At 27.0% G+C, this 115,343-nt stretch carries 96 protein-coding genes and 1 other annotated feature (1 of these 97 running past the window's edge); of the genes, 88 read left to right on the top strand and 8 right to left on the bottom strand.

Features of this window, described 5'->3' with window-relative positions:
• The 18 genes from OM90_RS04375 to OM90_RS04300 all read left to right on the top strand — a co-directional run.
• Positions 1-1,308 carry the 3' portion of an Hsp70 family protein gene (locus OM90_RS04375; RefSeq protein WP_058485683.1) on the top strand. Its footprint begins 372 nt before the window's first position, so the window shows 1,308 of its 1,680 coding nt (coding positions 373-1,680); its start codon lies beyond the left edge, outside the window; it ends in the stop codon at positions 1,306-1,308.
• A 17-nt stretch (positions 1,309-1,325) separates the two neighbouring features.
• On the top strand, positions 1,326-3,218 hold the full coding sequence (grpE, locus tag OM90_RS04370; RefSeq protein WP_058485682.1) for a nucleotide exchange factor GrpE: 1,893 nt from the start codon (positions 1,326-1,328) through the stop codon (positions 3,216-3,218).
• A 16-nt stretch (positions 3,219-3,234) separates the two neighbouring features.
• Positions 3,235-4,806, top strand: a complete 1,572-nt coding sequence (locus OM90_RS04365; RefSeq protein WP_058485681.1) for a DUF5716 family protein — start codon at positions 3,235-3,237, stop codon at positions 4,804-4,806.
• 39 nt (positions 4,807-4,845) lie between these two features.
• Positions 4,846-6,486, top strand: a complete 1,641-nt coding sequence (locus tag OM90_RS04360) for a DUF5716 family protein (protein WP_058485680.1) — start codon at positions 4,846-4,848, stop codon at positions 6,484-6,486.
• Positions 6,483-8,558: an Hsp70 family protein gene (locus OM90_RS04355; RefSeq protein ID WP_058485679.1), complete on the top strand. Its 2,076-nt coding sequence runs from the start codon at positions 6,483-6,485 to the stop codon at positions 8,556-8,558. Before OM90_RS04360 ends, OM90_RS04355 begins: the two co-directional genes overlap by 4 nt.
• Before the next feature lie 11 nt (positions 8,559-8,569).
• Positions 8,570-9,733 (top strand): tetratricopeptide repeat protein, encoded by a 1,164-nt coding sequence (locus OM90_RS04350; RefSeq protein WP_058485678.1) that lies wholly within the window; start codon positions 8,570-8,572, stop codon positions 9,731-9,733.
• A gap of 47 nt (positions 9,734-9,780) precedes the next feature.
• Positions 9,781-10,968, top strand: a complete 1,188-nt coding sequence (locus tag OM90_RS04345) for a CAP-associated domain-containing protein (RefSeq protein ID WP_058485677.1) — start codon at positions 9,781-9,783, stop codon at positions 10,966-10,968.
• 101 nt (positions 10,969-11,069) lie between these two features.
• The gene (gene tagD, locus OM90_RS04340; protein ID WP_058485676.1) at positions 11,070-11,471 is read left to right on the top strand and encodes a glycerol-3-phosphate cytidylyltransferase; all 402 of its coding nucleotides are present in this window, start codon (positions 11,070-11,072) and stop codon (positions 11,469-11,471) included.
• A gap of 265 nt (positions 11,472-11,736) precedes the next feature.
• Positions 11,737-12,474 (top strand): ABC transporter ATP-binding protein, encoded by a 738-nt coding sequence (locus OM90_RS04335; RefSeq protein WP_058485675.1) that lies wholly within the window; start codon positions 11,737-11,739, stop codon positions 12,472-12,474.
• A gap of 266 nt (positions 12,475-12,740) precedes the next feature.
• Positions 12,741-13,679: a hypothetical protein gene (locus tag OM90_RS04330; RefSeq protein ID WP_160323637.1), complete on the top strand. Its 939-nt coding sequence runs from the start codon at positions 12,741-12,743 to the stop codon at positions 13,677-13,679.
• Positions 13,652-13,960, top strand: a complete 309-nt coding sequence (locus OM90_RS04325; protein WP_278335776.1) for an HI0074 family nucleotidyltransferase substrate-binding subunit — start codon at positions 13,652-13,654, stop codon at positions 13,958-13,960. The genes OM90_RS04330 and OM90_RS04325 overlap by 28 nt, the downstream gene beginning before the upstream one ends.
• 2 nt (positions 13,961-13,962) lie before the next feature.
• The gene (locus tag OM90_RS04320) at positions 13,963-14,283 is read left to right on the top strand and encodes a nucleotidyltransferase domain-containing protein (RefSeq protein WP_058485673.1); all 321 of its coding nucleotides are present in this window, start codon (positions 13,963-13,965) and stop codon (positions 14,281-14,283) included.
• A 328-nt stretch (positions 14,284-14,611) separates the two neighbouring features.
• Entirely contained in the window at positions 14,612-15,226 is a 615-nt protein-coding gene (locus OM90_RS04315; protein WP_084757961.1) for an Rpn family recombination-promoting nuclease/putative transposase, read from the top strand.
• 847 nt (positions 15,227-16,073) lie between these two features.
• Positions 16,074-16,247, top strand: coding sequence for an adenylyltransferase/cytidyltransferase family protein (locus OM90_RS13360; protein WP_330381829.1), 174 nt, complete (start codon positions 16,074-16,076; stop codon positions 16,245-16,247).
• Positions 16,248-16,277: 30 nt separating this feature from the next.
• The gene (locus OM90_RS13355) at positions 16,278-16,808 is read left to right on the top strand and encodes a Gfo/Idh/MocA family oxidoreductase (protein WP_330381836.1); all 531 of its coding nucleotides are present in this window, start codon (positions 16,278-16,280) and stop codon (positions 16,806-16,808) included.
• Positions 16,809-16,936: 128 nt separating this feature from the next.
• Positions 16,937-17,143: a hypothetical protein gene (locus OM90_RS13350; protein ID WP_330381828.1), complete on the top strand. Its 207-nt coding sequence runs from the start codon at positions 16,937-16,939 to the stop codon at positions 17,141-17,143.
• Positions 17,144-17,624: 481 nt separating this feature from the next.
• The gene (locus OM90_RS04305) at positions 17,625-18,854 is read left to right on the top strand and encodes a CDP-glycerol glycerophosphotransferase family protein (RefSeq protein WP_058485671.1); all 1,230 of its coding nucleotides are present in this window, start codon (positions 17,625-17,627) and stop codon (positions 18,852-18,854) included.
• 65 nt (positions 18,855-18,919) lie between these two features.
• Entirely contained in the window at positions 18,920-20,335 is a 1,416-nt protein-coding gene (locus OM90_RS04300) for an oligosaccharide flippase family protein (RefSeq protein ID WP_058485670.1), read from the top strand.
• A 120-nt stretch (positions 20,336-20,455) separates the two neighbouring features.
• On the opposite strand, the gene OM90_RS12575 is transcribed toward OM90_RS04300, so the two are convergent.
• Positions 20,456-20,650 (bottom strand): transposase, encoded by a 195-nt coding sequence (locus OM90_RS12575; protein WP_144428544.1) that lies wholly within the window; start codon positions 20,648-20,650, stop codon positions 20,456-20,458.
• A gap of 851 nt (positions 20,651-21,501) precedes the next feature.
• On the opposite strand from OM90_RS12575, the gene OM90_RS04295 reads away from it, so the two are divergent.
• The 3 genes from OM90_RS04295 (at position 21,502) to OM90_RS04285 (ending at position 24,636) form a co-directional block, all read left to right on the top strand.
• The gene (locus tag OM90_RS04295; RefSeq protein WP_058485669.1) at positions 21,502-22,260 is read left to right on the top strand and encodes a glycosyltransferase family 2 protein; all 759 of its coding nucleotides are present in this window, start codon (positions 21,502-21,504) and stop codon (positions 22,258-22,260) included.
• Positions 22,261-22,371: 111 nt separating this feature from the next.
• Positions 22,372-23,547 (top strand): glycosyltransferase family protein, encoded by a 1,176-nt coding sequence (locus tag OM90_RS04290; protein ID WP_058485668.1) that lies wholly within the window; start codon positions 22,372-22,374, stop codon positions 23,545-23,547.
• Positions 23,548-24,636: an EpsG family protein gene (locus tag OM90_RS04285; protein ID WP_058485667.1), complete on the top strand. Its 1,089-nt coding sequence runs from the start codon at positions 23,548-23,550 to the stop codon at positions 24,634-24,636.
• 136 nt (positions 24,637-24,772) lie between these two features.
• On the opposite strand, the gene OM90_RS04280 is transcribed toward OM90_RS04285, so the two are convergent.
• On the bottom strand, positions 24,773-24,994 hold the full coding sequence (locus OM90_RS04280; RefSeq protein WP_058485666.1) for a transposase: 222 nt from the start codon (positions 24,992-24,994) through the stop codon (positions 24,773-24,775).
• 815 nt (positions 24,995-25,809) lie between these two features.
• Between OM90_RS04280 and OM90_RS04275 the strand changes: the two genes are divergently transcribed.
• The 8 genes from OM90_RS04275 to OM90_RS04240 all read left to right on the top strand — a co-directional run bounded on the left by OM90_RS04275 (position 25,810) and on the right by OM90_RS04240 (position 35,745).
• Positions 25,810-28,419, top strand: a complete 2,610-nt coding sequence (locus OM90_RS04275) for an O-antigen ligase family protein (RefSeq protein ID WP_058485665.1) — start codon at positions 25,810-25,812, stop codon at positions 28,417-28,419.
• 141 nt (positions 28,420-28,560) lie between these two features.
• Entirely contained in the window at positions 28,561-29,991 is a 1,431-nt protein-coding gene (locus tag OM90_RS04270) for a sugar transferase (RefSeq protein ID WP_058485664.1), read from the top strand.
• Between the two features lie 121 nt (positions 29,992-30,112).
• The gene (locus OM90_RS04265; RefSeq protein WP_058485663.1) at positions 30,113-31,957 is read left to right on the top strand and encodes a nucleoside-diphosphate sugar epimerase/dehydratase; all 1,845 of its coding nucleotides are present in this window, start codon (positions 30,113-30,115) and stop codon (positions 31,955-31,957) included.
• 226 nt (positions 31,958-32,183) lie between these two features.
• Positions 32,184-33,251, top strand: coding sequence for a mannose-1-phosphate guanylyltransferase (locus tag OM90_RS04260; RefSeq protein WP_058485662.1), 1,068 nt, complete (start codon positions 32,184-32,186; stop codon positions 33,249-33,251).
• A gap of 129 nt (positions 33,252-33,380) precedes the next feature.
• Positions 33,381-33,782 (top strand): nucleotidyltransferase substrate binding protein, encoded by a 402-nt coding sequence (locus tag OM90_RS04255; protein WP_058485661.1) that lies wholly within the window; start codon positions 33,381-33,383, stop codon positions 33,780-33,782.
• Positions 33,779-34,096, top strand: coding sequence for a nucleotidyltransferase domain-containing protein (locus tag OM90_RS04250; RefSeq protein ID WP_058485660.1), 318 nt, complete (start codon positions 33,779-33,781; stop codon positions 34,094-34,096). Before OM90_RS04255 ends, OM90_RS04250 begins: the two co-directional genes overlap by 4 nt.
• Positions 34,097-34,139: 43 nt before the next feature.
• Positions 34,140-35,216, top strand: coding sequence for a DUF2157 domain-containing protein (locus OM90_RS04245; RefSeq protein WP_058485659.1), 1,077 nt, complete (start codon positions 34,140-34,142; stop codon positions 35,214-35,216).
• Positions 35,203-35,745, top strand: a complete 543-nt coding sequence (locus OM90_RS04240; protein WP_144428538.1) for a GDYXXLXY domain-containing protein — start codon at positions 35,203-35,205, stop codon at positions 35,743-35,745. Before OM90_RS04245 ends, OM90_RS04240 begins: the two co-directional genes overlap by 14 nt.
• A 25-nt stretch (positions 35,746-35,770) precedes the next feature.
• Here OM90_RS04240 and gloA read toward each other — a convergent pair whose 3' ends face one another.
• Positions 35,771-36,151, bottom strand: coding sequence for a lactoylglutathione lyase (gene gloA, locus OM90_RS04235; RefSeq protein WP_058485657.1), 381 nt, complete (start codon positions 36,149-36,151; stop codon positions 35,771-35,773).
• A 394-nt stretch (positions 36,152-36,545) separates the two neighbouring features.
• Here gloA and hepT point away from each other — a divergent pair, with 394 nt between their 5' ends.
• From hepT to OM90_RS04220, 3 genes are all read left to right on the top strand, one after another.
• Entirely contained in the window at positions 36,546-36,953 is a 408-nt protein-coding gene (gene hepT / locus OM90_RS04230) for a type VII toxin-antitoxin system HepT family RNase toxin (protein WP_058485656.1), read from the top strand.
• A gap of 26 nt (positions 36,954-36,979) precedes the next feature.
• Complete coding sequence (locus OM90_RS04225) at positions 36,980-38,095, top strand: glycosyltransferase family 4 protein (protein WP_058485655.1); 1,116 nt, start codon at positions 36,980-36,982, stop codon at positions 38,093-38,095.
• Between the two features lie 79 nt (positions 38,096-38,174).
• On the top strand, positions 38,175-39,491 hold the full coding sequence (locus OM90_RS04220; protein ID WP_058485654.1) for a GumC family protein: 1,317 nt from the start codon (positions 38,175-38,177) through the stop codon (positions 39,489-39,491).
• A gap of 73 nt (positions 39,492-39,564) precedes the next feature.
• Here OM90_RS04220 and OM90_RS04215 read toward each other — a convergent pair whose 3' ends face one another.
• Positions 39,565-43,869, bottom strand: a complete 4,305-nt coding sequence (locus tag OM90_RS04215) for a 2-hydroxyacyl-CoA dehydratase (protein WP_058485653.1) — start codon at positions 43,867-43,869, stop codon at positions 39,565-39,567.
• A 214-nt stretch (positions 43,870-44,083) separates the two neighbouring features.
• Here OM90_RS04215 and OM90_RS04210 point away from each other — a divergent pair, with 214 nt between their 5' ends.
• From OM90_RS04210 to OM90_RS04145, 15 genes are all read left to right on the top strand, one after another.
• Entirely contained in the window at positions 44,084-46,012 is a 1,929-nt protein-coding gene (locus tag OM90_RS04210) for a PrkA family serine protein kinase (protein ID WP_058485652.1), read from the top strand.
• Positions 46,013-46,020: 8 nt separating this feature from the next.
• On the top strand, positions 46,021-47,190 hold the full coding sequence (gene yhbH, locus OM90_RS04205; RefSeq protein WP_058485651.1) for a sporulation protein YhbH: 1,170 nt from the start codon (positions 46,021-46,023) through the stop codon (positions 47,188-47,190).
• Positions 47,190-48,467, top strand: coding sequence for a SpoVR family protein (locus OM90_RS04200; RefSeq protein ID WP_330381827.1), 1,278 nt, complete (start codon positions 47,190-47,192; stop codon positions 48,465-48,467). Before yhbH ends, OM90_RS04200 begins: the two co-directional genes overlap by 1 nt.
• A 186-nt stretch (positions 48,468-48,653) precedes the next feature.
• Entirely contained in the window at positions 48,654-49,580 is a 927-nt protein-coding gene (gene nadA / locus OM90_RS04195; RefSeq protein ID WP_058485649.1) for a quinolinate synthase NadA, read from the top strand.
• The gene (locus OM90_RS04190) at positions 49,573-51,090 is read left to right on the top strand and encodes an L-aspartate oxidase (RefSeq protein ID WP_058485648.1); all 1,518 of its coding nucleotides are present in this window, start codon (positions 49,573-49,575) and stop codon (positions 51,088-51,090) included. Before nadA ends, OM90_RS04190 begins: the two co-directional genes overlap by 8 nt.
• Positions 51,083-51,916, top strand: coding sequence for a carboxylating nicotinate-nucleotide diphosphorylase (gene nadC, locus OM90_RS04185; RefSeq protein WP_058485647.1), 834 nt, complete (start codon positions 51,083-51,085; stop codon positions 51,914-51,916). Before OM90_RS04190 ends, nadC begins: the two co-directional genes overlap by 8 nt.
• A 126-nt stretch (positions 51,917-52,042) precedes the next feature.
• Positions 52,043-52,846, top strand: a complete 804-nt coding sequence (locus tag OM90_RS04180; RefSeq protein WP_058485646.1) for an MBL fold metallo-hydrolase — start codon at positions 52,043-52,045, stop codon at positions 52,844-52,846.
• Between the two features lie 79 nt (positions 52,847-52,925).
• Positions 52,926-53,069 carry a hypothetical protein gene (locus tag OM90_RS12740; RefSeq protein WP_160323635.1) on the top strand — a complete coding sequence of 48 codons (144 nt, stop codon included), beginning with the start codon at positions 52,926-52,928 and terminating at the stop codon, positions 53,067-53,069.
• 874 nt (positions 53,070-53,943) lie between these two features.
• A complete protein-coding gene (locus tag OM90_RS13075) occupies positions 53,944-54,939 on the top strand; it encodes an ABC-2 transporter permease (protein ID WP_207643861.1) in 996 nt (331 codons plus the stop codon).
• Complete coding sequence (locus OM90_RS04170) at positions 54,912-55,631, top strand: ABC transporter ATP-binding protein (protein ID WP_058485644.1); 720 nt, start codon at positions 54,912-54,914, stop codon at positions 55,629-55,631. The genes OM90_RS13075 and OM90_RS04170 overlap by 28 nt, the downstream gene beginning before the upstream one ends.
• Before the next feature lie 543 nt (positions 55,632-56,174).
• On the top strand, positions 56,175-56,747 hold the full coding sequence (locus OM90_RS04165) for a zinc dependent phospholipase C family protein (RefSeq protein ID WP_207643860.1): 573 nt from the start codon (positions 56,175-56,177) through the stop codon (positions 56,745-56,747).
• A 202-nt stretch (positions 56,748-56,949) separates the two neighbouring features.
• On the top strand, positions 56,950-57,120 hold the full coding sequence (locus OM90_RS13025; RefSeq protein ID WP_162838869.1) for a hypothetical protein: 171 nt from the start codon (positions 56,950-56,952) through the stop codon (positions 57,118-57,120).
• Between the two features lie 98 nt (positions 57,121-57,218).
• Positions 57,219-57,530 (top strand): hypothetical protein, encoded by a 312-nt coding sequence (locus OM90_RS04155; RefSeq protein WP_058485641.1) that lies wholly within the window; start codon positions 57,219-57,221, stop codon positions 57,528-57,530.
• 6 nt (positions 57,531-57,536) lie between these two features.
• Complete coding sequence (locus tag OM90_RS04150; RefSeq protein WP_058485640.1) at positions 57,537-58,481, top strand: DUF2953 domain-containing protein; 945 nt, start codon at positions 57,537-57,539, stop codon at positions 58,479-58,481.
• Complete coding sequence (locus tag OM90_RS04145) at positions 58,459-58,851, top strand: GerW family sporulation protein (RefSeq protein WP_330381826.1); 393 nt, start codon at positions 58,459-58,461, stop codon at positions 58,849-58,851. The genes OM90_RS04150 and OM90_RS04145 overlap by 23 nt, the downstream gene beginning before the upstream one ends.
• 25 nt (positions 58,852-58,876) lie before the next feature.
• Here the strand turns inward: OM90_RS04145 and ychF are convergent, their stop codons facing one another.
• Both ychF and OM90_RS04135 read right to left on the bottom strand, forming a co-directional pair.
• Complete coding sequence (ychF, locus tag OM90_RS04140; RefSeq protein WP_058485638.1) at positions 58,877-59,971, bottom strand: redox-regulated ATPase YchF; 1,095 nt, start codon at positions 59,969-59,971, stop codon at positions 58,877-58,879.
• A gap of 242 nt (positions 59,972-60,213) precedes the next feature.
• Positions 60,214-60,393, bottom strand: a complete 180-nt coding sequence (locus tag OM90_RS04135; RefSeq protein WP_058485637.1) for a hypothetical protein — start codon at positions 60,391-60,393, stop codon at positions 60,214-60,216.
• Between the two features lie 212 nt (positions 60,394-60,605).
• Here OM90_RS04135 and OM90_RS04130 point away from each other — a divergent pair, with 212 nt between their 5' ends.
• From OM90_RS04130 to OM90_RS04025, 24 genes are all read left to right on the top strand, one after another.
• Positions 60,606-61,133 (top strand): YhcN/YlaJ family sporulation lipoprotein, encoded by a 528-nt coding sequence (locus OM90_RS04130; RefSeq protein ID WP_058485636.1) that lies wholly within the window; start codon positions 60,606-60,608, stop codon positions 61,131-61,133.
• Positions 61,134-61,214: 81 nt separating this feature from the next.
• Positions 61,215-62,081 (top strand): prolipoprotein diacylglyceryl transferase, encoded by an 867-nt coding sequence (gene lgt, locus OM90_RS04125; RefSeq protein WP_058485635.1) that lies wholly within the window; start codon positions 61,215-61,217, stop codon positions 62,079-62,081.
• A 102-nt stretch (positions 62,082-62,183) separates the two neighbouring features.
• Positions 62,184-62,351, top strand: coding sequence for a Spo0E family sporulation regulatory protein-aspartic acid phosphatase (locus OM90_RS12345; protein ID WP_084757959.1), 168 nt, complete (start codon positions 62,184-62,186; stop codon positions 62,349-62,351).
• 160 nt (positions 62,352-62,511) lie between these two features.
• Entirely contained in the window at positions 62,512-62,943 is a 432-nt protein-coding gene (gene mraZ, locus OM90_RS04120) for a division/cell wall cluster transcriptional repressor MraZ (protein ID WP_058485634.1), read from the top strand.
• Between the two features lie 10 nt (positions 62,944-62,953).
• Positions 62,954-63,886, top strand: coding sequence for a 16S rRNA (cytosine(1402)-N(4))-methyltransferase RsmH (gene rsmH / locus OM90_RS04115; protein WP_058485633.1), 933 nt, complete (start codon positions 62,954-62,956; stop codon positions 63,884-63,886).
• A gap of 14 nt (positions 63,887-63,900) precedes the next feature.
• Positions 63,901-64,416 (top strand): FtsB family cell division protein, encoded by a 516-nt coding sequence (locus tag OM90_RS04110; RefSeq protein WP_058485632.1) that lies wholly within the window; start codon positions 63,901-63,903, stop codon positions 64,414-64,416.
• A gap of 4 nt (positions 64,417-64,420) precedes the next feature.
• The gene (locus tag OM90_RS04105; RefSeq protein WP_058485631.1) at positions 64,421-66,376 is read left to right on the top strand and encodes a penicillin-binding transpeptidase domain-containing protein; all 1,956 of its coding nucleotides are present in this window, start codon (positions 64,421-64,423) and stop codon (positions 66,374-66,376) included.
• 58 nt (positions 66,377-66,434) lie between these two features.
• The gene (locus OM90_RS04100; RefSeq protein WP_058485630.1) at positions 66,435-68,399 is read left to right on the top strand and encodes a penicillin-binding transpeptidase domain-containing protein; all 1,965 of its coding nucleotides are present in this window, start codon (positions 66,435-66,437) and stop codon (positions 68,397-68,399) included.
• 55 nt (positions 68,400-68,454) lie between these two features.
• A complete protein-coding gene (locus OM90_RS04095; RefSeq protein WP_058485629.1) occupies positions 68,455-69,930 on the top strand; it encodes a UDP-N-acetylmuramoyl-L-alanyl-D-glutamate--2,6-diaminopimelate ligase in 1,476 nt (491 codons plus the stop codon).
• On the top strand, positions 69,908-71,305 hold the full coding sequence (locus OM90_RS04090; protein ID WP_058485628.1) for a UDP-N-acetylmuramoyl-tripeptide--D-alanyl-D-alanine ligase: 1,398 nt from the start codon (positions 69,908-69,910) through the stop codon (positions 71,303-71,305). Before OM90_RS04095 ends, OM90_RS04090 begins: the two co-directional genes overlap by 23 nt.
• Positions 71,306-71,309: 4 nt before the next feature.
• Positions 71,310-72,275: a phospho-N-acetylmuramoyl-pentapeptide-transferase gene (gene mraY, locus OM90_RS04085; RefSeq protein WP_058485627.1), complete on the top strand. Its 966-nt coding sequence runs from the start codon at positions 71,310-71,312 to the stop codon at positions 72,273-72,275.
• Positions 72,276-72,307: 32 nt separating this feature from the next.
• A complete protein-coding gene (gene murD / locus OM90_RS04080) occupies positions 72,308-73,678 on the top strand; it encodes a UDP-N-acetylmuramoyl-L-alanine--D-glutamate ligase (RefSeq protein ID WP_058485626.1) in 1,371 nt (456 codons plus the stop codon).
• Positions 73,679-73,683: 5 nt separating this feature from the next.
• Positions 73,684-74,835 carry a putative lipid II flippase FtsW gene (gene ftsW / locus OM90_RS04075; RefSeq protein ID WP_084757958.1) on the top strand — a complete coding sequence of 384 codons (1,152 nt, stop codon included), beginning with the start codon at positions 73,684-73,686 and terminating at the stop codon, positions 74,833-74,835.
• A 110-nt stretch (positions 74,836-74,945) separates the two neighbouring features.
• A complete protein-coding gene (murA, locus tag OM90_RS04070; RefSeq protein WP_058485625.1) occupies positions 74,946-76,199 on the top strand; it encodes a UDP-N-acetylglucosamine 1-carboxyvinyltransferase in 1,254 nt (417 codons plus the stop codon).
• A gap of 30 nt (positions 76,200-76,229) precedes the next feature.
• Positions 76,230-76,964, top strand: a complete 735-nt coding sequence (locus tag OM90_RS04065) for a cell division protein FtsQ/DivIB (RefSeq protein WP_058485624.1) — start codon at positions 76,230-76,232, stop codon at positions 76,962-76,964.
• A 186-nt stretch (positions 76,965-77,150) separates the two neighbouring features.
• A complete protein-coding gene (gene ftsZ / locus OM90_RS04060; protein WP_058485623.1) occupies positions 77,151-78,263 on the top strand; it encodes a cell division protein FtsZ in 1,113 nt (370 codons plus the stop codon).
• A 122-nt stretch (positions 78,264-78,385) separates the two neighbouring features.
• Positions 78,386-78,547 carry a hypothetical protein gene (locus OM90_RS12735; protein WP_160323634.1) on the top strand — a complete coding sequence of 54 codons (162 nt, stop codon included), beginning with the start codon at positions 78,386-78,388 and terminating at the stop codon, positions 78,545-78,547.
• Positions 78,548-78,836: 289 nt separating this feature from the next.
• On the top strand, positions 78,837-79,838 hold the full coding sequence (locus tag OM90_RS04055; RefSeq protein ID WP_058485622.1) for a M15 family metallopeptidase: 1,002 nt from the start codon (positions 78,837-78,839) through the stop codon (positions 79,836-79,838).
• Between the two features lie 30 nt (positions 79,839-79,868).
• Positions 79,869-82,511 carry an alanine--tRNA ligase gene (alaS, locus tag OM90_RS04050; RefSeq protein ID WP_058485621.1) on the top strand — a complete coding sequence of 881 codons (2,643 nt, stop codon included), beginning with the start codon at positions 79,869-79,871 and terminating at the stop codon, positions 82,509-82,511.
• 86 nt (positions 82,512-82,597) lie between these two features.
• Positions 82,598-82,819 (top strand) — a binding site (T-box leader).
• A gap of 134 nt (positions 82,820-82,953) precedes the next feature.
• A complete protein-coding gene (gene aspS / locus OM90_RS04045) occupies positions 82,954-84,285 on the top strand; it encodes an aspartate--tRNA(Asn) ligase (protein WP_058485620.1) in 1,332 nt (443 codons plus the stop codon).
• Positions 84,286-84,304: 19 nt separating this feature from the next.
• The gene (gene gatC / locus OM90_RS04040) at positions 84,305-84,598 is read left to right on the top strand and encodes an Asp-tRNA(Asn)/Glu-tRNA(Gln) amidotransferase subunit GatC (protein ID WP_058485619.1); all 294 of its coding nucleotides are present in this window, start codon (positions 84,305-84,307) and stop codon (positions 84,596-84,598) included.
• Between the two features lie 14 nt (positions 84,599-84,612).
• Positions 84,613-86,073: an Asp-tRNA(Asn)/Glu-tRNA(Gln) amidotransferase subunit GatA gene (gene gatA, locus OM90_RS04035; protein WP_058485618.1), complete on the top strand. Its 1,461-nt coding sequence runs from the start codon at positions 84,613-84,615 to the stop codon at positions 86,071-86,073.
• Positions 86,074-86,087: 14 nt separating this feature from the next.
• The gene (gene gatB, locus OM90_RS04030) at positions 86,088-87,518 is read left to right on the top strand and encodes an Asp-tRNA(Asn)/Glu-tRNA(Gln) amidotransferase subunit GatB (protein WP_058485617.1); all 1,431 of its coding nucleotides are present in this window, start codon (positions 86,088-86,090) and stop codon (positions 87,516-87,518) included.
• A gap of 84 nt (positions 87,519-87,602) precedes the next feature.
• Positions 87,603-88,829, top strand: coding sequence for a CapA family protein (locus tag OM90_RS04025; protein WP_058485616.1), 1,227 nt, complete (start codon positions 87,603-87,605; stop codon positions 88,827-88,829).
• A 108-nt stretch (positions 88,830-88,937) separates the two neighbouring features.
• Here the strand turns inward: OM90_RS04025 and OM90_RS04020 are convergent, their stop codons facing one another.
• Entirely contained in the window at positions 88,938-90,620 is a 1,683-nt protein-coding gene (locus tag OM90_RS04020) for an ammonium transporter (protein WP_058485615.1), read from the bottom strand.
• Between the two features lie 140 nt (positions 90,621-90,760).
• Positions 90,761-92,854 carry a glutamine synthetase III family protein gene (locus tag OM90_RS04015; protein WP_058485614.1) on the bottom strand — a complete coding sequence of 698 codons (2,094 nt, stop codon included), beginning with the start codon at positions 92,852-92,854 and terminating at the stop codon, positions 90,761-90,763.
• A gap of 425 nt (positions 92,855-93,279) precedes the next feature.
• Here OM90_RS04015 and OM90_RS04010 point away from each other — a divergent pair, with 425 nt between their 5' ends.
• The 17 genes from OM90_RS04010 to OM90_RS03930 form a co-directional block, all read left to right on the top strand.
• Positions 93,280-94,380, top strand: coding sequence for a class II glutamine amidotransferase (locus OM90_RS04010; protein ID WP_058485613.1), 1,101 nt, complete (start codon positions 93,280-93,282; stop codon positions 94,378-94,380).
• Complete coding sequence (locus OM90_RS04005) at positions 94,370-95,875, top strand: glutamate synthase-related protein (protein ID WP_058485612.1); 1,506 nt, start codon at positions 94,370-94,372, stop codon at positions 95,873-95,875. The genes OM90_RS04010 and OM90_RS04005 overlap by 11 nt, the downstream gene beginning before the upstream one ends.
• Before the next feature lie 12 nt (positions 95,876-95,887).
• The gene (locus OM90_RS04000; RefSeq protein WP_058485611.1) at positions 95,888-96,316 is read left to right on the top strand and encodes a 4Fe-4S dicluster domain-containing protein; all 429 of its coding nucleotides are present in this window, start codon (positions 95,888-95,890) and stop codon (positions 96,314-96,316) included.
• A 4-nt stretch (positions 96,317-96,320) separates the two neighbouring features.
• A complete protein-coding gene (locus OM90_RS03995) occupies positions 96,321-97,550 on the top strand; it encodes an NAD(P)/FAD-dependent oxidoreductase (RefSeq protein WP_058485610.1) in 1,230 nt (409 codons plus the stop codon).
• Positions 97,547-98,269, top strand: coding sequence for a GltB/FmdC/FwdC-like GXGXG domain-containing protein (locus OM90_RS03990; RefSeq protein WP_058485609.1), 723 nt, complete (start codon positions 97,547-97,549; stop codon positions 98,267-98,269). The genes OM90_RS03995 and OM90_RS03990 overlap by 4 nt, the downstream gene beginning before the upstream one ends.
• A gap of 14 nt (positions 98,270-98,283) precedes the next feature.
• Positions 98,284-99,594, top strand: coding sequence for a type I glutamate--ammonia ligase (gene glnA, locus OM90_RS03985; RefSeq protein ID WP_058485608.1), 1,311 nt, complete (start codon positions 98,284-98,286; stop codon positions 99,592-99,594).
• Positions 99,595-99,618: 24 nt separating this feature from the next.
• The gene (locus tag OM90_RS03980) at positions 99,619-100,188 is read left to right on the top strand and encodes an ANTAR domain-containing response regulator (RefSeq protein WP_058485607.1); all 570 of its coding nucleotides are present in this window, start codon (positions 99,619-99,621) and stop codon (positions 100,186-100,188) included.
• A gap of 21 nt (positions 100,189-100,209) precedes the next feature.
• On the top strand, positions 100,210-101,055 hold the full coding sequence (gene dapF / locus OM90_RS03975) for a diaminopimelate epimerase (protein WP_058485606.1): 846 nt from the start codon (positions 100,210-100,212) through the stop codon (positions 101,053-101,055).
• A 26-nt stretch (positions 101,056-101,081) separates the two neighbouring features.
• On the top strand, positions 101,082-102,275 hold the full coding sequence (locus OM90_RS03970) for an LL-diaminopimelate aminotransferase (RefSeq protein WP_058485605.1): 1,194 nt from the start codon (positions 101,082-101,084) through the stop codon (positions 102,273-102,275).
• Between the two features lie 110 nt (positions 102,276-102,385).
• The gene (gene asnB, locus OM90_RS03965) at positions 102,386-104,227 is read left to right on the top strand and encodes an asparagine synthase (glutamine-hydrolyzing) (RefSeq protein ID WP_058485604.1); all 1,842 of its coding nucleotides are present in this window, start codon (positions 102,386-102,388) and stop codon (positions 104,225-104,227) included.
• Between the two features lie 245 nt (positions 104,228-104,472).
• Positions 104,473-105,114: a hypothetical protein gene (locus tag OM90_RS03960; protein ID WP_058485603.1), complete on the top strand. Its 642-nt coding sequence runs from the start codon at positions 104,473-104,475 to the stop codon at positions 105,112-105,114.
• A gap of 37 nt (positions 105,115-105,151) precedes the next feature.
• The gene (locus OM90_RS03955; protein ID WP_058485602.1) at positions 105,152-106,603 is read left to right on the top strand and encodes a contractile injection system protein, VgrG/Pvc8 family; all 1,452 of its coding nucleotides are present in this window, start codon (positions 105,152-105,154) and stop codon (positions 106,601-106,603) included.
• 20 nt (positions 106,604-106,623) lie between these two features.
• Complete coding sequence (locus OM90_RS03950; protein ID WP_058485601.1) at positions 106,624-107,754, top strand: pentapeptide repeat-containing protein; 1,131 nt, start codon at positions 106,624-106,626, stop codon at positions 107,752-107,754.
• A gap of 11 nt (positions 107,755-107,765) precedes the next feature.
• Positions 107,766-108,293, top strand: a complete 528-nt coding sequence (locus tag OM90_RS03945) for an imm11 family protein (RefSeq protein WP_058485600.1) — start codon at positions 107,766-107,768, stop codon at positions 108,291-108,293.
• Between the two features lie 77 nt (positions 108,294-108,370).
• A complete protein-coding gene (locus OM90_RS03940) occupies positions 108,371-109,771 on the top strand; it encodes a DUF4280 domain-containing protein (RefSeq protein ID WP_058485599.1) in 1,401 nt (466 codons plus the stop codon).
• 20 nt (positions 109,772-109,791) lie between these two features.
• Entirely contained in the window at positions 109,792-110,427 is a 636-nt protein-coding gene (locus tag OM90_RS03935) for a hypothetical protein (protein ID WP_058485598.1), read from the top strand.
• Positions 110,428-110,752: 325 nt separating this feature from the next.
• A partial coding sequence (locus OM90_RS03930; protein ID WP_242860860.1) for a DUF6531 domain-containing protein occupies positions 110,753-115,343 on the top strand: 4,591 nt, incomplete at its 3' end.

Genomic DNA, 115,343 nt, shown 5'->3' with positions numbered 1-115,343 from the left:
GAATATGTTCAAGAAGAATTAAATATAGCTGGGGAATTTTCAGGATGTGTAATAACAGTACCAGCTAATTCTACAGATAAACAAAAGAAAATGACAAAAGAAGCTGCAAAACTAGCAGGATTTGATGAAGATAATATATATCTTAGATTAGAGCCAGCTGCAGCAGCTATTTCCTATGCAGTAAATGAAAGAAAAAATAAAAAAGTATTAGTTTATGATTTTGGTGGAGGAACTTTTGATGCTTGTATATTAGATATAAAACTTACAGAAGATGATGAACCTAAGATTTCTATTTTAAGTACTTATGGGGATAACTATTTAGGTGGAAACGATATAGATAAAATTATTATGGATATGATTTATGAAGAATTTAAAAAAATGACCAATGAAGAAATTGATTTATTTGATTTTAATGTGGATGATGGAGTTTCAAAAAGACAGAAAAAAACAGCTTTAGTAAGATTAGCACAGGTAGCTAATCAAGCAAAGGAAAGACTTTCCTCAGCTAAATCGACAAAGGTTGTCTTAGCTCCATTTATACAAGAACCTAAAATTATAAATATTAATATGGAAATCACAAGAGAAGCATTTTTAAACCACAAAAGAGTTAATCCTTTAGGAGATTCAGATGAAGTATTTAAAAAAATGGAAGGAAAATCCGTAGAAGATTTAATTGAAAGAACTATGGAGTGTATAGATGAATGCTTAAAAGCAGCTTCTTTAAAAGCAGAAGAAATAGATGAAATATTTTTAGTTGGAGGTTCATCTTCTATTCCGAGAATTAGAGAAAAAATAACAGAAAAATTTAATAAAGAACCTTTTAAATCCAAGATAAGCCCTGCATTAAGCATTTCAAGAGGAGCAGCTTATTATTGTAATATGATTATGATGCCCACTGTAAAAGGACCAGTAGTTCAAGAAAAAACAATTCATCCTTTAGGACTTGAGATATCAGGAAGAAGATTTATGGAAATCGTAAAGAGTGGTATGGATATTCCAAAGGAAGGATTAGTAGTAGAAGCAGAAGAATTACTTATGACAAATTTTGACAATGTAACTAGTATGGCAATAGTTGTATATGAAAATACAAAACCTTCAAAAGAAAAAGGAAAAGTTCAATATGTAACAGAAGAGGGAATGAAAAGACTAGCAGGAACAAGCTTAAGAGGAATTCCTCCTAAAGCAAAAGGAGAAGAAAAAGTAAAAGTAATTTTTAATATAAGTCAAGATAATATGCTTAAAGTAACAGCTAAAAGTATGAGTACAGATGGAGTAGAGACGGAATTATCTGTGGATGATTTATATTAGGCAAAAGGAGGATTTATATGTTAAAAGATTACCCCCCTCTTTTGATAAAATCTAATGAACTGATTAAAGCCTGGAGAAACGTCCTTCAGGCTTTTGACAAATTTAGTAGAGAAACTATAAAAAATTGTTTTTTTCATTTAAAGATGAAAGTAATGCTTAAAATTCTTCATCATCTTAGTGAAGAAAATAAGCTTTCTATATATGATGAAAAGATATTTGAGTATTTTGACGAATTAACAAAATATTATCAGATAACAATAGATTTATTTAATAAAAACAAGAAAAATATCAAAACGGGGAAAGCAAAAGAAATATTAGATGGGATATGTATTGTATTAGCAGCTCAATTAAAACAATTTAGAGAAAATCAAAGATTAAATGAAGGAATAAGTGAAGGCAAATCTGTTGAAAATCCTATAAAAATAGAAAAAGATAAATTTATAACAGAACAAAAAATAAGTATATTAGATGAATTAGATAATATTGAAAGCAGATGGGAAAAGAAAAAAATTAATAAAATTATTATAGAAAATAGAAAAAATATAACAGAAATATCAAAAAATAAAGATGATTATTATAAATTTATAAAATACATATATACTTTATTAATTGAAGATGTAAAAGAAGAATTATATAAATGTTATATAGATAAGTCTAAAAAAGGAATAGAAAAGTTAAATGATTTTCATTTAAGGAAAGCTGCAAATTTTTATTATGAATCTATAAAGCAAGAAAAAGAAAATATAGAAGCTATTATTAAAATTCAGGTTAATGCTTTAGAAGAGGAAATCAAAGAAGAAGCTTATAAACGTGCAGAAGAAGAGATTATACAAAAAATACTTCATACAATAAGAGAAGCTTATCAGCATTTAGGAAAAGAAATAGAAGAGTTAGAAAGTTTCTTTAAAGAAGCAGAAAATCAATCTAGTAAAATAAAATTATATAATTATGAAGAGTTTCAACAATATATTAATAAAAATGGGATGGAAGCCTATATTAATGATGTTAAAGTAAGAAAAAAAATAGGCTTAAATGATGAAAAATTATTAAATTTTTATGAATTATATGAAGAATTTAATGATAAATGGGAAGTTTTTAAAAAAGAAGGAATAAAATACTGGGATAAAATTAATAAAGAATTTATAGAAAATAACGTGACTAAACAGATAAAAAATAATATAGAGATGTCTGAAAAAATATTAAATTTATTTTTAGATTTTGATAAAAAGTATAATAATAAAGAAAAATTACAGTTAAACACTAATTATAGTCCTATAATTGAAGGGATTTCTCAAACAATAAATATAAAAATTGAAAGTCTTAAAGAAAGCATAGAGTTATTTAAGGAACATATAGAGGGATTTTTAAATAACATTAAAAAAGATCTGAAAACTTTTGTAAAAAAATCATATTTAATAGAAGAATCTCATGGGAATTTTATAAATAAAGGATTATCAGAAACTGAAACAAATTATTTAAATGAATTATTAGAACAAGAGATTAAAGATTTTAATGAAAAGTTAATTAAACAACATGAAAAAATAAAGCAAGAAGTAGATAAAAATATTATTAAATTTTTAAAAGAACATTTATTGTTTGAGATAAGCACTTATGAAGAAATACTTCATTATTCTGTTTCTAAACTAAGAGAAGAAAAGGAAGAGATTGTATTAGAATATGTAAAAGATATAGACAATTTAACAGAATCTATAGAAGAAGTGCTTAAGTTTTATAAAATAGAGTTTATTAATCCAACTCCCCATGAAAAATTTAATGGGAAAGAACATGAAGTATTAATGGCAGAAATTAGAGAAGGATTTAAAAAAGGCGAAATTATAAAAACAATGAATAGAGGATATTTATACAATAAACAAATAGTGCTAAAAGCTAATGTTATAGCAGGGAAATAGTGAGGATGAAATATAAATGAGTTGGAAAATTTTCAAAAAAGAAATATCTTCTTTAGATTTTAATGATGAAACAAAATTTATATTAGGAATAGATATGGGGACAAAATCAACTAAAATAGCTTTTTGGAATGTTAATAGAAAACTCCCTGAATTAATTGATATGAGTGGTGGATATGGTAGCCCTTCTATTCCAACAGTTATACAATATATACCAGAGAATAAAGAATGGGTTTATGGAGAATATGCTTTTTTTAATAAGGGATATTTTAATGATATTACTATTTATAATATATTATCAAAATTAGGAACAAAAGAACTTATTGATATTAATGGAAAACCTATTAATATTCCTAGTATTTTAAGTAGATATATTAAAGAAATAATAGAAATGTGTAAAAATATAAATCCAAATGGAGAAGTAGTTGGAATTGTAGTTGCTATACCAGACTATTTTTCTGACGCTGCAAAGGAAGAATTAAAAAGAGCATTTTTTATGGCAGGATTAGATAAAGCATTAATTACTTTTATGAGTTATAGAGAATGTATATTAAGATATTTATATTTTGAAAAAAATTTAATAGAAGAAGAAAAGGTCTTATATGTTGATTATGGTGGAGAGGAAATAAGAGGAGGATTAATTAAGATAAAACCTCAAAATGAATCAAATTTTAAAGGGGAAAATTTATCTTTTTTATTTAATAAAACTTTAGGATTAAATAATATAGATAAACTACTAAAAGAGTTATTTATTAATTTTTATTGTGAAGAAACTAAAATTCTTAAGGATAATATTACAGAGGATATATTAAATCAGATAGAAACCTTTGTTTATCAAAATAAAAATTTATTATTTCAAAATTATTATAAAAAAAATCCTACAAAATTATATTTTAATTTTGCTTATCCTGCTTTCCAGAAAATTATATCTATAGAAGATATGAATAAGTTAATATCTCCTTTTAAAAAAGAGATAAAAAAATTTATTAACAATCTTTTAGATAAAACTATTTATGGTCCTATATCAAAAAAAGAAGTTAATAAAGTCATAGTTGCTGGTGGCGGATTTGAAATGAATTGGGTAAAAGAATTATTTGAAAAAGAGTTTGAGGGAATAGAAGTTATTTATCCTAAACAAACAGAGGGAATTATATCTTTAGGAGCTTGTATAGGGGCCGCTTCTTATTTAGGAATTATAAAAGAAAAAGAAATACATCTAATAGATAAACAAAAGTTAAATATAGATATAGGGATTAAAGCAATTTTTAAAAAAGAAAATAGTTTTATACCTTTGATTGAAAAAAATACATTTTGGTGGGAGATTCCAAAACCTAAAATATTTATTTTAAATTTAAAAGAAAATAATATATTAGAAATACCCCTTTATAAAAGAAATGATAAAGGAGATTTAAAGGAAATTCATACAATAACTTTAAAAAACTTACCCCATAGACCTTCTAGGACAATACGTCTTAAATTTTTAATAAACTTTAAGAATTATAATACTATAGAAGCTACTATAAGCGATTGTGGTTTTGGAGAAATTTTTCCTTCTTCAGGATTTTCAGAAAAATTTGTTATTCCAGTATAAAAATATTTTAAGTGTTTTTTACATATAAGGAGTGATTCAATGAACTGGGAAGAATATAAAAAAGAAATAGAAGAAACAAAAAAAGTTCCAGAAGAATGGTATATATTAGGTATAGATTTAGGAACTACTAATTCTGTTATAAGTTATTGGGATAATAATAATAAAAAGCCAGAAGCAATAGATATAAGCAATGGATTTGGTAAAATTCCACTTCCTTCCGTAGTTCAATATAGAAAAGAAGAAGAGGGAGAAGGAGAATGGGTTATAGGAGAAGAAGCCTATAGATCCATGAAAATATATCCAGATACCACTATTCGTTCAATTAAAAGAAAAATGGGAACTAATGAAAAAATAAAAATTGCAGATAAAGAATATTTACCAGAAGAGATATCAGCTATGATATTAAAAGAATTAGTAAAGCATTGTGAAAATATGAATCCAAATGCAGAAATAGCTGGATGTGTTGTATCGGTTCCATATGATTTTGATGATGCTGCCAAAAAAGCTACTATGAAAGCTTGTGAATTAGCAGGATTAAAAGATAAATTAATTTGTTTAATAGAAGAGCCTAAAGCAGCAGCTCTAGCATATAACTTTAGACATCAATTATCTGAAGATGAAAAAATTATGGTATTTGATTTTGGTGGAGGAACTTTAGATATTACTTTATTCCATGTAGTTGAAAAAGATGATTATCATATAAAACTTCAAGTAATTAGTGAAGGTGGAGAAGCTTATCATGGTGGAGACAATGTTGATGAAGTAATATTAGAACAATGTTATAAATTTATTGAAAATAAAATAAATCAAAAAAAGGAAGATATGACTTTAGAAAATCAAGCAGAACTTGCTATAAGGGCTAGGGAAACAAAAGAAAGATTATCAGGGGTAAAAAGTTTTAGAATACCTTTTACTTTTTGCATTCCTCCATTTGTAGAGCAGATAAATAGAGATCAATTTGAAGATTTAATCCATGATTTTATAGAAAAAACTAGAAAACTAGTATTAAAGTCTTTAAGAGAAGCTTATATAGGTGCTCTACTTCCGGATGATATAGATAGAGTCCTTCTAGAAGGAGGCTCTTCTCAAATGCCTTGGGTTAAAGATATGTTAATAGGAATTTTTAATGATGAAAATAAAATATATGTATCAGAAAGGCCAGCTTTAGACATTTCCTTAGGAGCTACTTATTATGCTGCTATGAAAATGGGGCTTTTAACTCATCCTGATTTACAATCAGAAAAAATGGAAGTAGAATTTGAAGTAACAGTCCCTCACGATATAGGATTAGAAGTAAATCATGGAAATAGAAAATCCTTTTTTACAATGATTAGAAGAGGAACACCTTATTCCTTAGCTAAAAAAAGTCATATTTTTATCTTAAGTGGCAAGAATCCAGAAGATATGACAACTTTAGAATTAAAAATATTAGAACGAATTGATAAAGAAGATACCATAGAAAATTGTAAGTTAATAGGAGAAGTTAAAATACAGGGTTTACCTAAAAGACCTTCAGGGAAAACTAAGTTAAAAGTAACCCTTGGAGTAGAAGAAGAAGGAGGATTGGTAAAAGGAATGGTAGAAGATTTAGGATTTGGAGATATGTATCCTCCTAGTGGTTTTAAAGCAAGTTTTGATCCAAGTAGATTTGATAAAACAGTATTGGAGGGAGAAAAATGAGTTATCTAGGGATAGACTTAGGAACTACTAATTCAGTAGGGATTATATATGATGATAAAACAGATACTACTCAAGTAGTAAAAATAGATGGAGTAGATGAAGTACTTCCTTCTGTTGTAAATTATGGAGAAGAAGGAGTAATAGTAGGAAGTGAAGCTAAAGCAGGAGCTATTATATATCCTGAAACAACAATAATTTCAGTTAAAAGACTTATGGGAAAAACTGAAAAAATAAAAATAGGGAATATGGAAAAGACACCAGAGGAAATAAGCTCAGAAATTCTAAAAAAAATAAAAAAATCTGCAGAAAATCAAGCAGGAGAAATTTTTGATGAAGTAGTAATAACCCATCCAGCTTATTTTAATGATAGACAAATATTCGCAACTAAAAAAGCAGGAGAATTAGCAGGATTTAAAAATGTTCATCTTTTATCAGAACCTTTAGCAGCTGCTATAGAGTATGGATATCGTCAAGGATATGCTCAAACCCTGTTAGTATATGACTTGGGTGGTGGAACCTTTGACGCTTGTGTGCTAAAAGTATCCCAAGATGAAAATGGACAAGAAATATTCCAAGAACTATCTGATGTAGGAGATATGAATCTTGGAGGAGATGATTTTGATAGCGAATTAATAAAACTTATGAAAGAACAGTTTTATAAAGAAACAGGAATAAATTTGGATAATTTAGAAACAACAGAAAAAAAGAGAGTACTCCAAAAATTAAAACAAGAAGCAGAACAAGCAAAAAAGAAACTTTCTGGAACTAATAAGGTAGCTATTAGAATTCATCCTTTATTAATTTATGAAGGAGTACCTAAAAATTTAGTAATGGAATTAAAAAGAGAAGATTTTGAAGCACTTATTAGAAAATATATAGATAGAAGCCGTGAAATAATAGAAGAAGCCTTAAAAAGAGCAGGAAAAGAACCAGATGAAATATCAAAGGTTATTTTAGTAGGTGGTTCAACCCTTATTCCCATGGTAAAACGTATGGTGGCAGGATATATAAAAGAGCCTTATCGTGCAACTGACCCTGCTAAAAGTGTAGCTATGGGTGCAGCTATTTATAACTATCTTATTCATCTGCCAAATAGCAATGTAAAAGTAGGACAAATTACTCGTCAAATTTTTGGAACAGAAGCAGTGGTTAATCTTGGAACTATGGAAAAGAAATTAATTCCAATTATACCTATGGGAAGTCCTATACCAATCAAAATATCAGATAATAATTTTGCTAGTATGTCAGGAGCTTCTTCTGTACAAGTAGACGTATATCAATGGGAGCAAGACCATGAAGAAGATAGGAAATATATAGGAAGTGTTATGCTAGAAGGATTATCTGGCACTACTCAATTAGAAATAACCTATGCTTTAGATAAAAATAATCTATTTGAGGTATTTGTAAAAGATTTATCTACAGGGAAAACAGAAAGAGCAGAATTTGATAGAACTAAAGTTTTACCTCCTCCCAAAAAAGACGCAGCTAAAAAAACTGAAAATATGAATATAGTATTTATAATAGATACAACAGGAAGTATGGATAGTTATATTAATGGGGTAAAAAATAGAGCTATAGAATTTTCTAATATATTAAAAAGTAAAGGAATAGGATTCCAATTAGGACTTATTGGTTTTGGAGATTTAAGAGAAAGAGAAAAACCTAGTGTATATAACTTTACTAATGAAGTAGAAAAGTTTCAAAGACAAGTTAAAAATATTCCAAGAACCTATGGAGGAGATATTCCTGAATCATCTTTAGATGCTATAGAAACAGGTATAGAATTACTTAAAACTTCTAAAGTAGATAAAAAGGGTAAAAATATATTTATACTCATTACAGATGCTCCTCCTCATGTTCCTACAGAAAGTGGTAAATATGTAGCTGAAATATCAGCTATGTTAAGGGAAAATAATATTACAACTTACGTTGTAGCAAGAAAAGATAAAACAAGTATAGAAAGCTATGACCCTTTAACAAAACCAGACGGAAAATATTATGATTTACAAGAAAAATTTACAGATATATTAGATAACATTGCTTTAAGAATTGCAGAATTAGTTCGATTATAAGAGGTGAAACTATGTCCTCATTAATATTAAGTGTCTCTCCAGAAAAAGTGGAGAGGCCATACTATTTTTACATTACAAAAATAAAGGTATATTCCTTAGAAGAATTATATTATCATTGTTATCATTATTGGAGAGAATCTATAGATGATTTTATAATGGGTAAATTAGAAGATTGGATTAAAAACGAGTTAGGGCTTATATCTATAAGTGGACAAATTGTAAAAATAAAAGACCAATATTCTTCTATAACAGATCAGTATATAAATTTTCTTAAACTTATTGACTATTTTTATGAATCAGAATTAGAGTTACTTAGAAAAGAAATATTTAAATGGGAAAATAAAGCAGAATGGGAAAAATGCAAAGAAAAAGCAGATTATTTTATGAAGCAAAATAAACCAGAAGAAGCCTTAAAATGGTATAAAAAAGCCATAGTTTTTGATGAAAACGAAAAAATATATAATAATATGGGCGTTGCTTTTATGAGATTAGGTTTATATGAAGATGCTACATATTTTTTTACTAAAGCTAATGAAAAAAAACCAAATTACATACCAATTCTTTTAAATCTTGTAGAAGTAAATATGCTTAGAAAAAATTATGAAGAAGCAGGAAGATATTTAAATCAAGCAGCTATGATAGAAGATTCAAAAACCATTTGGTATTATTATGGAGAATTATATAATCATAAAGGTATGGAAGAAGAAGCAGTGGAATCTTATAAAAGAGCTATAGATAAAGGTGACGATTTTAAAAGCTATATTAGTTTAGCAAAATTTTATGTAAGAAAAAAAGAATATGATAAAGCAAAAGAATGTTTAGATAAAATTCCTGCGTCTTCTAGAAACGAAGTATTTTGGTTAGAATATGCAAAACTTTATGAAATATTAGAAAAGAAAAATTTAATTTTTGAATATATTAAAAAAAGTATTGAAAAAAACCCAAAGTACATATATGCATGGATTGCTTTAGCTAGGTTTTATAGAAAAGATAAAAATTTTGAAAAAGCTTATGAAGCAATATACAAAGCCTTTAGGATAGATGATGAAAATGATGAGGCAAAGCTTGAATTAGCAAAAATTCAAAAAGAAGAAGGAAATAAAAAAGAATATAAATTTTCCATAAAACAATTAATAAAAAAATGGATTCATCGATATCGTAGAGGTTCCATGTAAATATTTTATATGTTATAATTATTTGTATAAGTGTAAGGGGGAAAATAATGAAAAAAGTTAAGTATTTTGTTTTAGGTTTTAGCATATCAGCTATTATCTTTAATAGTCCTACTATAAAAGCAGCAGATGTTTTAAAAAATATACAAGTAGCTTTTAGTAATATTCCTATTTATGTAGAAGGGACAAAAGCAAATTTTACAAAAAGTCCTATGATTTATAATGGGACAACTTATCTTCCTGTAAGAAGTGTTGCTGAAACTTTAGGAAAAAAAGTTCTTTATGATAAAGAAAGCAGTTCAATTTACATATATAGTGAAGGTAATGAACCAGAAATAAAAAAAGAAATTACAAATAATAACGATACATCTAAGGTTAGTGAAGCAGAATTTAGTATATACAATATATCTATAGGAGATAGTGAAGAAAAAGTAATTCAGGAATTAGGAAATCCAAATAGATTAGATGCTTCAGAATATGGTTTTACATGGTATATATATAATGAAGATTATACGAATTATGTACAGGTAGGAATAAAAGATGGTAAAGTAGTTGGTTTATATACTAATTCTGCTAACTGGGAATCTAAGAAAGGAATAAAATTAGGGTCTACTAGTTTAGAAGTACAAAAAGCTTACGGAACTCCTCTTTCTTATATTTTAAAGGGAAATACCAGATATTATATTAGTGCTGATAAAAGTGAAGTTAATACTTTTCTTATAGATAATTCTTATGTAAATATTTTTTATGATATCTATAATAACCAAACAGTAACATCAATTCTCATCATAGATAAAGATACAGAATTATCATTAAAAAGTTTTTATGGAGAAGAAAGCGAAGAACTAATAGAAGCTTATGAAAAACAAATATTTGACCTTGCTAATGCTATAAGAGCGAGAAATGGATTAAACCCATATACATGGGATGAAAAGGCAGCAAAATCAAGTAGACTCCATAGCCAAGATATGGCAGAAAATAATTTTTTTAATCATACAAACTTAGATGGTGAAAGTCCCTTTGATAGAATGAAAGACCAAGGAATTATATACATGATGGCAGGAGAAAATATAGCTGCAGGACAAACTAGTGCTATTTATGCTCATGAAGGATGGATGAATTCCGAAGGTCATAGAAAAAATATTTTAGGGGATTTTGAAAGATTAGGAACAGGAGTAGCCTTTGGTGGCGAATATAAAATATATTATACACAGAATTTTTATACACCTATGAATTGATATAGAATTATTAATCATTATAAGAATTTTAAAATAAAAGAAAGTTTATAGCTGTAAAATTTTATTAAAATGATATTGACTGAAATATTGGAGGGGAATAAATGAAAAGAGTTATTACATATGGAACTTTTGATTTATTACATTATGGACATATAAATCTTTTAAGGAGAGCTAAGCAATATGGAGATTACTTAATAGTTGGTTTATCAACTAATGAATTTAATAAAATTAAAGGCAAACAATGTTATTTCTCTTATGAAGAAAGAAAAAAAATACTTGAATCAATTAGATATGTAGATTTAGTTATACCAGAAAATAGTTGGGAACAAAAGATTGATGATATAAAAAATTTTAATATAGATATTTTTGTTATGGGAGATGATTGGAAAGGAAAGTTTGATTTTTTAAAAGATTATTGTGAAGTAATTTATTTAACTAGAACTCCAGAAATATCGACAACTAAAATAAAAAAAGATTTAAACTTGAAATATGAATTTATATAATAAAAAATTATTTAAAATAAAGTTAATTAATATCAAAGTTCAAAAAAATAAAAAATTTGTCTTTTTGGGCTCTTTGTAAATAGTTGGAGTGGTATTTTTAATTCCACTCCATTATTAGTTTTTAGTTTATTTAATTGACATAAAAATACAAAGGAAATACAATGAGAATATGGGAGTAAAATACTGAAAATTTTAAATTTATAAATGTGTAAATTGTAAAGATATAAAAGAGAGTTTTTATTGTATATAAAGGAGTTAGAACTATATGAATATAAGTGTTATTAACGTATCCAAAACATACGAAACAGTAAAAGCTTTAAAAAATGTTAGTTTTCAACTTAATTCAGGAGAAATTACTGCACTTATCGGCTCAAATGGTGCAGGAAAGACAACCATAATAAAATGTTTGACTAAACTTACAAATTTTGATGAGGGAAATATTTATATTGATGATATTGACATTAATAAAATTAAAAACGAAAATTATAAAATATCTTATATACCAGATGCTCCAGTGTATTTTGAACAGCTTACTGTTTTAGAAAATTTACAATTTATATGTTCAGCTTATAAAAAGGATTATAGTGAAATATCCCCTATTATAGAAGAATTACAATTACAAGAATATTTATCATTTTTCCCAGATAAATTATCAAAAGGAAATAAGAAAAAATTAATGATTGCTTTTGCTTTATTAAAAGATTTTGATATTTTAATAGCTGATGAACCTTTTGATGGTTTGGATCCAGTTTTAGTAAAAATATTTAAGAATATTTTGCTTAAGCAAAAGAAAATGGGGAAAATAGTATTAGTATCAACTCATCTGTTAGATTTGGCACAGACTTTTTGCGATAAGTATGTAATACTCAATAATGGGAAGGTATTAAAAGAAGCATCAAAAGAAAAATTATTTGATAGTATGGATTTAGTAGATAAAAAAGATTATACAGTAGAAAATATATACTTAAAATTATTAGAAAAGGATTATATGAGGGATAAATGAAAATGATAAAACTATTTTTAAAAGAAAGTTGGAGAAGGATAATTTTATATATAAAAAATTATTTTTTAATAGTTTTTAGTTTTATATTCTTTTTTATTATTTCAGCTTCCTTTTTAATTGAACAATTAAAATTTAATAAAATAATTATTAACCCAATATATATATATTTAATATTTATAGCTATGGATTTAATAATTATATTTAAAAAGCTTCCCATTTTTTTTATCAAACCTCCAATTATATATACATGTTTTTATACAGATAGAATGAAAAAAGTAATTTATGGCAAATATATTTTAACTGTATTTAAAGTGGCTATTTTTTCTCTTATTATTTATATATTATTAAATAGCCAATTAATAGATGGAAATATAGAACCAATTGGATATATCAATATTTTATTTTTTAATTTATCTGCTGCAATCTTATCTTGGATTAATTACAATAATAGCAAAAATATTATAAGTATATTTGGAGTATATATATTAGCTAGCATTTCTTTGTTTCAACAATATATATTAAAATTAATTTTAAGTTTTATACCTTTGATTATTTGCATTAAATGGTTTTTAAAGATAGATATTGACTGGGGAAAATTTCTAGAACATTCATCGTATATATATAAATCTTCCAGTATTGCATTTAGAAAAGATACTGCAGAGATGCTTTCATTTATAATGGAAAATAGTAAAACTGTGGAGTATAAAATAAATTTATCAAACTTTAAAGCAAAAGGCTCTTGGGTAATAATTGCAAAGGGCTTAGTTGAATTATTTAGAAAGCCAAAAATATTTCATTTAATAAATGGAGTAATCTTTTTATCCTCAATAATATTACATAGTTATAATTTTTTTATTTCTTTAATGTTACAAGTAGCTTTAGTTACTAATATAATACAGCTATCCACTGAGAATTTATTATCAATTATTAATAAACAAAAATGCGGATTAATTCTTCCATTTTCAGAAAATGAAATTTTATATAAAACTTCTAGTATATCTATAGTGTTTATTAGCATATATTTTTTAATTTTTACCCTTATTAAACAAGTTTCAATATTAAAATATATTTTAAGTACAATAATATTTGCGATAATTATATTAATAGTAAATAAATTACATATAAAATTGCCTAAATATAATAAAGTTATAACAGTACTAAAAAGTATGATATATACTTGTGTTATTGTATTATTTTACTATTAAAACATATTTTTAAAAATTCCTTTGAACTGTCTTGGAAGTTAATGAAAGATTATCTTGAAGCTCAAGAATTTATTGTAAAAAGTCCTAGAAAAACTATTAAACAAGCTTATCAAATAGGGTTAATTGATAATGGTCACATTTGGATTGATGCGCTTTCAGATAGAAATTTGACAGTTCATACTTATGACGAAAAATTAGCTGAAAAAATAGTTAAAGATATTGTTCAAATTTATTATCCAGAGATAGAAAAATTATATGATAAATTAATTAAGGAGTTGTAAAAATGTATGGATTGTTAGATAGAGATTTTAAATATATTTTTGAAGCTATCAGTAAATATAAAGAAATAAAAAAAGTTATATTATTTGGTAGTAGAGCTATGGGAAATTATAAAAAGGGTTCAGATGTTGATCTTGCTATAGTAGGAGAAAATATAGATAGGAAAATAATAAGAAAATTAAGTGATGATTTAAATGAAGAATATCCTCTACCATATTTTTTTGATGTAATTAATTATAACGATATTTCTAATCAAGAATTAATAAAACATATTGATAGTGTAGGAAAATGTATTTATAAGCGAAGAGAAAAAATAAAAAACTAAAAACCAGTGAGGTATGACCACTGGTTTTTTTTAGTAAGTAAATTTAATAATTTTAAAAAATATACGAACATATGTTTAAAAATATACCTAAATGACAATACTTATAACAAATATATAAGAAGGTGAAGAAATGTAAAATGAAATTAATGATAGAAGCTCTAAAAAAGCTATAGAAAAACATTTATTAGGATAAATTATTAAAATAAAAAGTTTAATTTAAAGACGATATTATGATAAATATGATATAATAAAACTACATAAGGAGAGATATAATGGCCCAAGAAAAAATACTAATAAGACCAACAGTAGATTTTGCATTTAAAAAAATATTTGTTTAAATCCGTTTAATGATAAAGAGTATGATAAGGATAAATTATCTATATTAGATATAAAGATAAAAAATCAAAAAGGCGAATTAATAGATATAGAAATGCAAATAAATAATGTAGATAATTATAGGAAAAGAAGTATATATTATTGGAGTACGATGTATAAAGATACTATTAAAGAAGGGGATGCATATTATAAACTTAAAAAATGTATAGTAATAAATATATTAGACTTTGAATTAATTAATGAAACAAAAAGATATCATACAAAGTTTAAGATAAAAGAAGTAGAAGAAGGTTTTGAACTTTTAGATGATTTAGAAATTAATTATATAGAGTTGTCTAAATTTAATTCAGAAAAAAATATAGAAAGTATGACAGATTTAGAAGAATGGATAACTTTTTTAAAAGATGCAGGGAAAAAAGAAAAAGAAGAAAAAATTAAAAAAATTGTAGAAAATAAGCAACAAGAAATTCAAAAAGGCATTAAAGAAGAAAAATATATGATAGTGAAAAGGTTACTTATAAAAGGACAGGATATAGATACTATTATAGATATAACACAGTTAACAAAAGAAGAGGTAGAAAAAATAGTCAAAGAAATAAAGAAATAAAAAAAGCAATGAGCGTGGGCTCATTGCTTTTTTATGAAAAAATCATAGAAAAATGTTGACATTAAAAATATAGAAGGGTAAAATACAAGTGATGTTCATAGTATGAACAAATGATTTTTAATATATTTATTTCATATTGCAGTAAATGTTGATTTTAGGGAAAGGAAAATATTGATTTAAAAATTATAGTGTATTAAAGTAACAATTAATTGGTAAAGTTAGGTTGTTGAATAATTATTTTATTAATAGATTAAGGAATTTAATAATTTTTTATTCCAAGGGGATTTAAGACTGTCTATCTCTTTTTCTTTATCAATTAATTTTTCAATTAAATATACTAATAATGTCTACATGATATGAGATTTATATCTGTTAAAATCATAGAGCTTAAGGTTTTTCTAAATTGTAACATTGTTTTAATACTGCAAATAATTTTTCAATTGTAATTCGTTTTTTATATATTTTTTCTTCAATAGGAGATTTTAGAAATAATATATTATTTTTTTATATTCATTTTTTATAGAATTTAAAGATTTCCCTTTTCTAATATTTATATCAGTTAATAAATTAATAGTCAGTTTATCACAAAATTTAAATAATTTAATACTATATTAAGCAGTATCACCTAATAATATAAAAATATCATAATCTTCTAGTTTGTTTATTAAATCTTTACAATTATTATCATATATGTTAATAGTAGTAAAATTAAAGGTTATCAGAATATTTTTTAGGTCTACTTACTTTCTTAAAGTTATTTTTAGATGTGAATTTTTCAAAAATCCTTTGTAACTTTTTACAAATCTTATAAAAGGGTTATCTTTTATAAGTTTAGGAGGAAGTAAAAATGAAAAAAGTTATAACGTATGGCACATTTGATTTATTTCATGAAGGTCATTATCAATTACTAAAACGTGCTAAAGAGTTGGGGGATTATTTAATTGTAGGCGTAACTACTGAAAATTATGATAAAAGTCGAGGTAAATTAAATGTTCAGGAAAGCTTAATTCAGCGTATTTAAAATGTTAAAAAGAGTGGATTAGCTGATGAAATAATCATTGAAGAATATGAAGGTCAGAAAATAGATGATATACTTAAATACAATATAGATATTTTTGCAATAGGTTCTGATTGGAAGGGGAAATTTGATTATTTAAATAAATATTGTAAAGTTGTTTATCTAGAAAGAACAAAAGGTATATCAAGTACACAACTAAGAGAAAAGAAAAATGGTATTATAAAATTAGGAATTGTAGGTTATGGAAGGATTGCTAATAGATTTGTTCCAGAGTCTAGATTTGTTAGTGGGATAAATGTTGAGGGAGTATTTGGACCTAATCAAACTTCACTTGAACAATTTGTTAAAAAATATGAATTAGCTTTTTTTACATCAAGTTACAATGAACTTCTTGATAGAGTAGATGCAGTTTATATTGCATCTCCACATTTGACTCATTATGAATATATTAAAAAAGCTCTTATTAAAGATAAACATGTTTTATGTGAAAAGCCTATTGTTTTATCAGTTGAACAAGCTCATGAGTTATATGCGTTAGCAAAAGAAAAAAATGTGTTCTTTTAGAAGCTATAAAAACTGCGTATTCTCCTGGATTTTTAAGATTATTAGGTATTGCGAAAAGTGGATTAATAGGAGAAATAAAAAATATTGATGCTACATTTACTAAATTAGTAAAAGGAAATATTCGTGAGTTGGATGTAAAAGCAGGTGTTGGAAGTATGACTGAGTTAGGGTCGTATCCATTATTGGCTATCATCAAATTATTAGGTAAAAATATAGAAAAAGTTAAGTTTTATTCTTATTATGATATTGAAAAAAAGGTAGACATTTTTACAAAAGTTAATTTAAAGTATAGAGATGCTATTGCTACAGCTAAAGTAGGATTAGGTGTGAAATAAGAAGGAGATTTAATTATATCAGGAACTAAGGGATATATATACGTACCTTCTCCTTGGTGGAAAACAGATTATTTTGAAGTAAGATTTGAAAATTTTAGTGATAATAAAAAATATTACTATAAGTTTGATGGTGAAGGATTACGATATGAACTAGCAGAATTTGTTTCAATGATAAATCAATGCAAAATTCAAACATACAAATTAACATCTTCAGAATCTATTGCAATTATAAATATTATTGAAAAATTTATTAAAAAAGAGAATATAGAAATAATTTATTAATATTTTAATAATTAGATAGGTAGAATAATTTATTATTATTGATTATTGTTATTAAAACAATATAAAATAATTTATTGTTTTTATTACAAAAATATTATTTGTTTTTGAAATGTATGATTTGTAGATTATTGTACAAAAATTTTAAGTTTTAATTTTAATTTAAGTTTACAAAATGTAAGATAAAGTTAGGAGGAAAATAATGAATAAGAAAATTAGAATTTTTAAAATAAAAAATAGATTTTTTTGGTTGATAAATTTTATAATGTTTAATTTAATAAAAATATTTCCAAGGGATAAAAAAATATGGGTTTATGGTGCATGGTTAGGAAATAAATATGCTGATAATGCTAAATATTTTTTTGAATATATGAATTCTTATCATCCAGAAATAAGGTCTATATGGATAACTAAGAATAAAGAAATAAAAAAATATTTAAAAAATAAAGGGTATGAAGTATATAATCATTTAGAAATTAAAGGTATATGGTTTAGATTAAGAGCAGGGGTTCAATTATATACTAATGGATTATTTGATTTTGGGAATGTTGTTTTATGTGGAGGAGCATATATTATAGCATTGTGGCATGGGATGCCTATTAAAAAAATAACATATGATGAAGTAGCTAGAAATAATACTAATAAGATAATTATATTTTTAAAAAATATTAAAATAAAATTATTTAATGAATGTTATAGAAACATGAGTATATGTACGTCAAATTTTATGTTGAAAAATATTTCATCTGCTTTTAGAATAAAAAAAGATAATATTGTTATTACAGGACAGCCTAGAAATGATGTTTTTATTAAAAATTTAGATAAAAAAAATGTTTTAGCGAAATTTGTTCCTAATATTACCAATAAAAAAAAGATTATTTTATATTTACCTACATATAGGACTAGTGATGATAGTTCAAGAAAATTTAACAATTTTTTAAATAATTTAATTAATAATAAAGAATTAATTAAATTATTAGAGGATAGTGATTCTTATTTATTAATTAAGTGGCATTTATTAGCAAAAAATATTAATGAACATATAACAAATAGAATAATATTTTTAAATGATAATAATGTCGATGATGTTCAAGAATTACTCGCAGTTTCTGATATACATGTAACGGATTATTCTAGTTCTCTTGTAGATTTTTTACTTTTGGAAAGACCTGTAATATTTTTAGCTCCAGATTTAAAAGAATATATTAGTAAAGAAAATGGGCTTTATATTGATTATAATTATTTAGCAGGTGAATTAAAGGCAACAAATTCTAAAGAATTTGTTGAATTATTATATAAAATTATGAATGACAATATTTCGTATTTACAACATATAAAAAAATTAAATAATTTATTTAATGAAAAACAATCTTGTAATTTTAGTGAAAATGTATATAATAAGGTAGTTGAAAAGTTAAAATTATATAAATAGCTAATGTTTTAAATATTAGAAAATAATTAAAATTATAATATCATATTTATAGGAAAGAGATTTTTATGTTTAACAAATTATTGTATAAATTTAATAATAAAATAATAAAAGCAGGATTGTGGTATACAGTAGGTAATTTTTTGTTAAAAGGAGTAGTTTTTATAACTATACCTATATTTACAAGATTATTAACTACATCAGATTATGGGATGGTTAATACTTATATTGCTTATGAGAAAATTTTATCTATAATAATTGGTGTTGGATTAGTTGGTACAGTTAAAAATGCAAAATATGAGTTTAAGGAAGAATTTGAAAGTTATTTATTATCTGTAGTAGAATTATCTTTTATGATTTTTATGTTTTTTTTATTGATAGGTAACACATTTTTTGAGAGTATACAAAAATATTTTGAATTTAATCAATTTATATATAATCTTTTAATTTTAAGTAGTTATTCAAGTTTTTTAATATCTTTCATAAGTCAAAGATATATTATTGAATTTAAATATAAAAAGTTTTTAAGTATATCATTTTTAAATACTATTTTTTCTGTTATTATATCATTGATTATTATTATGATTTTACAATCAGATAAATATATGGGAAGAATTATAGGAAATTCACTCCCTATGATTATTATAGGAATATGTATTTTAATTAGTTTAACAAATAAAAAAATAAAAAAAAGAAATAGGAAAAAACATATAAAGTTTGGATTGGTTATGGGTCTTCCGTTAGTTATTCATTATTTATCTCAAAATGTATTAGCTCAATTTGATAGGATTATGATACAGAAATATATAGATCCATCACAAGTAGGAATTTATAGCTTCGTGTATAATATAGGAACAATATTGATAGTTATTTTGTATTCAATACAAAATATTTGGGATCCATGGATATATTCTAAAATGGATAAAAAAGATTATAAGACTATATATAATAATTCTAAATATTATATTGTGTTATTTTCAATTTTAACGATAGGATTAGTGACAATATCTCCAGAGATAATTATGATTATGGGTCCTGAAGAATATTGGAGTGGGATAGATATGATTTTACCTATTGTTTTATCTGTATATTTTAATTTTTTATATGTATTACCTGTAGGTATTGAATATTTTTTAAAAAAAACGAATTATATAGCAATAGGTACAGTTGCAGCAGCTATACTTAATATTATATTAAATATATATTTTATACCTTTATATGGAGCAATATCAGCTGCATATACAACTTTGATTTCTTATATTTGTTTATTTATTTTTCACTGGATTATTTTAAAAAAATTATTCAAAGTAAAATTATATTCTTTAATTTTTATAATATTGTCTACATTAATTGTTTGTGTCGTTTCTACTATAATGATATTTTTAAAAAATTTATTAATAATAAGATATATGTTGGCTGTTTTATTATTTATATTTTTGTTATTAAATTATAAAAAATTTAATTTTGTTACAAAAGTTAGGTAGTAAGTATTTATTTTTTTTGATTATAAGTTTAAAATTTAAGAAGTAATTATATATAAATTTAGATTGTTAAATAATTATTTTCTTAATAGATTAAGAGATACAATAATTTAAGATATTTTACTATTTATTCCAAGGAAATTTAAGACTGTCTACCCCTTTTTCTTGGTCAATTAATTTTTCAATTAAATATGCTAATAATGTCCACATTACATAAGATTTATATTTATTAAAACTATAGAGTCTAGAATTTTCTAAATTGTAACGTTGCTTTAATACCACAAATAATCTTTCAATTGCAATTTGTTTTTTATATATTTTCCCCTATGGGAGATTTTAGAAATAATATATTTTTCATTTTATATTTATTTTATAGAATTTAAAAATTTAACTTTTCTAATATATCAGTTAATAAGTTAATAGTAACTTTATTACAAAGTTTAAATAATTTAATTTTAATATCATTACTTAATAATATAAAAATCATAATCTTTTAGTTCGTTTATTAAATTTTTATAATTACTATCACATATGTTAGCTGTAGTAAAATTAAAGGTTAATTTCTTATTTTTTCTATTTATCTAATTCTAATGCTTAAAGTAAAATGGTCTAGAATATCTTTTAATCCCATAATAGTAGAAACTAAAGCATTATTAGATAATACCTATTCTAATTCTATTAAACAGTAAATTTTATTTATAACTTTATAAATTAAGCATTGAATTATTTGTAAATCGGAATACTTTTTAGGTTTACCTACTTTCTTAAAGTTATTTTTAGATGTGAATCTTTCAAAAATCCTTTGTAACTTTTTACAAACTTTACAGAAGGAGGTTATCTTTTATCATGTTAAGTGTATAATCATGTTAGTCGTCTTTTCTAGGAGATTGTTTTTGTGTGTTACTTAACATAANCTTTTATCATGTTAAGTGTATAATCATGTTAGTCGTCTTTTCTAGGAGATTGTTTTTGTGTGTTACTTAACATAATACTAGAAAGTGACGACTATTTTAATGGTAATTTTAGTTATTCAAAAATTTAATGTTAAATAAAAATTAAAAGTTTAATATTTATGAATCAAATAAACATAAATTTATTAATTATTTACAATATATTTATTATAAGAAGAAATTTTATTTAAAAAATAAAATAGCAAAGGAAGAAAATAAATGAAAGATATGGTATCTATTATTATGCCTACTTATAATAATGAAAAATTTATAAGAGAAGCAATAAATTCTGTATTAACTCAAACTTATGATAATTTTGAACTAATAATTATTGATGATGCGTCAGAAGATAATACATTAAATATAATTCATTCTGAATATAAAGATAGTAGAATTAAAATAATTACATTAAAAAATAATAGTGGAGCTGCTATTGCGAGAAATAAAGGTTTAAGTATAAGCAGAGGGAGATATGTTGCATTTTTAGATTCAGATGATTATTTGAATGAGAAATGTTTAGAATATCAATTAAAATTTATGAAAGAAAAAAAAGCTGGTTTTGTATTTGGGTCATATGAATTGATAGATGAAAATAATAAAAAAATATTAGGGAAACATATTGTTCCTTCTAAAATAAGTTATTATGATTTATTAAAAACTTGCCCAATAAAAACTTTTACAGTTTTAATTGATAGAAAAAAATATACAGAGATAAAATTTCCCATAGAAGCAATAAAACGAGAAGATTTTGCTTGTTGGTTAAATTTACTTAGAAATAATAAAATTGCATATGGAAATGATAAAATACTTGGATATTATAGGATAAATTCTAATTCTGTATCGAGAAATAAAATAAAAATGATGAAATATCAATTTAATGTTTATTATAATATCGAAAAATTAGGTTTAATACGTTCATTATATTATACAGCTAATTGGGCATATTTTGGACTAAAAAAATATAATTTTAAAATTTAGAATTGTATTATGTAATTTCGAAGTAAAAATTTACAAAATATTTTTTTATATAATGGGTTTAAGATTTTTCATTTAAGTTTACAAAACGAGAAAGAAAATAAGGTGGTATTTATGAGAGAAAAAATATATATAATAGATAGTTTTAGAAAAGGGAATGAACATGAAGTAGTAAATGGTATGTTGATAAATATGTATAAATCAATGTATAAAAAAGTTATATTAAGGACTGTGAAAAGTCATTATGAAAAAATTAACAAATATATTAAATTTGATAGAGATATAAACTATAGATGTATTTTAAATATTAGAGAGATAAATTATAAATTAGCAACTTTATTGCAATATATTATAGGAGTATTTTATGATATATATTATTATATTAAAGCTAAAGAAATATTATTTTTAACTATTAATCCTTTTTCTTTATTTTTTATTAAATTTTTAAATATTTTGTTAAAGAAAAAAGTAATATTTGTATGTCATGGTGAATTAGATTCTTTGAGAAAAGAAGGATTAAATTATTTTTCAATTTATTATAGATTTATCTTGATTTTATTTAGATTTATATTTAATATAAAAATTAATATGAATATATATTATATTATTTTAGGCGAGAGTATTAAAAACAATTTATTACAATTAAATCCATATTACAAAAAATTAAATTTAATAGTAATAGATCATCCATATGACTATTCGGAAACTTTTTTTAAGGGAATTAAAAGAGAAAATAAAAGTAAAAACAATACAATTAAGTTAGGAATTGTTGGGGTTGCTACAAAAGAAAAAAATAGTGATAAAATATTTGAGTTAGCTGATATGTTTCAACAAGAAATAAAAGATAAAAAATTGGAATTTACTATAGTGGGGAAAATTAAATTTAATATTGAAAAATATAATAAACATAATGTAAAAATGCCAGGATTAGGAAAAGATTTAATAGAAAGAGAAGAATACGAAAGAATTGTCAATGAATTAGATTATATTTTATTTTTTTATGATAAAGATTCATACAAATTAATTGCTAGTGGTTCTTTTTTTGATGCAATAAAAATGGGGAAACCTATAATTAGTATAAAAAATGATTTTTTTAATTATTATTTTTCTAAATATGGGGATATGGGATATTTATGTGATAATATAAATGATATGATAAATGTTATAAATAATTTACTTTTAAAAAATATTAAAACGGATGTTTTTAAAAATAATATAAAAAGAGCAAAAAATGATCTTAGTTATAATAATATTTTTATAAATTTAAAAAATCAAATGGAGAAATTATAAATGATTTACATAGGATTATTTTTTATTTTATTTATAAATAGTATGTTTTTTTTCTCAAATAATAAAATACTTAAAAAATATGCTTATATATCTTCATATATGTATATATATATATTTGCAACAATAAGATGGGAAAACTGGACAGATTGGGAACAATATTATAATTATTTTTTGAAAGGGGTTAAAACATTTAGTCATTATTATGATAAAGGATATATATTATTAAATTATTTAATATATAATATTATTCCAAGTTATACGTTTTTTTTAGCTATATATAATTTAATAATAATATGTAGTATATACTATTTTGTTAAAACATATATAGAAGAAGAATATAGATTATTAACAATTATTCCAATGTATATATTTATTTTATATAGTGGGGGTAATAGACAATTTATTGCAATAAGTATAATGCTTATTGCAATAAGTAATCTTGAAAAAAATAAGTATTTTAAATTTTATATATGTTTGATTTTTGCTTTTTTATTTCATAAAACGTCATTAGTAACAATTTCTTTTTTATTTATGAATAAAAAAATAAAAAAGAAATATAGAAGTTTGTTATTAGGAATTTTTATCGCTTTTAGTTTATCTCAAATAATGGATTACTTTGTTAATGATAATTTTATAGAAAGTATATTAAAAATAAGTTTTTTTCAAAAACAATATTTTATAGAAAGAATTAGGTATTTTCAATATATGGGATATTTAGAAGAAGATAAAAAAATAATTTATCAATTAATATCTATATTAAAACAAATATTACCTATTATTATACTAACATTTATAATATTAAAAAACAAAGTGATTTTACAAAAAAAAGAAGAAAAACTTTATAGTTACTTTTTATATGGAAGCTTAATTTTTATTATTTTTTCATCTCCTAATTTTATTGCATTTAAAAGATTTTATTTATATTTTAAAGTTTTTGAATTAACAACAATATCTTTATGTATTAAATATTCTAAAAGTAAGTATTTAACTTATTTGTTTTTTGTATTACTAAATTTATTAAATTTATTATATATAATTTATTATACTTATCCTGATGAATATATTCCATATCGTATTTTTCTATCTTAAATAATACTAAATTAATGAATAATTTTTAATAGTTGAGGTGTAAAATTTTAAAATTTATTTTTATTATTAGTATTATAGGTTGTGTAAAAATTATTTTCTTAATAGATCAAGAGGTATAATAATTTAATATATTTTACTACTTATTCCAAGGGAATTTAAGACTGTCTACCCCTTTTTTTTGGTCAATTAATTTTTCAATTAAATATGCTAATAATGTCCACATTACATAAGATTTATATTTATTAAAACAATAGAATCTAGAGTTTTCTAAATTGTAACGTTGTTTTAATACTGCAAATAATTTTTCTATTATAATTCTTCCTGTATATTTTTTAATAAGAGATTTTAGAAATAACATATTCTTTATTCTATATTAATTTTATAGAACTTAAAGATTTATCTTTTATTTATATTAGTTAATAAGTTAATAGTAACTTTATTACAAAGTTTAAATAATTTAATTTTAACATCATCACCTAGTAATATAAAAATCATAATCTTTTAGTTTGTTTATTAAATCTTTACAATTACTATCACATATGTTAGCTGTAATAAAAATTAAAAGTTAATTTCTTCTTTTTTCTATTTGTCTAATTCTAATAATTAAAGTAGAATGGTTGAAACATATTTTAATCTTATAATAGTAGAAGCTAAAGCGTCATTAGATAATGTCCGTTCTAATTCTATTAAACAGTAAATTTTATTCATAATTTTATAAATTAAGCATTGAATTATCTGTAAATTAGAATATTTTTTAGGTCTACCTACTTTCTTAAAGTTATTTTTAGATGTGAATCTTTCAAAAATCCTTTGTAACTTTTTACAAACTTTATAGAAGGAGGTTATCTTTTATCATGTTAAGTGTATAATCATGTTAGTCGTCTTTTCTAGGAGATTGTTTTTGTGTGTTACTTAACATAANCTTTTATCATGTTAAGTGTATAATCATGTTAGTCGTCTTTTCTAGGAGATTGTTTTTGTGTGTTACTTAACATAATACTAGAAAGTGATGACTATTTTAATGGTAATTTTAGTTATTCAACAAACTATAATATTTTTTAAATAATTATTTTATGGAATTTTATAAGATAAATTGTATTATAATAATAAAAATGATATAATTAACACGCTTAAATTAGCGTGTTTTTATTTTAAGTTTAAGGAGAAGGAGATATGTGGATAGATAAATTAAAACAATATTTTATATACATTATTATTCTAACATTTTCTATTATGAGTGTTATTGATTTTTTTAATATTTTTAAATTTAATACAGCTTTATCAGATATTTTTTTGCTTTTGTTATGTATTATATATCTTATTGACATTAAAAATTTTAGCTTTAAGAAAAATTTTCCTCATTGGTGGTATTTTATTTTGCTTTTAATAGTATTATTTATTTCTAATTTTACTGCTATATATTTTAAGGATATTAATACGGTAGATATTATAGGGATTTTTAGTGAGGCTATTAAATTTATATTGGTTGGTATATATTTTTTTATAGGCTATAACAGTTTTTCAAAATTAATAGAATTAAAAAAAGTATCTTTATTTTGGATTATTGGATTATGGTTTAATATTTTAATAGGCTTATTTGTGCAATTTAACTATTTTGTAGGTAATAATATTATATGGCATAATACTATTTCTTCTAATAATCGCTTTATGGGTGGTCTTACAGATGCTAATCTTGCTGGAACATATTTAACTTTATCTTTCTTTATGGTTATTGTTTTTATAACTTTATATAATGATAAAATTTATAAATATCTAGGATATATAACACTGTTATTAACAGCTTTTTGTATTTTTATGACTCAGTCTAGAGGTTCTCTTGTAGGATTTTTAGTAGCATTGGGATTATATATATTGTGGAATATAAAGAATTTATATAAAGTTGTTATTTTAGCTATTCCATCGATTTTAATATTGTATTTAGGATTTGTAGATATGGATTATTCTTTATTTAATCAAAATTTATCAAGTAGTATTGAACAAAGATTAGAATCTGCAGTAAAAAGGGAAGGACAGTTTTTAATTAGAAAAAATCTTTCTTTAGCTTCTATTAAAATGGGATTAGATCATCCTATATTAGGAGTAGGAAGGGGAAATTTTGTGCTTAATTCTACTCCTTATATAGATGAACTTTATGATAAAAGAGATGATTTTATTTATAGTGAAAGTATTAGAAGTCTTCCTCATAATACTTTTGCAGGTATTTTTGCTGAAATGGGTTTTATAGGATTGGGCGTATTTAGTTCTATATTTATTTTATTGTTAATTAAGATGTGGAAAAATAGAAATAAAATTAATATTATATTTCTTTTTGCTCTTATTGGATTTGCAGTGCAGTCATTAGTATTATCTTTAGAAAATTTTAGAGGATTGTGGTTATTAATAGGAATATTGTTTGCTTTACAAGAAATAAATGTTAATATTGCAGAAGAAGAAAAAAAAGATGGAAATATTCAGTATAATAGATGGTTATTGATATATCTATGTATTTCTTTTGTATTTTTAAGTGGGATATATTTAGATATAGCAAGAAAGATTCCTAAAGAAGTAGTATTAGGTCAGGAAGAGTTAGTATATGATATTGATGTAGAAAATAAGGAGCAATTTTACTTATTAGAGTACTATTTAAAAGATAAATCAAAAGATGGAATAAGTTATGTTAAAGTTTATGAAAAGTTAAATGATGGATTAGAAAAACTAATTTATCAATATAAATATAACAATGCAAATGGTGTAGGGAAAATAATGTTAGAACCTAATAGTAATACTAATAAATATATTATTAAGTTTAAATCTATATATAGTAATTCACAAGAACTAGATAACATAAGTCTTAATTTAATTCAGTATAAAGTGGAAGATAAGATATTCCCTTTACATGATTATTTGTATGCACCAGATTGGTTAGAAGAACTTTTTGTAAAAAATCAATGGATTTATAAAAAAGAGGTAAAAAATAATGAATATTCTATCACAGAAAATAAATTTCCTGTAAATTTTTCTAAAGATATTACATTAGAAAAAATAGAATCAGATAATGAAAGTATAACATTTTATATGAAATCTAAAGAGACTATAAAAGAAGATAAAAGTCTTATATTAGAATATGAAGTAGATAATATTAATAAATCTATTAGCGAAAAGCAAAAATTTACAAGGTCGTATTTAATTAATCCTAAAACTAGTACTTGGGAGTTAGGAAATATATATAAGTTTACTGTTCCTTTAGAAGGAAATGGAGAAAATTATAAAGTGAAAGCTTACATAAATGGAGAAGGTAGTGAAAAAATCTTTGTAGGTAATTTTCATCTTAATAAATATTCTTTAATAGATTATTTAAATCAAATAAAAGATAATCAGCTTGTATTAATATCTATTAAAGATGAAGGGACTGTAGGATTAATTCCAGAAGTTACTAATGAAATGGGGAAATTAGGATTGGAAAGTTTATTAAAAGGAAAATATAGATATTCGTATTTAGCTATTGGTGGGAAGATGGATAAAATAGATTCTATAGAATTATTAGATAATACTATGTTAGAATTAAAATTAGATAAAGGAAGTAAATTAGGAGATATTATCATTCCATTTAATCTTTATATGAAGAGTGCAGGATTTACTACAGGAAATATTTCTAGCATAGTTATTGATGGAAAAGAGTATTCTCAAAATCAAAGAGGAATGAATATTGTAGTATATGATTTAGAGAAAAATAAAGTAGTTGATAGTACGTATTTTGATACTTATTTGTCTATATATAAGTAATATTGATAAAAATTAAACCTTGTTTTTCAAGGTTTAATTTTTAGTGTAATGTAGTTATATGTTGAAATATAGAAAATGTTTAATTCTCATCAAAAATTTGTTATAATAGCTTAGATGACTTTATATGGGAGAGGATTTAGCATGAATCAAAAGAAGACAAAATTTATAAAAGAAATTATGGCTATTATTGATATAATTTTTACAATATTATCATTTTTTATAGCTTATTGGATTAGAGATTACTTTTTTGTAGAACTATATGGTAGGTTACAGGGTATAAATCATTATATTTGGGTATTGTGGGTTATAGTACCTACATGGCCTATATTATTAAGTGTATTTAAAGTGTATGATTTATATAAAGATGGTAAAGTATACAATAATATAAATATTCTTTTTAAACTAGTACCTGCTGTAATTATAGGTGAATTAGTTTTAGCTTCTACATTTTATTTTATGGGAGATAATAGTATTAGTAGATTGTTTTATGGAATATTTGGTATAGTTAATTTATTTATTCTTTGGTTAGATAAAATATTTATAAAATTATTTTGGAAATCTATTTTTATACGTAAAACTTATCATGAAAAAGTAATTGTTGTTGGAACAGAGGATAGAGCAGAGCAATTTGGAAAATATATAGAGACAAGACCAGATTTGATGATTGATATTATAGGATATGTTCAAGTAGAAGATAATAAAAATAATAAAAAAATTAACGATGATAAGATATTAGGTAAAATAGAAAATTTAATTGATATTATAAAAGAAAATGTTGTTGATGAAGTGGTTTTTGCTTTACCGAGAGATTATATAGGAAATATAGAAGAATATATATTAGATTGTGAAAGTATGGGAATTACAGTTCATATGGTAATGGATTTATATGATTTAAAAATTGCTAAAACTACAGTAGAAACGATTGGGACTTTTCCTGTTTTAACTTTTTATACAGTAGGATTTACTCCTATCGAATTAGCTTTAAAAAGAATAATTGATATTTTAGGGGCTATTGTAGGATTAATTATTACAGGAATGGTATCTATTTTTATTATACCTGCTATTAAGTTAGAATCACCAGGGCCAGCATTTTTTTCTCAGTATCGTGTAGGACGAAATGGTAGAAAATTTAAGTTTTATAAATTTCGTTCTATGTATCAAGATGCAGAAGAAAGAAAAAAAGAATTAATGAAATATAATGAGATGAAAGGTCATATGTTTAAAATGAAGGATGACCCTAGAATTACTAAAGTAGGTAAATTCCTTCGAAGTACCAGTTTGGATGAGTTGCCTCAGTTTTGGAATGTGTTAAAAGGTGATATGAGTCTTGTAGGAACAAGACCTCCTACAGTTGATGAAGTAAAAAATTATGAGATTTATCATAGAAGAAGGATTAGTATTAAGCCAGGACTTACTGGTATGTGGCAGGCTAGTGGAAGAAGTGACATAAATGATTTTGAAGAAGTTGTTAAATTAGATGTAGAATATATTGATAATTGGTCTATTTTATTAGATATTAAAATATTATTTATGACAGTTTTTTCAGTATTAAAAAGAAAAGGATCTAGATAGAGGAAATAAAATTATAATTACTATAAAAATACCTTCTTTATAAAATATAAAAGAAGGTATTTTTTATTCTATTTATTTGATATAATAGTAATAATTAAGTTGATGATGGGTGTGGAGAAGAATGAAATATAAGGCTAAAAAAATACTTATTTTTGGTATAGACATTGTGCTAATTAATTTATCTATTATTATGGCATATTATTTACGTTTTGGACGCAATATGCCAGTATATTATTTTAAAGTTTATTTTGAAATGGCTTTTTTTGTAACTTTAGTAAAACTTTTTGTTTTTTATTATATGGGATTATATAAACCTATTTGGAAATATGCTGGGATTGATGAAGTTATAAATTTGGTTTTTATGATATGTATTGCTAATGGAATTATTATTATTGGTATTTATTTTTTTAGATTAGAAGTGCCTAGGTCCATTTATGTTATTGCCACTTTTATTGATATTATATTTATAGGGGGAACTCGATTTATAAAACAGATTTATAATAGATTAACTTTTCAAGAAAATATTTTTATGAAACGTAAAAGAAAAAGGGTTATGATAGTTGGAGCAGGAGAAGCAGGAGGACTACTTATACAAAGTTTTAAAAATCATCCCTCATCTAATCGTATTCCAATATGTTTAGTAGATGATGACCCTTATAAATTAAGAAGAAAGATTAATGGAGTCCCTGTTCTAGGTAATAGGGATATGATTTCTCTTTTAGCCTATGGTAAGAAAATAGATGAAATTATTATTGCTATTCCTTCTATTAAAAAGAGGGATTTAGTAGATATTATCAATGAGTGTAAAAAGACTCAATGTGTTGTTAAGATACTTCCGTCGATTCATGAAATAAAGGAAGTTTCAGGGAATATTCAAGACCTTTTGCTTCAAAAAATGAGACAAGTTAATATAGAAGATTTGTTAGGAAGAGACCCTGTTGATTTAAATATTGATGAAGTGTCTGATTATATAAAAGATAAAGTTATACTTGTAACAGGGGCTGGAGGGTCTATTGGTTCAGAACTTTGTAGACATATAGGAAGATTTAATCCTAGGATGTTAGTTATGTTAGATATTTCTGAAGAAAATTTATATGATTTAGAAAATGAATGGAAAAGAATATATCCTAATATATCATATGAAACAGTAATTGCTAGTATTAGAGATAAAGATAGACTTTTTAATGTTTTTAATAAGTATAAGCCTCATATTGTATTTCATGCAGCTGCTCATAAACATGTCCCTATGATGGAAAAAAATCCAGAGGAAGCTATTAAAAATAATGTATTTGGTACTTGGAATGTGGTATGTACTGCTCATGAGATGAAAGTTAAAAGATTTATAATGATTTCAACGGATAAAGCTGTAAACCCAACTAATGTAATGGGAGCTACTAAAAGAATATGTGAAATGATGATTCAAGCTATGAATAAAGTTAGTAGTACAGAATTTGTAGCTGTACGTTTTGGAAATGTTTTAGGAAGCAGCGGCAGTGTAATTCCTTTATTTAAAAAGCAGATAGAAGCTGGGGGACCTGTTACGGTTACCCATCCAGATATTATAAGGTATTTTATGCTTATTCCTGAAGCAGCCCAACTTGTCATACAAGCAGGGGCTATGGCTAAAGGGGGAGAAATTTTTGTACTGGATATGGGAGAGCCAGTTAAAATAGATAAATTAGCTAGGGACCTTATTAGATTATCTGGATTTATACCGGATGAAGATATAAAAATAGAGTACATAGGGCTTCGTCCAGGAGAAAAATTATATGAAGAACTTCTAATGGCAGAAGAAGGACTGACTAGTACAAAGTATAATAAAATACATATTGCTAAACCTATGGAAATTGATATTAAAGAAATAAAAGAAAAAATTGAAATATTAGAGGGAGTTATTGGGAAAGAAAAAGAAGAGATAATTAAAGCTTTAGAAAAGGTAGTACCGACATATAAAAGACAAAATTAGTAAAAATATATTGATTTATATTAGGTTGCTAAATAATTGACGTATTTATACTATTTGTTAAGGGTTTATTTTAGTGGTATAATTATTTTAGGTATCTTTTTTAAGTGAGTGTTTTTAGTGGTATTTGATTAGGTATTCAAAAACTTAGTGGATATATAATTATAACTTTAATATAAAATCTTTATTTACATATAATAATAAATATATATGGAAAGGAGTTGTAAAAATGAAAAGATTTGCAGTTATTATGGCTGGAGGGGGAGGAACTCGTTTTTGGCCACTATCAAGGCAGGCTTCGCCAAAGCAGATACTAAATTTAACAGGAAAAGATGTTATGATTAATGAAACTATTAATCGTATAAATCCTTTAGTCCCCTATAGCCAGACTTTAATAGTGACTAATCAAGTGCAAGAAGAAATTATGAAGGAAGTAGTCATAAAGGATATTCTTAAGGAAAATATTTTATTAGAACCTATAGGTAGAAATACAGCTCCTTGTATTGGTTATGCTGCTATGGTGTTAAAAAAGAGGGAAAAAGACGCTCTTATGTGTGTATTACCTTCTGACCATTATATTAAAAATGAGTCAGAGTTTGTAAATATATTAGATAAATGTTTTAATTTAGCCGAAAGTACAGATTCTTTGATTACTATAGGAATTAAACCTACATTCCCCTGTACAGGATATGGATACATTCATATGGACAAAGAAGTAGGTAGTAGCGTGTATGAAGTTGAAGAGTTTGTAGAAAAGCCTAATATTCAAAAGGCAAGGCAGTATTTAGAAAGTGGAAAGTTTTTATGGAATAGTGGAATGTTTGTATGGAAAGCTTCTACTATTTTAAATAATATTGAAAGATTTTTACCAAAACTTTATGATAGATTAGTAGAGTTAGAAAAATATATTGATACTGAAGATGAACCTAGAGTTTTAAAAGAATTATATCCAAAGATGCCCAATATATCTATTGACTATGGTATTATGGAAAGAAGTAATGATGTATTAGTTGTTCCTGGAGATTTTGGATGGAATGATGTAGGAAGCTGGGATAGTTTAGGAAGTATATATGAGCCAGATGAAAATGGAAATATTATTATAGGAGAACATGTCAATATAGATACTACCCATACTACAGTTTATGGTAAAGAACATCTTATAGCTACACTAGGAGTTGATAATCTTATTATAGTTCATACTCCCGATGCTACTTTAGTTTGCCCTAAGGATAGAGCTCAAGATGTTAAAAAGATAGTGGATGAATTAAAATCTAAAAATAAAAAGGAATTATTATAAAAACAACCCTCTTCATATTAAATATGAAAGAGGGTATTTTTAGATTTACTTATTTGGTATAATAATAATTAAAATGTCTAATTAATAAAAAGAATATAAAGTATTATAATAATTTAGGAGGATGTTATTATGAATCCAAAGGAAGTAAGATGGAAACAAAGATTCCAAAACTTTGAAAAAGCATATTCTCAATTAAAATTGGCTATTAAAGATTTTGAAAAACTTACTGTTCTTGAAAAAGAAGGATTAATTCAGAGATTTGAATATACTTTTGAACTTGCTTGGAAAACTCTTAAAGATTATTTAGAATCTCAAGAAGTAATAGTTTCTTTTCCTAGAGAAGTAATTAAATCAGCATTTCATTACGGCCTTATTAAAGATGGAGAGATATGGATGGATATGTTAGAAAAGAGAAATCTCATGGCTCATACCTATGATGAAAAACGATTTAATTTAGCAGTGTCAAAGATAAAAGAAGAATATTTTAATGCTATATCCCAAGTTTATAATGAGTTAGGAGAAAGAAAATGAAGTACGGAATATCACAAAAAAGCTTTAATATGATTATAGAAACTTTAAAACTTTATAAGGAAATAGAGAAAGTTGTAATCTTTGGAAGTCGTGCAATGGGAAATTATAAAAATGGGTCGGATATAGATTTAGCTGTGTTTGGTAAAGAAGTAACAGATGAAATTATTAATAGATTAAGTATACGATTAAATGAAGAATTACCTATTCCGTATTATTTTGATATTCTTCATTATGAAACTTTAAGTAATGAGGAATTAAAAGAACATATAGAAACTTTAGGAAAAATTTTTTATAAACGAGATGAGATATTATAAATATTTAGTAAATTATACATAATATAAAGAAGGAGGTGACATTTTGGAGAAAAAAAAGATAAGTAAATATAGATATAAGATTATTAAGGAAGAATTAGATTATCAAATAAATAGAGGATTTATAAGTGAAGAGGTTAAAGGAAATATTTTAAATTCTTATGAAATAGCAAAAAGATTTAACTTTATACAGACTATCTTAATAGTTGCTGCGGTGTTGATTGGAGCAGGGATTCTTAGTTTTATTGCCAGTAATTGGGCTTACATGTCTAAACCTTCAAAGTTTTTAACTATTATATTTTTTATTGGAGTTTGTAATTTTGGGGGGCTTAAGTTAGAAAATATATATCCTAGGGTATCTAGAAGTCTAATTTACTTAGGATTGATTATTTATGGAGCGGGAATATTTTTAGTAGGACAGATGTTTCATTATAGTTCTGATTTTGGGTCGGCTTTTTTAATTTGGTCAGTGGGGGTATTTCCCATAGCTTTAGTGTTAAAAGATAGGATTCTATTTAGTTTTGGAGAAGCTTTAATTTTTATTTATATTTACTTATTAACAAAAGGAAAGTTTGAATTTTTAATTATTAGTATCGGGATTTTAGCTATATTGTATTTACTAAATAAAAGAATACAAAAATCTCATGATATTATTTTTTTTAATATAGCTATATTATTAACTGTGATAATGAAATCATTAATTCTTTTTGAAGTAGAGCCTCTATTTATTGCTATTATATTTTTTATAATAGGATTATCCATGAGTCTTACAAAATTAAAAAAAGAGCTTATGGTTAATTCTATAGGGATTTTAGTATATGGTATTGCAGGTATAATATTAACTATTTCTGAATTATGGGAATTTACTTTTTCTAATTTAGGCTTTTTTTCTTTTATTTTTGCTATAGGATATTTTATTTTTCTAATATATTTATTAAATAAAGGAGAGGTTTATCCTATTATTTTAATATGTATTTTAATATTTAGATATTATATAGATTTATCCTTTGATTTTATGCCTAAATCTCTTTTCTTTATTGGAGGAGGATTGATTTTAGGAGGATTTGGATATTGGTTTGAGAAAAAAAGAAAAGAAGGAAGGGACAAATTTGATAAAAAATAAAAAGATATTAGTATTATTTATACCTATAATTGTTTTAATTTTAATGATTATCCTTCCTCTTATGACTTATTTAATGGGTGAAACTATTATACTAAAGACTAGACCCTATGACCCTAGGGATTTATTTAGAGGAGATTATGTTTCATTAGATTATGAAATAGAAGAAATAGAAATAGATAAGTTTGAAGATGGAATTATTGTAAATGATAATGGTATTTATAAAAACGAGATAGATAAAGTATATATTGTTCTAAAAGATTTAAATGGAATTCATACAGTTGATTATGTAGCAAAGGATAAACCTAAAAATAAACAATATTTGTTTGCAAAGATACAAGGAATTAGAAATGCTTATAAAGACAGTAATGAACCAGCTATTGTGATGTTAGACTGTGGATTGGATAATTATTTTGTACCAGAAAATACAGGAATGGAATTAGAAGAGATGTCTAGGGAAGGAGCATTACTTGTAGAGGTAAAAACTTTAGGAAGTTATGCTATACTTAAAAGTGTATATCCTATGGAATAAAAAGTTCTTCTTAAGAAGAACTTTTTTATGCTCTGATAACTTCAACGGCATATCCATCTGGATCTTTAACAAAATAATATTTTGGAGGTTCTCCAGGAAGCCCTTTTAGTTCTGTTACTTCATATCCCATATCCATATGTTTTTGTCTTGAAGCTTCCAGGTCGTCTACAGAAACTGCTATATGACTAAATCCATTACCTATTTCATAAGGTTTTTCAGGATTATAGTTATAAGTTAATTCTAATTCATATTGTCCTGTTTTATCACTTAAATAAACTAAGGTAAATTTATGTTCTGGGAAATCTTTTCTACTGGTTTCTACTAAACCTAGAGCTTCTTTATAAAATTTTAATGATTTTTCTAAGTCCATTACTCTTATACAAGTATGAAGCATTTTATAATTCAAAAGTACCACTCCTTTTAAAATAAATTTATTACTTTATAATTATAACAGATTCTTATATTTTAATCTATTTGATAAAATATTTTAGTATAAATGATATTAAATTTAATGCAATAAACAGCTTTATTTTGGTAAAATATATTTGTATTAAATTAAAGATAAAGGATAGAGGATAAAAATGTATTTAGGTAAAGAAGATAAAATCAAAATAGTAAATTTTTTAAAATTAGAATTTAGTCCAAAGTTTATTTATCTTTTTGGTTCGAAATAAAAATACTTTATTGTGAAGATGAAAATTTGATGATAAACTATGATATAAGAGTTCTTAAAGAATATGCAAAATTAAATGAAGAAAGGTAGATAATTCTAGATAGAATTAAAAAGGATGGTAAAATATATGGATAAAGATGTTTTATATAACAAAATTGCTATTATAGAGAGATGTTTGATGAGAATTCGAGAAGTTTATGATAATAATCCTGATAATTTAAATGATTATACAAAGCAAGATTCTATTGTATTAAATATTCAAAGAGCTATAGAAGCAACTATAGATATTGCCATGTATATAGTTTCTGTTAAAAAATTGGGAATACCTCAAAATAGTAGAGATGCTTTTGAAGTAATCAATCATTATAATATAATAGATGATGATTTATTAAAAAAATTAAAGGCTATGATTGGATTTAGAAATATTGCAGTGTATAATTGTCAAAAATTAAATTTAGATATTTTAAAACAAGTTATAGAAAATCATTTAGTGGATTTTGAGGAATTTATATATGCTGTAAACAAGATAAATTAAGTAATAATGTACGGAAGGATAAGATAATGAAGAAAATACTTATGATTGCTAGTGTGGATTTTCACTTTACAGCTTTTCATATTCCTTATATAAATTATTTTAAAAATAGGGGGATAGAAGTTCATATTGCTGCTAAAGCTGGAGATAGAGTTAAGGAATTAGAAGACTTAGGAGTTGTCTTTCATAACATAGATTTTGTAAGGAGTCCGTATTCTCCTAAGATTTTTAATGCATATTTTATGCTTAAAAAATTAATGTCTAAAATTAAGTTTGATTTAGTTCATGTACATACTCCTGTAGCTGCCTTTTTAGGAAGGCTTGCTGCAAAAAATACTAATACAAAGCCTGTACTTTATACAGCCCATGGTTTTCATTTTTATAAAAAAGCACCTATACTTAATTGGCTTATATACTATCCTTTAGAAAGGATAGCTGCTAAATGGACTGATGGGCTTATTACTATTAATAAGGAGGATTATAATAGGGCTAGAGATTTTAAATTAAGAGAAAAAGATGCCTTATATTATGTTTCTGGAGTAGGAGTTCCCATAGAAAAATATTCTTGTAAAGATTCTAATAAGCAGCTTAAAAAAGAAAAGATGGGGTTTTATAAAGAAGATATATTAGTATTATCTATAGGAGAATTTACTAAAAATAAAAATCAAAAGCAGATAATAGATGCTTTTGCTAAAATAATAAATTCTAATTTACATTTACTTTTTGTAGGAGATGGAGCTAAAGAGAAAAACTTAAAATCTTATGTAAAAGATATGGACTTATCAAAAAATATACATTTTTTAGGATACAGAAGAGATATACCAGATATTTTAGCTATTAGTGATATTTTTATTTTAACTTCTAAAAGAGAAGGTCTTCCTAGGGCTATGATGGAAGCTATGGCAACAGGTCTGCCCATTATAGCTACGGATATAAGGGGAAGTAGGGATTTAGTAAAAGATGGAGTTAATGGTTATTTAGTTAAAATAGATGATATTAATCTTACAGCCAAGGCTTTGGAAAAATTAATAAATGATAGAGAATTAAGAAACAAAATGGGATTAAATTCACAAAATATTATAAAGGATTATTCTATAGATAAAGTATTAAAAGAAATGAAAAAAATATATGAAAAGTATATTTAATGTTCTACTATTGAACAATAACCTAATTTATAATATAATTATAAAGGTTGAATATGGATAAGATATAGGAGGATACATAATGGAAGAAGAAATCAGCTTAAGAGAGCTTATAGAAGTTATTTTAAAAGGGAAAAAGCTAATAGGGATTATTACAGCAGTAACTGTTATTATATCTATTGTTATTAGCTTTGCTATGCCAAAAGTATACGAAGCTAATACAACTTTGTTAGCTAATCCTATAGGATCTCAGCAGAGTAAAGAAATTATTGATAGTTCAGATGTTTTAGATACCATTAGTCAATATCCAGAAATGACTTTAGAAACTTATAAAGAGCAGTTTTCAAATGCAGAAGTATTACAAGCTGTTATTGACGAATTAGATTTAAAGGATAAAAATGACGAGAAAATTAAAGTTAGTGATTTGAAAAATAAGATAAATGTAGAAGTTATAGATGATACTAATCTTATAAAAGTAACAGTTAAAGATAAGGACCCAGAGTTAGCAGCTAAAATTGCTAATACTTTAGGTGACAAGTTTATAGATTTTATTACTGATATGACTAAGAAAAAGAGTCAGCAGGCAGTAGAGGCTATAACTGAACAATTAGAAATAGAAAAACAGGCTTTAGATGAAGAAGCTCAAAAGAAAAGGGATTATCTTATTAATTCAGAGGATATAGAAACGCTTAATCAGGAAATAGAAATTATTAGACAGCAGTTAACGGATTATAAACAGAATTTAATAGATGTAGAAAAACAAATACAATCAGATATAAAAGCATTAGAGACTTTAGCTGAAAATGGAATAAAGTCTACTAATATTGATCTTGAGGCGATTAAGGGGAAAATTGAATTATCAGAAGTAAAAGATATTACTACTGATGAAGAAAACACTGATAATAATACAATAAATAATACAGGGAATGATATAAATATAGGTCAATCCTTAGAATTTAATATATCTAATTCATCTGCTTTGGAAAGTGCTATGTTAACAGCACAAAGGACTCAGATGGAAACTAGATTAGTTCAAAATATATCAGAAAAAGAAGTATTAGAACAAAAAATAGAAGAACTTCAAGAAAGATTGTCTAACCTTAGGGCTACTTTGGCTACAGAAGAGTATAAATATAATGAAGTAATGAGAAATTATCAGTTAGCTGAACAATCTTTCCAAGCATATCTTACAAAGAAAAATGAAGCAGAGCAAAATGCTGCAGCAGATATAGGAAGAGCTAGTATTATAGTATCTTCCCCAGCTACAGCACCAGATATACCAGCATCTCCTAATAAAAAGCTTAATGTAGCTATAGGGTTAGTGCTTGGATTAATGATAGGAGTATTTGTTGTATTCTTTAAAGAATATTGGGAAAATACTAGTAATCCTTCAAAATAAATTATTATGTTTATTTAATAAAAGTATTGCTTTAAATTATAAAATATATACAAAAAAGAAAGAGATACACTCATCATGATGAGTATATCTCTTTTGTTTTTTTCTTAGTATCTTCATTAACAAATGAAGGCTTTAAATTAGTATCTAAAGATGAAGATAGATTTTTAAATGCAACGGAAAGCATAAGCTTAATTCTATTTAATTGATTAACTTCACTAGCTCCAGGGTCATAGTCTATGGCAACTATATTAGCATTTGGATATTTTTGTTTTAGAGGTTTTATCATGGCCTTTCCTGTTACATGGTTAGGAAGACAAGCAAAAGGCTGCATACATATGATATTTTCTACCCCTTCTTCTATAAGTTCTATCATTTCAGCAGTTAAAAACCAACCTTCTCCTGTTTGATTTCCTAAGGAAAGTATATTAGAAGCTCCTTTAGCTAATTCAAATATGGTTTTAGGAGGGCTAAAACGTTTACTTTTTTCTAGAGCTTTTTTCATTTCTTTTCGATAGAACTCTATAAATTTTATAGCACCTAAACCAGCCCATTTTGCCTTAAGACTTCCTGATAGTTTTTCATGTTTAAAAGTTGGGTTATAAGAACAGTATAGTAGAAAATCAGTTAAATCAGGGACAACTGCTTCAGCACCTTCTTGTTCTATTACTCCTATGGCATTATTATTAGCTGTTGGATGAAATTTAACTAAAATTTCTCCTACTATTCCTACCTTTGGCTTTTTAATATCATTTATTTCTAATTTATCAAAGTCTTCTACTATTTGATTAACTATAGTTTTAAATTCTTTATGATTTCCCCTATGGATAGCTTTTTTACATTTTTCAGCCCATTGTCTATATAGCATATTAGCAGAACCTTTTATTTTTTCATAAGGTCTTACTCTAAGTAGAACTCTCATAAGAAGATCGCCATATACTAGAGCCATCATACTTCTATTTATTAATTTTGGAGTAATCTTAAATCCAGGATTATGTTCAAGGCCTAGGGCATTTAAAGATATTACAGGAACATGCCCCATGTCTGCATCTTTTAGAGCTTTTCTAAGGAATGCTATATAGTTAGTAGCACGGCATCCTCCACCAGTTTGGGTTATTAATACAGCTGTCTTATTTATGTCATATTTTCCTGATTGAAGGGCTGATATAAGTTGCCCAACAACTATTATAGAAGGATAGCAGGCATCATTATTTACATATTTAAGTCCAACATTTACAGCTTCATAATCCACAGAGGGTAGAAGTTCTAAATTATATCCTGAGGATATAAAAGCTTCTTGAATAAGTTCAAATTGATAAGGAGCCATTTGGGGAGCTAGTATTGTGTAGGTATCTTTCATTTCCTTAGTAAAAGGAATTTTATTAAAGCTAGTAGATACTTTTTCATTATTTTTTAAGTTATCAGAATTAGTTCTTTCTTCCATAGCAGCTTTTAAAGAACGAAGACGTATTCTAGCAGCTCCTAATTGATTTCCTTCATCTATTTTAAGTGTAGTATATATTTTTTTGTATTTACTTAAAATTTCTTGAACTTGGTCTGTTGTTACAGCGTCTAAGCCGCATCCAAAAGAGTTGAGTTGAACTAACTCTAAATCATCTCTAGTACCTACTAAATGAGCGGCGGCATATAATCTAGAGTGATATACCCACTGATCAACTACTCTTAGTGGTCTATCTACTTTAGCTAAATGAGCAACAGAATCTTCAGTAAGAACTGCCATTCCTAAGCTATTAATAAGGTCAGGAATTCCATGGTGAATTTCTGGGTCTATATGATAAGGTCTTCCGCTTAACACTATTCCTTTTTTATTATTTTCTTCAAGATATTTTAAAACTTCTTCTCCTTTTTTTCTTATATCTGCTTTTGCCCTTTGTTCTTCAGCCCAGGCTAAATTAACAGCTTCTATTATTTCTTTTTTGGAAATATTCATGTCTTTGAATTCTTCGTATAATCTTTCTGTTAATCTTTTTTTATTGTTCATGGGCAAAAATGGATTCATAAAAGTTATATTTTTTTCTTTTAATATTTCCATGTTATGTTTTATAACTTCAGGATAAGAAGTTACTATAGGGCAGTTAAAATTATTATCTGCCTCTTGTTGTTCCTTCTTTTCATGTGGGATACAAGGATAAAATATTCTATTTACTCCCTTTTTAATTAAACTCATTATATGTCCGTGAACTAGTTTTGCAGGGTAGCAAACGGATTCTGATGGGATAGATTCTATTCCCATTTCGTAAATAGCTTTTGATGATCTAGGAGATAATTCTACCCTAAAGCCTAATTTAGTAAAGAATGTAGCCCAAAAAGGATAGTTTTCATATATATTAAGTACTCTAGGTATACCTATAATACCTCTTTTAGCTTTTTCTTTAGAAAGAGGTTTATATGAAAAAATTCTTTTGTACTTATAATCAAATAAATTAGGTAAATGTTCTTTTGATAGTTCTATACCTGCTCCTCTTTCGCAGCGATTACCTGATACAAAACGTCTTCCATCAGAAAAGGTATTAACTGTTAAGTAGCAGTGGTTAGGGCATAGAGAACAACGTTTTTGAGAAGTTTCAGTATGAAAATCATTTAACATATCAGAAGAAAGAATAGTACTTTCTTGTCCATTATGTCGTTCTTTTGCAATTAAAGCTGCTCCAAAAGCTCCCATGATTCCAGCTATATCAGGTCTTATAGCTTCTTTTCCAGAAACTAATTCAAAGCTTCTAAGGATGGCATCATTATAAAAAGTACCGCCTTGAACTATTACTTTATCTCCTATTTCTTTAGAATTTCTTAATTTTATTACTTTAAAAAGAGCATTTTTTATAACAGAATAAGACAGCCCAGCGGATAAATCTCCTATACTTGCTCCTTCTTTTTGAGCTTGTTTTACCCTAGAATTCATAAATACGGTACAGCGTGAGCCAAGGTCTACAGGGTTTTTAGAAAATAGGGCTTCCTGTGCAAAGTCAGCAACGTTCATATTTAAAGAATTTGCAAAGGTTTCTATAAAAGAACCACAGCCTGATGAACAAGCTTCATTTAACATGATTTTATCAATAACTCCATCTTTTACATGGAGGCATTTCATATCTTGTCCACCAATGTCTAAGATAAAGTCAACCCCAGGAAGAAAGAAATTAGCTGCTTTATAGTGAGCTACTGTCTCTATTTCACCTATATCAATTTTAAGAGCAGCTTTAAGTAAAGCCTCTCCATAACCAGTTACAGCAGAATAGGCTATATAAGCCTTAGAAGGAAGTTTACTATATATGTCTTTTAAAATTTTTATAGCTGATGATAGGGGGCTTCCTTCATTACTTCCATAATAAGAATATAAAAGAGCTCCTTCTTCATCTATTAAAGCAGCTTTAGTAGTAGTAGATCCTGCATCTATTCCTAAGAAGCATTTACCTTCATAGGTAGATAGTTCTTTACGTTTAACTTTATGTAAGCTATGTCTTTTCTTAAATTCTTCTAGTTCTTCTTTATTTAAAAATAAGGGTCGTATTCTAGGAATTTCGTAATCTTGAGCTTTTTCTAAAACAGAGAGATTTTTATGCAAGGTTTCAAATGAAATAGGATCTTTAGTTTTAGAAAGAATAGCAGCTCCTAATGCTACAAAGTATTCTCCATTTTTTGGTAAGATAGCTTGTTCTTTAGTTAGATTTAAAGTTTCTATAAAACGGGTTCTAAGTTCTGATAGAAAAGATAGAGGTCCACCAAGAAAAGCAACATTTCCTCTTATAGGTTTTCCACAGGCAAGCCCACTTATAGTTTGGGTTACAACAGCTTGAAAAACTGAAGCAGCAATGTCTTCTTTTTTAGCTCCTTCATTTAAAAGAGGTTGTATATCTGTTTTTGCAAAAACACCACATCTAGCTGCAATAGGGTATATAGTATTATAGTTCTTAGCTAATTCATTTAATCCTGCTGCATCAGTTTTAAGCAAGCTAGCCATTTGGTCTATAAAGGCTCCTGTTCCACCAGCACAAGTTCCATTCATTCTTTGTTCTATGGAATTTTCAAAATAAGTTATTTTTGCGTCTTCTCCTCCTAATTCTATGGCAACATCAGTTTGAGGGATGAAAGTTTCTATGGCTTTTGCTCCTGCTATAACTTCTTGTACAAAAGGAACATTTAGCCATTTTGAAACAGATAGTCCTCCAGAACCGGTTATATTTATAGTCACTTGTTCTTTAGAGAAACCTTCATAAGCTTCATTTAAAATATTCATTATAGTCTTTTTTATGTCAGAAAAATGTCTTTGATAGCGAGCAAAAAGAATCGTATTCTCGTTGTCTATAATTACTAATTTAACAGTAGTTGATCCAACATCTAATCCTATATGAAGATTATTTATCATATAATTATCCCCTTCATATATACAAGGTCTTAAACCTTTTCAGTTTAAGACCGGTATTATAATATTTTTATAATCAAATAATAGATAAAATAGGTTAGTTTGTCAAGATTTTTTACTTTTCATTCATATATCATTCATTGAAGTCCATATATTTATAATAGGCAGTTTGTAAACATAAATATAAAAGGTTTTGGCATAATATAGGAGGGATAATATGAGTATGACTGATTTTTCAGAGTTAATTAAAAAAGATAGGGAAGAAAGAAAAAAGCAAAAATTTAGAGGAAATTTATTGGATTATTTATATATTATAAAAGAAAATCCAAGTTTAGCAGCTCTTTCCCATGAAAGACTTTATAAACTTATATTAGAACATGGAGTAGAAATAATTAAAACAGAAGAAAATCCAAGACTTAGAAGGATTTATGGTAAAGATATAATAAAAAAATATAATTTTTTTAAAGAAGATTTTTTTGGAATTGATAATGTAATAATGAAGATAGTAAGGTATTTTCATTCTGCAGCTATGAAAGGAGAAGAATCAAGGCAAGTTTTATATCTTGTGGGGCCAGTTGGTTCCGGTAAATCATCTATTATAGAAGCACTTAAAGTATTATTAGAAAGTAGTCCAGACATATATGCTCTAGAAGGGTGCCCTATGAGGGAAGAACCTCTTCATCTTATACCTAAACATCTAAGACCTAAATTTGAAAAAGAACTTAATGTAAAAATTGAAGGGGATCTTTGTCCTATATGTAGGTATCGTCTTAAAAACGAATTTAAAGGAGAATATGAAAAATTTCCAGTAGTTAATGTTGATTTTTCTATTCGTTCAAGAAAAGGAATAGGAGTTGTTCCACCAGTAGATTCTAATAACCAAGATACTTCTGTCCTTATTGGTTCAGTAGATATATCAAAAATGGATTTATATCCTGAGGATGATCCTAGGGTTTTTGCTTTAAATGGAGCTTTTAATGTAGGAAATAGAGGAATTGTAGAGTTTATAGAAGTATTTAAAAATGATGTTGAATATCTTCATACTATGATTACTGCGACTCAGGAAAAGTCTATTCCTTCTCCTGGTAAGGGGTCTATGATTTATTTTGATGGAGTAATTTTGGCTCATTCTAATGAAGCAGAGTGGAATAAATTTAAGGCAGACTATACTAATGAAGCAATTTTAGATAGAATAGTTAAGGTAGAAGTTCCTTATTGTTTAGAATTAGATGAAGAAATAAAAATATATAAAAAAATACTTAAAAATTCTAATTTTAAGGCTCATATAGCTCCTCATACCATAGAAATTGCTTCTATGTTTGCTATATTAACGAGACTTTCGCCTTCTAATAAAGTAGACCCTATGACTAAATTAAAAATTTATAATGGAGAAGAGATTATAGAAAAGGGAACAACTAAGAGAATAGATGTAATGGAATTAAAAGAAGAAGCTACAAGAGAAGGCATGACAGGAATTTCTACTAGGTTTATTATGAAGGCTTTAGATAACGCTCTTTCTGATTCTGAGTATGATTGTATTAATCCTTTAAGTGTTATGGAATGTTTAATTAAAGAAGTAAAAGAGATGGCAGCGACAGAAGATTTAAAGAAAAAATATTTAGGCTTTATACAAGATACTATTAAAAAGGAATATCATAAGATATTAGAAAAAGAAGTAACAAAGGCTTTTATTCATGGATATAGGGAACAAGCTCAAGATTTATTTAATAATTATTTAGACCATGCAGAAGCCTATGTAAATAAAACTAAATTAAAAGACCCTAATACAGGAGAAGAATTAGAACCAGATGAGGAATTTTTAACTTCTATAGAACAGCAATTAGGAATTACAAAGACTGCTGCAAAGGGCTTTAGGCAAGATGTAACTTCTTATATGTTTTCAGTTTTAAGAAGTGGAGGAAAAATAGATTATACATGTTATGAACCTTTAAAAGAAGCCATAGAAAAAAAATTAACTTCTTCAGTTAGAGAACTTTCTAGGATTATAACAAAATCTAAGGTAAGAGATGAGGAACAAAATAAAAAATATGATGCTATGGTAGAAGAAATGAAAAGAAATGGATATTGTGATCATTGCTGTAATGTTATATTAAAATATGCAGCTAATAATCTCTGGAAAGATTAGGTGATAGTATGGCAATCTTTCGAGAATTTCAAAAGTATAGGACAGATAGAAGTGCTGAAGATAGAAGAAGGCATAAAGAATTAGTAGAAAAAAGTATAAAAGAAAATATAGGAAATATCATCGCAGAAGAGAGTATAATAGGACAGTCAAAAAATAAAAAAATAAAAATTCCTATAAAAGGTTTAAAAGAATATTATTTTAAATATGGAAATAATCAAAGACGGGTAGGATCAGGAGACGGTAATGAGAAAAAGGGAGATAGATATGATAAAGATATATATAGGGATAAGTTTGAAGAAGGAAGAGCAGGTAATGAGGAAGGAGAAGATATATATGAAACAGAAATAACTATAGAAGATGCTATACAATATTTATTTGAAGATCTTAAACTTCCTTATCTTTATAGAAAAAAGTTTACAGAAGTAGAATCAGATAGTATTGGTAAACGTTGGGGGATTAAAAATAAGGGAATTCCTCCTAGGATTTCTAAAAAACATACAGTAATAGAAAAAATAAAAAGAAAAAAGCAAGCCAAAAGAAATAATACATTAAAAGAAGAAGAAAGATTTCCTTTTCATAGTGAAGATATAAGATATTTTAAGCTTAAACCTAAAGTAAAAAGGGATTCTAATGCAGTTATTATATGTATTATGGATACTTCAGGGTCTATGGGTCATACTAAAAAATATTTAGCTAGAAGTTTTTATTTTCTTTTATATCAATTTATAAAGATTAAATATCTTCATGTAGAGATAGTATTTATAGCCCATACCACTGTAGCAAAGGAAGTAACAGAGGATGATTTTTTTCATAAAGGGGAATCAGGAGGAACTTATATAAGCAGTGGATATAAAAAGGCACTAGAAATTATAAAAGAAAGATATAACCCAAAGTTATGGAATGTATATGCTTTTCATTGTAGTGATGGAGATAATTGGGGAGAAGATAATGAAAGAGCCATAGAAAGTGCTATAGAGCTTTGCAAAGTTTGTAATTTATTTGGATATGGAGAAATCAAAACCAATAATTATACCAGTACGATTATGCATAAATATAAGGAGAAAATAAAAGAGCCTAATTTTGCTATGGTGAGAATTTCTAGAAAAGAAGAAGTGTGGCCTTCCTTTGTAAAATTATTAAATGTAGAGAAAGAAAATAGCCCGGAAGGGTGGTTATGATGGCTTATTCATTGGAAGAATTAAAATATTGGAATAATAAAATAGAAAATTTAGCAATAAAGAAAGGGCTTGATTTTTATCCTCAAGAATTTGAAATAATAAGTTTTGAAGATATGTTATGTTACGAATCCTATGTAGGAATGCCTTCACATTATCCTCACTGGAGTTTTGGAAAGACTTATGAAAAATTAAGAACTTTATATAAATATAATATTACAGGACTTCCCTATGAAATGGTTATAAACTCCAATCCATCCATAGCATATTTAATGAAGGATAATACCTTGCTTCTTCAAATATTAACCATGGCTCACGTATATGGACATAATGATTTTTTTAAAAATAATAGATTATTTAAAGAATATACCAATGCAGATCTTGCAGTAGAAATGTTTAAAAGCCATGCTAGTAGAATTCGTTCTTATATACAAAATCCCGGCATAGGTTATGAAAAAGTTGAAAAAATTTTAGATGCAGCCCATTCCATAAGATATCAATGTAGTTTAGATAAAAATAAAGAAAAAAAGAAGAAAAATTTAAAAGAAGATAAATACGAAAATATATTAGAATTTTTAATAGATTATGGAGAGCTAGAAGAATGGGAAAAGGATATATTAACCATAGTAATGGAAGAAACTAAATATTTTATTCCTCAAATAGAAACAAAGATTATGAATGAAGGATGGGCTAGTTGGTGGCATTATAATATTCTTAAAGATTTAGAGTTAGACCCCGGGAATCATATAGAATTTTTAAAAGTTCATAATTCAATTATTCGTCCCTCAAAGGGAAGAATTAATCCTTATTATATGGGATTTAAAATATGGGAGGATATTACAAAGAACTATGAAGATATTGATAAGATTTTTGAAGTAAGGGCTCTTGAAAGGGATTCATCTTTTATAAGAAAATATTTAACTTTTGATCTTTGCAGAGAAATGAATTTAATACAATTTGAAGAAGAAGAGATGTATTATGTAGTAACAGAGGTGGCTAATGAAGATGGCTGGAAGAATATAAGGAATACTCTAGCTGATACCGTTGGTATGGGAAGTATTCCAACTATAATTGTAAAGGATTTAATAAAAAGCGATAACACTCTTTGTCTTGAACATATATATGATGGAAGAGAACTAGATACATCAAATACCTTTGAAACCCTAAAATATATAGCAAAATTATGGGAAGGAAAAGTAGTACTAGAAACTATCTTAAATAAATGTAAGAAAAGAATAACCTGCAGTAGCGATTATAAAATTTCATTAGAAAATATATAATATAAAAATCCCTATTTAGATGAAGATTCTAAATAGGGATTTTTAATGTTTAAAATCAAAACTAATTTTATAAAACTTGCAATTTTATAAAATTAGTGCTATAAATAGTGTTAATACATATGTATATACATATATATATTAATAGCTTTAAATTGAGTTTATTTTATATAAAAAGGAGAGAGTTATATGGATAATTCCTTGATTTCTCAAATAAAAGAATTAAAAAAGAAGAAAAATGCCCTTATTTTAGCCCATAATTATCAAAGGGAAGAGATACAAAATCTTGCTGATATAGTGGGGGATTCTTTTGCTTTATCCTTAGCAGCCCTAAATGCTAAGGAAGATACCATTGTTTTTTGTGGAGTTCGTTTTATGGCAGAAACAGCCAAAATTTTATGTCCTAATAAAAAAGTACTTCTTCCTGTATATGACGCAGGATGTCCTATGGCGGATATGATTACAGCAGAAGAATTAAGAAAAGCTAAAGAGAAATATCCTGATGCAGCAGTAGTTTGTTATGTTAATTCCTACGCAGAAGTTAAAGCAGAGAGTGATGTCTGTGTTACTTCTTCTAATGCAGTAAAAATTATAAAAAGTTTAAAAGAAAAACAAATATTATTTATTCCAGATAAAAATTTAGGAACATATATAGGAGAAAAAGTTCCCGAAAAAGAAATATTAGTATGGGATGGTTTTTGTATTGTTCATCATTTAGTTACTGCAAAAGAAGTTATAGATAAAAAAAATAAATATCCTAATGCAGAAGTCTTAGTTCATCCTGAATGTAAAAAAGAAGTTTTAAGTTTAGCAGATTTTATTGGAAGTACCTCTGAAATTATAAATTATGCTTCTAGTTCAGATAAAAAAGAATTTATTATTGGAACAGAAAAGGGAGTTTTAACTTCTTTAGAAAAAAATAATAAAGATAAGAAATTTTATATGCTTTCTTCAAATTTATTATGTAGAAATATGAAAAAAACTGGATTAAAAGAGCTAATGGAATGCTTAAAAGAAGATAGATATGAAATAAAATTAGAAGAAGATATTTTAATAAAAGCAAGAAAACCCTTAGAAAGAATGATAGAAATTGCAAAGAGGCGAGACTATGTTTAAAAAAGATTTCAAATTAAAGGAAGATTTACTTGAAAGTGATATTATTATTATAGGTTGTGGTATAGCAGGACTTTATACAGCCCTTAACTTAGATGATAGATTTAAAATTATAATATTGTGCAAGGGAAGTTATATAGAAAGTAATTCTTATCTTGCTCAAGGAGGAATAGCTGCTCCTATTAATAAAAAAGAAGATAGTCCTAAAAAACATTTTAAAGACACCATAGTATGCGGTAAGGGAACTAATAATGTAGAAGCTGTTTGGACATTAGTTAATGAAGCAAATGAAAATATAGATAACCTTATAAATTTAGGAGTAAAATTTGATTTAGAAAAAGATGGTTTTTATGCCTTAGGAAAGGAAGGAGCTCATTCAGTTTCTCGTATTCTTCATGCTGGAGGAGATAAAACAGGAGCAAAAATTATAGAAACTCTTTATAGAAAAGTTATAAAAAAGAAAAATATTACTTTAATTGAAGATGCCTTTGCTATTGATTTATTATGGGACGATAATAAATGTTTTGGAGTTTTAGCTAGGATTAATGGTAAAAATATAAAGATATTTAGTCAATATACTGTTTTGGCTGGAGGTGGGATAGGACATATATATGAAAGAACAACTAATAATATAGGTATTGGCGGAGATTGTATAGCTATGGCCATAAGAGGAAATGTAAAACTTAAAGATATGGATTATGTACAATTTCATCCAACGGGATTTTTTAATACTAAAAAGGCGGAAGAAAGATGTTTTCTTATTTCTGAAGCCCTTAGGGGAGAAGGAGCTGTTCTGCTTAATGAAAATATGGAACGTTTTATGGAAAAAATACATCCTTTAAAGGAATTAGCTCCAAGAGATATAGTATCAAGAGCAATTTATTATGAAATAGAAAAACAAAATATTCCTTATGTATATTTAGATATTACCCATTTATCTGAAGATATATTAAAAAAACGTTTTCCATCTATATATGATTATTGTATAAAGCAAGGGATAAATATAAGTTGTGATTTGATTCCAGTAGCTCCAGTAGCTCATTATTTTATGGGAGGAGTAGATGTTGATTTAGATGGGAAAACATCTATGGAATATCTTTATGCTGTAGGAGAATGTGCATGTACAGGAGTCCATGGACAAAATAGATTAGCTAGTAATTCTTTATTAGAAGCTATAGTTTTTGGAAGACGTGTAGCTAAAAATATTAATAAATTTTTTAAAAATCATCATATATCTAAAAAAATATTAAAAGATAAACCTTATAATACTATCTTACATATAACTGAAAAAAATATGATAGAATTAAGGAGTAAAATGACAAAATACTGTGGTATTATTAAGGATAAAACTATGTTATATAAATTACATGACAATTTATCTAAAATTTTAAAAACACGTCCTAATTTAAATGATATGGAACAAAAACATATAGAATGGATAAATCAAATGACTGTTGCAGATGTCGTTATTTTAGATTCCATAAGAAATACTAAGGAGGTTTATAATGCTTAGCAAGATATATATTGACAGTATAATAAAAAGAGCTTTATTAGAAGATATGAACTATGGAGATATTACAACAGATACATTAATATCACCATCTCAAATTTCTAAAGGAAATTTTATAGCCAAAGAAGATGGAGTTATAGCAGGAATAGAAGTGGCAAAAAGAGTTTTTAAATTTTTTGATGATACTATAGAATTTGAAATTTATAAAAAGGACGGAAGTTTTGTCAAAAAAGGAGAAATAATAGCGTGTATAGAAGGCAAAACAGCTTCAATATTAAAATGTGAAAGAACAGCTCTAAATTTATTACAGAGATTATCAGGAATTGCTACAATGACTAGAAATTTGGTAAAAGAAGTTGAAGATACAAAAGTAAGAATAGTAGATACTAGAAAAACTATTCCAGGATTAAGAGTACTAGAAAAGTATGCTGTTACCATGGGAGGCGGTTATAATCATCGCTTTAATTTATCTGATGGAGTACTTATTAAAGACAATCATATTTTTGCAGTAGGAGGAATAAAAGAGGCAATTAATAAAATCAGGAACAAAATTCCCCATACTATGAAAATAGAAATAGAAGTAGAAAATTTAGAACAGTTAAAAGAAGCCTTAGATGCTAAGGCAGATATAATTATGCTTGATAATATGTCTTTAGATATGATGAGAGAAGCAGTAAAGATAAATAATGGCAGGGCTTTATTAGAAGCTTCAGGAAATATTACTGTGGAAAATGTAAGGGATATAGCAAAAACTGGAGTTGATATTATATCCTGCGGAGCTTTAACCCATTCAGTAAAAGCATTGGACATTAGTTTAAAATTTATATAAATTTTCTAATCATAATTTATCTCCTTTCAAGCTATTAGAAGGGTATTTGTGGACAAGTTAGTTTTTTTATTATACAATAAGGCATGACATAATACAACGCAGAGATTTTGATAAGGAGAAATCATGATGGGATTTAAACTTTGTACTATTGCTAGCGGCAGCAGTGGGAATTGTGTTTATATAGGAAGTCCTAAAGTTAATTTACTAGTTGATGCAGGCATAAGTGGTAAAAGAATTCAAAATGGATTAGAAATAATAAATGTAAATCCTAAGAACATTGATGGAATTCTAATTACCCATGAACATATTGATCATATAAAAGGAGCAGGAATATTATCTAGAAGATTTGATATTCCTTTGATTGCTAATAAAAATACATGGGAAGCTATAGATGAAATGGAGAGAGGAATAGGAAAGATTAATCCTAATAATCGTATAGTAATTGAAAAAGAAAAGGACTTAATATTTAAAGATTTAATTATATATTCATATAGTATTCCTCATGATGCAGCAGACCCAGTAGGGTATACTTTTATTTGCCAAAATAAAAAAATAAGTATAGCCACAGATTTAGGGCATATAAATAGCCATATTAAAAATAATATAAGAGAATCTAATTTGATTTTATTAGAGGCTAACCATGATATAGATATGTTAAAGACAGGATCTTATCCTTACTATCTTAAAAGAAGAATATTAGGAAAGAATGGACATTTATGTAATGAAATGGCGGGGAAGGTTTTGGTAGATGTTTTTCATAAAGATTTAAAGGCTGTAATTTTAGGACATTTAAGCAAAGAAAATAATTATCCAGATTTAGCTTATATGAGTGTGAGAAATGAACTTATATCTTCCGGGATAGAAGTAGATGATAAAATAGAATTAACTGTAGCCAGTAGGGATGAAATATCTAAAATATTTGAAATATAAATAATATGTATAAAAAACTCCTTTTTGCTAAATAATTATTACCGAGGGTGATAATTATAAGCAAGAAAGGGGTGTTCCCATGGCTAAAAACAAAAAGAAAAAAAAGAAAAGAGCAAGTCAGCCTCCTTCCTATGCAACTGAAGAATTTGCTTCTGAATCTATGCCACAACAAGATTCTCAAAAAAGTAGAAAAAAAAGTGGACTTAAGCAAAAGAACAAGTAGTCAGTGTCAAGGGCTATCTTAGAATAATTTCTGAGATAGCTCTTTTTGTATATTGAAAACCACCTGTTTTGTGGTTAGTATGAAGGTTTATTCTAACTTTTTAGTTTTCTAAATAGAATATAAATAAAATAACATCTATAAACCATGAATATATAATAATAAGTAAAAATCAACAAAAACAAGACTATTGTAACAATACTAGATATATTATAAAATAAAGAATAATTATAGCAAATAAATTAATAGTGAATATTGGTAACTTAGATTAAGGAAAATTATTGATGTTTTTTGTAATAATAAAAAATGGAGTTAGAAAATGATAAAAATCTCAAGAGTTTAAAGATTTCATTAAGATGGATATTAATATATAATATTATATATTAATACATTATATTAAAATAAAGTATGAATCTGTGTGTCTACGTTATTAGCATAAATAATTTAGAAGGAGGTTTTCAATATAGTTAGAATAAAAAAATATTATAAGAATATTGTTTTTAAAAATAAAAAAATTTCTATTCCTATTTTTATTATCATTAATATATTGTTATACATTTTTATATCTATATTTTCTGGATTTTTGGGACATATATTTACATATAATAAATTAATAAAATATTCTTTTAATATTATTAATGATTTTATTTATGGCTTAAATATATTATTAATTTGTATATTTATTATTATTATACATGCAAAATTGTATAATAATATGAGAGGAAAGGAAATAAGATTTCTTAAATCATTAGGGTTTAATACAAAAGAATTATTATTTGTACTTTTTTCTAAGCAATATAAAATATTTATTTTATTTGTATTTTTTTATTCTTTTTTCCACCAATGGGAGACTACTGATTTTGATGTAATTCATATTATGAAAATTTTTATAGGACAAATACTTGCGTTTTGCATTCTATTTTTTATTTGTATCATATATAATACCATAAGAAATACATATGTTATTTTTTTAAAAGATCTTTGTATTTTTATTTCAATTATTTTTATTATAAAAAATTCATTTGTATTTTCTATAGAAAGATCATTTAATGGTTTGGATAAAAAGGACTTAATCATTAATATTTTAAGTAAGTTAGGTAGTATTAATGAAATTCAACATGTTGTAAATATTATTTTTAAATTTAGTATTTTACAAATAATTGTAATAAGTATACTTTTATTTGTTTTCTATATAACATTCTATAAAAATACATTTGAAGTTGAAATAAAATCAAGATTTAAATTAAAACTTCCTAATATACAGTTATCTAAAAAATTTTTCACTAAATATAAAAGAAGTCCCTTTAAATCATTTATATTGAGAGATTTTATTATAATGAGTAAGAAAAAGTCATTTTTAAGTATACAAATTCTATTTATTATGATATTTGTATTTATAGCTATAAACTTTAAAAAAATACCTATTAATTTAACAATGGGATTTATGATTTGTTTTGTTTTTTTAAATTCATTATTATCTCAGGAATTATTTAAGGCAGATTCAAAATTCAAAGGAATCTATCTTTATTTGCCAATTCAATATAATACCTTTATTTTAGCAAAAATACTCTGTATGTCAGTTTTATCTTCTATTATTCCATTATTACTTTTATTTGTTCAGATGTTATTAGGCAAAATAAATATAACAAGCTTTTTTGCTATTTTTATAACAATTATTTTAATTACATTAATATTATCTTTTTATTTCTGTAGTATAATAATAGCATTTTATCCTAAAATAAATAAAACTGATTTACCATTGTTAATAAGTATTATTCTACTATTTGTTTTACCTGGTATTTCATTAATTTTCATATATTTTGGGTTGAAAAGAGGGAAAAGTAAATGGATGAAATGGGAAGAAATTTATTAGAGATTAACAATATCACTAAGTTCTATGGAAAAAAGAAAGGAATAAATAATTTTTCATTAAATATAGGTGGTGGAGAAGTAACTTGTATTGTTGGGCCTAATGGTTCAGGAAAATCAACATCTATAAAAATTATTTCAGGGGTTATGAAAAGTAATAATGGACAATGTATGCTTAATAAAATGAATACTGCAGATATTGAAACGAAAAAACATATTGGATATTTAGAAGAGAGCCCTTTTTTATATGAAGATCTTACAGTTTATCAATTTATTAATTTTGTTTTTTCTGTTAAATGCCTAGATAATAATGAGATAGAATGCGAACGATTAATTAAAAAATTTGAATTATGGGAGTATAGAAATACACTAATTAAAAAACTTTCAATGGGAATGAGAAAAAGAGTAAGTATAATTGTGGCTATTATGAATTACCCACCTCTTATTATACTAGATGAACCTACAAATGGACTAGATACAAAAAGTGTTATTAGTCTAAAAGAAGAGATATTATATGCAAAAAAGCATAATTGTATAATAATTGTATCAAGTCATATATTAGATTTTTTGAAACAAATAGGAACAAATTTTGTGTTTCTTAAGAATGGAGAAATAGTAAAGAAGATTAATTATTGTGATAACTTAGATTTGGATGCTATTTATAAAAATTTATATATTAATGAAAAAGCAATATAATCAAAGTGTAGACAAAGTCTATTATTCTAAATTAAATTTTTAAAAAAAGCCATTAAAATCCTATAAAATTAAGGATTTTAGTGACTCTTTGTCAATTTAAAACCTTAATCTTATTATTAAAACCTTCAGTTGGCCCATTAGTATCATAAACCTTTTTTACTTTTACCCCTTTTAAATTTAGTAATTTATTGATACAATTAGAGCACACTTATGAATAAATCTCCTTCTTATGTATTTGTGGTATTACATTTTAGCAGATTTATTTCACAAGTGCATTTATTATGTAAAAAAAGTTGAGATAAATATTTAGAAAAAAGCACTTAGAATTTTTATTATAAAACTTTTTTGTAAATATAGAATATTTATAAAAATATCATATATTATATTTTGTAACCAAAAAATATAATATAAGTCTAAAGAATTTTTTTATGTGTATATATAATTTATATAGACGTACAAATAAAAACATAGTATAATAAATTTGGCAATATATAAAACAAACAAAAAGAAGGTGTACCATTGAGACTATCCAGCCATACATATGTGGCGGATTATGCTGGAGATATTATTGAATCATTAGTGGGGGTTTCTTTTAACCGAAAATTAATGAGACTAGGATCTAAAATGCCCGATATTCAACCTCTTAGAAGAATACAGATACATTCTCCACAGATTATCCTGCCTCATTTTAAAAAGGAATATAATAGAATTGTTTTACAAGAAAAGAATATAAATAGGATTTCTTTTATATTAGGTATACTTAGTCATTATATAGCGGACGCTTTTTGTTATTCTCATAATAAGTATGTTGTTGATATGAAAAAACATATTAAATATGAATATTATTTAGACAGAGAAAAATGTAACATTAAAATTTCACAGAATATAAATAATATGGTTATAGATTATTTAAAAAGTATAAAAAAAGGAATAGATTCGATAGATAAATATATAAAAAAAACTAATAATGAATATATTTTTAAAGTTAAAAAATTATCTTGGGAAGAAATTATTAGGATTGATTTAGAAAATGCTATAGTTCATTCTGCAGCTCTTTTAACATACTTTATTATGGAATTACAAGAAGTAAGAGTTCCAGCAGTATGCTTAGTATAAAATAAAAGTTAAAGCTCCATAGATTTAATTATTTTAAATCTATGGATTTTTTATAATTTTTATTTTACTAAAAATAGTAATAATAAAATAATATATTTATTATTACTATAAATTGATAATTTATTAAATAAAACTTTTAAAAGAATATATTATAAAATGTAGTACATACTAAATATGAAATTAATAAAAAGGAGTGTATATTTTGGACCAACAAAGTTTTGAACAATTAAAAAAACGTTTTCAAGAAGTAGATACAAAAGAAAAAATAGAGATATATGCATTTACTCAAGGATTAACTCAAGAACAATATAAGCAGCTTTTAAAATTATTTCCCTTAGAACATTTACCTAAATTAGAAGCTGCACTACGATAAGTCACACATAATATCGTGACTTTCTTTTTTTATTTTGTTATAATATATTTAAAATTGGTCAAAATTAGTAAAGAATAATATTAAGAAAGAAGATGAGTATGATTTTAGTGGATAACTGTTATATTGGAGAAAATATAAAAGAGAAAGATATAGTAATAAACAAACTTATCCATAATCATCCTTGTAAAAATATTTATTGTATTTGTGTTACTTCTTGTTCTAATAATCTTTTAGATATTATTAAAAGCAGAGAAATTGTTAAAGATATTTATTCTAATAAAAGATATAAAGTTATAGGGATAGCACAAGGGAAAAAAGAAGCTTTTGAACTTACTAGAAAAATTATAGAATCAGTTTACAAGAAATACAAAGATCCCACAAAAATTAAAGAATTTTTTAAATTGGAGTAGGAAACTATGTCAGTATTATTGTTTTTGCTTACTATTTTAAAATATACAGGGATTATACTAGGAGTTATATTATTAATACTTTTAATTATTTTGAGTATGATATTGTTTATTCCTATCAAATATTCTATTTATTTATCTAAATTTGATACAATATATATGGATATAGAAATAAGATGGTTAAAAAAATTAGTATATTATCGATATTACATTAAGAATTCTAAAAGTAATAAGATTTTTAAAATTTTTGGGAAAAATATGTTAAGTAAACCCTTAGAGAAAGAGTCAATTAATATAAAAAAAGAAAATATAAATATTCATGAAGATAATAAAAGCTACAAAGGGGTTAATAAAGAAAAAGTTGATTTTAAAAAATATATAGAAAAATTAAATAATATAGAAGATGTATTAATAGAAGATATATTAGAAGATGATAAAAAAATAGAAAATATATTAGAAGATGATAAGATAAAAGAAAAATTTATAAAAAAATTAAAGAAAAAGAAAATAGAGAAAACTAATAAAGCTTCATTTGAAAAAATAGAGGAAGAAGAAAAAAGTGATGTTTTTAGTACAATAAAAGATACACTAAGATATCCTAATAAAAAAGAAATTTTAACATGTACATATCAATTTATTAAAAAATTATTTCGTCATATAATGCCAGATAAGTTTTATTGTAAAGGGGAATTAGGATTAGAAGACCCTGCTAGTACAGGATATGTTTTAGCTTGTATAGGAATAATAAGCCCTTATTTAGGAAATAGTGTAAATATCAAAGGAAATTTTGATGAGAAAATTTTTAAAGGAAAAATTAAAGCTATAGGAAATTTTAAAATAGGAATAATTATTAAAATCATTGTCGAGTATTTATTAAATAAACCTATAAGACAAATAATATCTTTATATCGAAAAAGAAAGGAAGATGATAATGGAATCAAATTTAAAGAATAGTTTCGAAGCTTTATTTAGCCAAATGGAAAAGTTTATATCAACTAAAACAGTAGTAGGAGAGCCAGTACATGTAGAAGGAGCTACAATACTTCCCTTAATTGATGTAAGTTTTGGAGCTGGTGCTGGAGCTTCAGAAGGAAGAGCAGAAAGAAAAGATGATAAAGATGCAGGTGGAGCTGGAGGAGGAGGTTTAGGTGCTAAAATAACTCCTAGTGCTATATTAGTAATTAAAAAAGATGGTTCCGTGCAGTTAATTAATGTAAAAAGTCAAGATAGTGTTAACAAGATAATAGATATGATTCCAGGAATATTATCTAAATTTAATATCGGAAGCAAAAAAGACAAAGAAGAAAGTGAAGATGAAATATAAAATGGATGGGATTCCATCCATTTTTTTATACATTAAATCTAAATAAAATAATATCTCCGTCTTGTACTATATAATCTTTACCTTCTAATCTAACTAACCCCTTTTCTTTTGCAGCGGAATAGCTACCGCATGACATTAAATCATCAAAAGATACTACTTCTGCTCTAATAAATCCTCTTTCAAAATCAGAATGAATTTTTCCTGCTGCTTGAGGAGCTTTAGTACCTTTAACTATGGTCCAAGCACGAACTTCTTTTGGCCCTGCAGTTAAATAACTTATTAACCCTAATAGTTTATAACTAGCTGAAATTAATCTTTCTAAACCTGTATCTTTAATTCCTAAGTCTTCTAAGAATAATTTTTTTTCTTCTTCATTTAGTTCTGCTATTTCTTCTTCTATTTTTGCACATATTACAAAAACTTCAGAGCCTTCATTTTTGGCATATTCTAAAACTTTTTTTACATAATCATTATTTTGACCGTTATTAACTAAATCATCTTCTGTTACATTAGCAGCATATATTACCGGTTTATAAGTTAAAAGATTAAGAGAAGATATAAATTCTTTTTCTTCATCATTAAAATCAATACTTCTTGCACATTTGCCATTTTCTAATTCTTTTTTTAATCTTTCTAATATTAATAGTTCGTTTTTTAAAGATTTATCAGCTTTAGCTGCTTTTTGAGTTTTTTGAATTCTTCTTTCTATAATTTCAATATCTGAAAAAATTAGTTCTAGATTAATTGTCTCAATATCACGAATAGGGTCTACAGAACCATTTACATGTACAATATTTTCATCTTCAAAACATCTTACAACGTGAACTATAGCATCTACTTCACGAATATGAGATAAGAATTTATTTCCCAGCCCTTCTCCTTTACTTGCTCCTTTTACAAGTCCTGCAATATCTACAAATTCTATAACAGCAGGAGTAACTTTTTCTGCATTATACATTTCATCTAAACGGTTTAACCTATAATCGGGAACAGGTACAATGCCGACATTAGGGTCAATGGTGCAGAAAGGATAGTTGGCTGATTCTGCTCCCCCTTTTGTAAGAGAATTAAATAGAGTACTTTTTCCTACATTAGGGAGACCAACAATACCAAGTTTCATAATGGATTCTTCCTTTCTTTTCAATTAAAAAATTGTTTTATATTCATACAAGTTTATATTATAACTAATCCTTTTATTTTAATCAATATTACAGAATTTTGCTTAATTTTACAAACAAATTACAAAACAACTAATCCTTTCATTTATTTTATAGAAAAATTTATTTTAAAATAAAATTTATACTAAATAAAGGGAAAGGAATTCAAGGATAATATAAAAGCACAATGGTTTAACATTGTGCTTTAGTCTCGTGATACAAAATAGCCAATAATAAAACCTTTAATAAAGGTAAAGATAAATAATCCTATAGCCAAAAGAATATATTGATTTTTTTTATCATTTTCTATCCATATTCCTTTGTTAGGAGAAGATACTTCTTTTTGAGCAACACGATAATGACGTTTTTTAGTTTTTGCAGCCATATAATTAACCTCCTAAATTTTATTATTATAGTTTTATTTTTAAGAGTATTTTAACATAATTATTTTATAAAAAAAAGAAATTATATTTAGTATTTAATTAAAAATATTTTTTATACCTTTTGTAAATAAAAGAAATCTGTGGTGAAATGAACATTCTTTTCTACTTTAAAAATATTTATTTTTTCAAAGAATAATATAGGAGGTGAAAATAAGTGAAAATTAAGCCTTTACTTTGCTTAACTTTTATGTTTTTATTAGGATTAACTGGATGTAATAAATCTATAGAAAATAGAGTAAATTATTCTAATGAAAATACGATAAAAGGATATATAGAAGAATTTGACCGTTCTAATCCATACAATATTCCCGAACAAGTTGATAAAAATATTGATATTAATAATTCAGAATATAATACAGAAAGAGCTAGTAATATTGCAAAAGTGATAAATAATTTTGAACAAGTAGATGATACAACAGTAATTATTGTGGGAAATACGGCTTTGATAGGAATTGATTTAATTTCAGGTATCAGTGAAGAAGAAATTGGCGAAATAAAAAAATTAATAGAAGAGAAAACATTTTTAACTGATACTTCTTTAAAAAATGTATCAATTACTACTTCTGAAGAAATGGTTAAAAGAATTAAAGAGATTGCAAAAAATTTAAGAGAAGATAGAAAAGAAGAAGGATTAGTAGATGAAATAAATAGTATTATAAGAAGAATAACTCCTACTATATAATCTTTATTTTTTAAATTATATTTTACATTTTAAAAGAAAATAATTATAATAAAAAATAAACAAAAGATAAGGAGGAGCTTTATGCATCCAGAGGTTTGGTTTCCACATTTAGGGATTAAGATTGAAAGGTTAAATAATGTAGCTTTTAGAATTTTTGGATTTCCTGTATATTGGTATGGAATTATTATAGGATTAGGTGTTATAAGTGGGCTTATGCTTGCCCTTAGAGAAGCAAAGAGAACTAATCAAAAACCAGAAGATTATATAGATTTTTTATTATATGATTTAATTGCAGCAATTATTGGAGCTAGATTATATTATGTAATTTTTTCGTGGGATAGTTATAAAAATAATCCCTTAAAGATTTTTGCTTTAAGGGAAGGCGGATTAGCTATATATGGTGGAGTATTAGCTTCTATAATTGTAGCATGGATTTTTACTAAAAAAAGAAAAATGTCCTTTGGGTTATTGGCAGATACTGCAGCTCCCAGCTTAATTCTAGGTCAAGCTATTGGGAGATGGGGAAACTTTTTTAACCAAGAAGCTTTTGGTGAATATACTAATTCTTTTTTTGCTATGCGTTTAATGAAACAAAATGTCGGGCAATATCTTACAGAAAATATTTTAAATAATTTATATATTCATGAAGGAATTGAATATATACAGGTGCACCCAACATTCTTATATGAATCAATGTGGAATTTGGGAGTTTGCCTTTTTCTTTTGTGGTATAAAAAAAGAAAAAAATTTACTGGAGAAGTATTTTTAATGTATTTAGTAGGCTATGGATGTGGCAGAATATGGATAGAGGGATTGAGAACTGATCAGTTAATTATTGGTTCAACTGGAATAGCAGTTTCTCAAGTTTTATCAGGAATATTAATTTTTATAGGATTATCACTAATTATATATAATAGGAAAAAATATAAAAACAGTAAAAAAGTGTAGCAATATGTTGATTTTTTATAAAAAATATATTATAATAAATCATACACAATATATAGAAAGAGAAATAAATTGTGGGGATTTTAGAAAAACGAGGTGAAAAAAATGAATACAATTTACGGGGAAATTGATATTCTAAGAGAAAGGTTAAATAACTTAATTGAAAAAGAAGAAGATTTTGAAGAAATTTACAAACTAAGCACAGAATTAGATCAGTTAATTTTAAATTATTATGCTGATAATGATTATGGTAATGAATATTTAGAAGCATAATTTAGTGAATAATTTATTTTTAAGAGATAGGGAATATTTCCTATCTCTTTTTATTTTTTCTAAAAATACTTGAAAAATTTTTTTTGCCATAATACAATATAGAATATAAAGTGGTTGTATGTGGGGGAAAGTGGTAGAAAAGACCTAAGGCGGGATATATATGTTTATGGGAGAGTATCAACATACCATAGATACTAAAGGACGTTTAATTATTCCTTCTAAATTTAGAGAAGGACTAGGAGATACCTTTGTGGTAACCAAAGGGCTTGATAATTGTCTATTTATATATCCCTTAACTGAATGGAAAATTTTTGAAGATAAATTAAAAACTCTCCCTTTAACAAATTCCAATGCTAGAAAATTTGTTAGGTTTTTTTTAGCAGGAGCAGTAGAATGTTCTGTAGATAAACAAGGAAGAATACTTATCCCTAATAATTTAAGAACTTATAGTAATTTAGAAAAAGACGTTATTTTAATTGGAGTTTTAAATAGAATAGAAATATGGAGTAAGAAAAATTGGGATGCATATAATAATGATGATAATTTTGATGCCAATGACCTTGCAGAAAATATGCAGGAGTTAGGAATATAGGAGTGAAAAAATGAACTTTCATCATATATCAGTACTTCTTAATGAGTGTATAGATGGTTTACAGATAAAAAAAGATGGTATTTATGTAGATGGAACTATGGGTGGAGCAGGACATTCGGAAGCCATTTGCAAAAGATTAAGTGAAAAAGGAAGGTTTATTGGCATAGATCAAGATATAAATGCTATTAAAGCTTCTGAAATAAAGTTAAATAAATATAAGAATGTCGTATTAGTACATGATAATTTTTCTAATATAAAAACTATATTAAAAAAACTAGAAGTTGATTTTATAGATGGTATGTTGCTTGATTTAGGAGTTTCTTCTCATCAATTGGACAAGCCAGATAGAGGTTTTTCGTATATGCAAAATGCCCCTTTAGATATGAGAATGAATCAAGATCAGTCTTTTAGTGCAAAGGATGTCGTAAATAACTATAGTAAAAATCGTTTGGAGGAAATTATTAAAAATTATGGAGAAGAGCGATGGGCTAAGAGAATTGCAGAATTTATTGTAAAAGAAAGAAGTAAAAAAACAATTGAAACTACTTATGAATTAGTTGATATTATAAAAAAGGCAATACCATTAGGAGCTAGAAGAGATGGACCTCATCCTGCCAAACGAACTTTTCAAGCCATTCGTATAGAAGTAAATGGTGAACTAGAAATATTAAAACAATCAATACTAGATATAGTAGACTCTTTAGCCTCTAAAGGGAGATTGTGTATTATCACTTTTCATTCTCTAGAAGATAGAATCGTGAAACAAACTTTTAAACAATTAGAAAATCCTTGTACTTGTCCTCCAGAATTTCCAGTGTGTGTTTGTGGTAAAAAAAGAAAAGTAAAAATAATAACTAGAAAACCTATTTTACCTAAAAAAACAGAAATAGAGATTAATCCCAGAGCAAGAAGTGCAAAACTTAGAATTATAGAAAAATTATAATTGGGGGGTTGCTAATGAAGGAGGATTACATATATGGCTCTGTAGTACCTAAAAGTGAAGATAATATTAATGATGCCCATGACATTTTACTAGAAGATAAAACTTATCTTTTAAAAAAACAAAAAGAAGAAAAGAAAAAAAGAATAATAAAATATAAACTAAAATTAATTGGAAATGTTTTTTTGATTTTTCTTGGGTGTTTATTTCTCATGAAACAGTATGCATCTATAACATCTAATCAAAAAGAGATTAAAAATATGAAAAAAGAATTAGAAGAGATTCAAAATGCCAATATATTACTAAAATCAGAAATAGCAAAAAGTATTGATCTTGATATGGTAAAACAAAAAGCTATGCAAGAATTAGGAATGGTGGAGCCTTCACCCCATCAAATAATATATATAGATGTTCCTAAAATAAGTTACACTGCATATTACGAACCAAAACAAGAAGATGAAGAAGAGGATAAAGAAAATTTTTTAACAGCTAGTTTTTTTGATTTTTTTAATTGGTTTAAGCGAGAAGAGTGAAATTATGAATGCTTTAGTTAAACAAACCAAAAGAAGAGCTTTTATGATATTATTATTTTTTATTTTTAGTATTGGTTTTTTAATATATAGAATTGGATATATAAAATATGCATATGGGGAAGAATATGAAGAAAAAGCTGTAATGCAAATGCTTAATACAGAAAAAATCATTCTACCTAGTAGAGGAAATATTGTAGACCGTAATTACCATGATTTAGTACTTAGTTCTGTAGTATATAATGTAATCCTAGACCCCAATGTTTTATTAGAACAAATATCTGAGGAAGAAAAAGAAAAAACAATTACTACTTTAAGTCAAATTTTATCTATATCTCAAGAAACTTTAAATGAAAGAATATCTAATAATCCAAACTCTAGATATGAAGTAATAGTAAAACATATTGAGAGTGATATAGCTCAAAAAATTAAAGAAAATGATTTAAAAGGTGTTTGGTTAGAAGAAGATACTACTAGAAATTATTTAAAAAATGATTTTGCAGCTGCTTTAATTGGTTTTGTAAATCAGGATAAACAGGCTCAATATGGAGTAGAACAACAGTACAACAAATATCTTTCAGGAGTAGTTGGAAGAATATTTCCTATGTTAAAAGAAGGCAAATATGTTATAGAAGAAACTATTCCAGCTCAAAAAGGAGATACCATTGTTTTAACTATTGATGAAACTATTCAGCATTTTGCAGAAATGGCTTTAAAAAAGGCAGTAGAAGAGCATAATCCTAAAAATGCGTCTGTTATTATTATGGATCCTAATACTGGAGAAGTGCTAGCTATGGCAACTTATCCTACTTTTAATCCTAATAAATATAATGATTTAAGTGAATTTATTGGTGAAGATACTTGGAATCAATTATCTAATGAAGAAAAATTAGAAAAATTAAATGAAGTATGGAGAAACTATAATATTAGTGATACTTATGAACCAGGCTCTACTTTTAAACCTATATTAGTTGCAGCAGCCTTAGAAGAAAATATAATTTCTGTAGAAGATACATATAATTGTGAAGGACATAAAACTATATATGGTCAGACAATAAAATGTTGGAAAACCAGTGGGCATGGGGAACAGACTTTAGAAGAAGCTTTAGCTAATTCGTGTAATGTGGCAATGATGGATATAGCAGAAAAAATGGGCTCCGATGTATTTTATCATTATCAAAAATTATTTGGATTTGGAGAAGTAACAGGAATAGATCTTCCAGGAGAAGCAAAAGGAATTTTATATGATGCAGATGATTTAAAACCAGTAGAATTAGCTACTAGTTCATTTGGGCAATCTTTTACTGTAACTCCTATTCAAATATTAAATGGATTTGCAGCAGTAATAAATGGCGGTAATTTAATGCAACCCTATGTAGTAAAACAAATAGTGTCTGAAAATGGTACAGAAATTAAAGAAATGAAGCCTGTATTAAAAAGAAAAGTTATTTCAAAAGAAACTTCACAAATTCTTAGAAATTATTTAGAGAGTGTTGTTAATAATGGTACAGGTAAAAAAGCAAAAGTAGATGGTTATAGAATAGGAGGAAAAACAGGGACAGCAGAAAAACTTCCAAGAGGTGAAGATAAATATGTACTTTCTTTTATTGGATTTGCTCCAGTTGAAGACCCCCAAGTTATTTTATTAGTAATATTAGATGAAACTGAATATTATTCAGAGGGAAGTGGAGCAGCAGCTCCTGTAGCGAAGGAAATTTTTCAAAATATTCTTCCATATATGGGGATTGAAGCTTCTGCAGAAGAAGATGAAGAAGAAAATACAGATGTAGAAATTCCAGATTATGTTGGATTAGAACTTTTAGAAGTAGATATGGATTTAACTATTAAAGGTTTAAATTATGAAATAATAGGAGAAGGTAATACTATAAAAGAACAATTTCCTAATCCCGGAACTAAAGTACCAAAAGGAACTACAATTAAATTATATGTTACTCAAGAATAATCCCCCCATAATTGCAATAAAATTATAGTAATAGTTTAGCAATAATGGGGGGAATAATATGTATAAACCTACTGTAAATATGAAAAAAAAATATTTATTTTTTCTTAGTGTATTTACATTAAGTATTATTGGATTAATGTTTAGAATAGCTTATTTACAAATAATAGAAGGAAGTTTTTTGCAAGAATTAGCTTATGAACAACATACAAGAGATAGACTAATTTCTCCCCAAAGAGGAACTATTTATGATAGAAATGGAATAGAATTAGCCAAAAGTGCAACTGTAACTACTATAGGAGTTATTCATGCACAAATAGAAGATAGTGAAGAAGTTGCAAGGGTTCTTTCAGAAAAATTAGATTTAGATTATGAAACTGTAAAAAAGAAAGTAGATAAAGTTGTTGCCCTAGAGAGGATAAAATCAAAGGTTGATAAAGAAATAGGAGATGAAATAAGAAAGTTAAATCTTCCGGGAGTGACAATAGATGAAGATTCTAAAAGATATTATCCTTATAGTAATTTAGCTTCCCATGTAATAGGATTTGTTGGGAAAGATAATCAAGGCATTATTGGGTTAGAAGTTAAATATGATGAATATTTAAAAGGAAGTCCAGGGAAAATTTTAACTGAAACTGATGGTAAAGGAAGAAAGTTAGAAGAAGTTCCTGAAAAAAGAATTGCACCTATACCTGGATATAATTTAGTTACAACTATAGATTTGACTATTCAGCAATATGTAGAACAAGCCTTAGAAAAAGCAGTAGAAGCTAAAAAAGCAAAACGAGGAAGTATTATAGTAATGAATCCGCAAAATGGAGAAATATATGCTATGGCTAATAAACCTGATTATGATTTAAATGAGCCTTTTACTATTACAGACCCTAACATAAAAGAAATTTGGGATACTTTAAGCAGTGAAGAACAATATAATGAACTCAATAAAATGTGGAGAAATTTTGCTATTAATGATACATATGAACCTGGCTCTACTTTTAAAATTATAACTTCAGCTATGGGTTTAGAAGAAAAAGTAGTTACATTAGATAGCCAATTTAATTGTAAAGGATATCATATGGTGGCAGGAAGAATGATAAAATGTTGGAGATATCCTAGGTCTCATGGCCAAGAAAGTTTTTTAGAAGGAATACAAAATTCTTGTAATCCTGTTTTTATGCAAGTAGCTGAAAGATTAGGGGCAAAAAATTTTTACGAATATATGAAATTATTTGGATTTAATGAAAAAACAGGAATAGATGTACCAGGGGAAGCTATAGGAATTATGCATGATTTAGAAAATATAGGGCCTGTAGAACTTGCAACTATGTCTTTTGGACAGTCATTTCAAATTACACCTATGCAGCTTTTAAGAGCTGCTTCAGCAGTAATAAATGGAGGATATTTAGTCACCCCTCATTTTGGAGATAAAATAATAGATAATGAAGGAAATCTGATTAAAAAATTTGAATATACACAAAATAAACAAATAATATCAAAAGAAACTTCGGATCTCATGAAAAAAGCTTTAGAAAGTGTAGTAGCAGAAGGGACAGGTAATAAAGCATATATTCCAGGATATAGAATAGGCGGAAAAACTGCTACATCAGAAAAGCTTCCAAGAAAAAGTAATAAATATATAGCTTCTTTTCTAGCTTTTGCTCCTGCAGAAGATCCACAAGTTATAGCTTTAGTAATAATAGATGAACCTCAAGGAATTTATTATGGAGGAACTGTTGCAGGGCCAATAATTAAAGAAATTTTTGAAAATATTCTTCCTTATTTAAATATTCAGCCTAAATATTCAGAAAAAGAGCTTAAAATGCAAGATATTGAAAAAGTTATAGTTCCTAATTTAATTAATAAAGATATAAATGAAGCAGAAAAAGAGCTTAGAAAAATAAGTCTTGGAGTCGAATTAATGGGAAATGGAACAATAGTGGAAGATCAATTTCCATTATCTGGAGAAGAAGTGAATCCAAATACAAAAGTTATATTGTATACAAGTGAAGAAAAAATAAACGAATAAATATAATTATATGATATAATTGTTAAGAACTTATATTTATTAGGAGGGCCCATTTATGAAACTTAAAAATTTATTAAATTCTATAGAATATAAAATTCTACAAGGCGATGATAATATATATATAAATCATATATCTTATGATTCTAGAAAAGTTAAAGAAAATACATTGTTTATATGCATTAAAGGATTTAATGTTGATGGTCACAAATTTGCATTAGACGCAATTAAAAAAGGAGCAGTGGCTATTGTAGTGGAAGAAGAAATAAAAGATATTCCTAAAAATATTACAGTTATTTGTACAAATAATACGAGAAAAGCAATGGCATATATTGCAGCTAAATTTTATAATGAACCTCTAAAAAATATGAAATTAATAGGGGTTACGGGGACAAATGGTAAGACTACTACTACATTTTTAATTGGGAAAATGTTAGAAGAATATAATAAAAAAATAGGGCTTATAGGGACTATAGAAAATCGAATTGGCAAAATAAAAATAGAGGCAAAAAGAACAACTCCAGAATCTTTAGATTTACAAGCCTTATTTTCACAAATGTTAAAGGAAGAAGTTAGTCATGTGGTTATGGAAGTTTCTTCTCATGCTTTAGAATTGCATAGGGTTGATGCTTGTGATTTTGAAATAGGAATATTTACAAATCTTACATTGGACCATTTAGATTTTCATAAGACTATGGAAAATTATAGAAATGCCAAAGCAAAATTATTTAAAAAATGTAAATATGGGATTATTAATATAGATGATCCTCATGCAGAGGAAATTATAAAACAAGCAACATGTAAAATTATAACTTTTGGAATAGAAAAAGAAGCCGATTTTAAAGCTTATAATATTAGTATGAGTTCTAAAGGAATTAAGTTTAGTATAATTTTAGAAGGAAAAGAGATTGATTTTCAATTAAAAACTATCGGAAGATTTAATATATATAATGCTTTAGGTGCTATTGCAGCAGGCTATTATTTAAATATACCAATAGAAGTAATAAAAAAAGCTTTAGAAGATATGGAGGGAGTTCCGGGAAGAGTACAAAGTATAAGAAGCAATAAAGGCTTTGATGTAATTGTAGATTATGCCCATGCTCCTGATGGTCTAGAAAATGTTTTAAAAACAATAAAAGAGTTTGCAAAAGGAAATATTATAACTGTATTTGGTTGTGGAGGAGATAGGGATAGAAGTAAACGTCCAATAATGGGAGAGATAGCAGGAAATTATTCTGATTATTGTATTATTACTTCTGACAACCCCCGTTCAGAAGATCCAGAATTTATTATAAAAGAAGTTGAAGTGGGAATGAAAAAAACAAATTGTCCTTATAAAAAAATAGTGGACAGAAGGGAAGGAATAAAAGAAGCAATAAATAAAGCTCAAAAAGATGATATAATACTTATTGCGGGAAAAGGGCATGAAAATTATCAGATATTAAAAGATAAAGTTATACATTTTGATGATGTTGAAGAAGTAAAAACAATTCTTCAGGGGGAAAATACATATGGAAAAAATGAGATTAGATGAAGTAATTTTTGCCGTTAATGGGAAAACTATATATGAAGGAATAAATGACATAGATAAAATAATTATAAACGGGATATCTACAGATACAAGAAAGATAGAAGTAGGAAATTTATTTATTCCTCTTTCCGGAGAAAAATATGATGGACATAATTTTATAAACGAAGCTTTTAATAAGGGAGCCGTGGTATGCCTTACTGAGAAGTCTGATATACCAGTTCCAAAGGGTAAAATATTAATATTAGTAGAAAATACTAAAAAAGCTCTTATTAATTTAGCTGCTTATTATAGATCTTTATTCAATATACCTTTTATTGCTATTACAGGAAGTGTTGGGAAAACTAGTACAAAGGATATGATTGCTTCTGTATTAAGTCAGAAATACAAGGTTTTAAAAACAGAAGGAAATTTTAATAATGAAATAGGAGTACCTCTTACTGTATTTAGATTGAATAAAGAGCATGAAGTAGCAGTCATTGAAATGGGAATGAACCATTTTGGGGAAATTGACAATTTAAGTTATATAGTAAAACCTGACATTGCTGTTATTACTAATATAGGTGTATCTCATATTGAAAATTTGGGAAGTAGAGAAGGAATCTTACGTGCAAAAAGCGAAATATTTAATCATCTTAAAAAAGATGGAATAGCCGTATTAAATGGAGATGATGATTTATTAAGAACGTTAGAGAATAAAATTCCTTTTGAAATATCTTATTTTGGATTAAATTCAAATAACGATATTTATGCAAAAGATATTAAATCTAAGGGAGCTATTGGAGTAGATGTAGTTGTAATTTTAGAAAATAAAAAAATTCCTATACAAATACCTGCTCCTGGGAAACATATGGTTTATAATGCTCTTAGTGCAATAGCAGTAGGGCAAAAATTAAACTTAACAATAAATGAAATGCAAAAAGGAGTTCTTGCATTTAAATCTTCTAATATGAGAATGAATATAATTAAAACTAACAAAAATGTTTATATAATTAATGATGTTTATAATGCAAGTCCTCAATCTATGAAAGCAGCTATCGATGTTTTAGAAGAATGTTCTGAAGGAAAGAGAAAGATTGCTATTTTAGGAGATATGCTAGAAATGGGAGACTTTTCTTATAAAGGACATAAAGAAGTTGGAGAATATATTGCAAAAAAGAACATAGATTATTTATTTTGTGTTGGAAAGGAAGCTAAGTATATATCAGAAGGTGCTATTGATTTTGGGATGGATAGAAAAAGAGTAGAAGTATTTAAAAATCAAGAAGAACTTTGGGATAGATTATATACATTTATTACTGAAGAAGATATGTTCTTAATAAAAGCTTCAAGAGGAATGCATTTAGAAAAAACAGTAGAAAAAATAGAAGAGGTGAAATAATATTATGAATAGCGATACCATTTATCCAATAGTTTATCCAGCCCTTATTGCTTTTTTTATTAATCTTATATTAAGTCCTATTTTAATTCCTTTTTTAAGTAGATTAAAATTTGGTCAATTTGTTAGGGATGATGGCCCTAAAACTCATCTTAAAAAAACAGGGACTCCTACTATGGGAGGAATAATAATTTTAATTAGTATAGTTTTAACTTCTATATTATTTTTAAAAGATAATAGGGATGGATTGGTAGTTTTACTTGTTACTATTGGATTTGGAATTATAGGATTTATAGATGATTTTATTAAAGTTGTTATGAAACGTTCGTTGGGATTAAGAGCATATCAAAAAATCATTTTTCAATTAGTCATTACCATAGGTTTTAGTTATTATGTTGTAAAAATTGCGAATCTTGGTACAAAAGCTCTTATTCCTTTTTCAGGAGGGAAAGAAATAGACCTTGGAATATTTTTTATTCCGTTCTTAATCTTTGCTATGTTGGGAACAGTTAATGCAGTTAATTTAACTGATGGTTTGGATGGTTTGGCTTCTGGTGTAACTGTTTTGGTATCTACTTTTTTTACTATGGTTAGTTGGGGAGAAAATAGTGGTATTTTCCCTATTGGAGCAGCAGTTGTTGGAAGTTTACTTGGATTTTTACTTTTTAATTCTCATCCTGCAAAAGTATTTATGGGAGATACAGGCTCTCTAGCTTTAGGAGGCTTTGTTGTAGCTACCTCTTTTATTTTAAAAATGCCTTTTTTTATTTTAGTAGTAGGACTTATTTATGTAATAGAAGCTATTTCTGTTATATTACAGGTTGCTTTCTTTAAAATAACTCATAAAAGAATTTTTAAAATGGCTCCAATTCATCATCATTTTGAATTATCAGGATGGACAGAAACAAAAGTAGTCTCTGTTTTTTGTATTACAACAGCTATTATGTGTTTAATTGGGCTTTTAGGAATATAATAGTTTAATTTATAATTGGAGGATTACAAAATATGGAATGGCAAAGAAAAAATATACTAATTATTGGGATGGCAAAGAGTGGAGTAAGTGCTGCAAAATTATGTTCAAGTCTAGGAGCAAAAGTAACAATACAAGATATTAAATCAAAAGAAACACTTATGCAAACAATGAAAAATGAAATTGAAATATTAGAGAAATTAAACATAAAATTAATATTAGGAAGCGATGTTAATGATATAATAGATGACCAAGATTTAATTATATTAAGTCCTGGAGTTCCTACAGATTTAGATTTTCTTCAAAAAGCTAGGAACAATCACATACCTATATGGTCTGAAATAGAATTAGGCTATGTTTTATGTCCTTGTCCTATTATTGCGATTACTGGGACTAATGGAAAAACTACAACTACTACATTAGTGGGAGAAATTATGAAAAAATACAATACAAATACATATGTTGTAGGGAATATCGGTACACCTTTTACAGCAAAAGTAAAAAAAATGAATAAAGAAAGTTTAGTTGTATCAGAAATTAGTAGTTTTCAGTTAGAAACAATACATAATTTTAAACCTAAAGTAAGTGCTGTTTTAAATATTACGCCTGATCATTTAAATAGACATAAAACTTACGAAAACTATATAGCTGCAAAGGAAAGAATATTTGAAAACCAAGATGAGCAAGATATTTTGGTATTGAATGAAGATGATAATATTTGTAGAAAAATGAAAAAAAAAGCTAAAGCCCAAATATTTCCATTTAGCCGTAAAAAAGAACTAGAACAAGGAGCCTTTTTAATTAAAGATAAAATATGGGTTAAATGGGGAAAAATCAATGCAGAAGTTTGTAGTGTTAGGGATTTGCAAATATTAGGAGATCATAATATTGAAAATACTTTAGCAGCAGTAGCGATATCAGTTTCTATGAAAGTTCCGTTTAATATTATAAAGGAAGTATTAACAAATTTTAAAGGAGTAGAGCATAGAATAGAGTATGTTGATACAATTGATGGAGTAAAGTATTATAATGATTCTAAAGCTACTAATGTAGATGCCGCAATTATTGGAATTAAAGCAATGAAATCTCCTATTATTTTAATTGGTGGTGGAATGGATAAAGGAGCAGATTTTTCAGATTGGATCGATATGTTTTTTGGTAAAGTTAAAACTTTAATTGTAATAGGAGAAACTTCCGATAAAATAATTAGAACTGCTAAAGAAAAAGGTTTTTATAACATTAAAAAGGCATCATCTTTAAAAGAAGCGGTAGTTTTTGCAAAACAGTTAGCTGTTAGTGGAGATTGTGTACTTTTATCTCCTGCTTGTGCTAGTTGGGATATGTTTAAGAGTTATGAAGAAAGAGGAAGGGTATTTAAAGAAGCCATTTATGATTTGAAAGGGTGAAATAAATGAGCTCTACTGTATACCAAAATCGTAATAAAGTATTAAAAAAAGTTAAAAAGGAAAAACCTAAAATTATAAGAACTCAATGTGATTTCACAACTTTATTTACAGTAGGATTATTGGTGTTATTTGGATTAGTTATGATTTTTAGTTCAAGTTATTATTATGCTTTAAATCATTTTAATAATATGTACTATTTTTTAAAAAAGCAAGCTTTATGGTCTTTAATAGGATTTGGAGCTATGATTTTTATGATGAATTATGATTATAGAAATATTAAGATATGGGCTGTACCTACTTATTTGATATCTCAAGTATTGCTCATTTTAGTGCTTATTATTGGTAAAGCAACTAATGGCTCAAAAAGATGGCTTTTTGGTTTTCAACCTTCAGAACTTGCAAAACTTACTGTTATTTTCTTTATGGCTCTTTTAATATCTTATAATAGAAATAAGCTAAAGACTTTTAAAGGATTTTTATTTCACCTTATTTTCTTAATTATTCCAGTTTTTTTAATTGCTTTACAAAACTTAAGTACAGCTATTGTAGTTCTATTTATAGGTATATCCATGCTGTTTATTGCAAGTCCTAAGATCTGGTATTTTTTTGTATTAGCTTTTCCTGTTATAGCTGGTGGTGCTGCAGCTGTAATGCTTCCTCAATTTGCTTATAGGCTAGATAGATTTAAAATTTGGAGAGACCCATGGATTGACCCTATAGGAAAGGGATATCAATTAATTCAATCCCTTTATGCTGTTGGATCAGGAGGTTTATTTGGTCTAGGACTTGGAGAAAGTAGACAAAAACTTGGATTTATCCCAGAAGCTCATAATGATATTATTTTTGCAATTGTTTGTGAAGAATTGGGATTAATAGGAGCAATAGTTCTTTTATCATTATTTTTAATTTTGATTTGGAGAGGTATTAAAATAGCTATGAATGCTCCAGATTTATTTAGTTCTTTAATAGCTTGCGGAATTGTATGCATGATAGGGATACAGGTACTTATTAATGTAGCTGTTATAACTAAGACAATTCCCACAACAGGGATGCCTCTTCCTTTTATTAGTTATGGAGGGTCTTCTTTAGTATTTACTATGACAGCTATTGGGATTTTACTGAATATATCTAGGTATTCTAAAGTAAAAAAAATATAATAAAAAGTTTTCTCCTGAATCTTGCATGGTATAGCAGTAACAACTTAAATTATTATGCATACTATAGTTATATATAGGCTTACCTGACAGTTTCAGGAGGTGTCTTCTTTATGGGCAAATTTTATATAGATGGTGGGAAGAGGTTAGAAGGAAGCCTTAGAGTTCAAGGAGGGAAGAATGCAGTTCTTCCAATTTTAGCTGCAACAGTTTTAAATGGAGATATTAGTTATATAAAGGATTGTCCTAAAATATTAGATGTAAGTACTATGATTAATATTTTAAAAAGTATAGGTTGTAGTGTAAAATGGGAAGGAAAAACTTTAATAATTGATTCTTCTACAGTTTCTTCCTATGAAGTTCCTGAAAATTTAGTAAGAGAAATGCGTTCTTCCATTATTTTTTTAGGATCAGTATTAGGTAAATATAAAAAAGTAATTATATCTTATCCTGGAGGATGTCCATTAGGACCTAGACCAATTGATTTACATTTAAAGGCTTTAAAACAATTAGGAGTTAAAATTAAAGAAGAACATGGTTTTATTATTTGTGAAGCTTCTAAGTTAACTGGAGCAAAAATTCATCTGGATTTTCCAAGTGTAGGAGCTACAGAAAATATTATGCTTGCTGCAGTTTTAGCAGAAGGAAAAACTGTAATTTATAATGCAGCAAAAGAGCCAGAAATTAAAGATTTGCAAGATTTTTTAAACGGCATGGGTGCAAAAGTATCAGGTGCTTCTACTGATATAATAACAATAGAAGGAGTAAAATCTCTTCATAAAGTAGAGCATAAAGTAATTCCAGATAGGATTGTTGCAGGGACATATCTTATAGCTGCTGCAATTACTAAAGGAGAAGTTAAGCTTACTAATGTTGAACCTAATCATATCCAAGCTATTATTTCTAAGTTAAAAGAAGTTGGATGTAAAATTCATGAAGAAAAAAATAGCGTATATTTAAAAGCACCTAAAAATTTAAAAAGTGTGGATATTGTTAGAACTCAACCATATCCTGGATTTCCTACTGATATGCAAGCTCAGATGATGAGTTTACTTACTATGACAAAAGGAACTAGCATTATAACAGAAACTGTTTTTGAATCAAGATATAAACATGTGGAAGAATTGATGAGAATGGGAGCAGATATAACCTTAGAAGGACGTACAGCAATCATAAAAGGAGGATTAGACCTTACAGGAACTACAGTTTACGCAAAGGACCTAAGGGGAGGAGCAGCTCTAATTATTGCGGGATTAGTTGCTAAAGGAACTACTATTGTTGAAGGTGCAAAACATATAGAAAGAGGATATGAACGAATAGATAAAGATTTAAATTTATTAGGAGCAAGTATACGAAAAGAGAATTAATTTATAAATTTAGAATTAAGGGTGAAAATAATGGGGAAAATCATACCTATAAATAAAAATAAATTAAGTTTCACTAAAATATTTACTTTTATCATTTTAATTGTTATATTTTTTTTAACAGTATTTACTTCTCCAATATTTTCAGTAAAAGATATTTTAATATATGGAAATGAGCATTATTCAGAAGAAGAAATTATTGAAAAAATAAATTTTAAATTGGGAGATAATTTATTTTTATTTCGAAAGAAAAAAATAGAAAAATTACTTTGTGAAGATCCCTATATCAAAGAAGCGAATATAAAGATTAGTTGGCCTAATAAAATTCAAATTAAACTTGAAGAAAGAAAAGTTATAGGGTATGTTCCGTATGTAGGAACATATCTTTATATAGATAAAGACGGACGAGTTTTAGAAACTTCAAAACATTATTCGAAAAATGTGCCAATTGTTCAAGGTTTAGAATTTGATTACTTTCAAATAGGAGAAATCCTTCCTGTTAAAAATAAAGAGTCTTTACATATCATAGCTGTAATGGCTCAAATGATATTAAAATATAATTTACTTCAAGATATTATAAAAATAGATGTAAGTGATCCAGAAGATACTCATTTATATATAAAAAAATTAGATGTAGCTATGGGAGGAATAGACCAATTTGATAAAAAGATACAATGGCTAATTGAAATTATGGATATTTATGATATGGGGAAAATCGATCTTACAAATATCGATAAGGGAAGGGCTGTTTTTTCTCCTCTCACATAGAAAATTTTATTTTATATTATTTTAGTATTGAATAATGATAAAAAACCATTTATTATATAGTTAACAAAATTTTAACATAGTATAAATTTTAATAGAAAAATTTGAATATATAGTGTATAATCAAGATAGAATAATTAAAAATAGAAATAATTTAAGATAGAAATGATTAGTGAAGGGGGATTTGCGGTGCTAGAGTTTGATATGACACAAGATAATGTAGCACAAATAAAAGTAGTTGGTGTAGGCGGTGGAGGGAATAATGCCGTTGATAGAATGATAGAAGAAGAATTAAAAGGAGTAGAATTTATTACTGTAAATACTGATAGACAAGCATTAAGTCGTTCTAAAGCATCAGTAAAAATTCAAATAGGAGAAAAGATTACTAAAGGCTTAGGTGCTGGCGCAAACCCAGAAATCGGTAAGAAATCTGCAGAAGAAAGCAGGGAAGAAATTATACAAGCTATAAAAGGTGCAGATATGGTATTTGTTACAGCTGGAATGGGTGGTGGTACTGGTACTGGAGCAGCTCCTGTAATAGCTAAACTTGCAAAAGAAGAAGGGATTTTGACAGTAGGTGTTGTTACAAAACCTTTTGGATTTGAAGGTAGAAAGAGAATGATTAATGCTGAAAAAGGAATTGCTGAATTAAAAGAAAATGTAGACACTTTAGTAATAATTCCTAATGATAAACTTTTACATATTATCGATAAAAAGACAACTATGATTGAGGCTTTTAAAAAAGCAGATGAAGTATTAAGACAAGGGGTACAGGGTATTTCTGATTTAATTTCTAATCCAGGTATTATTAATCTAGACTTTGCTGACGTTAGAACTATTATGTCTGATAAAGGAATAGCTCACATGGGAATAGGCCGAGCTTCTGGTGAAAATAAAACAGAAGTGGCAGCTAAGGCAGCCATTCAAAGTCCATTATTAGACACAAGTATTGATGGTGCAAAAGGTGTGTTAATAAATATAAGTGGTGGTTCAAACTTAGGATTATTAGAAGCTAATGAAGCAGCTAATCTTATTAGAGAAGCTGTAGATCCAGAAGCAGAAATAATATTTGGAACCACTATCAATGATGATTTAGGAGATGAAGTAATTGTAACAGTAATTGCTACTGGATTTGAAAATGATATTTCTAAAATAGTAAAACCTATAAAAAAGGAAGAAACTGTAAAACAAGAAGAGAATGAAGATTTCAAAGAAAAGAGAGATAATAACTTAATGTCAGAAAAAAATGATGATTCAAGTTTTATTGATATTCCTGTTTTCTTACAAAGAAGAAGAAAATGATACTTGTAATATCATACAGGCTGCATAAGATTGAATATTTTAATTAAAAGTATCTCAAACTATATATGTGAGATTCTACAATTATCTCCAAAAAACATCTTATTTTTAGAAAGGAGATTACTATGTCTATTAATAAGTTTGCAGCAGGTATGATGATTGGTGGCATTGCAGGAGCAATGGGACTAAAAATGATGACTACGAACAAAAGAGAAAGAAAAAAAATGATGAAAAGTGGTAAAAAACTTATGGAAAAAGCAGGAGATCTTATAGAAGATTTAAGGTAGTCATAGCTTTAATTAGGATGTGTAGTTTTACACATCCTTTTTTTGTTAATATTTAATTTTGGATATTTGTAAATTTATAAATCAGATAGTATCTATACTAGTAACAAAAAACAAATTTCTCCATATTCCCTTATATTATTCATAATTTCTTGGGATATTGACAAAATTCGAATTATTTCTTATAATTTTTTCATATATAAATTAAACAATATTAGTTAAATTATTTTACTAAACCCAAGAAAACCTCGTTCCAACTGGGATGAGGTTTTTATTATGAAAGGGGATTATTATGGGGAAAAAATTAATTTTTTTATTTTTTTTAATTTCTGTCATATTTATAGGTATTAATTTATATGAAATAAAAGATGGAATTTTTTCAAAAGGGCTTTTTAATGAAATTGAGGAGGCAGTTGTTATTTCTAAAAGTCAGGGTGAGGGGGAAGAAGTAGTGAAAGAAAAAGTAGAAGACTTTATTGATAAAGACGAATATATAAATGATATTATAAATGAATTAGATAGTATGAAAAATGACTATTTAATATTAGTAAATAAATGGAATGTATTAAGTGAAAATCATATTCCTTCTACTTTAATAGACATAGCAAAAGATATTCCTTCAGCAAAATCTAAAATAATGTTAGAAGAAGAAGCTTATAAAAAATTAAAAGATTTATTTGAAGCGGTACAAAAAGATGGAATAACAGATTTAAGAGCTGTAAGTGGATATAGACCTTATAGTTATCAAAATAATTTATATAATGCAAAAGTAAATTATTTTTTAAATCAATATGATTTAGAAATTGCAAAACAAAAAGCTTCTGAAGTTGTAGCTATACCAGGAACTAGTGAGCATCAAACAGGACTTGCTATAGATGTTTCATCTGTTGAACTTTTAAAAACTTCCGATCCATTAGTTGAAGAATTTAAATATACAAAAGAGGGAGAATGGATGTATAATAATAGTTGGAAATATGGATTTGTTTTAAGATATTCTCCTGAAAAAAAAGATATTACAGGAATTATTTCAGAGCCTTGGCATTTTAGATATGTGGGAATCCCCCACGCAGAATATATAACTATTAATAATTTAAGTTTAGAAGAATATTTAAAATTTATAAAAGAACAAAAAGAAATGATATTTGAGGATTATTGTGGAAATAAATATCAAATAGACTACATTCAAAAAGAAAATCGTGATATACTAATAAGTAATTCATTTAACATAGAAAATGTTATAAGTGTATCAGAAATTGGAGAAGCTGAATACATTATTACACAAAAAATACAATAATAAAGTGTTGAAAGTTGAGGAGGAAATGGGATGAAATCTTTAGGATTAAATGAAATCAGAGAAAAATATTTATCTTTTTTTGAAGGAAAGGACCATTTAAGAATGGGAAGTTTTTCCCTTGTACCTCAGAATGATAAAAGTTTATTACTTATCAATGCAGGTATGGCGCCTTTAAAACCTTATTTTACAGGGCAGGAAAAACCTCCTAAAAAAAGAGTTACTACTTGTCAAAAATGTATTCGTACAGGGGATATAGAAAATGTAGGAAAAACCTCAAGGCATGCTACTTTTTTCGAGATGTTAGGAAATTTTTCCTTTGGAGATTATTTTAAAGAGGAAGTAATTCCTTGGGCTTGGGAATTTGTAACAGAAGTTTTAGAAATTCCAGAGGAGAGATTATATGTTTCTATTTATGAAAAAGATGATGAAGCTTTTAAAATTTGGAATGAAAAAGTAGGATTAAAACCTGAACGTATTATTAGATTAGGTAAAGAAGATAATTTTTGGGAAATAGGGGTAGGCCCTTGTGGCCCTTGTTCGGAAATTTATTTTGACCGAGGAGAAGAGTATGGATGTGGAAGCAAAGATTGTGCTCCTGGCTGTGATTGTGATCGTTTTGTAGAATTTTGGAATCTTGTTTTTACTCAATTTGATAAAGATGAAGAAGGAAATTATAATCCTTTACCAAATCCTAATATAGATACAGGAGCAGGGCTAGAGAGATTGGCAGCAATTATGCAGGGAGTAACTTCTATTTTTGATGTAGATACTATAAAAGCTATTCGTGATCATGTATGTAAAATAGCTGGAGTCAAATATCAAGAAGATAATAAAAAAGATATATCAATTAGGGTTATTACAGATCATATAAGGGCTATTACTTTTATGGCTTCAGATGGTATACTTCCATCAAATGAGGGAAGAGGATACGTATTTAGAAGATTGCTTAGAAGAGCAGTTCGTCATGGTAAGCTATTAGGCATTAATAAATTATTTTTAAAAGAACTTGCTTTAACTGTTATAGAAACTTCTAAAGAAGCATATCCGGAACTAGAAGAAAAGAAAGAATATATTTTAAAAGTATTATCTGTGGAAGAACAAAGATTTAACGAAACAATAGATCAAGGTTTAGAAATATTAAAAGAGTATATAAAAGAATTAAAAGAATCAAAACAAAATACTTTATCAGGAGAAAAATGTTTTAGATTATATGATACTTATGGATTTCCTATTGATTTAACTAAAGAAATTCTAGAAGAAGAAGGATTTACTTTAGACGAGCAAGGATTTATGAAAGAGATGGAAGCTCAAAGACAAAGAGCTAGATCTGCTAGAGAAGAAACAACTTACATGGGTTCAGAAGAAAGTATTTATACTAAATTAAATAAAGAATGGACAACTCAGTTTAAAGGATACAATACTTTAAATGTATCTGATGCCATAATTCGTGCAATAGTTACGAATAATGAATTTATTAATGAAGCTAAAGAAAATCAAGAAGTATCAATTATAGTTGATAAAACTCCTTTTTATGCTGAAAGTGGAGGACAAGTTGGAGATAAGGGTATTATTAAAACAGACAAAGGAACAGTAAAAATAACTGACTGTATAAAGGTAAGTGGAAATAATTTTGCCCATATAGGGAAAGTAGTACAGGGTAGTATATCTGTAGGAGATAAAGCTTCACTAGAGGTAAATAAATCAGATAGAATGGCAACAGCAAGAAATCATAGTGCTACTCATTTACTTCAAAAAGCTTTAAGAAATATATTAGGAAACCATGTAGAGCAAGCAGGGTCTTATGTATCTTCAGAAAGACTTAGATTTGATTTTGTTCATTTTGCTCCTCTTACTCAAGAAGAGTTGAAAAAAGTAGAGGAAGAAGTAAATGAAAAAATTCTAGAAAACCTTCCAATTAATATTTGTGAAACTAATATTGATGAAGCTAGAAAAATGGGGGCTATGGCTTTATTTGGAGAAAAATATGGAGAAATTGTTAGAGTAGTAAATATGGGAAATTACAGTATAGAACTTTGTGGAGGAACTCATCTTAAAAATACTGCTAGTGTAGGAACTTTTAAGATTATTTCTGAAACAGGGGTTTCAGCAGGGGTTAGAAGAATTGAAGCAGTAACAGGACAAGCAGCTCTAAATTATTTTAGAGAACAAGAAAATTATATAAAAGAAGCAGCAGCTATTTTAAAAACTGTACCTAATCAAGTAGTAAGAAAAATTGAAACTTTAATAAATGAAGTAAAAAATAATCAAAAAGAAATTGAAAAATTAAGAGCAAAAATATCTACATCAGCAGTTGAGGATATATTATCATCTAAACAAGATATAAAAGGAGTTTCCTTATTAACAGCAAGATTTGATGAATTAGATATGAATGGACTTAGGAATATGGGAGATAATTTAAAGAATAAAATAGGTTCTGGAGTTATTGTATTAGCTACTGGAAAAGATAATAAAGTGAATTTTGTTGTAATGATAACTGATGATGTAGTTAAAAAAGGTGCTCATGCAGGAAATATGATTAGAGAAATTGCTAAAGTTGCTGGTGGCGGCGGAGGCGGTCGTCCGAATATGGCTCAAGCAGGAGGAAAAGATATTTCTAAAATAGATAAAGCTTTAAATAAAGCGGCAGAAATATTAAGTGGTCAATTACAATAAAATAAAAGTGTATAAAAATGTTTATTTTACAAAAATTTTTCACTTGTCAGAATTATAAAATTATGATAATATGTATATACTAAATGTTAAATGCGAAGAAGGAGACTCTGTGCTAAGGAACTTAACAGGGAGATGAAGCCGTGATTGAGAGCTTCATTTAAGGGATTAGCATAAGGGAACACTCTGGAGCAGGCTGATTGAACTTTAAGTAGGTCAGCCCGTGGGCACCCGTTAAGTGCTAGAGTGAGCAATTAATATTTAATTGCTAATGTGGGTGGTACCACGGGAGACTTTATCCCGTCCCGGAATCTTTGATTCCGGGATTTTTTATTTAAAAAATTGAATTGGTTCCAATGGGGGAACATGCATAAAATCTATTTATGATTTATGTGTGTTTCCCTTTGCTTTTTTTAGGATTTATTAATGAAAGGAGAGATTGTTTATGGATTTTATAAAAGGTGTAGTTAAAAAAGAAACGATTGAAATTAAGGATTTATTATTAAAAGATTATAATGGGGAAATTATAAAAATGAATGGTGCAGTTCATACTATAAGGGATATGGGAAATGTTACCTTTATAGTATTAAGAAAAAGAGACGGTCTTATTCAGTGCGTTTTTGAAGAAGGTACAATGGATTTTAATATTAAGTCTTTAAAAGAAGCTTCAACAGTTGAAGTAGAAGGAGTTGTAGTAGAAGAAAAAAGAGCTCCTCATGGATATGAAATTAGATTAAAAAACATTAAAATATTATCTACTCCAGCAGATACAATGCCTATTCCTATTAGTAAATGGAAGTTAAATACTTCTTTAGAAACAAAATTATCTTTAAGACCTATAGTACTTAGAAATGTAAAAGAAAGAGCTAAATTTAAAATCCAAGAAGGAATAGTAAGAGGATTTAGAGAATTTTTGTTTAGTCAAGGATTTACTGAAGTAAGAACTCCTAAAATTACTGCTAAAGGAGCAGAGGGAGGGTCGAATATTTTTAAACTAGATTATTTTGATAAGAAAGCAGTTCTGGCTCAAAGCCCTCAGTTTTATAAACAAACTATGGTAGGAGTATTTGATAGAGTTTTTGAAACAGGACCAGTATTTAGAGCTGAAAAACACAATACTACAAGGCATTTAAATGAATATACTAGTTTAGATTTTGAAATGGGTTATATAGATGGATTTGAAGATATTATGGCTATGGAAACAGGATTTTTACAATATACTATAGAATTATTAAAAAAAGAATATTCTAAAGAATTAAAAATACTTAATGTGACTCTTCCAAAAGTAGATAAAATTCCTATGGTACGTTTTGATGAAGCAAAGCAAAAAGTATCAGAAAAATATAATAGAAAAATTAGAACTCCTTATGATTTAGAACCTGAAGAAGAAGTGCTAATTAGTCGTTATTTTAAAGAAGAATATGATGCAGATTTTGTATTTGTTACACATTATCCTTCTAAAAAACGTCCTTTTTATACTATGGATGACCCACAAGATTCTAAATTCACCCTAAGTTTTGATTTATTATTTAGGGGAATGGAGATAACTACAGGAGGACAGAGAATACATGATTATGATACACTATTAAAGAAAATAGAAGCTCGAGGAATGACCACAGAAGGTATGGAACATTATTTAATGATTTTTAAATATGGTATGCCGCCTCATGGAGGTTTGGGAATTGGATTAGAAAGACTTACTATGAAATTATTAGATGAACAAAATGTTCGTGAGACTACTTTGTTTCCAAGAGATTTAAGTCGTTTAGAACCATAAATAAAAAGGAGGAAATAAAATGAGTCAAGTTATTTCAGATGAACTTATGGAATATATAGCTAATTTAGCAAAACTTGAACTTTCAGAGAAAGAAAAGGAACAGGCTAAAAAAGATATGGAAAGAATGCTTAGTTATATTGATAAATTAAATGAACTAGATACCGAGGGAATAGAACCTCTTTCTCACATATTTTCTGTTAATAATGTATTCCGTGAAGATGTAGTTACTAATGGAGATGATAGTGAAAATATTTTATCAAATGCTCCAGAAAGAAAAGATGAAGCTTTTAAAGTTCCTAAAACTGTAGAATAAAGGAGGAATATATCTTGGATATTACACGTTTAACAGCTATAGAATTAGGTAAAAAGATAAAATCTAAAGAAGTTGGAGTAGTAGAAGCAATAAAAGCTTCTTTAGAAAAAATAGAAAAATATGAACAAGAATTTAATTGTTATGTAACTATAGATAAAGAAGGAGCCTTAAAAAGAGGAGAAGAAATACAAAAACTTATCGATGAAGGAACTTTAGATTCTCCCCTAGCAGGAGTACCCGTTGCAATAAAAGATAATATATGTACAAAAGGACTTAGAACTACTTGTAGTTCTAAAATTCTTAGTAATTTTAAACCTACCTATAATGCAGAGGCTGTAATAAATTTAGAAAAAGCAGGAGCCGTAATTATAGGAAAAACAAATATGGATGAATTTGCTATGGGAAGCACGACAGAAACTTCAGCTTTTGGAGAAACTAAAAATCCTTGGAATAAAGAACATGTTCCTGGAGGTTCTTCAGGAGGGTCTTGTGCAGCAGTGGCGTTAGAAGAATGTTTTTATGCTTTAGGGTCTGATACAGGAGGGTCTATTCGTCAACCTAGTTCTTTTTGTGGAGTAGTAGGGATAAAACCAACTTATGGAACAGTATCTAGATATGGGCTTATTGCTTATGGGTCATCCTTAGATCAGATTGGACCTATTGCAAGAAGTGTGGAAGATTGTGCAAATATTTTAGAAATAATATCATCTTTTGATGTTAAGGATAGTACTTCTATAAAAAGAGAGGAATATGATTTTACTTCAGCTTTGGTAGATGATGTTAAGGGAATGAAAATAGGAATTCCCACAGATTATTTTAAAGAAGGAATAGATGAAGAAGTAAAAAAAGCTATATTAAAAGCGGCAAAAACATTAGAAGAAAAGGGTGCTATTGTAGAAGAATTTGAATTAGGTTTGGTAGATTATGCAATATATGCTTATTATGTAATAGCTTCAGCAGAAGCAAGTTCAAATTTAGCTAGGTTTGATGGAGTAAAATATGGGTATCGTACAAAAGATTATGAAAATCTTAATGATATGTATAAAAGAACTCGTTCTGAAGGATTTGGAACAGAGGTAAAACGTAGAATTATGCTTGGTTCTTTTGTACTTAGTTCAGGATATTATGATGCTTATTATTTAAAAGCATTAAAGGTTAAAGCTTTAATAAAAGAAGAATTTAATAAAGCTTTTAAAAAGTATGATGTGATATTAGGTCCTGTAGCTCCCACTACTGCTCCTAAATTAGGAGAGAGTTTAAGTGATCCTATAAAAATGTATTTAGGAGACATCTATACTGTATCTATAAATTTAGCAGGACTTCCTGCAATTAGTGTTCCATGTGGAATAGATTCAAAGGGACTTCCTATAGGTCTGCAGTTAATAGGAGATTGTTTTAAAGAAAAAAATATTATTCGAGCAGCTTATGCATATGAAAAAACAAGACCTTATATAAGACCTACTATAAATATATAGAAAGGGGCGTTAATATGAGCAAACAATATGAAACAGTTATAGGATTAGAAATTCATGTGGAATTAGCAACTAAAACAAAAATATTTTGTTCTTGTAGTACAGAATTTGGCGGCAAACCTAATACTCACACTTGTCCAGTTTGTACTGGTATGCCAGGGTCTTTACCAGTACTCAATAAACAAGTAGTAGAATATGCTATTGCTGTAGGACTAGCAACTAATTGTGAAATTACACAATATTGTAAATTCGATAGAAAAAATTATTTTTATCCAGATAATCCTCAAAATTATCAAATTTCTCAATTATATTTGCCAATTTGTAGGAATGGTGGTATTGAGATAGATACTCCTTCAGGTAAAAAAACTATAGGAATTCGCGAGATACATATGGAAGAAGATGCGGGGAAATTAATCCATGATGAGTGGGAAGAGTGTTCTTTAGTTGATTTTAACCGTTCAGGAGTACCTCTTATTGAAATTGTATCAAAACCAGATATGAGGTCTGCAGAGGAGGTTATTGCATATGTTGATAAATTAAGATTAATTATTCAGTATTTAGGAGCATCTGATTGTAAATTGCAAGAAGGCTCTATGAGAGTTGATGTTAATCTATCAGTTCGTGAATTAGGTTCAAAAGAATTTGGAACTAGAACTGAAATGAAAAATTTAAATTCTTATAAAGCTATAGCTAGAGCGATTGAAGCAGAAAAAAATCGACAAATAGAATTATTAGAAGAAGGAAAAGAAGTTATTCAAGAAACAAGAAGATGGGATGATAATAAAGAAACTTCTTATTCTATGCGTTCTAAAGAAGATGCCCATGATTATAGATATTTTCCTGAGCCTGATCTTGTTCCAATTGTTATTAGTGATGAATGGATAGAAAATATTAGAAAAAGACAGCCTGAATTAAGAGAGGAAAAATTAAAAAGATATAAAGAGCAGTTTAATATTCCGGATTATGATGCAAAAATTCTTACGTCTTCTAAGAAAATAGCAGATATATTTGAGGCAACAACTGCTATTTGTAATAAGCCTAAAAAGGTATCTAATTGGCTTATGGGAGAAACTATGAGACTTATGAAAGAAGAAGGAATAGAAGCTGAAGAGCTTAGTTTTTCTCCTGAAAATTTAGCTAAATTAATTGAACTAGTAGAAGAAGGGGCTATAAATAATTCCGTTGCGAAAGAAGTATTTGAAATTATTTTTAAAGAAGATATAGATCCTAAAAAGTATGTAGAAGAAAAAGGATTAAAGATTGTAAAAGATGAAGGATTGCTTATAAAGACTATAAAGGAAGTTATAGAGGAAAATCCAAAGTCTGTAGAAGATTATAGAGGTGGTAAGAAGAAAGCCATAGGATTTTTAGTAGGTCAAACTATGAAAAAAATGAAAGGAAAAGCTGATCCTAGTATGATAAATAAAATATTAAAAGAGTTATTGTAAAATTCTATATATCATCTCTTTACATTTTGCATACAAAAAAGTATGATATATATAAAATATTGTAAAATGTTAAGAGGTGTATAAATGAAAAATGTTTTTTTTACTATCAACTTATTATTTATGTCTGTATTAATCGCATGTTCAGCACAGAATAAAATTCAAGTAGCATCTACAAAAACAGACAATCCAGTACAAACATCTACGGAAAAGATAATAGAACAAGTAGAACCTAGAGTATATTCAGTAAAAATGAGAGTAGTTGGAGATATCATGGTTCATAAATGGCAACTTTGGGAGGCTTATGATAAATCAAATGATACCTATAATTTTAATAGGGAATTTGATTTGATTAAGCCTTTTTTATATGATGCAGATATTACCATAGGAAATTTAGAAACAACTTTTGGGGGAAAAGAGAGAGGATATAGTGGATATCCAAGATTTAATTCTCCTGATTCTTTAGGAAATACTCTAAAAGAAGTGGGATTTGATATTTTAACTACATCAAATAATCATTCTATGGATAGCAATGCTAAAGGAGTTATTAGAACTTTAGATGTGTTAGACCAAATAGGAATAGAACATGTAGGCACTTATAGAAATCAAAATGAAAGTGAAAAAATAAAATTAAAAACTGTTAATGGAATTTCTTTTGCATTTTTATCTTATACCTATGGAACTAATGGGATTCCTATACCTAAAGAACAAGCATATTTAGTAAATTTAATTGATGTAGAAAAAATAAAGTCAGATATTAAAAAAGCAGAAGATATGAATCCAGATTTTATAATAGTATATCTTCATTTCGGACAAGAATATCAAAGATATCCTAATAAAAATCAAAATAAAATAGTAGACGAAATATTTGAAGCAGGAGCAGACGTAATTCTTGGAGGGCATCCTCATGTAATTCAGCCTATGGAAACAAGAGAACTTATAAGGGAAGATGGAACAAAAGAAACAGGTTTTTTAATTTATTCTTTGGGAAATTTTATTTCTTCTCAAAGAACTCCTCTTGATCCTCCTAGGGATGCAGGAATAATTTTAAATTTAGATTTTGAAAAAATCAATGATGAAAAAGCTATAATAAAAAATATATCTTTTATGCCTACATGGGTACAATTTAGTAATAGAAATGGGAAAAGAATAATTAGAATTATAGGGGATAATGTATCAAATGAGGAATTAAATTTAACACAAGGAGAAATTAATAGACTTGAAAGTACAAGAAGTTATACAATAAAACATTTATTAGGGGAAAAAGAAGTGAAAAAAGATAATAATTTTTACATATATTATTTAAAAGAGTAATAAAATATCACGCCAACTAAAATTAGTTGGCGTGATATTTATATATATATATATTAAAAAGATATAGGGGAGCAATTTTATAAAAAGAATTTAAAATTTTTATTAATGTTATGCGAAGCTAGGAGCTTCTGCTTCATCTTGTAATGCGTCATATCCTTCTTCTCCAGTTCTAATTTTTACTACATTTTCTACATCATAAACAAATATTTTACCATCTCCTATATTTCCAGTATATAAAGCCTTTTTAACGGTATCTATAACAGTTGATACAGGAATTTTACATACAACTATTTCAACTTTAACTTTAGGAAGAAGGTTAGTTTCAAGTGGAGCTCCTCTGTAATATTCTGTATTTCCTTTTTGCATTCCACATCCTAAAACTTGAGTAACTGTAATACCTGTTATACCTATTTTGTCTAAAGCTTCTTTTAATCTTTCAAATTTACTTTGTTTTGTGATAACAACTATTTTAGTCATTTTAGCATTAGGATTTGAATTAACACGTTTTACTGGAATAGTATCATTAGTATCATTTGTAGAAGTAGTAGTAGCTGCTTCACTAGAAATTAAAGGCATAAAATCAGCATAACTGCTTTCTAATCCATGTTCTACTATATCAAGTCCAGCAAGTTCTTCTTCTCTAGATACCCTAAGTCCAATAGTACTATTAATAATTGAAAATACTATTGTCATTGTTACTGCAACCCAAGCTATTACAGCTATAACTCCTAATATTTGAACTCCTAAGAAACTAAATCCTCCACCATATAAAAGACCACCATCTATGGCAAATACACCTGTTAATATAGTTCCAGCAGCTCCACATACTCCATGTACTCCAACGGCTCCTACAGGGTCGTCAACTTTAAGAACTTTATCAATAAATTCTATACTTGCAACAAGAAGAAATCCTGAAATAATACCAATTAATACAGCACCTACAGGAGAAACTGCATCACATCCAGCTGTAATTGCTACAAGTCCTCCTAAAGCTCCGTTAAGAGTCATAGAAACATCAGGTTTTTTATAACGAACCCATGTGATTATCATAGTAGTAACAGCAGCTGCTGCGGCTGCAAGATTTGTTGTAACGAAAATGGAAGCCATAGAAACTAAAACATCATCTCCAGTAGCAGAAACAGTAGAACCACCATTAAAACCGAACCAAGCAAACCAAAGGATAAATACACCTAAAGCTCCTAAGGTTAAACTATGTCCTGGAATAGCTCTTACTTTACCATCTTTTGTATATTTTCCAATACGAGGGCCTAAAATTTTAGCTCCTATAAAAGCAGATACACCACCAACCATATGAACTGCAGTAGAGCCTGCAAAATCATGAAAACCTAAATCAGAGAGCCAACCTCCGCCCCAGATCCAGTGTCCAGAAATAGGATATATAATTGCACTAAGAAGAATACTATAAATACAATAAGATATAAATTTAGTTCTTTCAGCCATAGCTCCAGAAACAATAGTTGCTGCTGTAGCACAAAATACTGTTTGGAAAATGAATAATGCTGCTGATGGAATAGAGGAGCTATAATCTCCTGTTACAAAGAAATCGGGTGTTCCTATAAATCCCCCATTAGTTGCACCAAACATTAATCCGAAGCCTAATATCCAGTAAACTAGAGAACCAAGGGAAAAATCCATTAGGTTTTTCATAATAATATTTCCTGCATTTTTAGCTCTAGTAAATCCCGTTTCTACCATAGCAAATCCAGCCTGCATAAAGAATACTAGAACTGCACCTAATAGAGTCCAAATGGTATCGACTGATGAATACATATAAATTCCTCCTTTAAATATAAATTTTTTATAATTTCAAATAAATTATTATAATCTAAAAATATAAAATAAAGGCATGTAGATATGTTTATATCTTATAAACATAAATACACGCCTTTGTGTTTTACATATAAATTATTTTAATAAACACTATATAAAAGTTCACCATAAGTTGGGAAAGACCAATATTTTTTACCTATTTTAGTTTCTAACTCATCTACTACACTTCTGAGTTCTTGCATATTGATAAATACAACTTCACGGTAATATTTAGCAGTTTCTAAAAGGTCCTCTTTTTCTTTAGCTTCAAGGATTGAATTATCTAGTTTTTCTATATGTTTATAAAGACTAACAGATAAATTAGAAATGGATTCAATTAAATTTTCTTCTAATTTACAACTAAAATCTTTACTTATAGCTTTTTTATTATTAACAACTTCACTTATGTCTTTTAAATAATTTATAACAGAAGGAATAATTCCTCTTCTTGTCATATCTAACATAGTTAATGCTTCGATATGGAGTACTTTAATATATTTTTCAAGCATTACTTGATATCTAGAATTAATTTCTGCTTCTGAGAAAATATTGTGTTTTGTAAATAATTTAATATTTTTTTCGGAAATCAAATATGGTAGAGCATCTACAGTAGATTTTAGATTTAAAAGTCCTCTTTTTTCAGCTTCTTTAACCCACTCATCAGAATAGTTATTTCCATTAAATATTATTCTCTTATGATTTTTAATAGTTTCTTTAATTAAAGAAGTTAATTCTGCTTTAAAATCATCAGCTTTTTCTAATCTATCAGCAAATTGAGATAGACTTTCAGCAACAATAGTATTAAGAACAGCATTAGCATCAGATATTGAAGCACTAGAACCTAACATTCTAAATTCAAATTTGTTTCCAGTGAAAGCAAAAGGTGAAGTTCTGTTTCTATCAGTGTTATCTTTAGGGAAATGAGGGAGTACAGTTGCTCCTATTTCCATTTGACATTTTTCTTTTTGATTATAGCAAGTATCATTTTCAATAGCTTCAATGATTTCTGTAAGTTCATCGCCTAGGAACATGGATATTATAGCAGGAGGTGCTTCATTAGCTCCTAATCTATGGTCATTTCCAGCACTAGCAACAGATATACGAAGTAAATCTTGGTATTCATCTACCGCTTTAATTACAGCACATAAAAATAGTAAAAATTGAGCATTATCATAAGGAGTTTCACCTGGTTCTAAAAGATTTATACCTGTATCTGTAGATATAGACCAGTTATTATGCTTTCCACTTCCGTTTACCCCTGCAAAAGGTTTTTCATGAAGTAAGCAAACAAGCCCATGTTTACTTGCAATAGTTTTCATAAGTTCCATTACTAATTGATTATGATCAGCAGCAATATTAACTGTTGTAAATATTGGAGCTACTTCATGCTGAGCGGGAGCTACTTCATTATGTTTTGTTTTAGCTAAAACTCCTAATTTCCAAAGTTCTGTATCTAATTCCTTCATAAAAGCAGAAACTCTTGGTTTTATAGAAGCAAAATAATGATCTTCTAATTCTTGACCTTTTGGAGGTCTTGCACCAAATAAAGTTCTACCACAATAGATTAAATCAGGACGTTTTTCATATAAAGCTTTATCTATTAAAAAGAATTCTTGTTCAGGCCCTACTGTTGCAGAAACTCTTTTTACTTCATCGTGTCCAAAAAGTTTTAAAATTCTTTTAGCTTCTTTATCTATAGCTTCCATAGAACGAAGTAGGGGAGTTTTTTTATCAAGAGCTTCTCCACTATATGAACAAAAAGCTGTAGGGATACAAAGAGTATTATCTTTTATAAATGCATAGGATGTAGGATCCCAAGCAGTATATCCTCTAGCTTCAAATGTTGATCTAATACCTCCACTTGGAAAACTGGAAGCATCTGGTTCTCCACGAACAAGTTCTTTCCCTGAAAACTCCATTATAATATTATCATCAGGAGTAGGAGAAATAAAACTATCATGTTTTTCAGCTGTTACCCCTGTCATTGGTTGAAACCAGTGGGTAAAGTGAGTAGCTCCTTTTTCTATAGCCCATTCTTTCATAGCACTAGCCACAACATTAGCTACATCTAAATTTAAATGTTTTTGTTCTGCAATAGTTCTTTTTAATGCTTTATACACATCTTTTGGTAATCTTTCTTTCATTACCTTATCATTAAAAACCATACTTCCGAAAATGCCTGGTATATTTTCCATACCGTTTCCCCCTTTTAATACATATTTGTAATTTATTAAATAATTTTCAAAAAAATAAGACGCCACAGGCTCTACTAGCCTCTAGCGTCTTTGCTTATACGTAGTATATCATTAATTTTAAAATTTGTAAATACATTTTTTGAAATTTTGCAAGAAAAATTTTATAAGTTGCATTTGTCATTTGAAAAATTGATGATTATACGAATTATTTAAGAAAAAATGAATTATGTTTAAAAAAATCCTTCAATATATATTGACAAAAATATGTTTTTAACGTATTATAGTAATACAGTGAACAAAGGCGTTCATCAAAAATAAGGGCAATTGCAATTTTTATGTTCTTATTTTTGATGAACGCCTTTATTGTTGTCTAAAAATTTATTATTAAAGGTAAATTTTAAAAGTAAATTTTGCGGAGGTGGATTATGCTTAAAGAAGGACAAATCAGAATACCATCGGGGTGTGCTATATCAGGAATATTTTCAAAATCAGGGAAAAGAATTAGTGGAGAATCCATCATTAAATCTATTGAAACCATGCATGATCGTTCCAATGGTTTAGGAGGAGGCTTTGCAGCTTATGGAATTTATCCAGAATACAAAGATTTTTATGCCTTCCATATATTTTATGATGGAAGTATACCAAAAAAAGAATGTGAAGAATTTTTAGAACATCATTTTGATATTATTAATCTTTCAAAAATACCTACAACTAAGGTGGCTAGTATAAAAGATACTCCTTTAATTTGGAGATATTTTGTTACACCCCTACCAACTAAGTTAAATGAAAGTCAATTAGATGAAAAAGAATTTGTAGCTAGATGTGTAATGAAAATAAATATAAAAATAGATGGAGCATATGTATTTTCTAGTGGGAAAAATATGGGAACATTTAAAGCTGTAGGATATCCAGAAGATGTAGGAGAATTTTATAGACTTTCAGATTATAAAGGATATTCTTGGACAGCTCATGGAAGATATCCAACTAATACGCCTGGATGGTGGGGAGGAGCTCATCCTTTCGCCTTATTAGATTATTCAGTTGTGCATAATGGAGAGATATCTTCTTATGATGCCAATAGAAGATCTATAGAAATGCATGGGTACAAATGTACCTTAAAAACAGATACAGAAGTCATAACTTATATTATTGATTATTTACATCGCAAAATGGGGCTTACTCTAGAAGAAATATCAAATGTTATAGCAGCTCCTTTTTGGCAGACAATAAATAGAATGTCTAAAGAAGAAAAAGAAAAACATACTTATTTAAGGAATGCTTTTTCTTCATTACTAGTTACAGGACCATTCTCCATATTATTAGGTTTTGAAGGAGGAATGATGGCATTAAATGATAGACTAAAGCTTCGTTCTATGGTAGTTGGAGAAAAAGATGATATGGTATATATAGCAAGTGAAGAATGTGCTATTCGCATTATAGAAAAAGATTTAGATAAAGTTTGGTCACCTAAGGGTGGTGAAGCCGTTATTGTTACATTGAATGGAGGTTTAGACAATGGGAATTAATTATTTATATCCAGAATATGAAGTTGTAAGAAATATGGATAGATGTATTAATTGTAGAGTATGTGAACGACAGTGTGCTAATGAGGTGCATAGTTTTGATGAAGAAAGAAATATCATGTGTAGTGATGATACAAAATGTGTTAATTGTCACAGATGTGTTTCTCTTTGTCCTACTAAAGCTTTAAAAATAGTAAAAACAGATAATACATTTAAAGAAAATAGTAACTGGAGTTGTAGTACTATTAAGGAAATATATAAGCAAGCAGAAACTGGTGGAGTATTATTATCTAGTATGGGAAATCCAAATAAGTATCCCATTTATTTTGACAAAATTTTATTAAATGCTTCTCAAGTTACTAACCCGTCCATTGACCCTCTTCGTGAACCTATGGAAACTAAAGTATTTTTAGGAAGTAAACCTAAAAAAATAGAAAGAGATGAAAAAGGAAATATAATTAATAATCTAAAAGCAGGTCTTGAACTTTCTGTTCCTATTATGTTTTCTGCTATGAGCTATGGTTCAATTAGTTATAATGCTCATGCAAGTTTAGCTAGAGCTGCAAAGGAATTAGGGATTTTTTATAACACTGGTGAAGGTGGTCTTCATAAGGATTTTTATGAATATGGAAGTAATACGATTGTACAAGTAGCTTCTGGTAGATTTGGAGTTCATAAGGACTATCTTCAAGCAGGAGCTGCTATTGAAATAAAAATGGGGCAGGGAGCAAAGCCAGGAATAGGAGGGCATCTTCCAGGGTCCAAAATAATAGGGGATATTTCTAAAACTAGAATGATTCCTGAAGGTTCAGATGCTATTTCTCCAGCTCCTCACCATGATATTTATTCCATTGAAGATTTAAGACAGTTAGTATATACCTTAAAAGAAGCTACAGATTATAAAAAGCCAGTCATAGTTAAAATAGCAGCTGTTCATAATGTAGCTGCCATTGCTAGTGGTATTGCAAGAAGTGGAGCAGATATTATTGCTATTGATGGATTTAGAGGAGGTACTGGAGCTGCTCCGACAAGAATAAGAGATAATGTGGGAATTCCTATAGAACTTGCACTAGCTAGTGTGGATCAAAGGCTTAGAGATGAAGGAATAAGAGATAATGTATCTATTGTAGTAGGAGGAAGTATTAGAAACAGTGCAGATATAGTTAAAGCTATTGCTTTAGGAGCAGATTGTGTATATATAGGAAGTGCTGCATTGATTGCCTTAGGATGTCATCTTTGTAGAAGTTGTCAAACTGGAAAATGTAATTGGGGAATAGCTACTCAAAATCCTAAATTAGTAAAACGTTTAAATCCAGATATAGGATATAAAAGATTAGTTAATCTTGTTACAGCATGGAAACATGAAATCAAAGAAATGATGGGTGGAATGGGTATAAATTCCATAGAAAGTTTAAAAGGAAATCGTTTAATGCTTAGAGGAGTAGGACTTAATGAAAAAGAACTTCAAATATTAGGTATTAAATATGCTGGAGAATAGGGGGAACTACTAGTGAAAAGAGTATATGTTAATGAAGAATGGTGTCTTGGATGTCATTTATGTGAATATTATTGCACTTTTGCAAATTCTAACGAAAAAGATATAGTAAAAGCTTTAAAAAATGTAGTTATTAATCCTAGAATTAAATTAGAAGAGGGAGACAGGATAAATTTTGCTGTATCTTGTAGACATTGTGAAGATCCTATATGTGTAAAAGGATGTATTACAGGAGCACTTTCTATTAATGATGGAATTATAACAGTAGATGAAAATAAATGTATTGGATGTTATACTTGTATTTTGTGTTGTCCTTATGGAGCTATAACTCCTAGTGATAAAGGAGTTATACAAAAATGCGAATTATGTACTAATAATATTCATGGAACTCCCCAATGTGTAAAAGGCTGTCCTAATAATGCTATTGTATTTGAAGAGAGGTGATAGAATGAGATATGTAATAATTGGAAATTCAGCAGCTGCCGTAGGAGCAGTTGAAGGAATAAGAAAAATAGATAAAGATGGAGAGATAATAATAATAAGTAAAGAACCTTATCATGTATATTCAAGACCCCTTATATCTTATTTATTATATGGAAAAACTACTGAAGAGAATATGAAATATAGAAGCGAAGATTTTTATGATGTTATGAAATGTAAGGTGTTTTTTAACAAAGAGGTAATTAAGATAAATAACGAAGAAAAACAGGTGCAGCTAAATGATAATACTATTATAGATTACGATAAATTATTAGTAGCCACAGGGTCAAGACCTTTTATACCTCATATGGAAGGTTTAGAGACTGTAAAAAATAAATTTACTTTTATGTCTTTAGATGATGCTAAAAACTTAGAAAAGGCTATTTCTCCCCATAGTAAGGTTTTAATAATAGGAGCAGGATTAATTGGATTAAAATGTGCTGAAGGTATTTCTAAAAAAGTAGAAAGCATTACTGTAGTAGATTTAGCAGATAGAATATTATCAAGTATTTTAGATAAAGAAGGAGCCAAAATAGTCCAGTCTCATATAGAGAAAAAAAATATTCAATTTTTCTTAGATAATAAAGTTGAAAAATTTATAGATAATAAAGCCATTTTAGCTAAGGGAGAAGAAATAGATTTTGATATTTTAGTTCTTGCTGTAGGAGTTAGACCTAATATTGAATTAATAAAAGAAATTAAAGGCGAGGTAAATAGAGGGATTGTAATTGATGAGTTTTGCGAAACATCTATAGAAGATATATATGCAGCAGGAGATTGCTGTGAATCTTTTGATATAACTACTAATCAAAATAGAGTTTTAGCATTATTACCTAATGCTTATATGCAGGGTGAATGTGCAGGAATTAATATGGCTGGAGGAGAAAAAAAGTTTGGTAAAGCAATCCCTATGAACTCCATAGGTTTTTTTGGACTTCATATGGTAACAGCTGGAAGTTATGTAGGTGAAGTTTATACTAAAAATGAGAATAATAATTATAAAAAACTTTTTGTAAAAGATGGATTATTAAAGGGATATATTATGATAGGAGATATAAATAAAGCAGGAATTTATACTAGTTTAATTAGAGAAAAAACTCCTATTTCTGAGATAGATTTTGAATTGATTTGCAATAAACCTAGTTTAATGGCTTTTTCAAAAATAGAACGTAAGAAGAAACTAGGAGGGATAAAATGAATATAGATGCTAAGAATTTGCATTTCAAGGAATTGAATAGAAAAATAAAAGATAGTATGGATAAAGATATTGTCATAGATAACTGTATAGGCCAAAGATATATAGCCAGTGGAGAAAAAGGGAAAAATATCATTATAAACGGTGTTCCAGGAAATGCTCTTGGTTGTTATTTAAACGGAAGCACAGTAAGGGTAAATGGGAATGCTCAAGATGCAACAGGAGATACTATGAATGATGGGACAATTTATATACATGGACATTGTGGAGATGCTTGTGGATATGCCATGAGAGGCGGAAAAATTTTTATAAGAGATAATGCAGGATATAGAACCGGTATTCATATGAAACAATATAAAGATAAAAAACCAGTAATAGTTATTGGAGGAAAAGTGGGAAGTTTTTTAGGTGAATATCTTGCAGGTGGCATTATAATAGTGTTAGGATTAAATAGTAAGGATTCTATTCCTGTAGGAGATTTTTGTGGAACTGGTATGCATGGAGGGAAAATTTATTTAAGAAGTGATGATCTTCCGAAAGATCTTCCAAAACAGGTTATATCAAGAAAAGCAACAAAAGAAGATATGGAAGAGGTTAAAGAATATATAGAAGAATTTTGTAATGAATTTAAAGTAGACATAGAAGATGTTTTAAAGGAAAATTTCTTTTGTTTAATACCAGATACAAAGAATCCTTACAGACAACTATATACCCATAATTAAAGGAGGTTTTGGGTATGACATATACCATGAAAGAGGTATTAGAATTTGTAAAAGAAAATGATGTAAAATTTATTAGGCTGGCATTTTGCGACATTCTAGGAATTCAAAAAAATATTTCTATTTTGCCTGAAGAATTGGAAAGAGCTTTTGAACAAGGGATATCCTTTGATGCTTCTTCTATTTTAGGGTTTATGGATGTTGAAAAATCTGACCTATTTTTATATCCTGACCCATCTACTTTAAGTATTTTGCCTTGGAGACCCCAGCAGGGAAGAGTAATAAGATTTTTTTGTGATATAAAACATCCTGATAAACAAGAATTTGAAGGAGATACAAGAAATATTTTAAAAAAAGCTATAAATAGGGCACAAAAGATGGGATATATATGTAAAATAGGTTCAGAATGTGAATTTTATCTTTTTGAAACAGATGAAAAGGGAAATCCTACTTATATTCCTTATGATGAAGGAGGATATTTAGACATTTCTCCCCTTGATAAAGGAGAAAATATAAGAAGAGAAATTTGTTTATCCCTTGAGCAAATGGGAATTCAGCCTGAAAGTTCTCATCATGAGCAGGGGCCTGGACAAAATGAAATAGATTTTAAGTATAATGATGCTCTTATAGCAGCGGATAATCTTATTACCTTTAAATCAGTAGTTAAAGCTATTGCATCCATAAATGGACTTTTTGCATCCTTTATGCCTAAGCCTATTATTGATGCAAGTGGAAGTGGACTGCATATAAATTTATCTCTTTTTAAAAATGGATTAAATATTTTTAGAGATCATAATAATCAAGAAGCTAAAAGTTTTATTGCTGGGGTTATAGATAAAATATTAGATATAACTGCATTTTCTAATCCAACTACAAATTCTTATGCTCGTTTAGGAAGTTATAGAGCTCCCAAATATATATCTTGGTCCCACCAGAATCGTTCGCAACTTATAAGGATTCCTGCTGAAACAGGAGAATATAGCAGGATGGAACTTCGTTCACCAGATCCATCTTGTAATCCTTATATTGTTTTTGCTATGATTTTACATGCCGGACTAGATGGAATAGAAAAAAAATTAGAACTTCCAGATCCAATTAATATTAATTTATATACTACTAATATTAATGAATTACAGAATATAAAAGCTCTTCCTGACAATTTAAAAGAGGCGTTAGACATTGCCTCTAAAAGTAATTTTGTAAAAAATATTTTAGGAGAAGAAATGATAAATAAATATTTACAAATAAAGTTAAAAGAATGGGATATGTATTCTAAAAGTTCTGATAAAAATCAAGTAGACAGGGAGATGTATTTTAAAATAATATAAATTTCAAAAAAAGTCGGTGGTGCCATGGAGAGTGTTTTAATTGTATCAAGTTCGGAGAAAATTCGTTCTTCATTAGAAAAAATTTTAAAAGCTAATTCTTATAAAGAAATAATATCTGTAAAAAATGCTAGCGAAGCAAAAAGAATATTAATAGAAAGAGATTTTGACTTATGTATTGTTAATACGCCGCTAACAGATGAGTTTGGAACTAATTTTGCAATAGATATAGTCAGTAGAGGAACAATACAAGTTATGTTAATAGTTAAAAGTGAATTAGAAGATGAAATATGTGCAAAAGTTGAAAATTTTGGAGTGTTTGTTGTACCTAAACCAGTAAATCCTAAAGTTTTTTGGAGTGCTCTAAAGCTTATGAGTGCTGCCTATAATAGGATAAGAGGACTTAAAAATGAAAATACACAGTTGCAGAAAAAAATAGAGGATATTCGTCTTGTAGATAGAGCGAAATGTATTCTTATAGAATATTTAAAAATGACAGAAGCAGAGGCTCATAGATTTATAGAAAAACAGGCAATGGATAGACGTATGACTAAAAGAAAAATAGCAGAAAAGATTTTAAAAACCTATGAGAAGTAGGAAGTACATAGGAGGATGAAAATGGAATTAAAATTTACTAAAATGCAAGGCTGTGGCAATGATTATATATATTTTGATTGTACTAAAGAAGAATTAAAAAATCCGGAGGAATTAGCTAAAATTTTATCTGATAGACATTTTGGAATTGGTGGAGACGGTATTGTAATGATATGTAAATCTAATGTAGCAGATGCAAAGATGAGAATGTTTAATGCAGATGGCAGCGAAGGGAAAATGTGTGGAAATGCTATTAGATGTGTAGGGAAATATCTTTATGATAATCATATGGTTAATAAAGATGAAATTACAATAGATACTTTAAGTGGTATAAAAAAATTAAAATTATATATTAAGGATAATAAAGTAGATTCGGCTCGTGTGAATATGGGAAAAGCAGAATTTGATCCTAAAAAAATACCTGTGAAATTAGAGGGAGAAAAAATAATAAATAAAGAAGTTAATATAGGTAATAAATCATATAATATTACTTGTGTATCTATGGGGAATCCCCATTGTGTAGTTTTTATGGATAATATAAAAGATATTGATATTAAAAAGATAGGTATGGAATTTGAATATTCACCTCTTTTTCCTGAAAGGGTAAATACAGAATTTGTAAAAGTTATAAATGAAAATACTATAGAAATGAGAGTATGGGAAAGAGGCAGTGGAGAAACCTTAGCTTGTGGAACGGGAGCTTGTGCTGCAGCTGTAGCATCAGTAGAAAATGGATTTTGTAAAAAAGGAGACGATATTAAAGTAATTCTTCTTGGAGGAGAATTAATTATAAATTATACTGATGAAAGAGTTCTTATGACAGGTAAAGCTACTAAGGTTTTTGAAGGAGTTATCTCATTAGAAAACTAATATACGTAAAAATAAAAATAGATTTTATGGAGGTATTAAAATTGCAAATAAATGATAATTATTTAAACTTAAAAGACAGTTATTTATTTTCTACAATTGCTAAGAAAGTATCTCAGTATAAAGAAAAATATCCTGAAAAAAAAGTTATTAGTTTAGGAATAGGAGATGTGACACTGCCTCTTTGTGAAACAGTAGTAGAAGCAATGAAAAATGCTGTTTTGGAAATGGGTACCAAAGAAGGTTTTAGAGGGTATGGACCAGAGCAAGGATATGGATTTTTAAAATTAGCTGTTATGAATTATTATAAAGATAGAAATATATCTTTAGATGAAAATGAAATCTTTATTAGTGATGGAGCAAAAAGTGATCTGGGAAATATTTTAGACATTTTTAGTCAAGATAATACAGTATTAATTCCAGATCCTGTATATCCTGTTTATGTAGATACTAATATTATGGCTGGAAGAAAGATACTTTATATGGATGCTAATGAAGAAAATAATTTTCTACCTATGCCAGATAAAAATATAAAAGCTGATATAATATATCTTTGTTCTCCTAATAATCCAACAGGTGCTGTTTATAATAAAAATCAATTAAAAGCATGGGTAGATTATGCCCTAGATTGTGGAGCAATAATTCTTTTTGATGCTGCCTATGAAGCCTTTATTCAAGATAAAGATTGTCCTAGAAGTATTTATGAAATAGAAGGAGCTAAAAAATGTGCCATTGAATTTTGCTCCCTTTCTAAAACAGCAGGATTTACTGGAACAAGATGTGGTTATACCATAGTTCCTAATGCCCTTATTTTTGACAATACTAGTTTAAATAAATTATGGCTTCGCAGACAAACTACTAAATTTAATGGAGTTCCATATATTATTCAAAGAGGTGCCGAAGCAGTTTTTACAGAAAAAGGACAAAAAGAAATTAAAGAAAATATAAAATATTATTTAGAAAATGCGAGAATCATTTCTGAAACTTTATCTAAAATGGGAATTTGGTTTGTAGGAGGAAAGAATTCACCATATATTTGGCTTAAATGCCCAAATAATATGAGTTCTTGGGAGTTTTTTGATTATCTTCTTGAAAATGCAAATATAGTTGGAACGCCTGGAGCAGGTTTTGGAAAGAATGGAGAAGGATTCTTTAGACTTAGTTCCTTTGGTAATCGAGAAGATGTTATAAAAGCTATGGAAAAAATATCAACAATAAAATAATGCAACTTTATAAGCCGTAATTCATATAATAATTATTGACAAAGGTGTCACAGTAAGTGATACCTTTTTTTGATTAAAAATAATTTATATGAATTGGACGGTGTATAAGTATGTGTGGAATCGCAGGATGGATAGATTATAACAAAAATTTAAGAAGTAAGGAAAATATTATTGATAAAATGTCTAAAACATTAATTAATCGTGGTCCCGATGCCCATGGAGTTTATCTTAAAGAAAAAATATGTTTAATTCATAGAAGATTAATTGTAGTGGACCCTGAACATGGAACCCAGCCTATGACTTTAGAAAAAGGAAATAATAAATATACTATGGTATATAATGGAGAACTTTATAATACCGAAGATCTTAGAAAAGAACTTTTAAATTATGGATATGATTTTAGAGGACATTCAGACACAGAGGTATTATTAACAGCATTTATTCATTGGAAAGAATCCTGTCTTGAAAAACTCAATGGTATATATGCTTTTGCTATATGGGATGAAAAAGAAGAAAAATTATTTATGGCTCGGGATAGAATGGGAGTAAAACCATTATTTTTCTATATTAATAATGGGAGTATGATTTTTGGTTCTCAAATAAAGACTCTTCTTGCAAATCCCTTAGTAAAACCTGTTATTGATGAACAAGGACTAAGTGAAATATTTCTTTTAGGACCGGGAAGAACCAGTGGACAGGGAATAATAAAGGGAATTAAGGAATTAAAGCCAGGAGAGTATGCAATTTTTGATGAAAATGGTTTAAAAATAAAAACCTATTGGAAGTTAAAGGCTAAGGAACATTTAGATGATATTAATACCACAGTGGAAAAAATGCGATTTTTAATAAAAGATGCTGTAAAACGCCAATTAGTTTCAGATGTTTCCTTATGCTGTTTTTTATCTGGTGGACTTGATTCAAGTATTATTTCTAATTTGGCTGCTAAGGAATATAAAGCGAATAATAAAGGAAAACTTCATACTTATTCTGTAGATTATGTAGATAACCAGCAATATTTTAAAGCAAGTCTTTTTCAACCAAATTCCGATAAAACATATATTAATATGATGGTTAATCAGATTGATTCCATTCATCATGAAGTAATAATTGACAATAGTTTATTAGCGGACGCCTTAGAAGATGCTGTTATAGCTAGAGATTTGCCTGGTATGGCAGATATAGACTCTTCACTACTTTTATTTTGTAAGGAAGTTAAAAAGGATTTTACAGTTGCAATTTCTGGGGAATGTGCTGATGAAATATTTGGAGGATATCCTTGGTATCATAATAAAGATATTTTATTTCAAGAAACTTTTCCATGGTCTCCTTCCTTAGAGCTTAGAAAAAGTATTCTAAAAAAAGAATTCATAAAAAATGGAGAAGAATATGTAAAAGAACAATATGAAAATACTATAAGAAATACAGATACTTTGCCTAATGATAGCAAACTAGATATTCGAATGAAACAAATGTTTATGCTTAATATTAATTGGTTTATGCAAACTTTATTAGATAGAAAAGATAGAATGAGTATGTATAATGGATTGGAAGTAAGAGTTCCTTTTTGCGATCATCGTATAGTAGAATATGCTTATAATATGCCATGGGAAATAAAAGCTTTAGATGGAAGGGAAAAAGGAATAGTTAGAAAAGCCATGGAAGGAATATTACCAGAAGAAATTGTATGGCGTAAAAAAAGTCCTTATCCTAAAACTCATAATCCTAAATATTTCAAAAAGGTTAGTGAAGAAGTCAAAGCCTTATATAATAAGAAAAATTCTTTAATACATGAATTGATAAATTGGGATATAGTAAAAGATATAATTGTAAATCCTAATAAGTATACTCATCCTTGGTATGGTCAATTAATGACTGCTCCTCAAATGCTTGCTTATATTTTACAAGTTCATATTTGGCTAGAGAATTTTAATATTGAAGTTGAAGGGATATAATATTTAAAAATTATTGAACTGATATATTTTAAATGCACTTATAAATAAATCTTTTTAAGAAGATTTATCTTATAAGTGCATTTATTATGTAAAAAAACAACATTATCTTGAATCCAATATTTTCATAATATATAATTAAATTATCACGTAATGTATTATTTTGTATATAAATATATATTTTACATTTTAAAAAATTAATTCTTAAATTACAATTATTTTAAAAATAAAACAAGGGAGATGAAAATATGTCATATTTAGACGAAGAAATTGCCAAAATAGAAAAAGAATTTATTAAAAGAGAAGAAACTATGACAAATTTTAAAATAGAAGAATTAAACGAAAATCAAGAAAAAAATCCACCTCAAACTTATTCAGAGGAAGAAGATTATTTTTCAGAAGAAGAAATAAAAAAAGCAATAGAAAAAAATCTCTTAGAAAAAGATAATTTGAAAATTATTTTTTCTGAAACTTCTTTTTTTGATGGACGTATATCTATGAAATTTCCCAAAGATTTTTTTGAATTAAAAGCTGATAAAGAAGGATATTTAGTTTATATGAATGTAGAAGAAGGGATGAATTGTATATTTAATTATGTACCGGGGGAAGGAAGTATTGATTTACAAAAAATCAAAAAAAATATAAAAGATGGGATGAAAGCATCTAAAGTAAAAACAAAATGGATTGAAGAAGGAGCAAAAAAAGTAAGCGGACATTTTGTAGGATATTGTATTTTATTAAATTTTATTCCTAATGAAGAAATATTTAATTATATGATATTTACACCGGTAAATGATGGACATGTCATAATTAATTTTAATGGGAATAAGAAAAATTATAATTTATGGAAATTAATAGCTAAAGAACTTATGCAAACAATACAAGTATAAATTCTAAATATAAGAATTGTAGGAGGGATAATTTATTATGGATAATCAAAAAGAAACTTTAACAGAAGTTACTTATGAACATATAAAAGTAACACCATTTGAACTGGTTAACTTAGAAGAGCTTATTATAACTAAAGAAATTAATGACCATGGAAGGCTTTATTTTACAGGGAAAGTGCCAGAAGAAGTAAAGGATGAATATATTAATTTAGCTACTTTTGGAAAGGTAGTTCAAGTAGTTCAAAATAAAGATGGAAAAACTAAAATTCTTTTTAGTGGAATAATTAAAGATATTAGTATTCAGGCTGAAGGAGAGTTATATCAGCTGACAGTTAATGCCATAACTCATACATTTTTAATGGATATTAAAATAAAAAAACGTTCTTTTCAAGATATAAATATGACATATTCAGCTTTAGTTAAAAATATTGTATCTGAATATTCTAGTGGAGGAGTTTTATTTAAATGCGAAGATAAGCCTTTAGGAAAATTTGTAATACAGTATAAAGAAACAGATTGGGAATTTATAAAAAGAATGGCTTCAAGATTTAATCAAGGACTATTTCCAAGCTTTAGTCATACTAGTCCCAAATTCTTTTTTGGTCCTCCTAAATTAAATAATAACGTAGTATTAGATGAATACGTTTTTTCTGTGAAAAAAGATTTAGGCAATTATAAATATTTAAGTTCTAATTATATTTCAGATATTAGTAATTTAGATTTTGTAGAATATGATATAGAAACATATAAGCAGCTAGAATTAGGAGAAGAAGTTATTTATAAACAACTTAAATTTTTCGTAAAAAATGCAAAAATGTATTTCAAAGATGGAGTTTTACGTAATAATTACAAAATCTGTACTTTAAAAGGATTAAAACAAAGATATTTTGAAAATCCACATCTGCAGGGAGTATCTATTATGGGACAGGTATTAGATATTCAAAGAGATAGGGTAAAAGTTCATATGTATGAAATAGATGAAAAACAAGATATAAATAAAGCTTATTGGTTTCCATATTCAGCAATGTATGCATCAGAAGATGGAAGCGGATGGTATTGTATGCCTGAAAAAGGCGATGATGTAAGAATTGAATTTCCTAATACAAATGAAGAAAATGCTTTTGCAGTTAGTTCTATTAGTAAATATAATCCTAAAGTATCTGACCCAAAAGAGGATAGGATGGGAGATTATCAAGTAAGATACATAAGAAATCCACAAGGGATGGAGATTTCTCTTACACCTAGTCAAGTTATTATTAGTGCTAATGGAAAGGGAACTATTATAATGGATGAAAAAGGGAATATTAGTATTTATGCTAATAAAAAATTATCCTTAAAATCTGATAAAGAAATCACTATTTCAGCAGAAGATTCTATAAATGTAAAAGCTTCTAATAAAATTAATTTAAGTTGTGCAGACAAAGCAGAAATAATTTTAAATAAAGACGGAGTAGCAGAAATAAAAGGAGAAGAAGTATTCACAAATTAAAGTATTAAGAAGGTGGTTATTTGAATAGAAAAGAAGCATTACAACATTTTTATGAAAAATATGGAGATAAGAAAAATTTTGAAAAGATATTGGAATTAGATAGATTTTGTAAAGAAAATATAGAATTTCTAACAGATAAATTTTGTGAAGCATTTAAAAAGTTATGCAATAAAATTATTTCATTACAACAATCTGGAGAAAAGGGGAAAATAAGTTTTATAAATTTTCAAATTTTAAGAACGGATATTTTACAAAAAAAATATAGAATTTTAATTACAGCTTATGATAAAAATTTTTATCTTGATAAAAAACCTGTACAAGTTGATTTTGAAATGAAGGAAATGTTTACATATCTTAACGATTTAGAAGAATATTTATTAAAAAATTATAAGCAATATGTAGGGAAGATAAATGTAGATGATATAAGTGTAATAATACAAATGCAAGTTATAAATTATATAAGATATATTATTAATATTTCAAGAATTGCTATAAGAAAAATAAAAAACCTTTCTTATTTTACTGAAATAGAAAAGGAAGAAGATTTTTATATAAGTACAGGAGAATATAAAGATTATTCAGAATTAATATATTTTAAAACGAAGCAAAATACAAATATTGAGGAAATAAGAGATTCTATAAATGGTAAGAAAAAAGGGAATTTTCATTTTAACTCATATACAGATTTAGATTTAAGTGATTTAGATTTAAGAAATATAAATTTTTGCTTTTCCGATTTTACTAATTCTAAATTAAGTAGATCTGATATGAGGGTTTCATATTTTATATGTACTGATTTTTCAAATTGTAAAATGGATTTCGTAAATTTAAATTATTCAATACTTCATGATGCTAATTTTGAAAATTGCAACCTATATGGAGCAGATCTTATAGGGATAATGGGAGGACTTACAGAACCTAAAGAAGATATGTTTTATTCTCCAGGATTTAGTGGAATTAATTTTGCTGGAGCAAATTTATCAGAAGTTGACTTTAGTAATGGTGATTTATCAGGAGCAGATTTTAGAGGTGCAGTATTTGATAATACAAATTTTACAGGAACTAACCTTAATAAAGCTATTTTTGAAAAAGAATCAATAGACAAGCTTGATTTATCCAAAGAACAATTAAGATCAATTATTATCCAATAGGAGGAGTTACTATGGAATATTTTATGCTTTCTCAAAAGAAAAATATACCAAATACAGTTAATTTATATATTACTACAGACAAATTTTATCAAAGACAACAAGTAATAGATAAAGAACAAGCAGATGAAGTTAATGAAGTTACTAATATATTTGTAGAAAGCAATAAAAATAATTTTTATCCTGATGTGATAGATACTCCCATATTTTTAGTTTCAGACAATATTAAAAAATTAATAGAATGTTATGATGATTCTCCCATAAATAAATGTGTAGTTTTAACTGATTCTATTTTAAAAGAACAAAGAATATATTGGTTAATGCTTTTAGATAAAATAGACTGTCTTTCAGAGAAAACAGAATTTAAAAAAGATAACACACTTAAAAAATTAGTGTTGGATAAAAAGAAAATTGGTAATAAAAAAATATTTAGAATTGACGGGATAGTAGAAAAAATAGTAGTTGTAAATCTAGATATTGCTGAAAGTTTGCTGAGAAGATTTCTATCAGGAATAGAATTAACCAAAATAGAAAGTGTTTAATTAAAGATGATTTTAGTGAAAAAGAATACTTTATATAAAAATAATTTTATATTTTTAATGTAAGGAGTGATTAAACTATGGATAAATTTGATAATGAAGAAAATTTCTCAAAAGAAAATACAGCACAAGGTACGTCAAAAGATTCAGCAACGGATAAAATGATAAATGATGCATTAAAAAGAGGCCAAGAACAAGTGAAAAATATAGAAAAAATGAGTTATGTAGTTCATGGTGCCATGGTGCAATGCGAATTTGGAAGTCGTCCAGGAAGGTTAATAGTACCTAAAAGTCATGGTGTTTATTTGAGAAAGAAGGCACAAATAATTAAAACAGATAGTAAACCTTTAGTAAATGTACAATCAATGGGAATATGTTCTGCGGGAGCTCAAAACCCAGTGGAATATGAAGAAGAAAAAAAGGGAAAAAAATCAATTTTTTCTTTGTTTTTTGGTAAAAAAAAGAAAAAAAAGAAAGTATCATTAGAGGACTTAGCATGCCAATGTATTCCGCAAATAGCTATGGATTGGCAAAATACTAAAGAAGATGTTCTTATTGATGGAGAAGAAGCCATAACAAATAAATCTTTTCTTGTTTGCATGAAAGGAGGAGTTATAACTATTTGTGATGATGGGCAGTTAGATGAATCATATGATATAAAGGAAAAGTCAAATGATACTATAAATGTAGATGAGGATAAAAATATGGCTCAAAATATAGTAGAGAATGATAAAAATATATCAAATGAAGAAATAAGCGATCCAAATTGGATTCCCGATGTTATGCAATTAAATGGGACAACAGAGTCTGAAAAATATTTGTCTAAGCGTATAAATAATTTAAATAATAGGATTAGTGACGAAAATCTAAAATGGAATCAGGAAAAGATTAATCAAATTTGGGATACGTCAAAAATTATCTATGATGAATATGACATTCAAATTGACCCACGGCTTTTACTCGCAATTATTTTTCAGGAAGGAACAGGAAGTTTTAATACAAGTGCAACCAATAGAGCTGCAGATGGACAGCATGGTGTAGAAAAAGATTTTGCAAAGGATTTGATGAAAGCTAATAATCTTGTTTTTGGGAAAATGCTTGGATATGCATATTATGGAGATAAATTTAATCAAACTGTAAAGAATAATAATGATAAAGCAGGAATTTCAGGAGATGGAAACTTTTTTCAGTATGCAAATTGGTATACTCCAATCATAGATTTAAAAAGAGGAAAGGTTAGATATGGTGTATATGCTGGACATGGTGCTTGGCACAAAGGAGTATCTACAATATATGAAAATTTAAGTTATGATGGTGCAGCATCACAGTATTCTGACTATTTATCAAGTATAAGTAAAGATACCATATTAAAGATAGCTGATGATATTAATTTACCAGATATTAATTTTACATATGATCAATCTGCACAAGACCATTTAGGGAATCCTAATGGAGAATATATTATTAAGGTTGATGATTAATAGATAAAAGGAGGAGCAAAATGAAAAGGTTTAGGGTATATTTGTTAATTATTATAGTTATGTTATTTACATCAGCTTGTAATAATGAGAGTAAAATAGAAGAAACTAAAGAATCAATTAGTGAATTTATTATTATGTTTGACAATATTATACATGAAGAAGATATAGATGGATTTTTAAATTTCATTGATGAAAATGGGATATATTCTATCACTTATTTTGATGATGGAAGAGATGAGAATAGAGCAGTTTTAGTGTTTAAAGAGGATGTTAGAGAAGATTTATTTCTCGTAAGTTCTCAAAGTGGGAAAGCTGGTATTTCTTTAGGAGGTGGATTAACATTTCCAGGGAGAATTGAGGATGTTTATTTTAATGATTTTGAGATAGAAGATAATATATTATCAAATATTGATTGGAAAGTAAAAGATGAAAAAGTTATACAAAAACAACTTCCGGATATTCTAAATGGATTAAAAGAGATTATATTAAAAAACAATGAATGTATTCCTCAAGTTTTTAGATTATCAGAAAATATGTATGCATTTTCATATAGTGATATAGATGAGGAAGAACCTCAATATTTTTATGGCTACTGGATACTTTTTGAAGAGATTGACGGCTCATATTATATTAGAGCAATAATAGAATTACAATAATATTTATTTTTTTATTATTTAATTTACTATTTTTTCATAAAAAGGGTGTAAAAATAATTAATTATACAATTTGTATATTTATAAATTAATAAATATATATGGAATAGAAAATAAGTTTATATAAGAAAAGGAATTAAATTTACAACGTAGATATAAATTTTTGAATGTATTAAACAACAAAAAAAGTAAAATTATATATTGAATCCAATAATTTCATCATATATAATTATAATACATAAAAATATATTTATTTACATTTAATATTATATTTTAAATTTTTGGAATAAAATTGTGCAAATAGATTCATAGGTAAGGGGAATTTAGAATGAAGTTTAAATACAAAAATTTAGAAATAGATTTTACAAGAAGTCTTAAAAATATAACAGATTTCAAAATAACTAAAGAAATTAACCAGCATACTAGATTATACATAAAAGGTATTGTGCCTGATTATGAAAAAGAAAAATATGCATTAGAAATTAACTTAGATGACAAAATAAAAGTTGTCAATTTAGAAGATGAAAATGTGATATTTTGCGGTTCTGTAGATGATATCTGTATAAAAATGGTTAATAATGTATATTACATAGAAATAGAAGCTGTATCTTATACCTATGATTTAGACATTAAGAAAAAGTATCGTTCTTTTCAAGATTTAAATATGACTTATAGGGATGTTATTAAAGAAGTTTTAGCGGACTATAAACAGGTAGATTTTATCGATACAGTTACAAATAAAGAAAAAATAAAAGATATAATAGTTCAATATAATGAGACCGATTGGGAATTTATAAAACGTTTAGCATCTCATTTTAATGCTGGGCTTGTAGTAGATGAAAAAGAATTTTTTCCTAGATTTTATTTTGGTTTACCAAAAAGATATGAAATAAATACTATAGAAACTCCTAAATATAAAAGAGAAAAAAATCTAGAAGATTATATTAAAACAGCAGTTAATTTTAATTCTAGTATAAAATCATGGGATAAAATAACTTATAAAATAGAAACTTATACATATTTAGATATATGTGAAAAAATAAAATACAGAAATGAACCTTTAGTAATTACAAAAGCTGAAACATATGTAAAGAAGGAAGAATTATTACACAGATATATACTAAGTACTCAAAGGGGAGCAAGTCAAAACTTTATAGAAAATAAAAATATTCAAGGTGCAAAAATAGAAGGAATAGTAAAAGAAATAAGTCGCAACAAAATGCGAGTACATTTAAATATTGATAAAGAATACAAAGAAAAAAATAATAAATTTATACCCTATGCTGGGGGAATTAATAATGAATTAGGATATTACATGCCTAAGATAGGAAGTAGTGTTTATGTATATTTTCCCAATACTAATGAAGGAAATGCCATAATAACAGAATGTATTAGAAAAGGTAGTGCCGGGCATGATAGGATGCAAGATCCTAGGGAAAAACATCTTAGAAATGAATTTGGTAAAGAAGTTCGTCTAGGGCATAAGGATATGGAATTTACTACTGGAAATGATGATATCAAAATTAATATGACAAAAGATGGGGTTATAGATATCCATTCTCCAAAATCTATAGAAATTAAAGCTGAAACTAATATCAATATAGGAGAGCAAGAAGAAATAGAATCCTATGTAAAGTGGATAGAAATTCCTAATTCCATAGCTGAAAATATAAATATAAACGCAGGAAAAGAATTAAAAATTCAAGTTGGAGATTATGATTTTGACTTCTTATTTATGGATGAAGAGTCTTATATTTTTGAGAGAGCTCATAAAAATATAAAAATAGAAGGAAGTCTAAAAAAACCTCCATTACAAGATTATTCAGAAGAAATAAATAAAGCACTAGAAGAAGATAAAAAAGCCTTAGAAGATATAAGAGAACAAATAGAAAAAGCTGCTAAAAAATCTGCAAGACAAAAACTATTTAGTGGATTAAAAGCATTGGCTATAGGAGTTGCTGCAGTAGGATTTGCTGTGGCTACAATAGCAACAGGAGGAGCTACATTAGCTGTTGCAGGTGCTGTATTAGGAGGAATTGCTGGTGGAGTAACAGCCCTAGCAGGAGCATCAAATATAATAGAAGGAGTTACTTCTTTTTATGCTATTAGTAAAGGAGATTATAGTGGAGGATATAATCCTCTTAGAGATTCCATACTAGGAGGGAATCAAGAATTATTTGATGCTATTATGTATGGTGGTTGCTTTATTTCAGAGCTTTTTATTAGTTTTGCAGCTCCAGCTACTTTACCTAAGTCAATTGCTACTTTATTTAAAGGAGCATCTGTAAAAACAGCTGCGGGAGGAGCCCTAGGAGGAGGCGGACAAGCTCTAAGTGATATTCTTAATGGTCAAATAAGTAGTTTTGTGGATTATATAAAAGCTGCGGAAAGGGGAAGTTTTACAGGGTTTCTATCTTCAGCAATTCCAGGACCTCCTTGTGGTTCTTCAAAATGGGTAAAACTAGCACATACACAATTATCCAATGCAGGAATGGATGCAATTAATGAATTAACAGAAACAGGAGGAATAGACCTAAAACGATTCACAATAAATCAATTGGCTAGTTTTGGAGGAGCAAGTATTGGAAATATATCTAATAGTAGTTTGGGAAGGTATATAGGAGAAGTAATAGGAGATACTACAGGAGACGTAACATATGTAGTCATGGAAAATCAAGGTATTAGTAATCTTTCAGCAGAAGATAAAAAATATATTATAGATAATCTCGTTCAAAGTTTTATATTCAATGGCATTCAAGCAAGATATGGAGGAGAACCCATAGAAGTAGTAAGAGGACCTTTATCAGAAACTTTTACAGATATAGTTATAAAAGATATAGGATTAGATTTAGAAATAAGAAGATTTTATAACTCCAAAAATCATAGGGTAAGTCAGGTTGGTAAAGGTTGGAATATAAATATAGGAAGTTGTATTGTAAAAGATGAAGAAACCCTTTTAATACAACTACCTGATTCTTCAGTAGAAATGTTTGAAAGAAAAGAAGGTAACTGGGTCAATATAAGGGGAGGTACAAAGTTTTACAACATAATAGAGGATTCTAAAACAGGATATTTTATAATGACAGCCCCTGATAAAAAGACATATTATTACAACGAAAGAGGAAATTTAAGTCTTATAAAAGATAATAATGACAATGCTATAAAAATTAACTACATAGAAGACACAGATATAATAGATACCATAACAACAACAGGAGGTAAAAAACTTAAATTTACCTATAGTGATAATAAAATAAAAACCATAGAAGATAACATAGGAAGAACCATAGAATATACCTATGATGGAGATTTATTAATAAAATCAAAAGATTTTGGTGGAGGAATAACTAGATACGAATACAATCAAGAAGGCTATATAAGTGCCATAATAGATGCTAATGGTATAAAATATGTAGAAAATAAATACGACAAAAAAGGAAGAGTTATCTGGCAGAGGTTTGGAAATAATGAAGAAGTAAAAATTTATTATGATGATAAAAATAAAGAAAATACATTTCACTATCTAAATGAAAATAGAAAAGAAAAATACAAATATAATGAAGATTTATTAGCGACAAAAATAACCTATGACGATAAAACTACAGAAGAATTCGAATATGACCAATGGGGAAATAAAATAAAAATAAAAGATAGAAACGGAAATATAACAAAACAAACCTATGATATAAATGGTAACTTACTTTCAAAAACTTATCCTGATGGTTCCATAGAAAAATATAAATACAACGAAGCAGGATATATTATAAAAGAAGAAAAAGCTAATGGACAAAATATAATAAGAGAATATGATAAAAGAAATAATCTAATAACCGTAAAAGAAGAAATAGAATATGGTAAATATAGCATAACAACCTATGAATATGATAAAAAGGGAAGGGTAATAAAAAAAGTAGACCCTAACAAAAATGAATATATATACAGCTATAAAGATGATTTTGTCCATATGCCAACACAAATAAGAAATCCAGATAAAAGTATAATAACCTTCGAATACGATGAAGTAGGTAGAAAAATAAGTGAAACTATAGATGATGCCAGAACAGAATACGTATATACTAGTCAAGATAGCATTGCCAAAATAATAGACCCTCTAGGTAATATAACTCAAATGCACTACAACCCCATGAATAAGTTAATAATAAAAATTCTTCCAAATGAACAAGGGAAAAAAGGTTTAGGAAAATATTATAAATATGAATACGATTCCTTCGATAGAGAAACAAAAGTAATAGACCCAGAAGGAAATGTATTTGCAAAGAAATTAGATAACTGGGGGAGAGTGCTAAAAGAAATAAATCCTAATACCTATGATGAAAAACTAGACGATGGAGAAGGCATTAGGTATGAATATGACAGTGAAGGAAGAAAAATAAAAGTTATATACCCCGATGGAGGAATACTTAGAATAAAATACGATAGTAATGGAAACAAAATAAAAGAAATACTTCCTCAAAATTATGACCCCAAAAAAGATGATGGAGTAGGAACAACCTATACATATGATAGTAAAAATAGGCTATCTACTATAAGAGACGCTTACGGCAATGTAATAAAAAAATATATATATAACGAAGTAGACCAAGTAATAAAAGAAATAAATGCCAAAGGTTATAAAAGTGGAAAAGATGATGAAAGTCGCTATGGCATCCTTTATAAATATAACAAAGCAGGATGGCTTATAGCAAAATACGAACCCAAAACCATAGATGAAAAAAGTGGACAAGTACTTTATAAAGGAACCTTCTATAAATACGATAAAAATGGAAACGTAATAGAAGAAATAAAAAGCGGTGAATACTTATTAGAAAATGAAAAGCCAACCAAATATAACACCATAAAATATAAATATGACTCCATGAATCGAGTAATAATAGTAGAAGATTCAACAGGAGCATATA

Origin of the sequence: Defluviitalea phaphyphila, from assembly GCF_001466305.1 — a bacterium.
GTDB lineage: Bacteria > Bacillota > Clostridia > Lachnospirales > Defluviitaleaceae > Defluviitalea_A > Defluviitalea_A phaphyphila.
This window is presented reverse-complemented; position numbering and strand designations above follow the sequence as displayed.

Excerpts from the sequence above, each read along its gene's own strand:
- OM90_RS04065 (WP_058485624.1), top strand. The coding sequence starts at position 76,230 with ATGGGGAAAATCATACCTATAAATAAAAATAAATTAAGTTTCACTAAA.
- yhbH (WP_058485651.1), top strand. The coding sequence starts at position 46,021 with ATGGCAATCTTTCGAGAATTTCAAAAGTATAGGACAGATAGAAGTGCT.
- OM90_RS12345 (WP_084757959.1), top strand. The coding sequence starts at position 62,184 with ATGAATACAATTTACGGGGAAATTGATATTCTAAGAGAAAGGTTAAAT.
- OM90_RS04275 (WP_058485665.1), top strand. The coding sequence starts at position 25,810 with ATGTGGATAGATAAATTAAAACAATATTTTATATACATTATTATTCTA.
- OM90_RS04255 (WP_058485661.1), top strand. The coding sequence starts at position 33,381 with ATGAATCCAAAGGAAGTAAGATGGAAACAAAGATTCCAAAACTTTGAA.
- glnA (WP_058485608.1), top strand. The coding sequence starts at position 98,284 with ATGACATATACCATGAAAGAGGTATTAGAATTTGTAAAAGAAAATGAT.
- OM90_RS03990 (WP_058485609.1), top strand. The coding sequence starts at position 97,547 with ATGAATATAGATGCTAAGAATTTGCATTTCAAGGAATTGAATAGAAAA.
- nadC (WP_058485647.1), top strand. The coding sequence starts at position 51,083 with ATGCTTAGCAAGATATATATTGACAGTATAATAAAAAGAGCTTTATTA.
- gatC (WP_058485619.1), top strand. The coding sequence starts at position 84,305 with ATGAGTCAAGTTATTTCAGATGAACTTATGGAATATATAGCTAATTTA.
- OM90_RS13360 (WP_330381829.1), top strand. The coding sequence starts at position 16,074 with ATGAAAAAAGTTATAACGTATGGCACATTTGATTTATTTCATGAAGGT.
- OM90_RS04155 (WP_058485641.1), top strand. The coding sequence starts at position 57,219 with ATGATTTTAGTGGATAACTGTTATATTGGAGAAAATATAAAAGAGAAA.
- OM90_RS04360 (WP_058485680.1), top strand. The coding sequence starts at position 4,846 with ATGAACTGGGAAGAATATAAAAAAGAAATAGAAGAAACAAAAAAAGTT.
- OM90_RS04300 (WP_058485670.1), top strand. The coding sequence starts at position 18,920 with ATGTTTAACAAATTATTGTATAAATTTAATAATAAAATAATAAAAGCA.
- OM90_RS04365 (WP_058485681.1), top strand. The coding sequence starts at position 3,235 with ATGAGTTGGAAAATTTTCAAAAAAGAAATATCTTCTTTAGATTTTAAT.
- OM90_RS13075 (WP_207643861.1), top strand. The coding sequence starts at position 53,944 with ATGAAAATTTTTATAGGACAAATACTTGCGTTTTGCATTCTATTTTTT.
- OM90_RS04055 (WP_058485622.1), top strand. The coding sequence starts at position 78,837 with ATGGGGAAAAAATTAATTTTTTTATTTTTTTTAATTTCTGTCATATTT.
- OM90_RS03980 (WP_058485607.1), top strand. The coding sequence starts at position 99,619 with ATGGAGAGTGTTTTAATTGTATCAAGTTCGGAGAAAATTCGTTCTTCA.
- OM90_RS04265 (WP_058485663.1), top strand. The coding sequence starts at position 30,113 with ATGAAATATAAGGCTAAAAAAATACTTATTTTTGGTATAGACATTGTG.
- OM90_RS03935 (WP_058485598.1), top strand. The coding sequence starts at position 109,792 with ATGAAAAGGTTTAGGGTATATTTGTTAATTATTATAGTTATGTTATTT.
- OM90_RS04305 (WP_058485671.1), top strand. The coding sequence starts at position 17,625 with ATGAATAAGAAAATTAGAATTTTTAAAATAAAAAATAGATTTTTTTGG.
- OM90_RS12735 (WP_160323634.1), top strand. The coding sequence starts at position 78,386 with ATGTCTATTAATAAGTTTGCAGCAGGTATGATGATTGGTGGCATTGCA.
- OM90_RS04290 (WP_058485668.1), top strand. The coding sequence starts at position 22,372 with ATGAGAGAAAAAATATATATAATAGATAGTTTTAGAAAAGGGAATGAA.
- OM90_RS04010 (WP_058485613.1), top strand. The coding sequence starts at position 93,280 with ATGCTTAAAGAAGGACAAATCAGAATACCATCGGGGTGTGCTATATCA.
- dapF (WP_058485606.1), top strand. The coding sequence starts at position 100,210 with ATGGAATTAAAATTTACTAAAATGCAAGGCTGTGGCAATGATTATATA.
- asnB (WP_058485604.1), top strand. The coding sequence starts at position 102,386 with ATGTGTGGAATCGCAGGATGGATAGATTATAACAAAAATTTAAGAAGT.
- mraZ (WP_058485634.1), top strand. The coding sequence starts at position 62,512 with ATGTTTATGGGAGAGTATCAACATACCATAGATACTAAAGGACGTTTA.
- OM90_RS04320 (WP_058485673.1), top strand. The coding sequence starts at position 13,963 with ATGTATGGATTGTTAGATAGAGATTTTAAATATATTTTTGAAGCTATC.
- alaS (WP_058485621.1), top strand. The coding sequence starts at position 79,869 with ATGAAATCTTTAGGATTAAATGAAATCAGAGAAAAATATTTATCTTTT.
- hepT (WP_058485656.1), top strand. The coding sequence starts at position 36,546 with ATGGATAAAGATGTTTTATATAACAAAATTGCTATTATAGAGAGATGT.
- OM90_RS04260 (WP_058485662.1), top strand. The coding sequence starts at position 32,184 with ATGAAAAGATTTGCAGTTATTATGGCTGGAGGGGGAGGAACTCGTTTT.
- gatB (WP_058485617.1), top strand. The coding sequence starts at position 86,088 with ATGAGCAAACAATATGAAACAGTTATAGGATTAGAAATTCATGTGGAA.
- OM90_RS12740 (WP_160323635.1), top strand. The coding sequence starts at position 52,926 with ATGGCTAAAAACAAAAAGAAAAAAAAGAAAAGAGCAAGTCAGCCTCCT.
- aspS (WP_058485620.1), top strand. The coding sequence starts at position 82,954 with ATGGATTTTATAAAAGGTGTAGTTAAAAAAGAAACGATTGAAATTAAG.
- mraY (WP_058485627.1), top strand. The coding sequence starts at position 71,310 with ATGAATAGCGATACCATTTATCCAATAGTTTATCCAGCCCTTATTGCT.
- rsmH (WP_058485633.1), top strand. The coding sequence starts at position 62,954 with ATGAACTTTCATCATATATCAGTACTTCTTAATGAGTGTATAGATGGT.
- nadA (WP_058485649.1), top strand. The coding sequence starts at position 48,654 with ATGGATAATTCCTTGATTTCTCAAATAAAAGAATTAAAAAAGAAGAAA.
- OM90_RS04135 (WP_058485637.1), bottom strand. The coding sequence starts at position 60,393 with ATGGCTGCAAAAACTAAAAAACGTCATTATCGTGTTGCTCAAAAAGAA.
- OM90_RS04190 (WP_058485648.1), top strand. The coding sequence starts at position 49,573 with ATGTTTAAAAAAGATTTCAAATTAAAGGAAGATTTACTTGAAAGTGAT.
- OM90_RS04295 (WP_058485669.1), top strand. The coding sequence starts at position 21,502 with ATGAAAGATATGGTATCTATTATTATGCCTACTTATAATAATGAAAAA.
- murD (WP_058485626.1), top strand. The coding sequence starts at position 72,308 with ATGGAATGGCAAAGAAAAAATATACTAATTATTGGGATGGCAAAGAGT.
- OM90_RS04090 (WP_058485628.1), top strand. The coding sequence starts at position 69,908 with ATGGAAAAAATGAGATTAGATGAAGTAATTTTTGCCGTTAATGGGAAA.
- lgt (WP_058485635.1), top strand. The coding sequence starts at position 61,215 with ATGCATCCAGAGGTTTGGTTTCCACATTTAGGGATTAAGATTGAAAGG.
- OM90_RS03970 (WP_058485605.1), top strand. The coding sequence starts at position 101,082 with ATGGAGGTATTAAAATTGCAAATAAATGATAATTATTTAAACTTAAAA.
- OM90_RS04110 (WP_058485632.1), top strand. The coding sequence starts at position 63,901 with ATGAAGGAGGATTACATATATGGCTCTGTAGTACCTAAAAGTGAAGAT.
- OM90_RS04350 (WP_058485678.1), top strand. The coding sequence starts at position 8,570 with ATGTCCTCATTAATATTAAGTGTCTCTCCAGAAAAAGTGGAGAGGCCA.
- OM90_RS04170 (WP_058485644.1), top strand. The coding sequence starts at position 54,912 with ATGGATGAAATGGGAAGAAATTTATTAGAGATTAACAATATCACTAAG.
- OM90_RS04020 (WP_058485615.1), bottom strand. The coding sequence starts at position 90,620 with ATGTATTCATCAGTCGATACCATTTGGACTCTATTAGGTGCAGTTCTA.
- OM90_RS04280 (WP_058485666.1), bottom strand. The coding sequence starts at position 24,994 with ATGTTATTTCTAAAATCTCTTATTAAAAAATATACAGGAAGAATTATA.
- OM90_RS04025 (WP_058485616.1), top strand. The coding sequence starts at position 87,603 with ATGAAAAATGTTTTTTTTACTATCAACTTATTATTTATGTCTGTATTA.
- OM90_RS04250 (WP_058485660.1), top strand. The coding sequence starts at position 33,779 with ATGAAGTACGGAATATCACAAAAAAGCTTTAATATGATTATAGAAACT.
- ychF (WP_058485638.1), bottom strand. The coding sequence starts at position 59,971 with ATGAAACTTGGTATTGTTGGTCTCCCTAATGTAGGAAAAAGTACTCTA.
- OM90_RS04100 (WP_058485630.1), top strand. The coding sequence starts at position 66,435 with ATGTATAAACCTACTGTAAATATGAAAAAAAAATATTTATTTTTTCTT.
- OM90_RS04105 (WP_058485631.1), top strand. The coding sequence starts at position 64,421 with ATGAATGCTTTAGTTAAACAAACCAAAAGAAGAGCTTTTATGATATTA.
- OM90_RS04145 (WP_330381826.1), top strand. The coding sequence starts at position 58,459 with ATGGAATCAAATTTAAAGAATAGTTTCGAAGCTTTATTTAGCCAAATG.
- OM90_RS04355 (WP_058485679.1), top strand. The coding sequence starts at position 6,483 with ATGAGTTATCTAGGGATAGACTTAGGAACTACTAATTCAGTAGGGATT.
- OM90_RS04270 (WP_058485664.1), top strand. The coding sequence starts at position 28,561 with ATGAATCAAAAGAAGACAAAATTTATAAAAGAAATTATGGCTATTATT.
- tagD (WP_058485676.1), top strand. The coding sequence starts at position 11,070 with ATGAAAAGAGTTATTACATATGGAACTTTTGATTTATTACATTATGGA.
- OM90_RS03960 (WP_058485603.1), top strand. The coding sequence starts at position 104,473 with ATGTCATATTTAGACGAAGAAATTGCCAAAATAGAAAAAGAATTTATT.
- OM90_RS04095 (WP_058485629.1), top strand. The coding sequence starts at position 68,455 with ATGAAACTTAAAAATTTATTAAATTCTATAGAATATAAAATTCTACAA.
- OM90_RS04015 (WP_058485614.1), bottom strand. The coding sequence starts at position 92,854 with ATGGAAAATATACCAGGCATTTTCGGAAGTATGGTTTTTAATGATAAG.
- OM90_RS03940 (WP_058485599.1), top strand. The coding sequence starts at position 108,371 with ATGGATAAATTTGATAATGAAGAAAATTTCTCAAAAGAAAATACAGCA.
- OM90_RS03945 (WP_058485600.1), top strand. The coding sequence starts at position 107,766 with ATGGAATATTTTATGCTTTCTCAAAAGAAAAATATACCAAATACAGTT.
- murA (WP_058485625.1), top strand. The coding sequence starts at position 74,946 with ATGGGCAAATTTTATATAGATGGTGGGAAGAGGTTAGAAGGAAGCCTT.
- OM90_RS04345 (WP_058485677.1), top strand. The coding sequence starts at position 9,781 with ATGAAAAAAGTTAAGTATTTTGTTTTAGGTTTTAGCATATCAGCTATT.
- OM90_RS04180 (WP_058485646.1), top strand. The coding sequence starts at position 52,043 with ATGGGATTTAAACTTTGTACTATTGCTAGCGGCAGCAGTGGGAATTGT.
- OM90_RS04285 (WP_058485667.1), top strand. The coding sequence starts at position 23,548 with ATGATTTACATAGGATTATTTTTTATTTTATTTATAAATAGTATGTTT.
- OM90_RS04210 (WP_058485652.1), top strand. The coding sequence starts at position 44,084 with ATGAGTATGACTGATTTTTCAGAGTTAATTAAAAAAGATAGGGAAGAA.
- OM90_RS04335 (WP_058485675.1), top strand. The coding sequence starts at position 11,737 with ATGAATATAAGTGTTATTAACGTATCCAAAACATACGAAACAGTAAAA.
- OM90_RS04225 (WP_058485655.1), top strand. The coding sequence starts at position 36,980 with ATGAAGAAAATACTTATGATTGCTAGTGTGGATTTTCACTTTACAGCT.
- OM90_RS03955 (WP_058485602.1), top strand. The coding sequence starts at position 105,152 with ATGGATAATCAAAAAGAAACTTTAACAGAAGTTACTTATGAACATATA.
- grpE (WP_058485682.1), top strand. The coding sequence starts at position 1,326 with ATGTTAAAAGATTACCCCCCTCTTTTGATAAAATCTAATGAACTGATT.
- OM90_RS04200 (WP_330381827.1), top strand. The coding sequence starts at position 47,190 with ATGGCTTATTCATTGGAAGAATTAAAATATTGGAATAATAAAATAGAA.
- OM90_RS04005 (WP_058485612.1), top strand. The coding sequence starts at position 94,370 with ATGGGAATTAATTATTTATATCCAGAATATGAAGTTGTAAGAAATATG.
- OM90_RS04150 (WP_058485640.1), top strand. The coding sequence starts at position 57,537 with ATGTCAGTATTATTGTTTTTGCTTACTATTTTAAAATATACAGGGATT.
- OM90_RS04330 (WP_160323637.1), top strand. The coding sequence starts at position 12,741 with ATGAAAAAAGTAATTTATGGCAAATATATTTTAACTGTATTTAAAGTG.
- OM90_RS03995 (WP_058485610.1), top strand. The coding sequence starts at position 96,321 with ATGAGATATGTAATAATTGGAAATTCAGCAGCTGCCGTAGGAGCAGTT.
- OM90_RS04215 (WP_058485653.1), bottom strand. The coding sequence starts at position 43,869 with ATGATAAATAATCTTCATATAGGATTAGATGTTGGATCAACTACTGTT.
- OM90_RS04220 (WP_058485654.1), top strand. The coding sequence starts at position 38,175 with ATGGAAGAAGAAATCAGCTTAAGAGAGCTTATAGAAGTTATTTTAAAA.
- ftsW (WP_084757958.1), top strand. The coding sequence starts at position 73,684 with ATGAGCTCTACTGTATACCAAAATCGTAATAAAGTATTAAAAAAAGTT.